Source organism: Longimicrobium sp. (assembly GCA_036387335.1).
In the GTDB taxonomy this organism is placed as follows: domain Bacteria; phylum Gemmatimonadota; class Gemmatimonadetes; order Longimicrobiales; family Longimicrobiaceae; genus Longimicrobium.
Genome location: DASVTZ010000186.1, coordinates 1 through 86,707 on the forward strand (window position 1 = coordinate 1; position 86,707 = coordinate 86,707).

Annotated in this window: 65 protein-coding genes and 2 riboswitches; of the genes, 25 read left to right on the plus strand and 40 right to left on the minus strand. The window is 70.1% G+C overall.

Features of this window, described 5'->3' with window-relative positions; all coding sequences use genetic code 11:
- The first annotated feature begins 508 nt into the window (after positions 1 to 508).
- Positions 509 to 597: riboswitch (cyclic di-GMP riboswitch) on the plus strand.
- A 95-nt stretch (positions 598 to 692) separates the two neighbouring features.
- Positions 693 to 2,855, plus strand: coding sequence for an EAL domain-containing protein (locus VF647_18470; protein HEX8454078.1), 2,163 nt, complete (start codon positions 693 to 695; stop codon positions 2,853 to 2,855).
- Here VF647_18470 and VF647_18475 read toward each other — a convergent pair whose 3' ends face one another.
- The 11 genes from VF647_18475 to VF647_18525 all read right to left on the minus strand — a co-directional run bounded on the left by VF647_18475 (position 2,856) and on the right by VF647_18525 (position 15,365).
- The gene (locus VF647_18475; GenBank protein ID HEX8454079.1) at positions 2,856 to 3,221 is read right to left on the minus strand and encodes a metal-sensitive transcriptional regulator; all 366 of its coding nucleotides are present in this window, start codon (positions 3,219 to 3,221) and stop codon (positions 2,856 to 2,858) included. It abuts the gene before it with no gap.
- A 337-nt stretch (positions 3,222 to 3,558) separates the two neighbouring features.
- Positions 3,559 to 5,934 carry a heavy metal translocating P-type ATPase gene (locus VF647_18480; protein HEX8454080.1) on the minus strand — a complete coding sequence of 792 codons (2,376 nt, stop codon included), beginning with the start codon at positions 5,932 to 5,934 and terminating at the stop codon, positions 3,559 to 3,561.
- 1 nt (position 5,935) lies between these two features.
- Complete coding sequence (locus VF647_18485; GenBank protein ID HEX8454081.1) at positions 5,936 to 6,316, minus strand: cupredoxin domain-containing protein; 381 nt, start codon at positions 6,314 to 6,316, stop codon at positions 5,936 to 5,938.
- 16 nt (positions 6,317 to 6,332) lie between these two features.
- The gene (locus tag VF647_18490; GenBank protein HEX8454082.1) at positions 6,333 to 6,545 is read right to left on the minus strand and encodes a cation transporter; all 213 of its coding nucleotides are present in this window, start codon (positions 6,543 to 6,545) and stop codon (positions 6,333 to 6,335) included.
- Positions 6,546 to 6,767: 222 nt separating this feature from the next.
- Positions 6,768 to 7,595 (minus strand): trypsin-like serine protease, encoded by an 828-nt coding sequence (locus VF647_18495; protein ID HEX8454083.1) that lies wholly within the window; start codon positions 7,593 to 7,595, stop codon positions 6,768 to 6,770.
- 598 nt (positions 7,596 to 8,193) lie between these two features.
- Complete coding sequence (locus tag VF647_18500; GenBank protein HEX8454084.1) at positions 8,194 to 8,667, minus strand: hypothetical protein; 474 nt, start codon at positions 8,665 to 8,667, stop codon at positions 8,194 to 8,196.
- Between the two features lie 365 nt (positions 8,668 to 9,032).
- Positions 9,033 to 10,103, minus strand: coding sequence for a hypothetical protein (locus VF647_18505; protein ID HEX8454085.1), 1,071 nt, complete (start codon positions 10,101 to 10,103; stop codon positions 9,033 to 9,035).
- Positions 10,103 to 10,573 carry an RNA polymerase sigma factor gene (locus VF647_18510; protein HEX8454086.1) on the minus strand — a complete coding sequence of 157 codons (471 nt, stop codon included), beginning with the start codon at positions 10,571 to 10,573 and terminating at the stop codon, positions 10,103 to 10,105. The genes VF647_18505 and VF647_18510 overlap by 1 nt, the downstream gene beginning before the upstream one ends.
- 355 nt (positions 10,574 to 10,928) lie before the next feature.
- Positions 10,929 to 12,023 carry a hypothetical protein gene (locus VF647_18515; protein ID HEX8454087.1) on the minus strand — a complete coding sequence of 365 codons (1,095 nt, stop codon included), beginning with the start codon at positions 12,021 to 12,023 and terminating at the stop codon, positions 10,929 to 10,931.
- A gap of 814 nt (positions 12,024 to 12,837) precedes the next feature.
- Entirely contained in the window at positions 12,838 to 14,271 is a 1,434-nt protein-coding gene (locus VF647_18520) for a M28 family metallopeptidase (GenBank protein ID HEX8454088.1), read from the minus strand.
- A gap of 398 nt (positions 14,272 to 14,669) precedes the next feature.
- Positions 14,670 to 15,365 carry an HAD family hydrolase gene (locus VF647_18525; GenBank protein HEX8454089.1) on the minus strand — a complete coding sequence of 232 codons (696 nt, stop codon included), beginning with the start codon at positions 15,363 to 15,365 and terminating at the stop codon, positions 14,670 to 14,672.
- A 75-nt stretch (positions 15,366 to 15,440) separates the two neighbouring features.
- Between VF647_18525 and VF647_18530 the strand changes: the two genes are divergently transcribed.
- Entirely contained in the window at positions 15,441 to 16,373 is a 933-nt protein-coding gene (locus VF647_18530) for an NAD(P)/FAD-dependent oxidoreductase (GenBank protein ID HEX8454090.1), read from the plus strand.
- Between the two features lie 311 nt (positions 16,374 to 16,684).
- On the opposite strand, the gene VF647_18535 is transcribed toward VF647_18530, so the two are convergent.
- Positions 16,685 to 17,758, minus strand: a complete 1,074-nt coding sequence (locus tag VF647_18535) for a serine/threonine-protein kinase (protein HEX8454091.1) — start codon at positions 17,756 to 17,758, stop codon at positions 16,685 to 16,687.
- A gap of 149 nt (positions 17,759 to 17,907) precedes the next feature.
- Between VF647_18535 and VF647_18540 the strand changes: the two genes are divergently transcribed.
- The 11 genes from VF647_18540 (at position 17,908) to VF647_18590 (ending at position 31,325) form a co-directional block, all read left to right on the plus strand.
- On the plus strand, positions 17,908 to 18,339 hold the full coding sequence (locus VF647_18540) for a hypothetical protein (protein HEX8454092.1): 432 nt from the start codon (positions 17,908 to 17,910) through the stop codon (positions 18,337 to 18,339).
- 17 nt (positions 18,340 to 18,356) lie between these two features.
- On the plus strand, positions 18,357 to 18,794 hold the full coding sequence (locus VF647_18545) for a DUF3293 domain-containing protein (GenBank protein HEX8454093.1): 438 nt from the start codon (positions 18,357 to 18,359) through the stop codon (positions 18,792 to 18,794).
- Between the two features lie 663 nt (positions 18,795 to 19,457).
- Positions 19,458 to 20,111, plus strand: coding sequence for a CBS and ACT domain-containing protein (locus tag VF647_18550; GenBank protein HEX8454094.1), 654 nt, complete (start codon positions 19,458 to 19,460; stop codon positions 20,109 to 20,111).
- A 5-nt stretch (positions 20,112 to 20,116) separates the two neighbouring features.
- Positions 20,117 to 21,292 (plus strand): acetoin utilization protein AcuC, encoded by a 1,176-nt coding sequence (locus tag VF647_18555; protein HEX8454095.1) that lies wholly within the window; start codon positions 20,117 to 20,119, stop codon positions 21,290 to 21,292.
- Positions 21,293 to 21,297: 5 nt separating this feature from the next.
- Positions 21,298 to 21,822, plus strand: a complete 525-nt coding sequence (locus tag VF647_18560) for a GNAT family N-acetyltransferase (GenBank protein ID HEX8454096.1) — start codon at positions 21,298 to 21,300, stop codon at positions 21,820 to 21,822.
- A gap of 184 nt (positions 21,823 to 22,006) precedes the next feature.
- Positions 22,007 to 23,989, plus strand: coding sequence for a M1 family metallopeptidase (locus VF647_18565; protein HEX8454097.1), 1,983 nt, complete (start codon positions 22,007 to 22,009; stop codon positions 23,987 to 23,989).
- Between the two features lie 436 nt (positions 23,990 to 24,425).
- Positions 24,426 to 26,027 (plus strand): GAF domain-containing sensor histidine kinase, encoded by a 1,602-nt coding sequence (locus VF647_18570; protein HEX8454098.1) that lies wholly within the window; start codon positions 24,426 to 24,428, stop codon positions 26,025 to 26,027.
- Positions 26,020 to 27,066 (plus strand): tetratricopeptide repeat protein, encoded by a 1,047-nt coding sequence (locus VF647_18575; GenBank protein HEX8454099.1) that lies wholly within the window; start codon positions 26,020 to 26,022, stop codon positions 27,064 to 27,066. The genes VF647_18570 and VF647_18575 overlap by 8 nt, the downstream gene beginning before the upstream one ends.
- Positions 27,067 to 27,999: 933 nt before the next feature.
- Positions 28,000 to 29,697 carry a GAF domain-containing sensor histidine kinase gene (locus tag VF647_18580; GenBank protein ID HEX8454100.1) on the plus strand — a complete coding sequence of 566 codons (1,698 nt, stop codon included), beginning with the start codon at positions 28,000 to 28,002 and terminating at the stop codon, positions 29,695 to 29,697.
- A 51-nt stretch (positions 29,698 to 29,748) separates the two neighbouring features.
- Positions 29,749 to 30,261, plus strand: coding sequence for a hypothetical protein (locus VF647_18585; GenBank protein ID HEX8454101.1), 513 nt, complete (start codon positions 29,749 to 29,751; stop codon positions 30,259 to 30,261).
- A gap of 44 nt (positions 30,262 to 30,305) precedes the next feature.
- The gene (locus tag VF647_18590) at positions 30,306 to 31,325 is read left to right on the plus strand and encodes a tetratricopeptide repeat protein (GenBank protein ID HEX8454102.1); all 1,020 of its coding nucleotides are present in this window, start codon (positions 30,306 to 30,308) and stop codon (positions 31,323 to 31,325) included.
- A 365-nt stretch (positions 31,326 to 31,690) separates the two neighbouring features.
- On the opposite strand, the gene VF647_18595 is transcribed toward VF647_18590, so the two are convergent.
- From VF647_18595 to VF647_18640, 10 genes are all read right to left on the minus strand, one after another.
- Positions 31,691 to 32,989, minus strand: a complete 1,299-nt coding sequence (locus VF647_18595) for a pyridoxal phosphate-dependent aminotransferase (GenBank protein ID HEX8454103.1) — start codon at positions 32,987 to 32,989, stop codon at positions 31,691 to 31,693.
- Positions 32,990 to 33,145: 156 nt separating this feature from the next.
- Positions 33,146 to 33,745, minus strand: a complete 600-nt coding sequence (locus tag VF647_18600; GenBank protein HEX8454104.1) for a hypothetical protein — start codon at positions 33,743 to 33,745, stop codon at positions 33,146 to 33,148.
- Complete coding sequence (locus VF647_18605; protein ID HEX8454105.1) at positions 33,729 to 34,871, minus strand: 6-bladed beta-propeller; 1,143 nt, start codon at positions 34,869 to 34,871, stop codon at positions 33,729 to 33,731. The genes VF647_18600 and VF647_18605 overlap by 17 nt, the downstream gene beginning before the upstream one ends.
- A 235-nt stretch (positions 34,872 to 35,106) precedes the next feature.
- Positions 35,107 to 35,340, minus strand: a complete 234-nt coding sequence (locus VF647_18610; GenBank protein ID HEX8454106.1) for a hypothetical protein — start codon at positions 35,338 to 35,340, stop codon at positions 35,107 to 35,109.
- Between the two features lie 548 nt (positions 35,341 to 35,888).
- Complete coding sequence (locus tag VF647_18615) at positions 35,889 to 37,406, minus strand: O-antigen ligase family protein (protein ID HEX8454107.1); 1,518 nt, start codon at positions 37,404 to 37,406, stop codon at positions 35,889 to 35,891.
- A gap of 117 nt (positions 37,407 to 37,523) precedes the next feature.
- Positions 37,524 to 40,058, minus strand: coding sequence for an ABC transporter permease (locus VF647_18620; protein ID HEX8454108.1), 2,535 nt, complete (start codon positions 40,056 to 40,058; stop codon positions 37,524 to 37,526).
- Between the two features lie 142 nt (positions 40,059 to 40,200).
- Entirely contained in the window at positions 40,201 to 41,802 is a 1,602-nt protein-coding gene (locus VF647_18625; GenBank protein ID HEX8454109.1) for an N-acetylmuramoyl-L-alanine amidase, read from the minus strand.
- A 10-nt stretch (positions 41,803 to 41,812) separates the two neighbouring features.
- Positions 41,813 to 43,558, minus strand: coding sequence for a prolyl oligopeptidase family serine peptidase (locus tag VF647_18630; GenBank protein ID HEX8454110.1), 1,746 nt, complete (start codon positions 43,556 to 43,558; stop codon positions 41,813 to 41,815).
- Between the two features lie 30 nt (positions 43,559 to 43,588).
- On the minus strand, positions 43,589 to 44,677 hold the full coding sequence (locus tag VF647_18635; protein ID HEX8454111.1) for a glycosyl hydrolase family 18 protein: 1,089 nt from the start codon (positions 44,675 to 44,677) through the stop codon (positions 43,589 to 43,591).
- On the minus strand, positions 44,674 to 45,588 hold the full coding sequence (locus tag VF647_18640) for a biosynthetic peptidoglycan transglycosylase (GenBank protein ID HEX8454112.1): 915 nt from the start codon (positions 45,586 to 45,588) through the stop codon (positions 44,674 to 44,676). Before VF647_18640 ends, VF647_18635 begins: the two co-directional genes overlap by 4 nt.
- Positions 45,589 to 45,856: 268 nt before the next feature.
- On the opposite strand from VF647_18640, the gene VF647_18645 reads away from it, so the two are divergent.
- Entirely contained in the window at positions 45,857 to 47,191 is a 1,335-nt protein-coding gene (locus VF647_18645; GenBank protein ID HEX8454113.1) for an AAA family ATPase, read from the plus strand.
- Positions 47,191 to 48,447 (plus strand): tetratricopeptide repeat protein, encoded by a 1,257-nt coding sequence (locus tag VF647_18650; GenBank protein ID HEX8454114.1) that lies wholly within the window; start codon positions 47,191 to 47,193, stop codon positions 48,445 to 48,447. The genes VF647_18645 and VF647_18650 overlap by 1 nt, the downstream gene beginning before the upstream one ends.
- A 78-nt stretch (positions 48,448 to 48,525) precedes the next feature.
- Here VF647_18650 and VF647_18655 read toward each other — a convergent pair whose 3' ends face one another.
- Together VF647_18655 and VF647_18660 are read right to left on the minus strand one after the other, a co-directional pair.
- Complete coding sequence (locus tag VF647_18655) at positions 48,526 to 48,927, minus strand: hypothetical protein (protein HEX8454115.1); 402 nt, start codon at positions 48,925 to 48,927, stop codon at positions 48,526 to 48,528.
- 142 nt (positions 48,928 to 49,069) lie between these two features.
- On the minus strand, positions 49,070 to 49,882 hold the full coding sequence (locus VF647_18660) for a DUF5694 domain-containing protein (GenBank protein HEX8454116.1): 813 nt from the start codon (positions 49,880 to 49,882) through the stop codon (positions 49,070 to 49,072).
- A 145-nt stretch (positions 49,883 to 50,027) separates the two neighbouring features.
- Positions 50,028 to 50,129, plus strand: a riboswitch (TPP riboswitch).
- Between the two features lie 173 nt (positions 50,130 to 50,302).
- Between VF647_18660 and thiC the strand changes: the two genes are divergently transcribed.
- The 5 genes from thiC to VF647_18685 all read left to right on the plus strand — a co-directional run bounded on the left by thiC (position 50,303) and on the right by VF647_18685 (position 59,625).
- Positions 50,303 to 52,093: a phosphomethylpyrimidine synthase ThiC gene (thiC, locus tag VF647_18665; GenBank protein ID HEX8454117.1), complete on the plus strand. Its 1,791-nt coding sequence runs from the start codon at positions 50,303 to 50,305 to the stop codon at positions 52,091 to 52,093.
- Between the two features lie 210 nt (positions 52,094 to 52,303).
- Complete coding sequence (locus tag VF647_18670) at positions 52,304 to 53,992, plus strand: class I SAM-dependent DNA methyltransferase (GenBank protein HEX8454118.1); 1,689 nt, start codon at positions 52,304 to 52,306, stop codon at positions 53,990 to 53,992.
- A gap of 247 nt (positions 53,993 to 54,239) precedes the next feature.
- On the plus strand, positions 54,240 to 55,388 hold the full coding sequence (locus VF647_18675) for a hypothetical protein (GenBank protein ID HEX8454119.1): 1,149 nt from the start codon (positions 54,240 to 54,242) through the stop codon (positions 55,386 to 55,388).
- Positions 55,389 to 55,399: 11 nt separating this feature from the next.
- A complete protein-coding gene (locus tag VF647_18680; GenBank protein HEX8454120.1) occupies positions 55,400 to 56,416 on the plus strand; it encodes an SIR2 family protein in 1,017 nt (338 codons plus the stop codon).
- A 62-nt stretch (positions 56,417 to 56,478) separates the two neighbouring features.
- On the plus strand, positions 56,479 to 59,625 hold the full coding sequence (locus VF647_18685; GenBank protein HEX8454121.1) for a type I restriction endonuclease subunit R: 3,147 nt from the start codon (positions 56,479 to 56,481) through the stop codon (positions 59,623 to 59,625).
- Positions 59,626 to 59,843: 218 nt separating this feature from the next.
- Here the strand turns inward: VF647_18685 and VF647_18690 are convergent, their stop codons facing one another.
- Positions 59,844 to 60,689, minus strand: a complete 846-nt coding sequence (locus VF647_18690) for a thymidylate synthase (protein ID HEX8454122.1) — start codon at positions 60,687 to 60,689, stop codon at positions 59,844 to 59,846.
- A gap of 376 nt (positions 60,690 to 61,065) precedes the next feature.
- Between VF647_18690 and VF647_18695 the strand changes: the two genes are divergently transcribed.
- Positions 61,066 to 61,701, plus strand: a complete 636-nt coding sequence (locus tag VF647_18695) for a CatA-like O-acetyltransferase (protein ID HEX8454123.1) — start codon at positions 61,066 to 61,068, stop codon at positions 61,699 to 61,701.
- A gap of 80 nt (positions 61,702 to 61,781) precedes the next feature.
- Here VF647_18695 and VF647_18700 read toward each other — a convergent pair whose 3' ends face one another.
- Both VF647_18700 and VF647_18705 read right to left on the minus strand, forming a co-directional pair.
- Positions 61,782 to 62,297 (minus strand): hypothetical protein, encoded by a 516-nt coding sequence (locus VF647_18700; GenBank protein ID HEX8454124.1) that lies wholly within the window; start codon positions 62,295 to 62,297, stop codon positions 61,782 to 61,784.
- A gap of 24 nt (positions 62,298 to 62,321) precedes the next feature.
- Positions 62,322 to 62,798, minus strand: a complete 477-nt coding sequence (locus tag VF647_18705; protein ID HEX8454125.1) for a hypothetical protein — start codon at positions 62,796 to 62,798, stop codon at positions 62,322 to 62,324.
- A gap of 247 nt (positions 62,799 to 63,045) precedes the next feature.
- Here VF647_18705 and VF647_18710 point away from each other — a divergent pair, with 247 nt between their 5' ends.
- Together VF647_18710 and VF647_18715 are read left to right on the plus strand one after the other, a co-directional pair.
- Positions 63,046 to 65,523 (plus strand): TonB-dependent receptor, encoded by a 2,478-nt coding sequence (locus VF647_18710; protein ID HEX8454126.1) that lies wholly within the window; start codon positions 63,046 to 63,048, stop codon positions 65,521 to 65,523.
- 222 nt (positions 65,524 to 65,745) lie between these two features.
- On the plus strand, positions 65,746 to 66,432 hold the full coding sequence (locus VF647_18715) for a methyltransferase domain-containing protein (GenBank protein HEX8454127.1): 687 nt from the start codon (positions 65,746 to 65,748) through the stop codon (positions 66,430 to 66,432).
- Positions 66,433 to 66,823: 391 nt separating this feature from the next.
- Here the strand turns inward: VF647_18715 and VF647_18720 are convergent, their stop codons facing one another.
- From VF647_18720 to VF647_18755, 8 genes are all read right to left on the minus strand, one after another.
- Positions 66,824 to 70,303, minus strand: coding sequence for a GAF domain-containing protein (locus VF647_18720; GenBank protein HEX8454128.1), 3,480 nt, complete (start codon positions 70,301 to 70,303; stop codon positions 66,824 to 66,826).
- 239 nt (positions 70,304 to 70,542) lie between these two features.
- Entirely contained in the window at positions 70,543 to 71,886 is a 1,344-nt protein-coding gene (locus VF647_18725; GenBank protein ID HEX8454129.1) for a serine/threonine-protein kinase, read from the minus strand.
- A 75-nt stretch (positions 71,887 to 71,961) separates the two neighbouring features.
- Positions 71,962 to 72,795, minus strand: a complete 834-nt coding sequence (locus VF647_18730; GenBank protein HEX8454130.1) for a DUF5715 family protein — start codon at positions 72,793 to 72,795, stop codon at positions 71,962 to 71,964.
- A gap of 72 nt (positions 72,796 to 72,867) precedes the next feature.
- Positions 72,868 to 74,046: a PepSY-associated TM helix domain-containing protein gene (locus VF647_18735; GenBank protein HEX8454131.1), complete on the minus strand. Its 1,179-nt coding sequence runs from the start codon at positions 74,044 to 74,046 to the stop codon at positions 72,868 to 72,870.
- 99 nt (positions 74,047 to 74,145) lie between these two features.
- The gene (locus VF647_18740) at positions 74,146 to 76,491 is read right to left on the minus strand and encodes a TonB-dependent siderophore receptor (protein HEX8454132.1); all 2,346 of its coding nucleotides are present in this window, start codon (positions 76,489 to 76,491) and stop codon (positions 74,146 to 74,148) included.
- Between the two features lie 198 nt (positions 76,492 to 76,689).
- A complete protein-coding gene (locus VF647_18745; GenBank protein ID HEX8454133.1) occupies positions 76,690 to 78,060 on the minus strand; it encodes a S41 family peptidase in 1,371 nt (456 codons plus the stop codon).
- An 84-nt stretch (positions 78,061 to 78,144) separates the two neighbouring features.
- On the minus strand, positions 78,145 to 79,302 hold the full coding sequence (locus tag VF647_18750) for a M56 family metallopeptidase (protein HEX8454134.1): 1,158 nt from the start codon (positions 79,300 to 79,302) through the stop codon (positions 78,145 to 78,147).
- Positions 79,286 to 79,678 (minus strand): BlaI/MecI/CopY family transcriptional regulator, encoded by a 393-nt coding sequence (locus VF647_18755; GenBank protein ID HEX8454135.1) that lies wholly within the window; start codon positions 79,676 to 79,678, stop codon positions 79,286 to 79,288. Before VF647_18755 ends, VF647_18750 begins: the two co-directional genes overlap by 17 nt.
- 309 nt (positions 79,679 to 79,987) lie before the next feature.
- On the opposite strand from VF647_18755, the gene VF647_18760 reads away from it, so the two are divergent.
- Positions 79,988 to 81,127 (plus strand): copper oxidase, encoded by a 1,140-nt coding sequence (locus tag VF647_18760; GenBank protein HEX8454136.1) that lies wholly within the window; start codon positions 79,988 to 79,990, stop codon positions 81,125 to 81,127.
- 377 nt (positions 81,128 to 81,504) lie between these two features.
- Here the strand turns inward: VF647_18760 and VF647_18765 are convergent, their stop codons facing one another.
- From VF647_18765 to VF647_18775, 3 genes are all read right to left on the minus strand, one after another.
- On the minus strand, positions 81,505 to 82,500 hold the full coding sequence (locus VF647_18765) for a hypothetical protein (GenBank protein HEX8454137.1): 996 nt from the start codon (positions 82,498 to 82,500) through the stop codon (positions 81,505 to 81,507).
- A gap of 112 nt (positions 82,501 to 82,612) precedes the next feature.
- On the minus strand, positions 82,613 to 83,062 hold the full coding sequence (locus VF647_18770) for an RES domain-containing protein (protein HEX8454138.1): 450 nt from the start codon (positions 83,060 to 83,062) through the stop codon (positions 82,613 to 82,615).
- Positions 83,059 to 83,493, minus strand: coding sequence for an antitoxin Xre/MbcA/ParS toxin-binding domain-containing protein (locus tag VF647_18775; GenBank protein HEX8454139.1), 435 nt, complete (start codon positions 83,491 to 83,493; stop codon positions 83,059 to 83,061). Before VF647_18775 ends, VF647_18770 begins: the two co-directional genes overlap by 4 nt.
- 142 nt (positions 83,494 to 83,635) lie before the next feature.
- Here VF647_18775 and VF647_18780 point away from each other — a divergent pair, with 142 nt between their 5' ends.
- Positions 83,636 to 84,073 carry a hypothetical protein gene (locus VF647_18780; protein HEX8454140.1) on the plus strand — a complete coding sequence of 146 codons (438 nt, stop codon included), beginning with the start codon at positions 83,636 to 83,638 and terminating at the stop codon, positions 84,071 to 84,073.
- Between the two features lie 142 nt (positions 84,074 to 84,215).
- Here the strand turns inward: VF647_18780 and argS are convergent, their stop codons facing one another.
- The gene (gene argS, locus VF647_18785; protein HEX8454141.1) at positions 84,216 to 85,970 is read right to left on the minus strand and encodes an arginine--tRNA ligase; all 1,755 of its coding nucleotides are present in this window, start codon (positions 85,968 to 85,970) and stop codon (positions 84,216 to 84,218) included.
- A 119-nt stretch (positions 85,971 to 86,089) separates the two neighbouring features.
- Positions 86,090 to 86,707: tetratricopeptide repeat protein (locus tag VF647_18790; GenBank protein HEX8454142.1), on the minus strand; the 618-nt coding region annotated here is incomplete at its 5' end.

Below are 86,707 nucleotides of genomic sequence, written 5' to 3' on the forward strand. Positions count from 1 at the left end.
AAAGCCCGCCCGCGGTCATCCTGAGCGAGCCCGCCCCACCGGCCGGCCTGCTGCGGCGCGCCAAGGATCCAGCCACCGACGACAAGCCCCCCGCCACGCGCAGTAGATCCTTCGCTCCGCGCCGAAGATCCCGGACCGGGCCAGGCCGGAGCCGCGCGTCGCTCAGGGTGACCAACGGGTGCGAATGCGCGCCTCTCGAGCCGGCTTCAGCCGCCTTCGCGTAGTTCCAGCCGGGGGCTTTAGCCCCCGGCGACCCGGCCCCGGCGCCCCCCTTCCCGCCGACCCGCCCCCCAACCTGCGAAGGCAGGTTTCCCGCGGTTGTTGCAGCGGTTTCAACCGCCGGTCCCCCCACCATTTCCCTGTCCCGCCCCACCATGTGACCGGGCACGCCCCTTGCCCGTCCATGCTGATGGAGGGGTGCCGCCGAGCACGCTTGCGCGGTCGTGCACCCTGACTCATGTTGCGGTAAACGCATGTCCGGCCCGGGAGAGCAGCGCACCCGGGCGCCTACGACAAACGGCAAACCCGGCGAAAGCCGGCGACGCAAAGCTACGAGGCTACCGCCGCACCAGCGGCCACGCCAGTCGAGCCGCCGAACAGGTCACGAAAATGCGCACCAGCGGTACGCGCTCCCTCTCCCCGGCCAGGCCGCCCGCGCGCGCGGCCCGCACCCCCAGGCCCGGGGCCGTCCGATGAGCCCGCGGACGCCGTTCGCCACCGGCGACGAGCTGGCCGCACCCGGCCCGCAGACCTTTCCCCCCGCAATCCGCGACCTGCTGTCGGGCGCGGTCCGCCGCCTGGGCGCGACCGCGGCCGTCTTCGTGCCCGCGAACGCCGAGATCGGCTTCCACGGCGTGCCGGACGCACCGGAGCAGGCCGTCCTCACCCGCGCCCTGGGCGAGCTGCGCCCGCTGGCGAACGAGGCGGTCGCGACCGACGCCGCGCGCTACGTCCCGCTCCCGCGCGCCGAGCCGGGCTCGGCGGCCACCGTCGCACTGGTGCCGGTGTGCTGCGTGCGCGAAGAGCCGCTCGGCTGCCTGATCGCGCTCGGCGGCAAGGGGTGGTCGGGGCCGGAGCGGATCGCGCTGGTGTGCATGGCGGAAGCGGCCGCGGCCGAGACTGCTCGCGAGGAAGAAGCCGCCGCACGCAAGCGCGCCGAGCATCGCGTGAGGCTGCTGGAGGGTGCGCTGCGGACGGCGCAGGTGGGCGTCACCATCGCGGACGAGCGGGGGCGGATCGTCTACGCCAACCCGGCCGAAGCGCGCATGCACGGCTACAAGGTGGAGGACCTGTACGGGCGGGAGGCGCGCTCGCTGGCGCCGCCGGAGCTGTGGAGCTTCGACGGCGGCAACGCCGCGCGCCGCCTGCCACGCTGGACGCGCGAGCGCACCAACGTGCGCAGCGACGGCACGCGCTTCCCCGTCCGCCTCTGCTCCGACCCCATCGTGGACGAGGCGGCGCGCCCCGTGGGCCTGGTCACCTGGTGCGAGGACCTGACCGCGCACACGTCGGAAGAAGCCGAGCAACCCGTCGCCGAGAGCCGCGACGCGCTCACCGGCACGCTGGACCGCGCGAGCTTCCTGCACCGCCTGCGGCTGGCCTGCGCCGCGCGCGAGCGGGGCACGGGCGATGAGTTCACCCTCCTCTTCATCGACCTGGACCGCTTCAAGGCCGTGAACGACCGCCACGGCCACGCCGCCGGCGACGCGCTCCTCTCCACCATCGGCCAGCGGCTGCTGGCATGCGTGCGGCCCACCGACATCGTGGGCCGCGTGGGCGGCGACGAGTTCGGCGTCCTGGTGCGCGGCACGGGGCGCCAGGCGGAGGTGGTGCCCGTGGTGCACCGAATCCAGCGCACCCTTGCCGCCGCCACCACTGCGGGCTCGGTCCAGATCCACCCGTCCGCGAGTATCGGCATCGCCCTCAGCTCCGAGTGCGAGGAGCCGGAGGACCTGCTCGCCAGCGCCGACCGCGCCATGTACCGGGCAAAGGCGCTGGGCCCCGGCCACTACGGAGCGGGCGATACGACCCTCCGCACGCACGACTCGGCCGTCGGCGCCATGGAGTCGGACCTGCGCCGCGCGCTGGACCACGACGAGCTCGCGCTCCGCTTCCAGCCCATCATCTCCCTGCGTGACGGGCGGCTGTCAGGCTTCGAGGCGCTGGTCCGCTGGGATCACCCGGTGCGGGGTCTGCTGGGCCCGCAGGCCTTCCTGCCCGTCGCCGAGCGGAGCGACCTGATCGTGGACATCGACCGCTGGGTGCTGCGCGCCGCCGCCCGCCAGCTTCGCGAGTGGACGTCGCTCTACCCGGTGGCCCTTCCCGTGTCGCTGAGCGTCAACTTCTCGGGCCGCCACGTGGTGCGCCCGGACGTGGCGGAGCACACGCGCGCGGTGCTGCGCGAGTTCGGCGTGGGCTCGGGGCGGCTGATGGTGGAGGTCACGGAGACTTCGATGGTGGAGGACGCCGAAGCCGCCGCCGCCACCCTCACCGCCCTGCGCGAGGGAGGCGTTCGCCTGGCTCTGGACGACTTCGGCACCGGCTACTCGTCGCTCTCGTACCTGCGGCAGCTCCCCTTCGACGTGCTCAAGATCGACCGCTCGTTCGTGCAGCGCGTCGGCCAGTCCGCGTCGGACCGCGCCATCGTGCGCAGCGTGGTGTCGCTGGCCCGCACGCTGGGCCTCAGCGTCACCGCCGAGGGCGTGGAGACCGCCGAGCAGCAGAGCGCCCTGCGCCGGCTGGACTGCGAGCACGGGCAGGGCTTCCTCTTCTCCGAGCCGGTCACCGCGGCCGAGGCGGCGGGGTGGATAGAGCGCGGCGCCCACGCCTTCCCCGGGAGGGCGCGCGCGGGGTGATCAGCGGGCGTGCTTGTACATCATGTCCACGAGCTCGTCGTACATGGAATCGGCCGCCGCGCCGTCGCTGCCCGTGATGGCGGCGGCGGCGCAGTGCTTGAGGTGGTTGCGCATCAGCTCGCGTCCCACCCCGCGCAGCGCCTCGTGCACCGACGAGATCTGCGTCATGACGTCGGCGCAGTAGCGGTCCTCCTCCACCATCTTCTGGAGCCCGCGGACCTGCCCCTCGATGCGCCGCAGCCGCTTGAGGTTGCGCTCCTTGATCCCGGCGTCCACCGCGAGGGCTTTCCGCTCCCCGTCCTCCTCCCCATGCGCCACCCCGCACGCGCAGGCGGCGGGGCGGTCGTCGTTCGTGCTGGCCGGCATTGGACCTCAGTGCGTGAGTGCGTTAGTGCGTGAGTGCGGCGGGCCCCCTCCCCGCTCGTTCCTCGCTGCCCCTCCCCCAAACTGCTGGGGGAGGGGCGTTTAGCGTGCATCTGTCCCGTACTTCCTACTTTGTCGCCGCGCCGATCTCCACAGCGCCCGAGACCGCTTCAGCGGTCTTCGCGTAGTTCCAGCCGGGGGATTTATCCCCCGGTGCCGTTCATCCCCCGGTGCTGTTCCCCCGGTGCTGTTCATCCCCCCGGTGCTCGATCCCCCGCGCCCCCGCAACCTGCGAAGGCAGGTTTCCCGCCGTTGTTGCAGCGGTTTCAACCGCCGGGGCCTAACCCAGCCGCACCCGCCGCAGCCGCAGGCTGTTCGCCACCACGCTCACCGAGCTGAACGCCATCGCGGCGCTCGCCAGAATCGGGGAGAGCAGCAGCCCGAACGCCGGGTACAGCACGCCGGCCGCGACCGGGATCCCCACGACGTTGTAGATGAAGGCCCAGAAGAGGTTCTGCTTCATCGTGCGCATCGTGCGGCGCGAGAGGTGGATGGCGGCGGCGACGCCGTCGAGGTCGCCGCGCATCAGCACCACGTCCGCGGCCTCGGCGGCGATGTCCGTGCCGGTGCCGATCGCGATCCCCACATCGGCGCGGGCCAGGGCGGGCGCGTCGTTGATGCCATCGCCCACCATCGCCACCACCCTGCCGGCCCCCTGCAGCCGCTCGATCTCCGCCACCTTCCCCTCAGGAAGCACCTCGGCGACGACGCGGTCGATCCCCGCCTCGCGCGCGACCGCCTCGGCCGTGTGGCGGTTGTCGCCGGTCAGCATCACCACCTCAAGGCCCATCGCATGGAGCCGCCGCACCGCGGCGCGCGAGCTCTCCTTGATGGGATCGGAGACGGCCACCAGCCCCGCCAGCCGCCCGTCCACCGCCACGAACATCGGCGTCTTCCCCTCGGTCGCGAGCCGCGCGGCGTCGCCCTGGAGCGGGTCGATGACGATGGCATAGTCGGACATCAGCAGCGCGTTCCCCACCGCGACCGCCCGCCCCTCCACCACCCCGACCGCGCCGCGCCCCGTCACCGATTCGAACGCATCGGGCGCGGCGAGCGCGAGGCCCGCATCCTTTGCGCGCGTCACGATGGCGTCCGCCAGCGGGTGCTCCGAGCGCGTCTCCAGCGATGCGACCAGGCGCAGGAGCTCGTCTTCCGATGCGACCACGCCGCCGGCAGCCAGCGCCATCTCGGTGACCGTCGGGCGCCCCTCGGTGACGGTGCCCGTCTTGTCCAGCACGACGGTGGTCAGGTCGCCGGCGCGCTGGAGCGCCTCGCCGCCCTTGATCAGCACACCGTACTCGGCGCCCTTGCCCGTGCTCACCATCACCGCGGTCGGCACGGCGAGCCCCATGGCGCAGGGGCAGGCGATGATCAGCACCGCCACCGCGGCCGCGAATGCGCGCACCCCTGGCGCCACGTCGGCCACCACGAACCACGCCACAAAGGTGGCGATGGCGATGGAGAGGACGACCGGGACGAAGACGGCGCTGATGCGATCGGCCAGGCGCTGGATGGGCGCCCGCGAGCCCTGCGCGTCGCGCATCAGCTTGACGATGCGCGCCAGCACGCTGTCCGCGCCGAGGGTGGTGGCGCGGTACTGGAAGGCGCCCGTGCGGTTGATGGTGCCGCCGATCACCCGGTCGCCCGTGCCTTTCTGCACCGGCATCGACTCGCCGGTGAGCATCGACTCGTCCACCGCGCTCCCCCCGGACACGACCTCGCCGTCCACCGGGATGCGCTCGCCGGGGCGCACGACCACGGTGTCGCCGTGCCGCACGTCCTCGACGGGGACGTCGATCTCCGCGTCGCCGCGCAGGACGCGCGCGGTCTTCGGCTGGAGCTCGGCGAGCGCGCGCAGGGCGGCGGAGGTCTGGCGCTTGGCGCGGGCCTCCATCGCGTTGCCGGCCAGGATCAGGGCGATGATGAACACCACCGCCTCGTAGTACACGTCCGGCTGCACGCCGCGGCTCAGAAAGAAGCCCGGCGCCACCGTCGCGGCCACCGAGTACACGAACGCCGCGCCCGTCCCCACCGCCACCAGCGTGTTCATGTCGGCGGAATGGTGGCGGAAGGCGGCCCAGGCGCGCGTGTAGAAGTGCCGGCCCGCCCACGCCATCACCGCTACGGTGGCCACGAGCAGCCCCCACGCCAGCACCGCGCGCGGGATCGCGTAAAGCCACGGAAGCGCGGATCGCAGCGGGGGGCTCAGCCACTCCATCGCCCAGCGCATGAAGGGATCGACGGTGGCGCCGTGCCCGTGCTCCCCCACCGCCATCAGCGGCATGGCGACGAGCATCGAGAGCATCGCCACGGCGAAGCTGACACCGGCCTTCACCCGCAGCTCGCGGAACTCATCGTCGTGCGCGCGGTCCTGCGCCTCCTGCTCGTCGAACGCGGAGCGATCCGGATGCGCCAGCTCGGCACCATACCCGGTCGCCCGGATCGCATCCACCAGCGCGTCCGCAGACGTCGAAGCGGGATCGAAGTCGACCGTCGCGTTGCGGAGCATCAGGTTGACGGCGGCCTGCTGCACCCCCGGCTGCTTCTCCAGCGCCCGCTGCACGCGGCCGGAGCAGGCGGCGCACGTCATCCCGCTCACGGGGATGGTGACCTTTTCGCGCGCCGTCTCCCGCTCCGGCGATACATGGGTGTGCATCTCACCCCTCCTGTTCTTCCACCGTGATGCGCCCGCGGAGCATTCCCATGCCGCAGGTGAACTCGTAGCTCCCGGCGCGCTCGGGCGTGAACTCGACGGGCGTCTGCTGGTTGGCGGGAAGGAAGCGCCTGATCCCGAAATCGGGGATCACCACCTCTTCCGAGCACCCCGACGTCTCCTGCCGGTCGAAGAGCAGCCGCACGGGCGCACCCGCCTTCACCCGCACGTGCGCGGGCGAGTAGCCCCCCTGCACCACCACCGTCACCTCCTGCCGTCCGCCCGCCACCGCCCCGACCGCGGCGTGCGCCGGCGAGCGCCCCGCCACGAAGAAGTACCAGTGACCCACGCGATGGCGGCCGCGCCGCCAAAGATCACCGCCCATTCGCTGGCATCCATGATCACCTCCCGGCCACGCGGGCCTGGTATCCTTCTTCCTCGATGGCCGCGCCGATCCGCTCCGGACTCGCCACCGCGGGATCATACTCCACGGTCGCGCCCCCGATCTTCACTTCCTCGACCTTCACCCCATCTATGCCGCCGAGCGCCTGCTCCACCGCCCTCACGCAGTGCCCGCAGCTCATCCCCCCGATCTCGATCGTCACCCGTTCCATCGTTCCCTCCGTTCGTTTCGATATACCCCCTGCCCGTATCCATAATAGGTACCCCCACCCCCTATGTCAACCCCAACAGCAGTCTCACGCGGAGACGCGGAGCCGCGGGGAGAGGACGCGAAGTTCTCTCTGCGTCTCCGCGTCTCCGCGTGAGGCCATGCAGTTAAAAAAAGGCCGGCCACCCAAGCGGGTGGCCGGCCTCGGTCCGTCAGGCGGGGTGCGTCAGGGAAGCTTGACGAAGGGCGCCAGGAACGCGCGCGCTTCGGGCGTGTCCAGACGCCAGTCCCAGGTGGTCGCGCGGCAGTTGTAGTCGCCGGTAGTGACGGTGGCGACGATGGTGGTGGGGTCGCCGTCGATGAACTTGGGGCCGCCCGAGTCGCCGTAGCAGTCGCCGCCCTCGCCGGTGGCGCTGGTGTTCATCAGCAGGCCGAGCCAGGTCGGCTGCAGGCCCATGAACTCGGACCGCGAATAGCTGCGCTTACCGTCGAACGAGAAGCCCGGAACGCCCGTGCGCGTGGCCGACACGCCGTACCCCACGTTCACGAAAAGCTGCTTGCTCAGGCTGCCCTTCGCCGCCAGCGCATCCAGGTAGCCGGCGGTGGGGAGCTTGAGCGGCGTCATCCCGCGCGTGGCGGCGGCCGGCAGAAAGATCACCGCCAGGTCGTGCAGGTTCGCCTGGTCGTGCCCGTACTGCGGGTCGGCCTTGTAGCCGGTCGCGGCGATGGCGCGGAATCCCTTGCCGAACAGGTCCGGCGAGAACGACACGTAGAACTGCGACCCCGGCGGCGTGTACGGCGTGATGACGCAGTGCGCCGCCGTCACGAACACCGTGGGCGACACCAGGCTGCCGGTGCACCACTGGTCGTTGCCGTCCACTCCGTTGCCGTTGTAGTCGAAGAGGAGCGCGCCCACCGACGGATAGGCGTTGCCCGTGGGCGCGCCGTTGACGATGCGGCTGGAACCGGCGGAGGGCGCGAGCGGCGCGTCGCTGCCGGAGCAGGCGGCCAGCGATAGCGCGGCGAGGGTGGACAGGACTGCGAGGTGGCGCATGAAGGTTCTCCGGGGCTGCGTGGAACGGGGGGAGGCCGCGCCGGCCCGGACGAGCCGGCGCGTTGCACGTTCGATTCACCGCCCCGCGCACGCGACACCGAGGGGCCGGAACCGACACGATTTGGAAGATGGCGGCGCGCCGCCGTTCCTACAAGGGTCTCCCCGCACCGAGCGTCACGCGCGTACCCGCAGTTCCTTACCGACTCCTACAAACCAGCGCCCCCGAGCCGGGGACGCGGGTTACCCTTCTGGTCACGGGCGGCGCCAGCCCGTTTCCGAACCCCAGCCACTCGCGGGAACCATGAGCCTTGTCAGAACTCTGGCACCCGTCCTCACCCTTGTCGCCGCGGGCACACCATTAATCGCGCAGACGCCCGATCCGTGTGCTGCGGCGAAGCACGTGACCAATCGCTAAGACCCTGGCCGGGGCCGGGGCCTCAGGTCCGTCAGACGCGGCTAGTCAGGCATGTGTGAAGCCCACACGCGCGGCCAGGATGACGTCTAGGTACTCGCCGCGTCAACCCGCGGGCGCCAATCCCGCGAAACGCGGTCGAGCAGCACTCCTAGGGCGGCCCCGGTCCCGTACAGGCGCCACTCATCAGCCGCGCATCCGCCTCCGGAAAGTCGCCGTGGTCGGACAGGGCGCGGATGAGCTCGCTCCGCGCGCAGGCGGCGGCGCGCGTCGCAGGCGGGTCGCCCATGGCCTCGTGGCGGCCCCGTAACCCACCAGCGTCGCGGTCCCCTCCATCCGCGCCATGCTGCGCTCAACGGCGCGTACCGGCGGACGGGCGGCCGTGCGCCGCTCTCGAAGCGCGAGGTACGCCCGCGCCAGCGAGCGCACCCTGTCCGGCGAGGCGGCATGGAGCGCGGCTACGAGCGCGCGCCGTTCCGCCTCGGCCGTCGCGATGAACTCCGGTGCCGTCAAGACCGCGGAGTCCACCAGTTGGTCCCAGAAGCGCGCCCTGGGGTCGCGGTCGCGCGATGGGGCGAAGCGGCGCCTCTGGTAGCCGTGGAACGCCTCGTGGAAATAGAAGTTGAGGCGGTCGAAGCCGCTCGTCCCTTTCGCCTCCACCGCGTGGATGGTGTCGCCGCCGAGGTCGTAGGCCGTCGAGAAGCGGTTCGGCCCCAGGCCGGGAGGGTACCCGGCAAAGCGGTAGAGCAGGCTCGCCAGTCCGAACTAAAGCCCCGCTCCGGCGGAGCGAACGTACCTGTGCGAGGGGATACGCTGCGTCACCGGAGGGCGCGTCCGGCGGGGTTGACGAGGAGGAAAGCCTGGTCCGTGCCCCAGAAGCCGGGCCACACGCGCCCCACCCGCACCGCCGAGCGGTTCAGGGTGGCGGTCATACGCACCAGCGCGGCATCCGCCGTGTCCGGCCAGTGCAGCGGCGGGTGCGGGTCCCGGGGGGTGAAGGAGAGCGCAGACGGCGCCGGAGGGGGTCACGGTTTCCGTGGAAATTCAGGGGGAGGGATGAAGCGGAGGCGGAGCGACTCGCCTCCGCGGAGCACCGACATCTCGAACGGCCCGTGCTGCATCTTCATGAGCGCGGGGATGATCCAAGAGTCGCCCACGGGCCCCCCGTTCACGGCGGTGATAATGTCGCCGGCGCGCAGGCCGCCGCGGCCGAACAGGTAGGGTAGCGGCGCCAGCAGCGAACGCTCGGACTGCTCGCGGGTGGGCTCGAGCGCCACGCGCACTCCCGACGTGATCCCGAGCCGGGCCGTCACAGAATCGGGTAGGTTCTCGAACACCGCCAGCACGTCCACCCCACCTGGCGGCACCCGGTTCAGAGATGCGCGGAGCGCTGGGCTCCACTCCAGGTCGAAGGGATGGCGAGGGCCGAGACGGCGCTCCGCCAGCTCAACTACCGCCACGCGCACAGCCTTGCCAGAGCGGAACGCAACTCTCACCCGTTCGCCTACGTCGCGCCCGCCGAAGGCGATGTACATCTCCTCCGTGCGGCGCACGGGGCGTCCTTCCACCGACACCAGGACGTCGCCTGCACGCGCGCCCGCACTCCCGAGCGGGCCACGCGGAGCCAGCGCACACAGATAGATCCCATCCCCCGGTGGAACGATCCAGTCGGCGCAGCCGACGAACCCGAGCCAGGGCACCTCCGGCCGCACCGCGCCGGCCCGTACGCCGGGCTCCGCGATGGCGCGGGCGAGGACCGCATCGGCGGCCACCGCTTCGCCCACCGTCCACCCGCCTGGGCTCCTGCGCCCCGGGAACACCAGGAGGAGGACGGCCGCCGCAGCGATCGCCAGTGCCACGGCGGCCCAGCGCCTGCGGGACGGCACCCAGCGCTCCTTGCGAGACGGTGTCTCGTACTGCGGGAGCATGAGCAGAAGGGCGTCGAGGCGCCGCTGCCGGCCAACCGCGTCGCGGCACGCGCCGCACTCGTCGAGGTGCTCGGCATATACCGCGCGCTCGTCCGAGACCATGTCGCCCGCCTGGTAGCGGGCAGGCGCGAGCTCGTCAAAGTCCGAGCATCCCTGTGGCTCGCTCATCAATCTTCCTCCGCCAGCGTTCCGGCCAGCCGCATCCGTGCGCGGTGAAGGCGCTGACGGCACGCGGCCTCAGAGATCCCCAGGAGCTCCGCGACTTCCGGATGCGAGTACCCCTCCACAGCATGAAGCACCAGCACACTGCGCAGCGCCTCTGGAAGCGCCCGGATGGCACGGTCCAGCTCCAACGCATCCAACGACACGGGTCGGACCGCCGCCGGACCGGCCGTCTCGTCTTGCTGGAAACCGGTCATCCATCGCTCGCGGCGCAGCTGCTTGAGCGCTAAGTTGATCCCGATTCTCGTAATCCAGGTGCCCAGCCCCGCCTCGCCCCGGAAGTAAGCGGCACTCTCCCACGCTCGCACAAAGGCGTCGTGAGTCACGTCGGCCGCCGCGGCAGCGTCGCCCAGCAGCCGGTACAGCGTCCCGAAAATGCGGGTGTGGTGGGCGCGGTAGACGGTCGCCAGCGCCACCCGGTCTCCGTCTGCGATCCGCCGGGCGGTCTCGGCGTCCCCGGGATGTCGGTCGTCCGGGCCTCTCATGCCTGCCGGCCTCGGAGTTCCGCTCCGCGGTGAGTCGATATGCACATCTGATCCGCTGCGGGTGGTTCCTGTGACACGGGGCCGATCAGGCGGGAGTGGGGCTCGCCCTCGACACAGTCCAGCCGGCTTATAGGCCGATGTCCGGCGGTTTTCCTTAGTTCCAGAGCTGGAGCCAGCGGGCGGTCGCTGACGCAGGCGAAGTTCCTCGAACTACTGCAGGCACGTGGCTCCTCCACCGGAGCTGTGCGCGCCGAAATCGGCATCCCCGTGCGATCCCCGATGCGCCTCAGCGCGGAATCGCCCGCTCCCTCCCGACGACGTCCGCGTTGCCGAAGCGCACGAGCGCGGCGCGCGAGAGGACACGCGTGCGGCGGGGGTCGAAGGCTAGTGCCCTTGCGAGGATCGCGTCCAGGTACTCTCCCCGTTGCACGCGGTCGCGCCATGGGATTCCGAGACGGTCCAGCACCACCCCTAGGGAGGCTCCCGTTGCGTACAACCGGTGACGCATCAGCCGCGCGTCAGTCTCGGGGCCGCGGGAGAACTCTTCCAGAGGCCTCGCGAGTTCGCGGCGCAGAAACGCGACGACAGTGTCGCGCCCCGCCCCCGTCGCCGTGGACGCAGCGGACAGGCCTACGTAACGTGCGGTGCCCTCCTGGCGCTCCATCATCCTCTCGACGGCCTGCACATCGGCCAGTCCGTCGCTCCGCGCTCGGCGCGTGGCCAGGTACAGGTGCAGAAGGGAGCGCAGCGAATCCGCTCGCGAGCTCGCGAGCGCGGCAGACAGGATCCGCCTCTCCACTTCCACCTTCGCGGTGAACTCCAGAGGGGCGATGTGGACCGAATCGACCAGGGGTTTCCCGAACTCGCCCCGCGGCTCGCCGGGGACTCGGGCGAAACGCTCGATCTGGAACAGGTGGAAAGACTCGTGATAGAGGAGGTCGAGCGTTTTGAACAGCGTTGGCTGGAGCGGGACCGCGGTGACACGCCTGCCATTCACGGGGAAGGCGATATGGAACCCCCTGCTCTGTTCGAGTCCTGCTGGCATCCCGAGATAGAGATATCCCCTCGCGCGCAACTCTTCCGGAGCGGCCTCGCCGCTCAGCGGCGTATAGCCGGGGGGTGGGGGAGTGGACGAGACCAGAAGCGCAGCGTCTGGATACCGGGTGAGGATAAACGCCTGGTCCACAGGCCAGAACCCCGGCCAGGCCTCTCCTGCTCGTGTCGCGACCCGGGCCGCCACGGCTGCAGCCTGCACGAGCGCCGAATCGGACGTCGGAGCGGGGGCGGTCGCGGCACCGGAGCGAAGCGGTGATCTCTGCGCGCTTCCGGAAGGGCTTCCCAGAACGCTGGCTCCCACTACCAGAAAGAGCACCGCGGTCACGCGAGCGATGCGGCATCCGGATGTACTTATCGCTGGCATGTTACATCCCTCCCATTCAGGACCTAAAGGTGAATTGGGCATTACCCCGCCGGCTCAAAGCTGAGTCGGAGCGACCCAGCTCGGCGGCAGGGCGCCGGCTCGACAACGGTGTTCTGCAGCTTTCCCCAACAGGCGGAGAAACCGGGAAGCGCCCCCCGGAGAGGCCCGCTACTCCGTGATCAGATCGCCTCTACGCGGGCCGCCGCTCTCGCGAGCGGATCGATCTGGTACTTCGATCCGTGGCGGGCGGCTTCTGTGACATGGAGAGAAAAGCAACAAAGTCCCGGGGTCACCGGCCCGAGCCCTTCGATCGCATCTCTGCCGCTTCTCCGGCGCCGGGGCCGGGCACACCGTCCTGTAATATCGACGCACTGAAATCGCCGCCTCGCGGCTCGACCCTTCGCCACAGCCGGGCGTCTACCCGCGGATCCGATCGGTGCTAATTCCTGATCGCCAGCGCCAGGCCGGAGGTCCTTCCCAGGCTCGTGCTAAGATTGGCGGGCGGCAAGACAGTCCCGCAGGTGCTGGCCCACGGGGAGGGGGTTTGAGCTCCTGCGCGAGCTGTGGGGGCACTCAGCGGCCGCGCTCACGCGAAGCGTGGACCACTACTTCGCCAAGCTGCGGCGGAAGCGGCGAACGATGCTGCCGGCCCGCCACAGCCTTACCGTGCGCCAGCCGTCGATCACTTCGAAGGATAGCTCGGCACGCGCCGCCACCAGACGTCCGGAATCGAGCCGTCCCGCTCGGGGACGGCCGCGTGCACTCCGCACGCACGCTACCTGCCGGGCATCGGGTACACCGCGATGCTCTCGTGCCCCTCGCGGTCCACCGCCACCACGCCGAAGAAGTAGTTGTCGATGATGACGTTCTCCAGCGTCGCCTCGGTGACGTTGCCGACCCAGCGGGAGCGCGTCCAGGTGGCCTCCGTGGGCTCGCGCCAGTACACGCGGTAGCCCGCCAGGTCCGGCGCGTCCACCGCCTTCCAGCGCAGCACCGTGTTAGGCGACACGCCGCCCGCCACCGTCACCGAGTCCGGCGCCGCGGGGGCCCAGGCCAGCGAGGCGAGGGACGCGGCGTTGAGCGCGGTCATCTTGGCGACGTACGGGTAGTCCACCATGTCCGGCGTGTCGCCGTAGCGGATGCCGTTCTCCACGCGGACGTTCTGGTGCTGGCGCGTGTAGTCCTCGAACGTCTCGGTGATGCGCACGGCGGGGTAGCCCGCCAGAAAGAAGGGCGTATGGTCGCCGCCGCGGCCAAAGCGGTCCAGGCGGTAGATCATCTGCACGTCCAGGTCGTTGACGTACTGGTCCGCCACCCGGTCCACGTACCGCGCCAGCTGCCGCGAGGGCGTGTCCAGCTCGCCGCCGCTGTACAGGTAGCGCCGCAGCTCCGTCGCCGGCGCGTCCGGCGCGATGCCGGGGCCGAAGACGCGCGCCGTCGTGTTGCCGGTCGCCCCCGTCTGCCCGCGGGTGTTGCCGATGATGTCGTTGTTGAGCACCCCCGCGATCCGCCACCCGTTGGCCTTCGCGAAGCGAGAAAGGATCTCGCCGCCCAGCAGCCCCTGCTCCTCGCCGGCCAGCGCTCCGTACACGATCGTCCCGTCGAACCGGTGCTTCGACAGGACGCGCGCCGCCTCCAGCGCCGCCGCGACTCCCGACGCGTCGTCGTTGGCGCCGGGTGCCTCGCTGGTGGCGTCCATCACGTCGTTGACGCGCGAGTCGTAGTGCCCGGTGATCAGCACGTGGCGGTTGGGATCGGTCTGCCCGCGCTGGATGGCGACCACGTCGACCACGTTGGTGGGCACGCGGACGCGGCTCTGTGGATTGGCGGGGATCACCTCGCCCACGTAGCGCACCTCCAGGCATCCGCCGCACTCCCGCGAGATCCTCTGGAACTCCGCGTACAGCCACCTGCGCGCCGCCCCGATCCCGCGCGTCTGCGAGACGGTGTCGCTCATCGTGTGCCGCGTCCCGAACGCCGCCAACCGCCGGATGTCGGCCTCGATCCGCTGCGCCGACACCCCCGCCACGATCTGCCGGATGCGCGCGTCCTCCCCCGCCACTCCGTTGTCCGGCGCGCTCACCGTCTGCCCCGGCCGCGCCGCCGGGTCGCGCGTGGCGGGCCTGTTCGGAACCTGCACCTGCGCCTGCGCCGCCCCCGCAATGGCGACCGCGAGCATGACGGCGAAAGAACGGGATGTACGGGTCACGGATGGTCTCCAGGAAGAAGAAGAAAGTGCGTTAGTGCGTGAGTGCGTATAGTCCTAAGTCCTCAGTGCTAAGTGCTAAGTCCTGAACAGCACGCCAGTGGTTGCGTGCACCCCCATTTTGTCATCCTGAGGGAGCCGCCGACTCCAACGCCCGCAACGCGCCCCGTACTCCCTGCGGCGACCAAAGGATCTAGCCGGCGAGGCAGGAGGACGGCGCCGTACCACGGTCCCCTCGCCACGCGCAGTAGATCCTTCGCTCCGCGCCAGAGTTCGGTGGCCGTGCAAGTTCTGCGCAGCGCGTCGCAGGATGACAAAATGGGGGATGGGCTGATAGAGGGCGGTAACGCCCTGCCCGATACCCTGCCTCCAGTATTCAACGCACTCACGCACTAACGCACTCACGCACTTCCCTTCACCACCCTCTCCAGCAGCTCCCCCAACTCCACGCCCGCCAGCGATTCCAGCCGCAGCGAGTGGTCTCCGAAGGCGAGGGCGGCGGTCACGGGGTTGGGGACGACGACACAATACATCCCCGCGCGGCGCGCGGCCAACGCACCGTTCGGCGAGTCCTCGATGGCGACCGCGCGCGATGCGTCCACGCCCAGGCACTCCAGTGCGCTCAGGTACAGGTCCGGCTCCGGCTTCACGCGCTCCACATCGTCGGCGGTGCGGACGCAGTCGAAGTAGCGGCGCAGTCCCAGGCGCTCGAGCTGCCCCTCCACCCACACGCGCGACCCGCTGGACGCGATCCCCAGCCGCAGCCCCTGCAAGTGTGCGGCGGCAAGCGCATCCTCCACGCCCGGGAGCGGGCCGACCTCGCGGATGCGCTCGAAGAAGCGCTCGCGGCGCAGGCGGTTCAACGCATCCCGGTCGTGCTTCCTCCCCGTGCACTCCTCGAGGTAGCCGATCGGATCGAAGTACCCCGACTCGCGCCCCACGCAGTCCGCCCACACCTCCAGCGGCAGCACCGCACCGTGCTCGGCGAAGAGGTCGCGCGCCACGCCGTACACGTGGCTCTCGCTGTCGAGGATGGTCCCGTCGAAGTCGAACACCACCGCCTGGATCACCGCCCGCTCCGCGCCGAGGGAAAACATCTGTGCTGCCCGCCGGGCCCACCGCTTGCACGCATCGGGCCCTCCTTTTTCGACACCCGCATGCAAGGGCTGGGGATGGCCGACGAACAGAAGTACGACGTGATCGTGGTGGGAGGCGGCCCCGCGGGGCTGATGGCGGGGCAGTGGCTGGCGCGCTACCAGCGCCGCGTGCGCATCGTCGACGCCGGCGACGGGCGCAACGCCGTCACCTACGGCGTGCACGGCTACTTCGGCGTCTCGGACCCCACGCCAGCCGAGCTGCGCCGCATCGGACAGGAGCAGGCGCGCGGCGCCGGCGCCGAGTTCGGGCACGGCTGCGTGGAGAGCATCGAGGGCGAAAAAGATGACTTCACCGTCACCCTCTCCGGCGGCGCCACCGTCCAGGCCCGCCGCATCCTCCTGGCCACCGGCCTCAAGGACATCGTCCCCGAAACGCCGGGGCTGACGGACTTCTACGGCCAGAGCATCTGGCACTGCCCCGACTGCGACGGACCCGAAGTGGTCGGCAAGCGCATCGCCGTCATGGGATGGGGCGAGGGGATCGCCAAGTTCTGCATGTACATCATGACCTGGACGCGCGACATCGTCCTCCTCACCGACAGCCACGCCGCCGACATGAGCAGCGAGGCGCTCGAAGCGCTGGCGGAGCACGACATCCCCATCCGCCGCGAGGCCGTCATCCGGCTCGAAGGCGAGGGCAAGCAGGTCCAGCGTGCCATCTTCCACGAGGGCCCGCCGGAAGAGATCGAGGCGCTCTTCTTCCACATCGCCAGCGGCGCCGCATCCCCGCTCGCCGCCGACCTTGGCTGCAAGCTCGACGAAGACGGCGCCCTGGAGGGTATCCTTGACGTGGACAAGGAGTTCCAGACGAGCGTCCCCGGCGTCTACGCGGCGGGCGACATCGTCCCCGGCTCCCGCCTCGTCATCCGCGCCGCCTCCGAGGGCGCCCGCGCCGCCCTCGGCATTCACAAGTCGCTCATCGTGGAGGCGCGGAAGATTCGCACCTAAGCGGGCGCCGAAAGGCCCCCTCCCCCCGGCCCCCTCCCCCGCCTGCGGGGGCGCAGGGCGGGTGAGGGGGAGAACTGCATTCCCCGCAGCGCAGATCCGGTAGGGGCAGACCTGCGTGTCTGCCCTCCTCTGCCCTGTCCCAATCCCCGCCCTTGCGTACCCAACACCCGTAGGGGCAGCCCTGCGTGGCTGCCCGTGCCCTCCCCCGCGCCGAACCACGCGACGCGCAGGGATGCACGCGTGCGCCCCTCCCCCAGGTTGTTTTGGGGGAGGGGCCGCGAGGAACGAGCGGGGGAGGGGGCCCGCCGCCCCTAGCGCGACTGCGTATCCGCCCTTCTCTCGATGGGCGCTTCCTCCGGCCACAAGCGGTTGCGGCCCTTGAGCATCGGGGCGAGAGCCGCTAGCATACCGGAGATGGTCTGGAAGCGGGCGCGGGGATCGGAGTCCAGCGCGCGCAAGATCATCCCCTCCAGCTCGGCCGGGATCTGCGGGTTGTGCTGGCGCGGCGAGACCGGCGCCTGGCAGATCTGCGGGTAGCGCGACTCCAGCTCGCGCGTGGTGAGCGCGCGCGGCGTGTCGTCCGGGTTCGGCGCCGCCTTGCTCGCGGCCGGCTCCTCCCAATCTTCGTCCTCGTCCCAGAAGTCCTCGTCGTCCTCCTCCGGCTCCTCGTTGGGCCAGCGCCCCGTCAGCAGCTCGTAGAGAAGCGCCCCCAGCCCGTACACGTCGGTGGCGGGGGAGAGCGGCTCCTGCCTCACCTGCTCCGGGGCCATGTACGGCGCCGTCCCCAGCCGGTCCGTGGGGCGGCTGGTGAGCTTGATGGGACGCACCACGTCGAAGTCCAGCAGCACCGGCACCCCTTCGCGCAGGTGGATGTTGGCCGGCTTCAGGTCGCGGTACAGGTAGCCGCAGCGGTGGAGGTAGTGCACGGCGGCGCCCACGTTCATCACCGCGCGGATGGCGTCGGGCACGTGAAGGCGGCGCTTGGGCATCGCCTCCAGGACATCGAAGAGCGAGGGGCCCGCCAGGTACTCCATCAGCAGGTACGACCTCCCCTCCGCCACCCCGCTCCCGAAGAGCTGCACGATGTTGGGGTGGCGCAACCGGTGGAGGACGCGCGCCTCGTTGCGAAAGGAGGCCGGCGCCTTCGCCCCCGCGAACTCGGGGTGCACCACCTTGCCGGTGAGGGCGCACCAGTGGCGATTGCTCCACACCTGGTACAGCTCCGTCATCCTGCCGCGCGCCAGGTGCCCGATCACGGTGAGCTCGCCGATGCGGTCGCCCACGGCGAGGGAAAAGTCCGCCGTGGGGCGGGCGGGGTCGTGGGTCCAGCGGCGCGCCGCCACCAGCCCCTGGTAGCGGGCCCGCGCGATCCCGGGATCGGCCATCTGATTGGTCCTTCGTGAGATCCGCGGTGAACGTCCGGAGCGGCCGTCCGTGAGCGTTCTCCCCCACGCAACGGCCGTACCCCGTGCGGAACCCTGGCGCCGGCCCCGGGGTAGCTTGTATCGTGAACCTTCACCCAGGAGAGGTCCCCATGAAGCGCAAACACGTCGTCGCGGCCGTGGCCGCCGGAGCCGTGCTGCTCGCCTTCGCCGCCCGCCCCGCGCGGGCGCAGGATTGGCGGCCCGCCAGCAGGTCGATGCCCGCCATGCCCGCTCCCGGCGAGGTGAACGAAGCGTGGGTGGGGCAGCAGGCGGGCTGGCTGGCCGGCGGCGCCAGCGGTGTGAGCGCGCGTCCCGAGGGGGTGGCGGGCGGCAAGGCGCGCTTCGTTCGCTTCAACGGCAAGGACATGCGCATGGCTGGCGCCTGGTCCGACCGCAACGGCGACGGCCGCTGCGACATGCTGGAGGTCTACAACAGCGACGGCGCCCTCACCGCACAGCTCCTGGACCCGTCCTACTCCGGCACTGCGTCGGTGCTGCGCGTGTATGCGGATGGGAAGCTGGTCCGCGAAGAGCGGCTGTAGCTCCCTCGCTTCCGCCCGTGTGCGGCCCTGACGAGGCGCTGCGGGCGGCGTACCTGGAGACCTCCTGGTCGGTCCGCGTCCCCGGGGGCACGCTCCGCCTGGCCCCCGGCAGTCCCGCTCCGCGCCCGCTCCGTCCCGCCGCCATCGTCACCGCCTACAACCCGGCCTCCGTGCATGCTTCGGCGGCCGAGAACCGCGTCGCCGCGCGCCGCCTGCTCACTCAGGTGGTGGCGCTGGGCGTTCCGTGCCTCCCCGCACGCGCCCACGCTCCCGACCCGCGCTGGAACGAGCCCGGCACCGCCCTCCTCGGCCCCGCCGCCCTCGACGCCGCCGTACGCCTCGGAATCGAATGGGGCCAGAACGCCATCCTCGCGGTCGACGATGCCGGCCTCGTCTCGCTCGTCGCCACGCGGCCCGGCTTCTGCGGGCGCGAGCCGGGGGACGTGATCGGGTGAGAGTGCGTGAGTGCGTGAGTGCGTGAGTGCGTGAGCGTGAGTGCGTGAGTGCGTGAGTGCGTGAGTGCGTGAGTGCGTGAGTGCGTGAGTGCGTCGGGGGTGGGGTGTGGAACGTGGGGCCGTCAATTCCTTTGTCATCCTGAGGGAGCCGCCCGACGGATGTCTACGCTGCGCCGTACTCCTGCGGCGACCGAAGGATCTAGCCGGCGTGGCAGGAGGACGGCGACGTACCACGGGCCTCGCGCCACGCGCAGTAGATCCTTCGCTCCGCGCCATACTCTTGCGCACGGGCTAGGACGGAGTCGCGCGTCGCTCAGGATGACAGGATGGTGGGTATGCGCGCCGGCGTATGCGTGAGCAGGCGGGCTTCGCGTTGTTCCGGCGGCCTTCATTCGCTCCTGAATGCGGGCTGCGGCGCAGCGGCGGACACGGGCAGCCACATGGGGCTGCCCCTACAGGATGGCGGTGCCGACGGCCGGGCCGCGTGGCGGTGAGGACGGCGGGACGCATGGCGGTGGGGACGGCAGGCCGCGTGGCGGTGGGGACAACGGGCGGCGGCGCGCGGGAGGGCGCGGGCGTGATGAATCACGCCCCTACGAGGTCGCGGCGCCAAAACGCACTAACGCACTCACGCACTAACGCACTTTGCTGGTAAAGAACCGCATGACCCGCGACCCCGTCGCGGTGCCGGCCGGCGCGACGCTGGGGGAGGCGCTCCGCCTGATGCGCGAGCACCGCGTGCGCCACCTGCCCGTCGTCGAGGGCGGCGAGGTGGTGGGGATGATCAGCGACCGCGACCTGCGCCTCGCCATGCCCTCGCCGCTGGGGATGGAGAGCGCCGAGGACGTCGCCGCCGTCGAGGGGACGCCCGTGGCCGACGTCATGGCGCGCGGCGCGATCACCGTGGGGCCTTTCGACACCGTCGAGGACGCCGCCGTGCGCATGCGCCGCCATCGCGTGGGTTCGCTCCCGGTGGTGGATGCGGAGGGCGCGCTCCTGGGAATCCTCACCGAGACGGACATCCTGCAGGCGTTCGTGGAGATCCTGACCGCCTCCGGGCCCTCCTCGAGGCTGGAGATCTCCCTTCCCGACCGCCCCGGCGAACTCTCGCGCGCCATGCGGGTGATCGGCGAGGAGCTGAAGATCAACGTCAACAGCGTGATGGTGACTGGAGTGGACGCGGAGGGGCGCAAGACCGCCGTGGTGCACCTGGCCACCATCGACCCGCGCGAGGCGATCGCGGCGCTGGAGCGGGCGGGGGCGCGCGTGGGCTGGCCGTCGCTGGAGAACGACCTGCGGCGGATGGAGGGCGCTTGAGCGCGGTGAAGACGGCGCTGGTGTGGGACCCGGCGGTCACCGCCTACCGATTCCGCCCCGACCATCCCTTCAACCCCAAGCGGCTGGAGCTCACCGTCTCGCTGATGGAGGCGATGGGGCTGCTGGAGGCGGAGCACGTCGGCATCGTCGCACCCCGCCAGGCCACGGAGGAGGAGCTGCTGCGGGTGCACACGCCGGAGTACGTGGAGGCGGTGCGGCGCTTCAGCGAGCCGGGCGCGCGCGCCGCGGATGGCTGGAAGTGGGGGCTTGGGACGGACGACACGCCGCTCTTCCCCGGGATGCACGACGTGACCGCGCTGGTGACCGGCGCCACCCTGCGCGCCGCCGAGCTGGTGATGAGCGGCGAGTACACGAGGGCCTTCAACATCGCCGGCGGGCTGCACCACGCGCACCGCGACCGCGGCTCCGGCTTCTGCGTGTACAGCGATCTGGCGGCGGCCATCGCGTGGATACGCGAGGCGCATGGGGCGCGGGTGATGTACATCGACTACGACGCCCACCACGGCGACGGCGTGCAGGGGATCTTCTACGATGATCCCGAGGTACTCACGCTCTCCATTCACGAGTCGGGGCGCTACCTCTTTCCCGGCACCGGCTTCGTGGACGAGCTGGGCGAGGGGGAGGGGTACGGCTACTCGCTCAACGTGCCGCTGGAGCCGTTCACGGAAGACGATTCGTGGATCGGCCTCTATGAGCGCCTCCTCCCCGACATCGCGGACGCGTTTCGGCCGGACGTTATCGTGCTGCAGAACGGGTGCGACGGGCACACGTACGATCCGCTCACCCACCTGCGCGCCACCACGCGGCTGTACGAGGAGACGGTGCGGATCACCTGCGAGGTGGCCGACCGGCACTGCGGCGGCCGGGTGATCGCGACGGGCGGAGGAGGGTACGCGGTGTGGACGGCGGTGCCGCGCGCCTGGGCGCTGGTGTGGGCCGCGCTCTCCGGCCAGTCCGCGCCGGACGTCATCCCCCACGCATGGAACGACCGCTGGCAGGGGGAGTCGCCCGACCTGCTCCCCGAACGGCTGCGCGACCCGGAGGGGCTCTTCCCCGCCGTGCCGCGGCGCGCCGAGATCGAGGCGACCAACCGCCGAACCGTCGAATCGCTTCGCCGCCAGGCCCTCCCGCTCCTCCGCGGGTGGGGGCTCGGCTTCTGAACCAGGTGCCCACCGAACCCGACGCGCCCGCCACCCCGCAGGGGCTGCTCCCCGCCGCGGTGTACGACAAGGAGAACCGATTGTCCGCCGTACGTCCGTACCGCCCCGACGACCGCGAGTCGCTGGAGCGGTTCTACGCCGAATTCACCCCGAAGCGCGAGGCGCAGGGGCTCCCGCCGGAGGGGGCGCCCCGCGTGGCGCGCTGGCTGGACTCCATCCTCCGCGCCGGCACGCACCTCCTGGTGGAGCACGAGGGGCGGCTGGTGGGGCACGCCATGATCATGCCCACCGACCGGCCCGGCGTGTCCGAGTACGCCATCTTCCTGGAAGAGGCCGTGCGCGGGCAGGGGCTCGGCACCGAGGTCAACATCCTGACGGCGCAGGTGGCGCGCACGATGCGCATCGACCGGCTCTGGCTCTCGGTGGAGCCGCGCAACCGGCCCGCCGTGCGCTCGTACGAGAAGGCCGGCTTCCGCTTCAAGCCGGAGACGGTGTTCACGCCGGAGCTGGAGATGGAACTGGTGCTGTAACAGCGGCCTCACACAGAGCCACAGAGGGGTACGGAAAGAAAAAGAAGAGGGCGGCGCGGAGATGCGCCGCCCTCTTCGTGGCAGGAACATTGGGAGCGTGGACGGGATAGGATTCGGGCGCTGGCCCGCGTTTTGATCCGCCTGGGCTGGCTTGCCCGCCCGTACCCTTACGCGGAGACCGCTCTTGAGGAACTTCGTCAGCCACGCGGCTGTCCTTGCCACGCTCGCCATCGCCGGGGCCTGCGCGCCGGTGGCGGAACCGATCGTACGGCCGCTTCCCACCGGGCCCGCGCTGGACACGGCGGGGCGCACCTTCGTGCAGCGCGTGATCCCTCCGCCGGAGTTCCAGGCGGCGGTGCAGCGCGGCACCCGCAGCGAGACGGGCGCGCCCGGCCGGCGCTACTGGCAGAACCGGGTGCGCTACACTATCCGCGCCGAGCTGGACCCCCGCACGCCGCGAGTGACGGGGTCGGAGCGGATCGTGTACGTCAACAACTCGCCCGACTCGCTCCCCGTCATCACCATGAACTTCTACCAGAACCTGTTCCGGCAGGTGACGGGGGGGCTCACCATCACTCGCTTCCAGGTGGCGGGGCAGACACTGGGCGAGGTGTCGCAGCCGGACTACGAGGCCAACCTGCGCGAGGGGCGCCGCACCGCCGGCTACCTGGTGAACGGCACGCTGGCCCGCGTGCTCCTGCAACGCGCGCTGCCCGCGGGCGACAGCATCGCCTTCGACATCGATTGGAACTTCAAGGTGCCGCCGGCCCAGGCGCCGCGCACCGGCTTCGAGGACGCGCTCGGCGGGCGCGTGCTGCAGGTGGCGCAGTGGTATCCGCAGATCGCCGTGTACGACGACGTGGTGGGGCAGGACGTGACGCCGTACCAGGAACAGGGCGAGTTCTACCTGGACTACGGCGACTGGGACGTGCAGCTCACCCTTCCCGCGCAGTACCTGATCACGGCGACGGGCACGCTGCAGAACCCCGAGCAGGTGCTGGCGCCCGAGACGCGCGCGCGCCTCGCCCGCGCCATGCAGACGGACTCGGTGACGCACGTGGTGACGCGGGCGGACCTGGAGCGGTCCACGCTCGCCGGCACCGGCGGCAAGGTGACCTGGCGCTTCCGGGCGGAGAACGTGCGCGACTTCGCCTTCGCCACCTCCAACCGCTACCTGTGGGACGTCACCCGCGGCACCATCCCCACGGCCGGCGGCGGGACGCGCCACATCCCGGTGCACGCCATGTACAGGGCCGGCGCGCCGTTCTGGGACCGCGCGGTGCGCCACGCGGACCAGTCGATCGAGTTCCTGAGCCGGCAGATGGTGCCGTACATCTACCCGCACATCAGCGTAAGCGAGGGGCCGATCTACGGGATGGAGTACCCGATGCTCGTCTTCGTGGGGAAGCCGACCGGCCAGGAGGAGCGGCTGTACGAGGTGATCGCGCACGAGGTGGGGCACGAGTGGCTCCCCATGATGGTGGGCCAGGACGAGGCCGCGTTCCCCTGGATGGACGAGGGGATCAACACCTACCAGGAGGCGCTGGCGTTCCACGACTACTATCCGCGCTCCAACCACTGGGCGGACCCGCGCGCCGCCACGCTGGGGGCCAGCGGTCCCGCCGCCCGCCTGCAGCCGTTGATGACGCACGGCGACCAGCAGAACGCGGTGCTCTACGGCGTCACGGCCTACTACAAGCCGGGCCTCCTGATGCGCTCGCTGCAGGCGACGCTGGGCGACGACGTTTTCTTTCGCGGGATGCGCACCTACATGAACGAGTGGCAGTTGAAGCACCCGTATCCGTGGGACTTCTTCAACACGATGGAGCGGGTGTCGGGGCGCGACCTCGACTGGTTCTGGTACCCGTACTTCTTTCGCAACGCGACGTTCGACCAGGGGATCGCGGCGGTGTCGACGGGCGCGGACTCGGTGCGCGTCTCGGTGCGCGACTACGGCCAGGCGCCCGGCCCCACCTTCGTGACGGTGACGATGCGCGACGGCACCACCGCCCGCGCCACCATCCCGGTGGAGCGCTGGCTGCAGCCCTCCACCCGCCTGCAGACGGTCACGGTGCGGGTGAACGGCCCGGTTGCCCGCGTGGAGCTGGACCCGGAGCAGTACTTTCTGGACGTGAACCGGCGGAACAACGTGTGGGCTGGGAAGTAGGGGGCAGCCCGGGTTAGCCGGGGGCTGAAGCCCCCGGCTGGAACCACGCGAAGGCGGCTGAAGCCGGCTGGGGAACATGGCATTTGACCCGGGGTCCGCGAAGGCGGACTCCGGGTTTTTGCAGGTGGAGGATTCATGCGCTCCTGGAGCGGGCCTCCGCGTGTAGCCGGACACGGGCAGCCACGCGGGGCTGCCCCTACAGGGGTTCGGGCGCGGGGCGGCGGTTCCTGAAGGGAGCCCGGGGTAGGGGCGTTCGGGACGGGCCGAGATCTCGTCCGGGAGTCCGCGAAGGCGGACTTTGTGCTGTTGTTGCCGCGAGTTCACTCGCCTGGGCCAGTCCGGGCCAGCCCCCCCGGCCAGCCATCCGCCGCAAACATCCCTTTCGCGTCGTGGCGCCTGCCCCTATCCTTCGGGGACACCTCTCGTACCCCACGGCATGCCCCACCGCGACACCCTGCTGCGCATCTATGAGTGCGGAGAGCCCGATGCGGCGCTCCGCGAGCTTGCGCTCGCCCTGGCGGGGCCGGAGGCGCGCCGGCGGGCGTGGTGGGTGGGGGCAAAGGGCGAGCTCAAGGGCGCCGAGCCCGCGGCTTGCCCCCCGCCCCAGGAGGTGCTCCAGGGGGTGGCGCGCGGCGCGGAGAGCGTCACGCTGGCGGACGGGCGCGAAGTGCGCATCCTCCCCCTCCGCGAGGGGGGCGCGCTGGCGCTGGCCGCCACCGCGTGGGAGGGCGAGGGGTGGAGCGAGATCGCCGATGCGTTCGGGCGGGTGGCCGGGCGCGCGGACGAGCTGAGGCGCGCGGAGGAGGAGCGCGACGAGCTCCGCCAGCGCGCCGAGGAGAGCGAGGCGCTGCACGTGCTCGGCCTGGCCGCCAACCGTACGCTGGACCCCGACGAGGTGCTGGCGCTGGTGGCCCGCTTCGCCCGCGCGCTGCTGGGCGCCCACTACGTCACCGTCAACACGGCGGCGCTGGATGGGGCGCTGCGCACCACGGCGTCGGTGGGGCTGCGTGCGCACGACGGCGAATCGGACGACCCCTTTGCGCTACGCGTGGCCGAGGCGGGGAAGCCGGTGGTGCTGGAGGGCGAAGAGGTCGACGCCGAGCCCTTCCACGCCGCCGAGGGGATGCAGGCGGGGGTGGGCGTGCCGCTCTCCCTCTTCGGCGAGACGTTCGGGGCGCTGGTGATCGGCTACCGGCGCGCCTACGAGCCCGCCCCGCGCGACGTGCGCCTGGCCCTGACGCTGGCGGGGCACGCGGCGGTCGCCATCGGCAACGCGCGCCTGCACCGCACGCTGGCCGAGCGCGGCGGCGAGCTGGAGCGCGCGAACGAGGAGCTGCGCTGGAGCACCGAGGCCAAGGAGCGCTTCTTCGCCTCCATGAGCCACGAGCTGCGCACACCGCTCAACTCCATCCTGGGCTACCAGGACCTCCTGCTGGACGGCGTCGTGGGGCCCATTCCGGCGGGGGCGCGCTCGTTCCTGGAGCGGGCGCAGCGGGCCACGCGCTCGCTCCTCCTGCTGGTGAACGACGTGCTGGACCTCTCCAAGCTCGCCGCCGGCAAGATGGACCTCGTCTGCCACCCGGCACGCGTGCGCGCCATCGTGGACGAGGCGCTCGCCACCGTCGAGCCGCTCGCCGTGGCGCAGGAGATCACCGTGGAGGTGGTGTCGGCCGATGCCGTTCCGCTGATCTCCACCGACTCGGACCGTGTACGCCAGATCCTTCTGAACCTCCTCTCCAACGCGGTCAAGTTCACCGACCGCGGACGGATCACCGTGTCCATCGAGCCGGTGGCGGAGGGGGTGGAGGTGCACGTGGCGGACACGGGGCGCGGGATCGCGCCGGAGCACCAGGAGCGCATCTTCCACGAGTTCGAGCAGGTCCCGGGCTCCAGGGTGAGCGGCGGCACGGGGCTGGGGCTCCCCATCTCCCGCAAGCTGGCGCGGCTGCTGGGGGGCGAGCTGCGGGTGAAGAGCACGCCGGGCGAGGGCTCCGTCTTCACCCTGCGCCTTCCGCACGCGGTGCCGGCGGATGACTGAGGCGCTCTCCCCCGTCCGGCTCACGCAGCTCGCGTCGGACCAGGAGCGGCTGGGGCACTGGGACGAGGCGGCCGGGCTGTACGCGCGCGCCTTCCGCGAATCGCTCCACTCCGGCGCGGTGGAGCACGCGTCCGATGCCCTGCGCGGGCAGGCGCGGGTGCGCAACCGCGAGCGGCGCTGGGACGAGGCGGAGGAGCTGGCCGAGCTGAGCCGCGAGATCGCGGAGCGGGCCGGGCTCGCGCGCGCCGCCGCCCGCGCCGTCAACGTCGTCGGCCTCATCCGCCACGCCCGCGGCGACTGGAGGGGGGCGCACGCCTTGTTCGCTCGCGCCCATGAGCTGGCGCTGGACCTGGGCGACGACGAGCTGGCCGGCTTCGCCCTCCAGAACACCGGGGTGATCGCCAACCTGATGGGCGACCTGCGCGAGGCGCGCACGCTGTACCTGGAGTGCATCGGCTCGTTCGTGCGCTCGGGGAGCAGCGCGAGCGCCGCGCTGGCGTACAACAACCTGGGGATGGTCTGCGGCGACCTGCACGAGTGGATGGAAGCGGAAATCTTTTACGCGCGCGGCATCGAGATCGCGGAGCGGATCGGCGACTCCCCCGCCCTCGCCTTTCTCCTGTCGAACCGCTCGCAGCCGCTGATCGAGGTGGGAGACACGGAAAGCGCTCTCGCATCGCTCAACCGCGCCGAAGAGATCGCCGCGAAGATCGGAGAACGGGGGGTGCTCTCCGACGTGGCGCGCTACCGGGGCGTGCTGGCGCTGCGCACGGGCGACGAGGCCGGCGCCGAGGAGTCGCTGAATCAGGCCCTGGATCTGGCCATGGGGCCCGGCCAGGAGGTGGAGCGCGCGGCCGCGCTCCGCGAGCTGGGGGAGCTCCACCGCAGGCGCGGGCACACGGCCCAAGCACGAAACGCGTTCACGGAAGCGCGCACTCTTTTCGCGGGGCTGGGCGCCGGGCGAGACGTCGCGGAGATCGACAATCGCCTCGCGCGGCTTCGCGAATCAGAGCCAACCCTCCAGACCGTAGAGACTTAGCTTCTCACCCACCCCACCGTCCGTTTCCCGCCGTAGCACTTGGGCACACCTCCTGCTATACTGATTTTCACACGCAGGAAACGATGTACCAAGGAGGGCTCAATGGTCCGTGGGACGCGCATTGCGATGGTGCTGGGGGCGGTGGTTCTTCTCGCCTCGGCATGTGGTACGGACGGGGAAACGCCGTTCTCGCCGGAAGCGAAGCCGGCGTTCGACGGACTTCCGACGGGCGGGAACGTGACGGGCGGGGGGAGTACCGGACCGCAGTCCACCACGTCGTCGAGCACCACGTCCGGGACGACTGCGCCGGCCGACACCACCCTCACAGTGGGTCGCGGGCTCCCGACGGGCGGGAACTAGACGGCACGGATTCGAAAACCGGCAAGAGGCCCGCGCACCAGCTGCGCGGGCCTCTTTTGCGTGCGGGCGGGCGGGCCCCCTCGCCCGCTCGTCACCTCGCGGCCCCTCCCCCAAAACTGCCTGGGGGAGGGGCGGATGCGTGCATCCCCGCCCGTCGCGCGAACCTGTGCGGCGCACCCATCCGCGATGTGCACCGAAAACCCGTAGGGGCGGACCTGCGTGTCCGCCCTCCCTCTCCCCCGCCGCGATCTCCGCGCATCACACAAAAACCCGTAGGGGCGGTCCCGCGTGGCCGCCCGTGCCCCGCCTCGCTCCGCCCTTCCGCCCCGCGCGCCGATACCTGGTGCGGCACTCGTGTCCCAGCGGCGCGCATGCACCCCGCAGCTTCCCGCCGCAAATTTACGCCCCGGCAAACAGCCGTGTCCGTCGCGGGAGCATAAATCCATCAGTAACGAACACTTGCGATCTACGCACCACCCGGAAACCGTGGCGTCGTCAAAGGGGCGAACACGGCACGGAACGTGTAGCCCCTCCAAACCGCCCGTCGGCAGATCCTCACACTCGGGTGGTACCATGCTTTCCGCCCTAGCTCCACGCTCCACGCCCCCCCAAGAGGGGGACCTCCTCCGTGCCGCCCTTCGCGCCGGGTGCCAGGACGACCCCGAGAGCGCGCTCTGGACGCTCGCCGAGTCGCTCCACGACGCGCTCGGCCTCCACTGCGCGCTGTGGGTGGACGCGGACGCGGAGAGCGTCGCCGCCTATCCGAGCGGGATGGAGGCGGGGGCCGGGGTGCGCGGGGTAGCGGCCCAGGCCGTGGTCGCGGAGAGCTACTCCGCGCACTCGCTGGGGAGGGAGATGGAGACGCGCTTCCCTGGCGCCGAGATCCAGGTGCTCCCGCTGGCCAACTCCCAGGGCGCGCTCCTGCTGGCCGCCCCGGCGGGAGCGTTCGAGGATCCGGACGCGTGGGCGCCGCTGGCCGAGACGCTGGCGACGGTGCGCGCGCGGCACACGCAGCTCGTGGAGGCGCGCGAGGAGTGCAGCCGCCTGCGCGAGCGCGCCGAAGAGACCGAGGCGCTCGACGTGCTGGGCCTCGCCGCCAACCGCACGCTCGATCCGGACGAGGTGGTGGGGCTGGTGGCGCGCTTCACCCGCACCCTGCTCGGCGCCGACTACGCCGTCGTCAGCACGGGAGAGGGCGGGCACCTGCGCGCCTGCGCGGGGGTGGGCATCCAGGCGGCGCTCCCCTCCCCCGAGGACGATCCGCTCGCCCGCTGCGTGGTGGAAGCCGGCAAGCCCGTGTACCTGGGCGACGGCGAGGAGCTGCGCGCGGACGACTTCACTCTGCACGCCACGGAGGGGATGCGGGCGGGGCTGGGCGTGCCGCTCTCCCTCTTCGGCGAGCACTTCGGCGCGCTGGTGATCGGCTACCGCGAGCCGTACCGCATCACCCGGCAGGACGCGCGGCTCGCCGTAACGCTGGCCCGCCACGCCGCCGTCGCCATCAGCAACGCGCAGCTCCACCGCGCCGTCGAAGAGCGCTCGCGCGAGCTGGAGGGCGCGTACGAGAAGCTGAGCGAGCTGTCGGCGGTGAAGGAGCGCTTCTTCAACATGGTGAGCCACGAGCTGCGCACCCCCATCAACTCCGTGAAGGGGTACGGCGACCTCCTGCTGCGCGGGGCGGCGGGCCCGCTTCCGGACCGGGCGAAGCTCTACCTGGAGAGGTCGCGGACCGCCACGCTGACCCTGATGGAGCTGATCAACGACCTGCTGGACTTCGCCAAGCTGGACGCGGGGCGGATGGAGGCGTCGCTGGAGCCCTGCCCCCTGCGCGAGCTGATGGATGCGTCCATCGCCGTGGCGGAGCCGCTCGCCAGCGCCCGCGGCCTGCGCCTCCGCTCCGAGCCGGGGGAGGGCGCGCCGGTCCTGCGCACCGACTCGAGGCGGGTGAAGCAGATCCTCACCAACCTCCTCTCCAACGCCATCAAGTTCACGCCCGACGGCGAGGTGGTGCTCGCCGCGCGCGCGGATGGGGAGTGGATGGAGCTACGCGTCTCCGACACGGGGCGCGGCATCCCCGCCGAGCACCTGGACCGCATCTTCGAGGAGTTCCATCAGCTCCCCGGCTCGGAGGGGACGGGGCTGGGGCTCCCCATCTCGCGAAAGCTGGCGCGCCTGCTGGGCGGCGACCTGCGCGTGGAGAGCGAGGTGGGCGCCGGATCGACCTTCATCCTCCGCATCCCCGGCGTGCTCCCCCCGCGCCACGACGACTAGGACCCGCCCCGCGGGGCGCCTTCTCCTCCCCTTTTCCCACCGGATTCCACTATGCGTACCCTTCATCGCGCCATTCTCGCCTCGCTGCTCCTCGCCGCGTGCAACGGGTCCAACAACCCCGTCGCCCGCGGCCCGTACATCGCCCAGTGCGCGAGCACCGCGGGGCCGGCCGGGACCGACTCCGTCGTCGCCAACGATGCGGGGAGCGCCACGCTGCAGGTGCGCGGCGCCGCCGGACAGCACGTGCTGCAGGTGCCCGCGGGCGCGGCGCAGCCGGGGACGGTCTTCATCCTCACCGCGCTGCCGGCCCCGCGGGTGGGGGTGGAGGCGCACGTGCGCGGGCAGGAGAGCTACAGCTTCCTGAACGGCCGGCGCGCCACGCTCCGCATCAGCGCGCAGCAATGCACCCCGGAGGAATACGGGAGGCTGGCCTCTCCGACGATCCTGCGCCAGGAGCGCGACGGCTCGCTCAAAGCGGTTTCCAGCCTTCCCGTACAGGGCGAGCCGCGCGTCCTGACCGCCGAGCTCCCGTCCCTCAGCGGGTACCTGGTGGGATCCAACTGAACCGCGGGCGTAGCGTGATGTCTGCCGTGGAAGTTCCGCAAGCGATGTCCGAGCCCCTTTCCGCGCTGGCGGCGCGCGGCAAGGAGCTGGAGGTGGCCGGCCGGTGGAAGGAGGCGGACCGGCTGTACGCGGCCCTCTTCCGCCGCGCGCTGGCGGAGCGCGACCCCTCCGCCGCGGTGGACGCGCTGCGGCGGCAGGCCAGCGTGCGCGGCGGGCTCGGCAGCGTGGAGGAGGCCGAAGAGCTGGCGGAGCTGAGCTTCGAGATCGCGGAGCGCTGCGGCCTGGCGCGCGCGGCGGCCCGGGCCGTCAACGTTCGTGCGCTCCTCCTCTACACCCGCGAGGAGCTGCCCCGCGCCGCGGCGCTCTACCGCGATGCGCTGGCGCGTGCGCGCGCCGTGCGCGACGACGAGCTCACCGGGCTGGTGTGCCAGAACCTGGGGGTGATCGCCAACATCCACGGCGAGCTGGCCGAGGCGCGGGCGCTCTACCTGGAGTGCATCGCGTCCACCATCCGCTCCGGCGACCGCACCGCGGCGATGATGGCGTACAACAACCTGGGGATGGTGTGCGCGGATCTGCGCGAGTGGCTGGAGGCGGAGCTGTACATGGACCGCGCGCTGGACGTGGCGGAGCGGATCGGGCACCGTCCCGCCGCCACGCGCCTGTACCTGAACCGCGCCGAGCCGCTGATCCAGATGGGCGAGCTGCGCCGCGCCCGCGCCACGCTGGACCGCGCCGAGGAGCTGGCGGGTCCGCTGGACGACCGCGGCACGCTGGCCGGGGTGCGCCGCTTCCGCGCCGTCATCGCGCGCCTGGAGGGCGACTTCGCCGCCGCGGACCGCGAGCTGGCCGATGCCGCCATGCTCGTGGCTGGCGAGGGCCACGAGCTGGAGCGCGCCGAGATCCTGGGCGCCATCGCCCGCCTGCGCTGGGAGCAGGGCCGCCGCGACGAGGCCCGCGACGCGCTGCACCGTGCCCGCGGCTGCTTCGCCGCCCTCGGCGCCGCCCGCGAGATCCGGCGGCTGGATGAGGTGCTGGAGGGGTGGGGGGAGCCCGGCGGTTGAAACCGCTGCAACAACCGCGGGAAGCCTGCCTTCGCAGGCTCGGGGTGGGCGGGATTGGTGCGGGACGGCAATGGGTCGGCCCCGCCGCCGGGGGATGAATCCCCCGGCTGGAACTACGCGAAGACCGCTGAAGCGGTCTCGGGGACGCGGGTTGCGGTGCGCACCCTACGGGGCATCCGCGCGAACGCACGCGGAGTTCTCCCCCTCCCCCGCCCTGCGCCCCCGCAGGCGGGGGAGGGGGCCGGGGGGAGGGGGCCATGATCTCCGCCCCCTCTCTCGATGACAGGAGGGCGGAGCCCTCTCCTGTTATCGGGAGAGGGGGCAGGCGAGTGTAACGAGCCGGGGGTGAGGGCCTGGGTGAGGGCCTACTCCACCACCACCTCCCCTCGCGCCGCGCGCTCCACCAGCGCCTGGATGCGGCGCACGCCCTCGGCCACGAAGCGCTCCTCGGGGCCGAAGGAGAAGCGCGCGTAGGTGCGGAAACGGGAGGGGCGGCCGCTGCGGCGCTTGCCGGGGTTGATGTCAAAGAATTCGCCCGGAACGCAGATCACCCGCTCCTCGATCGCGGCGCGAAAGAAGCCCATGCCGTCGTTCAGCGGGGGCGGGAGGTCGGCGAGGTCGGCCCAGACGTAGAATGTGCCCTCCGGCTCCAGGTCCAGCCGCATACCGGCCGCACGCAGCCCGTCCACCAGGACGCGGCGCTTGCGGCCGAAGACTTCCTGGATCGCCTTCGTCTCCGCGCGCACCGCGTCGGCGTCCAGGAGGGGGATGGCGCTGCGCTGGAGGGGGCGGTTGCCGCCGCCGTCCAGGAACGATCCCGTGCTGGAGACCCCCTCGATCACCGAGCGCGGCCCCACCACCCAGGTGCACCGCCAGCCGGGGTAGCGCCAGTTCTTGGTGAAGCCGTCCAGGATCACGACCGGGTCCTCGTCCACGTCGTCCACGTAGCGCGCGGCGGAAACCATCCCGTCCGCCTCCGGGGCGCCCCACTGGTAGTGGCTGTAGAACTCGTCGAAGAGAAAGGTGCACTCCAGCCGCCGCGCCGCATCCACCCACGACTCCAGCTCCGCGCCGCGGATGGAGCGCCCCGTGGGGTTGCCGGGGTTGGAGAGGAGGACGGCGGATAGGCCGCGCCCCGTCACCTCGCGCTCCAGCCGCTCCACGTCGAAGCCGTACCCCTCGCTCCCCTCCAGCAGGATGGGGATGGAGGTGAAGAGCCGAAAGATGTCGAGCAGCTCCTCGTAGGCGGTGTAGTCGGGAAGGAAGTGGCCCAGGTTGATCTCGCCCAGCGCCGCCACCGTGCGGGTGAGCGAAAGGCGCCCGCCGCCGCAGATGCACACGTTCTCGGCGGTGTACTTGGACTCCTTTCCCTGGCGGTAGAGCTGGTTGTAGAGCTCGGCCACTGCGGCGCGCAGCTCGGGAACGCCGGCCACCGGCGCGTACTCCTGGTCCGCGGGGGCGATCTCCACCTCGCAGATACGCGGGGGCGCGCCGGGAAGGTCGCCCGTCTCCGGCATCCCCTGGCCTAGGTTGCACCAGTCCGGGTGCCCATATGCGTAGCCGAGGCGCGCGGCCTCGCTCATCACGTAGATCACTCCCGTGAACGGCACCGGCCGGAAGCCGGGCGCGGTGGGCAGGGGGATGTCGACTCTTCTGCGGTCCATGGGGAGGTGCGTAAGTGCGTAAGTGCGTGAGTGCGCCCGGCTCAGGAGGCACCGGGCCGCTCACGCACTTTCCCCGCCCGCCCGACAAAAAGACCCGGAGGCACGGAGAGCGGATCTCCGTGCCTCCGGGTCTCTCCGCACCCAGGCGGGTACGGCTCAGCTACTCGGCAGCGCGGCGCCACCCCGGGCCCACTGCGCGATCGCGGCCACGCCGCGAAGACGGCGCAGCAACCGCTCGGAGGTCACGTTCACGTCGCCGTCCTTCTCCGTGACGCTCCTCTGGATCACCAGGATCTGGGGCGTGGCGGCGTCACCCGGCATGTCTTCATAGACGTACTTGACGAAGGCGGAGTTGTAGTGGCCGTTCCCCGCCGTAACCTCATCGAAGTAGCCGAACCGCTTCAAGTAGTTCACACCCTTGCGGAAGTCGCTGTCGATCGCGACCCCGATCGTCGCAAAGCCGGTTTCCCTCCGCTTCGCCTCGGCGGCGACCTTCATCTTCAGATCCTCCACCAGACCGGGAAGCTCCGGCACGCTGGAGAACCTGCACGCCGAGGACCCCACGAACACGAAGAGCACCTGCTCTCCAGACGCCGAGGGCGGCGTCGGAGTGTAGTGGGCGCCCGAAGGCTCTGGCCACCCGTAGCTGCTCTGCACCCGAGGAAGCTTCCCTGCGTACGACGCGGTGCCGGACAGCAGGCAGATCACCAGGAGGAGCCCGAGCCGCGTGTAGATGCTGTTAATTCTTGGCAGCATGGACCACCACCCTCGGGAAGGGAGCGTTCTCGCTCACGGCGAACCGGTTCGCGGTCCCCGCCAGAGTCAGGGGAAGCGCGTCTCCGGCGAACGCGCCCGCGCCGGTGCGCGCGGAGACGACGTAGCTTCGCAGCTTGAACGTGGTGCCCTCCGGGGTGCGGTTCCGCCGCAGCACCTGGAAGAGGACGTGCTCATTGCCGAGATCGATGAAATTCCACCCGGCGTCCGTCTCGCCCGTCGACTTGCGCTTGAACGCGTCCTCCTGGCCGTCGCGGTGGAAGGAGGTCAGTTCCATGGACTTCCAGTCCGGCACCCGGGAAGTCCAGAGGAGCCGCCCCTCGGGCGAGTAGCCGTAAACGTACGGCACGTGCGTGTTCATCACGAGCACCGTTCCCGTGGACGCGTTGCAGCCGATGACGAGCTTGTTCATCATCATCTGAACGAGTTCGCTGCTGTCACGGTACGCCTGCCCGAAAGAACGGACCCGCCGGCCATCCAGCGTGAGCTGGTGGACCACGTGCGGAGAACCGGGCGTCCACCCGGCAGCGTACATGTGGTCGCCGCTCACGCACACGTCCTGCACCGCCGAGAGTGAGGGAAGCGTGCGGTCCAGCTCGTACCCGCCGGCTCCGCGCCGGAACACCTTCATAACCCCCGCGCGGTCGGCGACGAACACCCTTCCCCGGCTGATCGCGAGATCGTTGGGGTTGAGGAACTCGTCCGGACCCCGTCCAGGCCGGCCGAACTGTTCGGACAGCCGTCCGTCTTTCGAGTAGACCATCACCCGGTTGTAGGTGCCGTCCAGGACGAAGAGGTTGCCCAACGAGTCGAAGGCAGCGCCCTTCACCTCGCCCAGCATCTCCGCCGCCGTCCCTTTTTCCTTGCCAACCGAGAATTCCGGGGCGGCCCCCGCTAGGCGCTGCACTATCCTGGCGGCGTCGCTCCCCGGCTCTTGGGCGGCGGGGAGAAAGGTGTTCCCCACCTGGGCGGGGAGGGGAAGGTTGGCGCGGGTCGGGTGGTGGACGGCCCCGGAGGGCGCATCGGCCGATGCGCCGCAGGCAGTCAGCCAGGGGAGTGCCGCAAGGGCGAGTGCCCACAGACACGCCGGCCCTCGGCGGTGTCGCACGTGTTTCGCGTTCATGAGGTTCAAGGCAGAGTGTCCGGTTGGGGCGGGAACATCGGGAGGGGGCCGTCCCAGAGTCGGGGACTCGCGGCATTCGTTGCCGCGGCCCGCCGAAAGGGGTTCAAAATCGCTGCCGCACTGTCGCGGGGTATGGTGAGCCGGCCGGGCCGTGCTCTGGTGAAGCCGGAACGAGCCGCGGCAGCCTACGCCGAGACGTCCGCTCCCTGGCGTCTCGGTGCTACTCCGTGCCCGAACACTTCTCGGTCATGCAGGTATCCTCGCCCAACGCATTGCACTTGGTGTTGTCGTTCCCCGACTTGCAGTAGTCACCGAACCAGCCGTCGTAACAGTAGTCCTTCTCGCATTCGGCACTGGCGTGGAGCGGCGTCGGTCCGCGGAGGACTTCGCCTCCCAGTACGGCAAGACCCACCGCCGCGACAATTCCCACGACTTTCATGAGTTGCTTGATCATTTAGGGCTCCCTAGAGAGAAAAAATGGGTTGCAACAGTGTGGCAGCGTTTCGACATTGTACGTGCACGATCTTGTCTTTGCAAGGTTTTTGTCGCATGTAGTATGTACAACGCTATCGGAAGGGGACGTTCACCGTTGTACAGCAGGCGCTTAGCGAAAACCACCGGAAGATTTTTTGTCGCTTTCAGAGTAGAAATCTCGAGCTGACACGAAGTGAGTCACGATCTCTGCTCCTGGGCATCGGTGCTACTCGATGCCCGGACACTTCTCGGTACTACAGGTATCCTCCTCCATCGCGCTGCACTGGATTTGTCGTTCCCCGCCACCCAGTAGTCGCCGAAACGACCCCTCGTGGCGGTAGAGCTTCGGGCAATCAGCGCTGGCGTTGCGTGGAGCGGCGTCGGTCCACGAAGGACCTCACCTCCCAGAAACGCGAGGCCCACCGCCGCCACGATCCCCTATGACCTTTGTGAGGTGCTTGATCACTTTTGGCTCTCGAGAGAAAAATGGATCCGAAAATGGCGGGTGCCACGGGTCGGTAGGCGTTCCTACGGCCGGCCCTGCAGCCAGGGAGAGGCGCACTTCTTCCGCATCTTAGCGATGGCACTCGCGGACGGAATCCACGCTTCGGCGGCGTCGATGTGAGCCGCGGCCTCGTCACAGCGTTTCGTGGCGACGAGCTCGTTGGCGAGGAGGATTCGCGCGCGGTAGTCCCGGGGATTGATCCGCAGCCCGCGCTCCAGGGCCTCCGCACCGCCGCCGGCGTACTCTCGAACCGCGGCGAGCTCCCCCACGGACAGCGTTCCGATGGTAGCCGTGAGCAGCAGGAGCGGAACCAAGCAGGCCGCCCGCCCAGCGCGGGGCACATGCACCGCTCTGCTCCAGCCGGAAGTGGACGCACACACACCCAGCGCCAGCGCCATCCAGAACGCCGCCCCGGGCGTCATGACGAGCGCGTCCACAGTGCCCATCACGATCGCGCCGAGCGCAACGCTCCCCCCCAGCAGCACCGCGCGTAGCCGCTCGGGTGGTACGGCGTGCTCTTGCTTGACGAGCCCGGCGCATGGGGCGACAGCCGCAAGCAGGAGGAGCAGCCAGCAGAGCGCGGCCGGAATACCGCGCTCGGCGGCGAGCCCGAACCAGTCGCTCTGCGGGAGCCGAGTGACGGGGAGCAGGTTGGCGTGTTCGAAGTTGGGGTCGCCGGAGGGGCTATATTCTGGGTAGCGGATCGTCCACTGGCCCGGCCCAACTCCCAGAAGCGGGTGGTCGAAGATCATCCGGCTCGTGTTGCGGTACTGCAGCAGCCGGCCCGCGCCCGTTCCCGTTCTGCCGTCCAGCAGAGTCTCCAGCGAGTGCCGGTACGGGTGGGCGCCCCGCCAATCCAGGTCGTTGGGAAGGAGGATGGCGGCGGCGGCGGACCCGGCCGCCAGCGCCATGAGGATTGCCAAGCGCCGCGGTGCCGCCGCCCGCGCCGGCCCGGCCTCGCCGCGCCGCCAGAGCCAGAGCGTGAGGGGGACCACCACAAGCGTGCTGAGCCAGGCTCCACGGCAGCGCGACAGCGCCAGCGCGGCCATCACCGGCACCAGCGCAACCGAGTACGCCGTGAACCGGCGCCGCGTCTCCGCCGACAGGGCCTGTACCAGCAGCAAGGGCAGCCCCAGGGCCAGAATGTGGGCCAGGCGGTTGCGGTTGCCAAAGGTGCCACCGGGCCTGGACTCAATGGCCGCTACCCCCGGCGCTCCATACGCGTCGAGCAGCGACACCACGGCCGCGAGCACCACCGCGGCGGCGGCCAGGGCGAGCAGCAGCCCACCGCGGCCGGCACGCACGGCCCCTCGGCAGCTCCAGAAGACGACCGCGAAAGACACGGCGATTCCGCTGGCCGTGAGCCCGGTTGCAGGGGCGGGGGAGTTCAGCGCCGCCAGTACCGTGAGCAGCAGCGATCCCAGCACGAACAGGTCGGCCGGACCGGCGCGCAGCTCCCGGGCGGACCACGCTCCCACCAGCAGGCAGGCGAAGGCGGTGGCGTTGAGGGCGGCCGCCTTGGGGATGAGATACTCCGACACGCCGGAGTCCCCTCCCGCCACAAAGCCGAGGAAGGTCGCGCTCAGACCCAGCACGAGAATGCCGTAGCGAACGGCCTCCCGGCCCTGTCCACGCGTGTACGCCATCATGGCCGCCCGCTACTCGGCCCGCAACGACGCCATGGGGTCCACACGGGTGGCGCGCCGTGCGGGGACCAGGGTGGCGACGAGGGTGGCGGCCATGAGGATCGCCGCGACGCCCGCGAAGAGAGCGGGATCGAAAGGCTGCATTCCGTCGACGGCCGAGCGGATGAGCATCCCCGCCCCGAGCGCGAGGGTGCCGCCGATCACCACCCCAATGACGGTAAGCCGCATACCGTCGCGGAGGAACACCCTCACCACGTCCGAGTCGCGGGCACCCACGGCCATGCGGACCCCGATCTCGCGAGCGCGGCCCGCCACAGTGAAGGCGATGACGCCGTACAACCCGCAGGCGGCCAGCAGCAGCGCCAGGCCTCCGAACGCGGTGATCGCCGCGGTGAAGCCGCGCTGCAGGCGGATTTGCCGCTCGGCGGCGCTGGCCAGCGTGCGCACCTCGATTACGGGGAGGCTCGGGTCCATCCCACGAACCACGTTGCGAACCGACCGTACCACATACCCTGGATCGCCGGTGGTGCGCAGCAGCAGGTTCTCGGTGGAGCGGTCGATCTGCGTGGCGGGCGTGTAGACGTGCGGCTCGTTCCCGGCCCCCACCCGGTTCGAGTTGATCTCCCCGGCCACCCCTACCACCTCGATCAGCGTGTCGCCGGTCGCCCGCTGCACGATGAACTTGCCGATGGGGTCCTCGCCCGGCCAGAATCGGTTCGCCACCGACTGGCTCACCACCGCGACCCGCGCGGCGCCTTGCACGTCCCGCTCTTCGATGCCGCGGCCTCGGAGCACGGGGATACCCAGCGTCCGGAAGAAGCCGGGCCCCACGTTGGCCGACCAGAACGCGTTGGCATAGCCCTGTGACTCCCTGGTCGCCGGCGCGGCGGACGAGGGGTTGAAGACTCCGCGGTACATCTGCTGTCGGCCGAGCGGCACCACGGTGGGAGCGGTGGCCGACATCACGCCGGGCAGCCGCTCGCTGCGTCCACGCAGCTCTTGATAGAAGTTGCGCCGCGCCGCCTCCGAATGCCCGCGGCTACCGAGGTCCAGGGAAACGGCCAGCACGTTCTCGGTGTCGTAGCCCAGGTTGGAGCCGCTCATTCCCTGCAGCTTCCTGACGAAGAAGCCCGCCGAGACGAGCAGCACCAGCGACAGTGCGGTCTGCGCCACGACGAGCGCCCCTTGCAGCCGGGTGCGGCGCAGCCCCGTCGCCCCGTTCCCCTTGAGCACGGCCATGACGTCGCCGCGCGCCGCGTACAGCGCCGGCACGAGGCCGAACAGGAGCCCCGTGGCGGTGGTAAGCGCGATCGCGAATAGGAGGGTGGACAGGTCGGGTGAGATGTCCAGCGGCGCCACGGCCCCCTCGAAGTCGCGGAGGAGCCGCGCCTGGAAGAGCTCGGCGGCCCAAAGGGAGGCCGCCAGCCCCAGTGCACCCCCGGAGAGGGCGAGTAGAAAGGTTTCGGTCAGGAGGAGCCGCACCAGCCTTCCCTGCGCCACACCGAGCGCCAGGCGAATGCCGATCTCGCGGCGCCGCGCAATCGCGCGGGCCAACAGGAGGTTTGCCAGGTTGGCGCACGACACCAGCAGCACCAGCCCGGTGACGAGCCATGCGAAGGCGAGGAGCGGGAGGGCCCGCCGCGCGGCGGAGACGGGGAACCAGCCACGCATCGCCTCCGCGCGCAGCAGCAGCGGCTCGTACCCATCCTTTTCGCGCTCCGGTGATTCCAGGTCGATGCGGCGGCTGACGCGCGCGAGCTCGGCCTCGGCCCGCTCCATCTCCACGCCGCCGCGTATCCTGCCGGCCAGCGCGAATCCGTCGAAGCCGCGGTCCCGGAGCAGTTCCGGGCTGCCAGGTAGGAGGCCCGGGAGCATCGTGGCGGGGATCCAGAGCTCCGCCGGCTTCTCAAAGTGGGTGCCCACGAACCCTCGGGGCGCCACTCCTACTACCGTGAGCCCCACGCCGTTCACCACGACGGACTTTCCCACGACGCGCGGATCGGCACCGAAGCGGCGCTCCCACAGCCCGTGGCCGAGCACCGCGACGGCACCCTCCCCCTCCGCGCGGCTCTCGCCAGGGAAGAAGCCGCGGCCGAGAGCGGGACGCACCCCCAGGACGGCGAAGTAGTTGGCGCTGGCGAGCGCGCTGTTCACGCGCACCGGCTCCCCGCCGGAGCCGAGGTCAAGCTCGGTGGACCAGGAGGCGGAGAGGCCGTCGAACGAGCGGGTGCCCTCCACCAATTCCAGGTACTCGGGGTATGACACGTCCCCCGGCACCGCCTGCTGCACCACCCGCAGCAGGCGATCCGTGTGCGTGAGGCCGGCCGGCGCACGGAAGAAGAGCGCGTTCACTAGCCCGAACAGCCCGCCGTTCGCGCCGATGCCAAGCGCTAGCGTCAGCAGGGCGACGGCGGTGAACGCCGGTGTCTTGCGCAGCCCGCGCGCCGCGTAGCCCAGATCGCGCACGAGATCCTCCATCGCGCCTCTGAACCAGCCCGCGCGCGAGGGCTCGTCGCGCACGTGCTTCGCGGCATCACTTCCGATCATGGATTCTCCGTTAAGCCCTGAAGGCGCATTTCGCTGCGGATAGACGGTCTGGCGGGGGGAGGGCGGCTGCCAGCGGTCCCGCTGCTTGCGGGGCATCGCTGCAGTCAGCGCACGACGCAGGTATGAGATTCTGTACCAGACATTATAAAATCTTCCTCCTATCTGCGCCAGACTTGCGTCTCCGCCCCGCCCCGGGCGCAACCCGCGCCCCCGGCGCCTGCGCTCCCCGTCCGGAGTTCGTGCCCGTGGCACGGAAGAATTCCTCCAGGCCATCCGCGATCCCCTTCGCGTATGCCGCCTGAAAGCGTGGATCGCGCAGGGCCGCTTCGTGCTCCGGCAGGATGATCACGGCCCCCTCGCAGAGGATGGTGGGCATCCACGTGGAGCGCAGCACGGCAAAATCGCGGTGCACGACGCCGCCGTCGGACAGCCGCAGCCGCTGCACCATCCCCGCCTGGACAGCACGTGCCAGCGTGCGAGAAGCAGAGTTGAGGAAGAACGTGCGCGTGCCGGCTCCTAGATACGGATCGGTCTGGCCGGGACGCGAGTCGACGTGAACGGAGACCATCGCGTGTGCGTCCGCCACGCGCGCATGGCGGACGCGGGCTTCGAGCTCCACGGCCCCCGCGCCGTCGCGGGTGAGCACCACCCTGGCGCCACGCGCCTCCAGGTCACGCCGGAGCTGCCGCGCCACCGCGAGCGTCACCGACGCCTCCTGCAGCCCTGTGGGGCCGGTCGCGCCGCCGGGGGGATGCCCCGCGTCCACTGCCACCGTCAGCCCCACCAGCGGGGTGCCGCCCCGCACCGGCGGCGCGCGGCGGACCCGGAGCACGACGGCTCCGCCCTCCCAGTCCACGGCGTATCCGAAAGGCTCCGGTGCCGTCCGTATCCGGATCTGCACCCGGTCGTCCGTCACCGAGAACGCTGACACGTCGTGGACCAGCGTGTAAGCGTTTCCGCGCGCCGTGCGGCTGCCGCCGGTGCCCAAGCGGGTGCCGTAGAGGGTGAGGACGAATCCGTCCGGATCCTCCTCCACCAGCAGAGGCGGGCGGGCACTCAGGGGCACGACCACGTCCACCGACTGCGGGGTGCTTACAATGCGCGGCGCACGGGCCCGGCGGGCCAGCGTCGCGCCGTGAGGGGCGGCGTGGACGTCCGCGCTCCTGACCCAGACCTCCTGTTCCGGATCCAGGCGTACCCGGGTGAAGCCGTCGCGCTCTCCCGTGACCGTCACCAACGTCTCCGGCAGGAGGAACCAGCCTGGCGCTCCATCCGGCGACGGACGGGCGGCGACCCGCTGATCCGGGCCACCGGCCCGCGACAGCAGGGCAAGGCGTTCCACCGTGCTGGCGCGGGGCGCCTCGGGCGAACCGCCGCCCGCGGGCGCGGCGATGCGGACTAGGAGCACCACGCGCGCGGTATCCCTTCCCAGGATCGATTCGACCCGGAAGGCGGGCGCCCCCGCGTGCGGCACGGGCACACGCACCAGGAAGCTTCCGTTCGGGTGCACGCGCGCGCGCGTTCCGTTCACCGACACTCGCGCCCGGCCGCTCCCCGCCGATCCCAGCACGGTAAAGAGCCCGGCGGACGGCACGGTCTCACCGGCCTGGGGATAGACGACGCGCAGCCGCAGCGGCCCGTCGACCTGCTCGATGGGCGGCAGGGCGCCCGGCGCGCCGGTGCAGGCCACGAAGAGCGCGGCACCGACGACCGCGGCCGAAAGCCGCCGCGTAAAGCGGCGCACCCCCGCCGGGTCAGGACGTTCCGTCCAAGTCGTCGATGATGTCGGCATAGACCCGGGCCCAGCTCTCGTTGCGGTGGAAGGTGTGGCCCTCGTGCTCGAACACGCGCCAGCGCGCGCGCAGACGCTGGAAGGGTCCCCACCCGAAGAGGCCGGCGATCCTCCGCCGGGCCTCGTGGGGCGAAAGTCCGTGGTCGTTGGCACCGTGGTAGGCGCGGAGCCGCGAGGGAACCCACGCGCCCCCGGAACGCTGGCTGCACCCGGGGGCGAACTCCTCGTTCCCCGCCACCACCGACACCACGACCACCGCCCCGACCGGCTCGCGCATCTCCCTCGCGGCCTTGCCCACGAGCAGAGCGCCGTAGCTGTGGCCATACAACACGATCCGCTCGCGCGGCACGCCCATTTCCCGCTCGGCCGCCGCCACGGCCGCGAGCACGTCCCGCACACGCGCGCAGTCACCGCCGGGCGCGCGCTCAAACGACGCGCCGTAGCCGGTGGAGCCGCGGTAGTTCAGCTGTACGACGTCGATGCCGCTGCGCAGCAGGTACTCGGTCGTGCGGTCCCATCCCCGTTCCGCCTGCACCGCGGGGCCTCCATGCACACGGATGACCACCGCGCGGGCGCCGGCCCGAGGCCGCAGCGCCCGCCAGGCATACGCCGGCACCGCGAGCCCGTCCGCGGCGCGCAGGTCGATGCGCTCCGCCTGCGGAGGCGCTCCGGCGGGCCCTGTGCGTGGCGCGAGATCGCCCCGGTCTGGCACCACCGGGAGCACGCGGGCCGGGGTGATCCGCCCGCGGTGCGAGACCAGGATCGTGTCTGTGCCGCGAACCGAGCCGAGGATCCGCGCGCTCCCGGGCGGGAGCGAGAGCCTGCGGCACGCGGCCGCGCCGCCGCCGCATACCACCGGAGCAAGCTCGCTGTCCACATTCGCGTGGAACGCCCAGGCGCCGCCGCTGAGCGGCTGCAGCTCTGCGGCGTCCCAGGAGCCGCTTGCCAGGCGTTGGACGCTGCCAGTGCCCAGCTCAATGTCCACGACGCTAAAGAACTGCCTCCCCGCCTCGCGCACGGTGGCCAGCATCCGCCCTTCCCCAATCCACGCGAGCTCGTGGATCTCGGCACCCCGCGCCACCGTGTACTCGCGGGCGGAGCCGTCCAGCGAGACCACCGAGACCACGCCCCCGCTCTCCTTGCGGACCGCTGCCAGGCCGCGCCCGTCCGGCGACCAGGCGAAGCCCGTTCGGGGCTCCACGTCGGGGAGAAGCGCCTGCCAGCTACCCGAAGCCTCCGCCACTACCAGGCGGCGCGACGCCGACCGCCGTCCCGCCTGCAGGTACGCAAGCCGGTTCCCATCCGGCGACCACAGCAGCGGACCCGGGATGGAGGTGGCCGGCGCGCCGAGCGGCCGGGACGTTCCCGGCCGCACCTCCATCACCGTGGGCACGTACTCCTGGTCGCCGCCGCGGTCCATCAGGAAAGCGACCGCGTCGCCGTCCGGGCGCAGAGTGGCAGCGAGCGGCGGGTCGCCGAGGCTCCGCCGAGCGACCGTCGCACCAGTCGCCCGATCCAGCACCGCGAGCGTGAAAGCGGCGTTCTCCGCCGACTTCATGAGGAGCCTCCGTCCGTCCGGCGTCGTCCCGAGCGGTACCGGCGGGGCGGACGCCAATGAGCGCAGCGCCTCGGCCGTCCGCGCCGCGCTCGCGCCGCGGCCGCCGCACGCGGCCAGTGCGAACGCCAGGAGCGCGGCGCGGCGGAGCACCGCGGGGGGTCGGGTTCTCCGCACGCCGTCTCAGCGCCCCCGAAGCGCCTGGAACCGCAGCACCTTCCACACACCCGGATCCTCGTGCCCCATCCGCCAGGCGGAGAACCCACGCAGCCCGTAGCGCCGCACCAGGGCCAGCCGCGAGCGAAAGGTGCGCGCGTCTTCCAGCGCCAGGTGTTCGTTCACCCCATCCGTCTGCCACACCGCCGAGTACGACCTGGAGCGCGCGTCCCAGCGCGGCGCGGCTCCGTGCTCCACCATCAGCCGCACGGCCTGGCCATGGGTGAGGCCCGCCGCCCACAGCCCGGCGGTGGGCGCCTCCCCCGGCTCCGTTGGCACGGCGGACCACGCGCGCGAATACGCGGGGACCCCCAGCAGCACCTTCCCCGGAGGCACCCCCTCCGCGAGCAGGTACTTCACCGTGCTCTCCACCCAGTCGAGACCGGCGACAGGGCCGGGAGGGGTGTAGCGGGTGTGCTGGTCGTAGGCCATCAGGGTCAGGAAGTCACCCGCGTCAGCGAGCGCGCGGTAGTCGTACGCCCCGCGCCACAGGGTGTGCATCCATTGGTGATACGGCGACGCGCCTCCGGTGGCGCTCGTGCGCGGGACCACGGCGGCGCTAGCCACGCAGCCGGAGCCATGCAGCGCCCGGGCGGCCTCGCGGTAGAAGCCGGTGAAGGCGTCGCGGTCGTCCACGTGGATGTGCTCGAAGTCGAACTGCATCCCCCAGAACCGCTCCGCCGCGCAGAGGCGCGCCATCTCGCTGGCGGCGCGAGCCCGGGCGGCGGGGTCGTGCAGGAGGCGGTTGAGGACGGCGCGATCGAAGCCGGGCTGCGTCACCACCGGCATCACCCTGATCCCCCCTTCGCGCGCGACGCGCAGCAGCGCCGCGCTCACCCGCCCAGTGACCGCGCCCTGCGCGTCAACGCGGAGGGCATGCGGGGCCACGATGGTGACGTGGCGGGCGTTGCGGATGAATGATCGGACGCTGGCGTCGGAATTGACCACATACCACATGCTCTCCATGGGATAGCGCGCGGTCGCGGTGGCGGACGCACCCAGCCCCACGGCCGCCGCCAGCACGAGCACGGCCAGCGCCATGCGCCGCGGAGTCATTCGCCCAGTTCCCGCGCGAGCCCGCATCCCTCGGCGACCGCATGCGCGGCCGGGATGGCCGCCCCCATGCCGTCGTCGTGAAGCTCGGGGGCGCCGCTGCGCGCATCGGCGAGCGCCGCGCGCAGCGACACTCCGCGCCGCAGCGCGTCGTGCAGCCTGCCGGCCTGCTCCGTCGCGGCCCACCGCTCTGCCGCCCCGATGAGGCCCGACCGATACAGCTGCTCCAGGGTGCGCCGCTGGACTCGCTCGGCGCGTGACCCGTAGCCGCCGTGCAGCGAACGCCTCGGCGCGGCAATCAGGCTGGCGAGGAAGGTCGCCTCGAACGCGCCGGAGCTGGACGGCGGCTCGCCGAGGTAGTGGCGGCTGGCGGCGTCCACTCCCCACACGCCGTCCCCCCACTCAATCGTGTTCAGGTAAATCTCCAGGATCCGCTCCTTGCCCAGCCGCTGCTCCAACCTCTTCGCGATCACCGCTTCCTTTACCTTCCTTCGCATGGAGCGCTCCGGCCCCAGGAAGACGTTGCGCGCCGTCTGCTGCGTAATGGTGCTGCCGCCCATCACCGGCCCCCCCGATAGGGCGCGCGACGCAGCTTTGCGCAGCTGAGCCCATTCGAACCCCCCATGGCGGAAGAACGTGCGGTCCTCAGCCTTCAACACCGCGCACACCAGCAGGGGCGAGATGCGGTCGAGCCTAGTCCACCGGGTGATCCGGGCAGGACCCGCCGTTGCGGATTCAGCGTCGCCTAGTCGCATGTAGGCGGTGCTCCCGGGGTTCTGGCGCGCAAGTTTGTCCACGTTTGGCGGCCACAACGCCAGCACGCACGTGGCGGCCAAGCCCAGTGCCGCCGCGCACGCCAGTCGGGCCGGGGTGCAATAACGTAGCATTGTCAGGATGTAGCGTTGGGAGATCAAGGCTGAAAAAATTGCGGTGGGCCATCCCATCCTTTAGCGCCACGAGCATCCTTTCACTCTAATTGTCGCATTCCAGTATGGCAAGTATATCGTTGCGCACCCGATCTGAAGGGGATGACCAAGCCTGAGACGGTGGGGTGTGGCGCGAGTGCGTGGAGGGATCCGTCGCCGCTTCCTCCGGAGCGGCGACATCGCCTTGACCCGGCACGCGCGCTGGCTGTATTGTCGCGCTCCACACTCGCCGGGCCCCGCCACTGAAATCCGTACCATGTCCCAGACCTCCGACCGGCTGCGCGCGCTCCGCGAGGCCGTGCGCATCGCGCCGGACGACGCCACGCTCCGCCGCCTGCTGGCCGACGCGCTGCTGGGCGACGGCTTCCACGAAGAGGCGGAGGCCGAGTTCCGCGCCCTCCTGCGCCTGAGCCCCGACGACGACGCGGCGCGGCTGGGGCTGGTGCGCGCCTTCCTGCGTCAGAACAAGACCTCCGCCGCGCTTGTCGTCCTCGAGGAAGAGGTACGCGCGGGCCGCGGCGGCGCGGAGGTGCACCTCCTGCTCGTGCGTACGCTGCTGGACGCGGGGGAGATGCAGCGCGCCCGCGAGGCGTACGAGGCCGCCGTCGCCGCCCACCCCGGCGCCGCGGACGTGGAGCTCGCCGCGCGTCTGGGCGCAATGCGCGCCGGCCCGCAGCGTCCATCCGCGGTCGAGGGACCCGACGACGAGGACGACGACGACATCGCGCTCGGCATCGTGGAGCGGCCGCACGTGACGTTCGCGGACGTGGGCGGAATGGAGGCGCTCAAGGAGCAGATCGGCCTCAAGATCATCCACCCGCTCAAGCACCCGGAGCTGTACCGCGCCTACGGCAAGCCGATCGGCGGGGGGCTGCTGATGTACGGGCCTCCGGGGTGCGGCAAGACGCACCTGGCCCGCGCCACCGCCGGCGAGGTGGAGGCCGCGTTCATGGCGGTGGGGATCGACGAAGTGCTGGAGATGTGGATCGGGCAGAGCGAAAAGAACCTGGCGTCGCTCTTCACCGAGGCGCGCAGGCAGGCGCCGTGCGTCCTCTTCTTCGACGAAGTGGACGCCCTGGCCGGCCGCCGCAGCGACTTCCGGAGCGGCGCGGGAAGGTCGCTCATCAACCAGTTCCTCGCGGAGATGGACGGCATCGACGGCGGGAACGACGGCCTCCTGGTGCTGGCGGCCACCAACGCGCCCTGGCACCTGGACCCCGCCTTCCGCCGGCCGGGGCGCTTCGACCGCGTCCTCTTCGTGCCGCCGCCGGACGCCACCGCGCGCGCCGCCATCCTGGACATCCTCACCCGCACCCGCCCCGTCGAGCGGCTGGACCTGGCCAAAGTGGCCGGCAAAACGGAGGGCTTCTCCGGCGCGGACCTCAAGGCGGTGGTCGACCTGGCGGTGGAGGGGAAGCTGAACGAGGCGATCCGCGCCGGGCGCGCCATCCCCATCACCACCGCCGACCTGCTGAACGCGGCCAAGGCGATGCGTCCCAGCACGAAGGAGTGGTTCTCCACCGCGCGCAACTACGTGATGTACGCCAACGAGAGCGGCCTGTACGACGACGTGAAGCCCTGGCTGCGCTGATGGACGCTCCTTCGCAGCACCGGGAGCGCGGCTGGATCCTCGCCACGCAGGGACGCCACGAGCTGGCCGAGCGCGAGTACCGCCTGGCGCTCGCGGAGGACCCGCACGACCCGGTGACGCACGCGCTGCTCGCCATCCTGCTGGCGGAGCTGGACGAGCGCGGTGTGGAGGCGCTGGTCGAGGCGCGCGTCGCGATCCGGCTCGACCCCGAGGACGCCTTCGCGCACTTCGCCGAGGCGCACGTGCACCTGCAGGCGGAGCGCTGGGACGAGGCGGAGCGGGCCGCCCTCACCGCGATCGACATCGATCCCGACGAGCCGCGCAACTACACGGCGCTCTCCTTCGCCCACCTGGGCCGCAGGCGCTGGAAGGAGTCGCTGGCCGCCGCGGACGAGGCGCTGGCGCTGGACCCGGGGCACGCCCCGGCGCTCAACATGCGCGCCACCGCCCTGGTACACCTGGGGCGCAAGGACGAGGCAGACGCCACCCTGCACGGCGCCCTGGCCCGTGACCCGGAGAACGCGGACACGCACGCCAACCAGGGCTGGGCGCTCCTTCACCGCGGCGACCGCAAGGGCGCGCTGGAGCACTTCCGCGAGTCGCTGCGGCTGGACCCCGAGGGCGAGTGGGCGCGCGAAGGCCTGGCGGAGGCGCTCAAAGCGCGCAACCCGCTGTACGCGGGAATGCTGCGCTACTTCCTCTGGATGAACCGGCTGGACAAGCGCACGCAGTGGATGGTGATCGTGGGCGGGGTCTTCGGCTACAACGTGGTGCGCACCGTGGCGCGCAACAACCCGGAGCTCGCCCCCTGGCTGACGCCGCTCATGGTGGCTTACGGGGCCTTCGTGGTGCTGAGCTGGGCCGCGCCGCAGATCTTCAACGCCGTGCTCATGGCCAGCCGCGACGGCCGCTACGTCCTCTCGCCGGAGCAGCGGCGGTCGGGGGCGTGGATGATGGCCGGTCTGGGGGCCGTGCTGGCGCTGTGCGTGGCGGCGCTCGTCGCCCGCGGGGAGTGGGCGACCAGCGGCGCCATGCTCTTCGCCGGACTGCTGATCCCCCTGGCCGCCGCCTTTCGCGGACCGCGGGGGCGGCCCACCCCCAAGCTGGCCGCGGCGGCGGGGGTGCTGTACGCGATGGCGGCGCTCTACGTGGCCCTCACCTTCAGGGGGATCGAGGCGGCCGGCCCGCTCCTGCACCTGCCCGTCCTGCTGGGGATCATCGCCATCTCGTGGATCTCCAACCTGCGCGCCCGCTGAGGGGGTCGCTGGATGCCGTGCGGCGCCTGCCCCGCGGCCGGTCCGCCTCTGGCCAGAGCCGCGTGAGCGATTCCGCCATCAGCGAAGCCTGCGCGTCATCCCCGAGAAGATGATGCCGGAGTAGTCGTCCTCCGCGAAGACGTGGGTGGCCATGCGCCGGCGGGTGTACACGATCACCCGTGTCTTCCGCTCCTCCTGGCGCGCGACGGAGACGCGGACGATCTCGCCGTAGCTGACGAAGTTGGGTCCGGTGGTGCCGATGATGATCCAGTTCCCGGGCTCCGCCTCCCGCGCGCTCTCGATCCTGATGCGGGCGGCGCCCATCGCCTCTCGCGCGGCTGCGAGCGTGGAATCGAACGGGGCTTCGAAGACGCGGACGACGCCGGCATCCGGCGGCGCGTTCTGCACGCTGCCCACCGTGGCGCAGGCGGACGCCAGGAGCCCGGCGAGGAGCAGGATGGCGATGGTGATGCGGTTCACGCGTGTGCCTGTCTGACGAGTGGATGATGCGGCCGGCTTCCGGCGCACGCCGCTCGCGGCAGACTAGCCCCAGCGTTCGCCGGGCGCCACCCCTTCCTTCCGGGGTGGCGCCCTTTAGCGCTCGTGGGGATCCGGTGGATGGTTATCGGGCGGCAGGCTCTCCGGCGAACTCGGACAGCGTCCGCACCCGCACCGTTCCGTCGTGCCGGAAGTTCTCCCGGAGCCAGCCGAGGTGGCCGGCGCCGTAGATCACGAGAATCCGTTCTTCCGGGGACGTGATCAGCGCGCGGATGTTGTGGTGGATGCGGATGTTGCGCTGGAACCAGGCGGCGATCAGGTCGGCGCCCGCGTACTCGTACGGCTCGCCGAACTGGATCAGGGCGTAGTCGTCCGCCATGCCCTGGGCCGCCACGGACTCGGCGTTCATGTAGCGCAGCATTTCCAGGAGGGTGTGGGTCCGCAGGAAGTCGTCCTGCGCCTTCACCCGCGCGGCCACCTGCGCCTGCACCGCCGCGAACTGCTCCTGCCGGCCGTTGGCCACCGCGTAATTCCGCACGCGCAAAAAGGGGAAGTCGCCGTCCACGTCTACCGGGTACACCGCCGTGTGCCCCAGCTCCCGCGCCAGCCGAAACGCGATCTGGTCGGTCTCGTTGCGCGTCAGGGTGTACTTCCCCGCCAGATAGTCCGTGTAGCGCTGCGCGACCGCTCTGCTCCCCACGGCGGCTTCGATCGCGATCCGGGTGGGGCGGAACCTCCTGAGCACCGCGGCCAGCTCCGCCATCTCCTGCTGGCGTTTCGGCGAAAGCACGTCGTCCGCCTGCATGTTGTGGACGTCGCGCCCCGGGTTGCCCATGTGAAACGTGCCGACGATCAGGACCTCGGGACGTGCCACCGTTTGGGCCGACACCGCCGCCGGCAACGCCAGCGTCCACAGCAATACGAAGGTCTTCTTCATCTCCGCTCCAGTCACTCGTGAATTCCAGGACCCTGGCGCTGAGATGCCGGACTCCGCCCAAACGTTTGAAGCTCGGGGGCGGCATGCGGTACGAGCCGCTCCCGCGCACTGGTGCGCCCGGCGCGCCGCGATTACCTTCACATCACCAAGCCGCCAGGGGTACTTCGCTGCGATCAGCGGAGTTGAGACAGTCCCTTGGAACCTGATCCGGTTCACACCGGCGTAGGGAGCGCGGCGTGTCGCATCCGATGGACTGGTCCGCCCGCGCCGCTCACCCCGGCCGATGCGCATCCGTACATCCAGGCGCCACCCCGGAGCTCCGGCGTGGCGCCTGTTTCGTTCGCGAAGGCGCCGCCCGGCATCCGCCGCCACCCCCGCACCGCTCCGGATCACCCCGCTTCCGCAGCATGGAGACGCACGATGATCGACCGAGCCCGCCCCGACTCCGCCACCGCCCCGACCACCGGCGACTACGGCGACGCCTTCCCCGCGTCGCGCAAAGTCTACGTGGACGGCCCGGGCGGCATCCGCGTCCCCATGCGCGAGATCGTCCTTTCCGGCGGCGAGCCGCCGCTGCGCGTCTACGACACCAGCGGCCCCCTGGGCGGCGACGTTCGCGAGGGCCTCGCCCCGCTCCGCGCGGAGTGGATCCGGGCCCGCGGGGATGTAAAAAAAGTGCGTGAGTGCGTGAGTGCGGAAGTGCGCTCGGACCCAACGCACTCACGCACTCACGCACTCACGCACTCCTCGCTGATCCCCGCCTCGCTCCGCCGCCCCATCCTCCGCGGCACCGGCGGCGTCACGCAGATGTCCTACGCCCGCCGCGGCGAGGTCACCGCCGAGATGGAGTACGTCGCGCTGCGCGAGGGGATGAGCCCCGAGTTCGTGCGCAGCGAGGTGGCGCGCGGGCGGGCCATCATCCCCGCCAACATCAACCACCCCGAGCTGGAGCCGATGATCATCGGCCGCGGCTTCAAGGTCAAAGTCAACGCCAACATCGGCAACTCGGCCGTCACCTCCTCCATCGAGGAAGAGGTGGACAAGCTGCGCTGGGCCACCCTGTGGGGCGCGGACACGGTGATGGACCTGAGCACGGGCAAGAACATCCACGAGACGCGCGAGTGGATCCTGCGCAACTCGCCCGTCCCCATCGGTACGGTGCCCATCTACCAGGCGCTGGAAAAGGTGGGCGGCGTCCCCGAAGATCTCACCTGGGAGATCTACCGCGACACGCTGATCGAGCAGGCGGAGCAGGGAGTGGACTACTTCACCGTGCACGCCGGCGTCCTGCTGCGCTACGTGCCGATGACGGCCAGCCGCCTCACCGGCATCGTGAGCCGCGGCGGGAGCATCATCGCCAAGTGGTGCCTGGCGCACCACCGGGAGTCGTTCCTGTACACGAACTTCCGCGAGATCTGCGAGATCATGCGCGAGTACGACGTCTCCTTCTCGCTCGGCGACGGCCTGCGCCCCGGCTCCATCCGCGACGCCAACGACGAGGCGCAGTTCGCCGAGCTGCGCACCCAGGGCGAGCTCAACAGGATCGCCTGGGAGTTCGACGTGCAGACGATGAACGAGGGCCCCGGCCACGTCCCCATGCACCTGATCCAGGAGAACATGGACCGGCAGCTGGAGTGGTGCCACGAGGCCCCCTTCTACACCCTCGGGCCGCTGACGACGGACATCGCCCCGGGCTACGACCACATCACCAGCGCCATCGGTGCCGCGCAGATCGGCTGGTACGGCACGGCGATGCTCTGCTACGTGACCCCCAAGGAGCACCTCGGCCTCCCCAACCGCGACGACGTGAAGGCGGGCGTGATCACGTACAAGATCGCCGCCCACGCCGCCGACCTCGCCAAGCGCCACCCCCGCGCCCAGGAGTGGGACGACGCGCTGAGCAAGGCCCGCTTCGAGTTCCGCTGGCGCGACCAGTTCAACCTCGCGCTCGATCCCCAGACGGCGCTGGCATACCACGACGAGACGCTCCCCGCCGAGGGCGCCAAGATCGCGCATTTCTGCTCCATGTGCGGCCCCAAGTTCTGCTCCATGAAGATCACCCAAGACGTCCGCGACTACGCCGCCAAGCTGGAAGAGGCGGAGGCCGGGATGGCGGGTAAGAGCGCGGAGTTTAGGGAGCGGGGGAGCGAGGTGTACCTGCCGGTGGCCCGCACAGCCGCAGATGCGCAGGAGACGGTCGCGGCGGATTGACGCCGGCTGCGAGGTTGAGGACCCCGGAACGCGGGGGGCACCGGCTGGTGCCCCCCGCGCCGTTTGTCGCCGTTTGTCGCCGTCCGGCGTCGGGTTCTCGCCGTGCACCGCCCCGGCGACTTGCCGCGAGAGGATCTTCATGCTTTTTTACCAACGATGTTTCGCGTCTGACCCCTTCCGAGCGGCCTCCAAACCCCATCCGCCGTACAGATGACCACAGAGCAAGAATTTCTAAACGAGCTCGATAGAACGCTCTGGACTTCAGCGAACAAGCTCCTGCCCTCGCTGGATGCTGCTGTCTACAAGCACGTCATCTTGGGACTCGTGTTCCTGAAATACGTCAGCGACGCATTTGAAGAGCGCCAGGAGGAGTTGCGGGGGCATTTTACGAGCCCCGAGCACGACTACTATCTGCCGCGCGAGGACTACGACAGCGACGCGGCTTGGCAGGACGCCGTGGCCGCCGAACTGGAGCAGCGCGATTACTACGCGGAGAAGAACGTATTCTGGGTACCCGTGGAGGCTCGCTGGCAGTCACTGCGCGATTCCGCCAAGATCCCATCGGGCGCAGAGCTGCCGTGGATGCGGGCCGATGGAACACCTGAGCGGATGCGCAACGTCGGCTGGCTGCTCGACAACGCCATGGAAGCCATCGAGCGCGAGAACCCCAAGCTGAAGAACGTCCTGAACAAGGACTATGCCCGTCTGCAGGTCGACGGGGACAAGCTGGGAGAGCTGATCGACCTGTTCAGCAGGGCCAACTTCCATGCAAAGGAGCACAACGGCAATCCGCTGAACCTGAAGGGTAAGGACATCCTTGGCCACGTGTACGAATACTTCTTGGGGCAGTTTGCGCTGGCCGAAGGAAAGAAGGGCGGCCAGTACTACACGCCTAAAACGATCGTTTCATTGATCGTGCATATGCTGCGCCCATTCCGCGGCCGCGTATTCGACCCCGCAATGGGGTCAGGCGGCTTCTTTGTTCAGAGCGAAGAATTTGTTGAGGAGTTCGGCGGAAAGCTGGGGCAGATCTCCGTGTATGGGCAGGAGAGCAACCCCACCACCTGGCGGCTGGCGGCCATGAACATGGCCATCCGCGGCATCGAGTTCGATTTCGGCGAAGGCCCGGCAGACTCGTTCAACGCCGACCAGCATCCGGACCTGCGCGCGGACTTTGTGATGGCCAATCCGCCCTTCAATATGAAGGAGTGGTGGAACGCCAAGCTGGAGAACGACCCACGCTGGCAGTTCGGCACTCCGCCGCAGAACAACGCGAACTTTGCGTGGATCCAGCACATGCTTTACCACCTCGCGCCGGGCGGGAGCATGGCCCTTCTGCTGGCGAACGGGTCAATGAGTAGCAGCACGGGCGGGGATGGCGAGATCCGGACGGCGCTGGTGGAGCACGACCTCGTAGAGTGCATGCTGGCGCTCCCAGGGCAGATGTTCACGAACACGCAGATCCCCGCGTGCATCTGGTTCCTTACCCGCATGAAGGCTGCGCGTGAGGTGGACGGTCGCCAGTTCGCCGACCGCAGGCGCCAGTTTCTCTTTATCGACGCTCGGCAGATGGGATACATGAAGGACCGGGTACTGCGCGACTTTACCCGCGAGGACATCCAGCGCATCGCACGTACCTTCCATGAATGGCAGCAGGGTGAGGGCTACGAGGACGTGCCGGGCTTCTGCAAGAGTGCCACTTTGGAAGAGGTACGTGTGCACGAGCACGTGCTCACGCCCGGGCGTTACGTGGGTGCGAAGGACATTGAGAGTGACGATGAGCCGTTTGGGGAAAAGATGGTACGATTAACGGGGATATTACAGGAACAGTTCGCGGAGGGGGCGCGGTTGGATGAGCGCATCCGGGAGAATCTGGCGGCGTGTGGTTATGCGGTTTGATAGAGTGCTCCTTCGGACTCTGATCGAGGAAACGCGGGATGGTGACTGGGGACCTCAGCACGAGGCTCCTGGGAGTGTGCCGTGCCGCGTAATAAGAGGTGGTGATTTCCCCGATGTTGAGAACGGGGCTGTTTCAGGCGTCCCACTTTGTTATCTGAAACCCTCATCCATCGCACGACGGACACTCCAGCCTAACGACATAGTCATTGAGACGGCCGGCGGTGCTCGCGAAAGACCCACGGGGCGCGTGCTGCTTATTTCCGCCGATCTCCTAGAGGAGTTCGAGTATCCAGCGACTTGCGCAAGCTTCGCTCGGTTCATCCGTATAGATTCGAGGAAAGTTAATCCAAAATATGTGTTCTGGTATCTGCGATGGATGTACAATGCCGGGATGATGTGGGAGCACCAGGTCCAACACACGGGCGTTGCTCGGTTTCAGTTTACGAAGTTTGCTGACACTGTAGAAATTGCGCTCCCATCTCGAGAACACCAGGATTCGGCAGTCGACATTCTCGACTCGTTGCATCACTCCTTGCTCCAAAACCGACGGTTCAATAAGACACTCGAAGACATCGCGCAAACTATTTTCCGAGCTTGGTTTGTCGATTTTCTACCGGTGCGCGCAAAGATGGTTGCGCGGAGCGAGGGGCGCGACGTGGTACGCGCCGCCATGTGCGTGTTGAGCAGCAAGGCTGAGGATGAGCTAGACGAAATGCCGAAGGAGCGATATGAGAAGTTGGCCGAGCTTGCGCAACTATTTCCAGAAGCATTGGACGATTCGGAGATTGGAAAGATCCCGCGAACGTGGCAAGTTGAAGCTCTACAGACTGTAACAGCCAGCTTAGCTCGCGGCATTTCGCCTAAGTATACAGACAAGGCGGGTATACTTGTGATAAATCAGAGGTGTATCCGCGATAACGTGCTCGACTTGTCCAAAGCTAGACGGCACGATTCAAATGTGCGTGGCATTCGCGGACGGGAGCTCTGCGTTGGAGATGTGCTCGTGAATTCAACTGGAGTTGGAACTCTGGGGCGTGTTGCCCAAGTGTTCCATCTAGATGAACCTACAATTGTCGATTCCCATGTAACCGTCGTGCGTAGTGGCCCGTCGATTACATGGAACTTCCTTGGTCTTGAACTCGCTCGCCGCCAATCTGAGATAGAGCAGCTAGGAGAGGGATCCACCGGACAAACGGAACTGAACCGCTCAAAGCTGGCCGGGCTACTGACTATTGTCCCTCCTTGTGAGGTTTTGGGACACTTCGACGCGCTTACTACGCCCTTGCGGGAGCGTATCTCGTTGGGCCTCAGGCAAAATGAAACGTTATCTGAGCTCCGGGACAGCGTGCTACCCAAGTTGATTTCAGGGGAAATCCCCCTGAGACACCCGATTTGAGGAGCGGTTCAGTGGAATTCCTCCGCTCCCTCTACCACGACGAGTTGAACAGTGAAGGCGATGTCAACATCGTCGGATCTGTCTTCCAGCGTAGTCGTATCTTGTCTGAACTTGAACCGGCGACGTACAAGCTCTCGTACGATGAGTGGGTTGGACAACGCAAACAGCGGATGCTCGAACGGTCTGAGGACATCCTTGCCTCGCACGTTAATGCAGATCGCTTTGCAGCACTCAAGCGCGCTTATCAAAGAGGGACGGTGTTGCCATTCGTGGGAGCTGGGATGTCGATGCCTAGCGGGTATCCAGATTGGACTTCCTATCTCTGGAGTGTTCAGGCGGACTCACATGTAGCGGAAGACGACATCGAGAGGCTCTTGAGCAATGAGGACTACGAAGGTGCTGCGCAGACTTTGTATGATGATTTGGGCTCGAACCTCTTTTCGGAGCATTTGCAGGCCCGATTTGGGTGCGATAACGAGATCTGTGGGCCCATTCAATGGCTTCCCGTCCTGTTTCCCGATTCGCACGTAGTTACCACCAACTTCGATACCGTCCTTGAACGGGTTTTCGCTCGCTCACAACAAGGATTTGACCGTGTGGTACTCGGCAACTCGCTACCCGAGGCCGTTCGGTTGGTAGCCGAAGGGGGGCGCGTGCTAATCAAGATGCACGGCAGTTGCGAGGCCACCGCCGATCGTGTCTTGCTCGCGAGTGAATACGGCCGCGTATACGCCGACGAGGGGGCGGTGAGGCGGTTTTTTTCACGCTTCATATTCGGCCGTTCGCTGCTGTTTCTAGGGTGTCGACTTACTGTCGATCGGACGCTACGCGCGATGCAGGACGTTGTCGCGGAGGAAGGCGGCGCGAACCTCCCACGCCACTACGCCCTCATGGAACTTGCTGACGGAGTCGATCGCGTCGCCCGTACGAAGGAACTCGCCACTTCCAACATCTTCCCGATCTGGTATCCAGCGGGTGAGCACGATGAATCCATTGAAGCTTTGTTAGTAGCGCTAACGGAGGCGTGATACGTCAGTCGAATAACGCCGAGCCCCATTCGGGGCACCTCGGCAATGAGCTTACGGCGCAAATGATGACCGAGCACGAACTCGAGCAACTCTGCCTCCAATGGTTTCGCAGCGAAGGCTGGCAGACCGCGCATGGGCCAAATTTGACGGCAGACGGCGATTCCCCTGAACGCAACGACTTTCGAGAGGTGGTGCTTCAGCGCCGGCTGCGCAGTGCCGTTGCTCGGATCACACCGCATCTCCCTGATGCCGCCATCGAACAGGCGGCGCATGCCGCGGCCCACGTAAGCCATCCGCTGCTGATCGAGCGCAACCGGCTCTTCCATCGCCTGCTCCTGGACGGCGTGCCGGTGGAGTACATCGACCGAGAGCGGAAGCGCACGGATCTGGCGCGGCTGATCGACTTCGAGCACCCGGCGCGCAACGATTTCCTGGTCGTGAGCCAGTTCACCGTGAAGGGCACCAAGCAACTGCGCCGCCCGGACCTGGTGGTGTTCGTGAACGGGCTTCCGCTGGCGCTAATCGAGCTCAAGAACCCGGCGGACGAGAACACCGACGTCTGGGACGCGTTCAACCAGGTCCAGACCTACAAGGACGAGCTCCCGGACCTCTTCACGACCAACGAGGCGCTGGTCGTGAGCGACGGCGTGACCGCGCGTATCGGATCGCTGAGCGCCGACCCGGAGCGGATGCTCCCGTGGCGTACCATGCGGCACGAACGCGACCGCCCGCTGCTGGAGTTCGAACTGGAAACGCTGGTCCGGGGCTTCTTTATGCCGGAGTTGTTCCTGGACTACGTCAGGTATTTCGTCCTGTTCGAGCAGGACGGCGGCACGCTCACTAAGAAGATCGCGGGCTACCACCAGTTCCACGCCGCGCGAGAGGCGGTGCGGGCCACCGTTGTCGCCACGGCTTCGCCCGCATCGGGCGTGGAAGTGCACGAGCCGATCTGGGTGCGTGACCACGAGGTGCTGCCCGGGTCGCACAAGGCAGGTGTCGTGTGGCACACGCAGGGCTCGGGCAAGAGCATCACCATGGCGTTCTACGCGGGCAAGCTGCTGCAGCAGCCTGAAATGCGGAACCCGACTCTCGTGGTGGTCACTGACCGCAACGACCTAGACGGACAGCTCTTCGGCACTTTCAGCGCCGCCGCCGAACTTCTGAAGCAGACGCCGGAGCAGGCCAACAGCCGCGAAGAACTCCGTGAGATGCTGGCCGCCCGCACGGCTGGCGGGATCATCTTCACGACCGTTCAGAAGTTCACGCTGCTGGAAGGCGAGGCCGCGCATCCGCGGCTCACCGACCGCGGAAACGTAGTCGTGATCTCGGACGAGGCGCACCGCAGCCAGTACGGCAAGGCCGCGCGCCTCGATCCCAGGACGGGCCGTTACGTCTACGGGTACGCCAAGCATCTGCGCGATGCCTTGCCGAACGCGACGTTCATCGGCTTCACCGGAACGCCCGTGTCGCTGGAGGACCGGGACACCCGCGCGGTGTTCGGCGACTATGTCAGCATTTACGACATCCAGGATGCGGTGACCGATGGGTCCACGGTCCCCATCTACTACGAAAGCCGCCTGGCGAAGCTCGACATCAACCAGGCCGAGATCGAGCGCCTGAGCCGGGAGGTGGAGGAGGTTGTCGAGGACGAGGAGGACGTCGCCGCCCGGGAGCGGGCCAAGAGCGAGTGGGCCACGCTCGAAAAGCTGGTCGGGGCGGAGCCACGGCTCAACCAGGTAGCCGCTGATCTCGTGCAGCACTTCGAGGCACGGCTGGAGGTGCTGGAGGGCAAGGGGATGATCGTGTGCATGAGCCGTGACATTTGCGCGAGCCTTTACAACGAGATCGTCGCGCTTCGTCCCGACTGGCACGACCCGGATCCTGAAAAAGGCGCCATAAAGGTGGTGATGACCGGCTCCGCGTCCGACAAGAAGCTGCTGCAGCCGCACCTGTACACGAAGCAGGTGAAGAAGCGGCTTGAGAAGCGGTTCAAGGACCCCGCCGATCCGCTCCGGCTCGTGATTGTCCGCGACATGTGGCTCACCGGCTTCGATGCTCCGCCGTGCCACACGATGTACGTGGACAAGCCGATGAAGGGGCACAGCCTGATGCAGGCCATCGCCCGCGTCAACCGCGTCTTCCGCGATAAGCCGGGCGGTCTGGTGGTGGATTACATCGGCATCGCCAACGAACTGAAGAGCGCGCTGAAGACCTACGCAGATGCCCGGGGACGCGGAGACGCCACGCTCCGGAGCGAAGAGGCGCTCGCCATCGTGCTGGAAAAGCTGCACGTGCTCGCGGGGATGATGCACGGCCTGGATTATCGCGCGTACGAAACGCAGGCGCTCAAGCTTTTGGTGCCCACGGCCAACCACATCCTGGGCCTGAAGGACGGAAAGACGCGGTTCTTGGACACGATGGCGGCGCTCATGCCCGCGTATGCGCTCTGCGCGACGCTCGATGATGCCGCCGAAGTACGCACGGAGGTCGCATTTTTCTCGGCGGTCCGGGCCGCCATCCTCAAGTTCACCACGGTGGAGCGGAAGCGCACGGAGGCGGAGAAGCACAGCGCGCTCAAGCAGATCCTCGACAATTCCATCGTCGCGACGGGCGTAGACGACATCTTCGCCCTGGCTGGGTTGGAGAAGCCGAATATCGGCCTCCTCTCCCCGGAGTTCCTGGAGGATCTGAGGCACATGCCGGCCCGAAATCTCGCCGTGGAGCTGCTCGAAAAGCTGCTCCGGGACGAGATCCGCTCCCGCAGCCGTACGAACGTGTTGCAGGAGAAGAAGTACGACGAAAGGTTACGGGAGGCGCTGCGCAAGTACCACAATCGTGCAATCGAGACGGCGCAGGTCATTGAGGAACTGATCCAGATGGCCAAGGAGTACCAGGCCGAGCTGGAGCGTGATGCGAACCTCGGTCTGTCCGCTGACGAAATCGCGTTCTACGATGCGCTCGCGAACAACGAGAGTGCCGTTCGGGAACTCGGCGACGAGGTGCTGAAGAAGCTCGCTGTCGAGATCACACAGAAGCTCCGTGAGAGCGTGACGATCGACTGGCAGAAGCGCGAAGCCGTGCGCGCGCGGCTCCGCATTCTGGTTCGACGGTCACTCCAGAAGTGGAAATATCCGCCTGACAAGCAGCCTGGCGCTGTGGAGCTCGTTTTGGAACAGGCGGCTGCCCTATCCGACCGCTGGACCCGGTAAGCCGCTGCCGTACGACGATGAGACGCTGTTGGCGGAAGGCGCCAGGATCGCGCACTTCTGCAGCATGTGCATCCCCAAGTTCTGGTCCATGAAGACCACCTATGGCGTCCGCGACTACGCCGCCCGAGCCGCCGCTCGAGGCCCAGCTGCTCGGGCGTGTCGTCGCGCCGGTCCTGCTCCGACGCATCCGCGGTCTGCCCTGCCGCGCCCACACGCAGTCATGTCCGCGGACCAGACACGGCTTGGAAGTCAGCCATCTCATGAAGCCACTTGAGGATCGCACTGTTGGTAGAGTCTGAATAGATATCGTTGAGGACAGTCGCCGCGTCGGCCACCTGCGGCATGGTGTCGTCCAGTTTGGGACGTGCGGCCAGCGTATTGTCCGCCAGATCGGCTGTCCGCACGTAGATCTGGCTGAACGTCGCTACAACGGCTGTAGAGCCCAAACGTATCGCAGGCGCAATTGGCAGAAGGCTATAGAACAACAGCTCAGTGACGAACGCGAAGAAGGCAAGGTCGTACGGCACTCCCCAGACTACGTCGACACTTCTCATGTAGACCCGGCAGTTGAGGTAGTCGTCCGCAACGAAAAAGTGCGCCGCCACTGCGCACGGGAAATCGGCGCCGTCCGGGTCCTTGTGCCATGGCTGATTGATGTTGATCAGAGCCCTGCGAGACTGGAGATTCCGCGAGAGGCAGTCCAGCACCCACTGGAACTGAGATTGGCCCCTGGGCCGCTCGTGAAAGACGTAATAGCCGTAGTTCGAATTCACATATCCATACTGGTCAGCAATTTCACGCCAGCGCCTGGCAGCCTGCTGAAGTCCATCGCGAGCCCGTAGAGATCCGCGAAAATACGCCAAAAACTCTCGCGCCAGATACTTGAGCGAATCCGGGGCACGCAAGGTGAGCAGCCGGCGCCTCGAATCGGAAAGGAGGAGGGTAAGATCGTGCACCTGCTGGGCCGGCCCCTGCCTGGTCTTCACCGCATACCCGTGCGTTTTGATAAATTTAATCGCTTCAATACACAAGACGTCCATGGAGCTGGCCGTAATCACGTTCATGCGTAGCGTCTCCGGAGATCTGGACGGTGTAGACGAGCGGTGAGAAGGGGCGGGGCCCCGCTGAGGGTGCTGGTATCTACTTGCGGCAAGCGTGGGCGTCAACCCGAGGCCTGCGTTCGCACTTCGCCTGCGACTGTACAACTCCAAAGTATGGCACGAATGGGCGCCATGAATCGAAAAGAGGACGAAGGGATGGACTCCAGGACGTACGTGGGGGTCTGGACCCGGCGGGCTTACTGGCCGTCGCGCAGGCGGAGAGCACGATGGGGCAGGACGTAACGGTCCGACTGCTGCATGCGGCCGATTTCTGGCTGTGCGGACAACCCGGCTGGCTCGCGGACCGGCTCGCCCCTCTCGTGCTCCCGGAGTGAACGCGGTGGCGCACTACATCGACCTAGACCGCTGGGCCCGGCGGGAGCACTTCCACCTGTTCCGCGGCTACGACCGCCCGCACTTCAGCGTCTCGACCGAAGTAGACGTGACGGCGCTGTACGAGGCATCGCGCCGCCCCGACGGCCCGTCGTTCATCCTGGCGACGCTCTTCGCCGGGATGCACGCGGCGAGCGCGACCGAGGCGTTCCGGCTGCGCATTCGCGGCGAGCGCGTGTGGTGCCACGACACGGTGTCGATCGGGTGCACGGTGCTCCGTCCGGACCGCACCTTTGGCTTCGGGTACTTTCCGCACGATCCGTCGTTCTCGCGCTTCGCCGCCGCCGGACGCGCGGAGCTGGAGAGGGCGCGCGCGGGGACGGCGCTGCTGGAGGACGCGCGCGAGGACGACGATGCCTACCTCCACAGCACGGTGCTGCCGTGGATCCGCTTCACCTCCTTCACCAACGCGCTCCGCCGCGAGGACTCCGTTCCCAAGCTCGTCTTCGGCAAGCGGTTCGCGGACGGAGATACGTGGCGCATGCCCGTGGCCATCGAGGTGCACCACGCGCTGGTGGATGGCATCGACGTGGGCGAGTTCCTAGAGCGATTTCAGGCGCTGCTCGCGAATCCGCCGGGTTGATAAGACAGAGGCGCGGAGGGGGTTCCCTCCGCGCCTTGTAGTTCTCTCTGTGCCCTCTGTGTGACGCGCTGTTCCCTCCCTCAGCGAACTTCGACGTACTTCTCGAGGCGCGCGACTTCCGCCTTGTCCACGTACTTGCCGATCTCGCGGCGGAACTGCTCGATGTTGCGGTACGGGCGGTACTCCTCGAACTCGTGCTGCATGCGCGGGCCGACGCCGGGGATCAGGAGGATCTCCTCCTTAGTCGCGCTGTTGAGGGCGATCGGCTTCCACACCCTGGCGTACACGGCCTTGCGCTGCGGCTCGCCCAGGCGCGCGGCGAGCACGCGATCGACGGCGAGCATGTCGGCGTAGGGGCGGCCCTGGATCAGCGCATCGGCGGCGGCGGCGTCCAGGCCGGCGGCGGTGAGCTGCTCGCGCGTGGCGGTGTTCGGATCGACCATCGCGCCCTCCGCGGCCGGAGCGGCGGTGGTGTCCGCGGCGGGCGCGGGGGCGGGCGGCGTGGCGTCCGGGGTGGCGGTGTCCTGCTCCGGTGCGTCGCTGCCGCACGCGGCGAGGAGCGTGGCGAGTACGAGGGCGGCGGCGGTTCTGTGCATCGGTCCTCCGTAGTTGGATGAAGTTCAGCGCTTCGTGCGGCGCAGCGCGGGGTGCCGGTACGCCAGCGCCAGCCCCACGAGCCCCAGCTGCGCCAGCGCGCCGGGGGCGAGCGCGGGAGTGGCGCCGCTGAGCGATTCCCAGAGCAGCGCCGTTCCCGTGAGCGCGGGATCGGACTCGCGCTCGAACTCGGCGTTGCCCAGCAGGTGAAGATACGCGCCGAGCGCCCCGGCCACGACGTACACGGCCATCACGGCCCGGAACGCCAGCAGCACCACGCGCCCCGGCCGCAGCGCCACCGCGGCCGCCACGACGAGGCCGGCGGCGAGGAGGGCGAGCGGCGTCCACTGCCACACGTCCTCGTAATGCTCCAGCAGGAGCAGCTCGGCGGTGAGTCCCACGATCCCCACCAGCACCACCGCGAGCAGGATGCGGCGCAGCACCGACAGCGCCTCGGGCTCGTGCGGCGGCGGAGATCCGGTGGTGAGCTGCGACTCGTACATTCGACTATCTCGGAACGGTTCGGCATCGCGATCCGCCGGAGAATATCCCGCGCGGACGGATCAGGCAAAGACAACGGCGCATCACACAGAGCCACAGAGGGATACAGCGAGAACGGCGGGAGGGTTCGTCATCAGGCTCGCCAAACGTTTGGAGCGGGGTGGTTGTAAGGAAGTGGGAAAGCACGAAGGGCGGCGCGGTTTCGTTCGGGACCCGCGGCGCCCCGGACCCTCATGCGGGATGTCTGAGTTGAGATATACGGGAACGATTGCACTCATAGTGGCGCTGGGCGCGGGCGGCGAGCTGGCCGCGCAGGGCACGCCGGGGGGACGGACGGGAGCGCAGGCACCGCAGGCCGCCGGGCAAATTCGCGGGACGGTGGTGGATGCGGCGACGGGCCAGCCGATCCGCTCCGCCTCGGCCGAGGTGCGCAGCGCGGCCGACTCCTCGCTCGTCAACGGGGCACTCACCGGGGCGGACGGGGCGTTTCGCATCGAAGGGGTGCGCCCCGGGCGGTACTACCTGCGGGTGACCGCGCTCGGGCACCAGGCGTCCACGCGGCCCGGCATCGCCGTCAGCGCGGAGACGCCGGTCGCCACGCTGGGGACGATCCGGCTGGCCGCGAGCGCCGTGCAGCTCGAAGGCGTGACCGTCACCGCCGCGCGGCGCGAGGCGGCGCTGGCGCCGGACCGCAACACCTACACGCTGCGCGACATGCCCGCGGCGGCCGGCGGCAACGCGGTCGATGCGCTGCGCAACGTGCCGTCGGTCGAGGTGGACATCGACGGGCGCGTGAGCCTGCGCGGCAACGAGAACGTCGTCGTGCAGATCAACGGCCGCCCGTCGCCGATGCGCGGCGAGCAGCTCGGCGCCTTTCTCGCGCAGCTCCCCGCCAACATGGTGGACCGCGTGGAGGTGATCCCCAACCCGTCCGCCAAGTTCGATCCGGAGGGGATGGCGGGGATCGTCAACGTCGTCCTGCGCCAGAACACGGACCTGGGGACGAGCGGCGGCATCACGGCCGGCGGGGGCACCACGGGACAGGTGAACGTCTCCGGCAACCTGGGCTTCCAGAAAGGGCCGCTGACGCTGTTCGGCAACTACGGCTTCATGCGCGACGACCGGGAGACGACGGGCTTCACCTTCCGCGAGAACCGCTACCTCACGCCGCTCACCTACCTGGAGCAGGACGCGGCGGGTGCGTTCGCGCCGATCTCGCACACGCTCAACACCAGCGCCGAGTACAAGCTGGCGAGCCGCGACGTGCTCCACACCAGCCTGCTGCTGAGCACCCGAAGCTCGGACCGCAACGACCTCAACGAATATCGCGAGTTCGGCTCCGCCCGCGAGCTGCTGGGGATCCGCGACCGGCGGACGGACGAGGAAGGGAGCGAGCTGCGGCTGGACTACGTGCTCGGCTACCGCCACACCATCCGCCCGCGGCAGAACGAGTTCGCCACCGAGCTGCGCTTCAACCGCAACGGCGAGGACGAGCTCACGCGCTACACGGAGCAGGCGATGCTGCCGGACGGCACCGCGGCCGACGCGCTCCCCTTCCTGGAGAGGCAGGGGAACGACGAGCGCACCCGCAACTGGACGCTCACGGCCGACTACACGCGGCCGCTGGGCGAGCGCGTGCGGCTGGAGACCGGCTATCGCGGAACGCTGCGGCAGCTGGACAGCGACTTCACCGCTTCGCTCTTCTCCTACGACTCCGATGCGTACGAGGTGGACGCGTCGCGGACCAACGCCTTCGCGTACGACGAGACGGTGCACGCCGGCTACGGGGTGCTCGCCAGCACGGTGGGGAGCTTCGACCTGCAGGGAGGGCTCCGCCTGGAGCGGGCCACCAGCGAGTTCGACCTGGCCACCACGGGCGAGACGTTCGAGAACAGCTACAACTCCTTCTTCCCCAGCGCGCTGGTTGCCTACAACCTGGACGACTCGCGGCAGCTGAAGGCGAGCTACTCCAAGCGCGTGGAGCGTCCGCGCACGCAGCAGCTCAACCCGTTCGGCCGGGTGGAGGACCCGCTCAACGTCTTCCGCGGCAACCCGTTCCTGAAGCCGGAGTACACGCACTCGTTCGAGGTCGGCTTCCAGCAGTCGGGCGAGCTGGGCACCATCCAGCTCACCCCGTTCTACCGCCACGCCACGGACGCGGTGCGGCGCTTCACCACGGTGGACGATGCCACGGGCGTGGCCACGACCACCTTCCAGAACGTCGCCACGACCGACTCGTACGGCGCGGACTTCAACACGTCGATCCGCCGCGGGCGCCTCACGGGCTTCGGCGGGCTGAGCGCCTTCCGCCAGGTGACCGACGCGAGCAACGTGGGCACCGGCGTGGGGAGCGATGCCTTCGGGTGGTCGGCGCGGATGAACGCCACGTTCAAGATCACGCCGCGGCTGGATGCGCAGGGCTTCCTGATGTACCGCGCGCCGATGGCCACGGAGCAGGGGCGTGTGTCGGGGCGGCAGATGTTCAACCTCGCCCTGCGCCAGAAGCTGATGGGCGACCGGGCCAGCGTGAGCCTGCGCGTGGTGGACCCGTTCAACACGATGCGCTTCCGCTCGCTGACCGAGGACGAGCGCTTCTACCAGGAGACGGAGCGCCGGATGGGTGCGCGCGGCGTCTTCCTGAGCTTCAGCTACAACTTCGGCCAGCAGCCGCGCGTCCGCCGCGAGCAGCAGCCGGAGCGCGGGGGGGACGAGGAGGAGGTTCCGTAAGGGGCCCCCCACCCCCAGCGTCGCTCCGCGACGCATCCCCCTCCCCCGAAACCGCCCGGGGGAGGGGGTTTGCGTAGGTCTGTGCCTTGCGCAATGATCTGGTAGGGGCGCGATTCATCGCGCCCGTGCCCGACGCTGCTCCGCCGCCCGCATGTCCGCACGGTGCCGATTGCCCGCCCGCTGTGGCCCTCGCCGGAACGGCGCTTGCGCCCGGCGCGGGGCATGAGCGCATCCGCCACGCGGCCGCAGGTGCTGCAGACCGAGTCCGGGGAGTTCCCGCTTCACGAGTCCCGCCTGGGCTTGGCCGGGCACGAGTGGACGATCCTGCACACGGGCGTGGTGCTGACCCACGACGACGAGCAGCACTTCCTGCGCGAGTTCCGCGACCGGCTGCCGTACGGCGTCGCGCTCTGGCCCGCCGCCATCGCGCTGGCCCACGACGTGGCCGGGCGCGCGGATGGGCTGCGCGGCGCCCGCGTGCTGGAACTGGGCGCGGGTACCGGGCTTCCGGGGATCGTCGCCGCCTCGCTCGGCGCGCGCGTCGTGCAGACGGACCGGCACGAGATGGCCATGTCCGTCTGCAGGCACAACGCGGTGCTGAACGGCATCTCCGCCATCGAGCACCGCATCGCCGATTGGACCGCCTGGGACGATGCGGTGCGCTACGACTGGATCATCGCTTCGGACATCCTGTACGGCGAGTCGATGCACTCTCACCTTCGCCACATCTTCGTGAGCAACCTCGCCCCCGGCGGCCGCATCCTCCTCTCCGACCCGTTCCGCGCCCCCAGCCTGCGCCTGCTGGAGTCGCTGGAAGCCGGCGGCTGGCGCATCTCCCTCACCAAATGGAACCTAGGCGAGGAGACCTCGCCGCGGCCGATCGGGGTGTTCGAGTTGGAGGCGGGGTAGGACACCGGCGGTTGAAACCGCTGCAACAACCGCGGGATGCCTGCCTTCGCAGGCTCGCCTGGGCGGGATCAGCGCTGCATTGCCGGGGGATGCGCCACCGGCGGATGCGCACCGGGGGCTGAAGCCCCCGGCTGGAACCACGGGAGGGCGGCTGAAGCCGGCTCGAAGGCCGAGGTCAGTCCGCGAAGGCGGACTTCGTGTTTTTCCAGCGGCGAATTCATTCGCTCCTGGGACGGCGGCGGCGGAGCCGCGTCGGGCACGGGCAGCCACGTGGGGCTGCCCTACGGGATCTGTTTTGTGCGGGAGAGGTTCAGGAAGAGGACGGTGAGCGAAGGCGGATGGTGGCCGGCGAGTCCGCGAAGGCGGACTTTGTGCTTTTGTAGCAGCGAGTTCACTCGCCACTACCACCAGCCCCCGGCAGCACCAGCGTGAAGGTGCTCCCCTCGCCGGGGGCGCTGCGGACGGTGAGGTCGCCGTTCATGGCGCGGGCAAGGTCGCGGGAGATGGCGAGGCCCAGGCCCGTGCCCTCGCTGGGGTTGTTGAGGGCGCGGCCCACCTGCACGAACGGCTCGAAGATGGCGTCCAGCTTGTCAGGCGCGATGCCGATTCCCGAATCGCTCACCTCGATTTCCACGCGCGCGCCCATGCTTCGCGAGCGGACGCCGATGCGGCCGCCGGGGTCGGTGAACTTGATGGCGTTGGAGAGAAGGTTCACCAGGATCTGCCGCAGCTTCTCGCCGTCCGCGAACGCCGTCAGCGGGGCCGCCTCGGTCTCCAGCACGAGCGAGCGGGCGCGCACCTGCGGCAGGACCAGCGACTCCACTTCGGCGATGGCGGCAGCGACGTCCACCACCGCCAGGTCGTAGTGCACGGCGCCCGTCTCCAGGCGGGCGTAGTTGAGCACCTCGTTGATGAGGCCCAGCAGGTGCTTCTGGCTGCGGCGGATGCGGAGCAGCGCCTCGGCCTGGGCGGGGGTCACGGGGCCGTGCACTCCCAGCTCGATCAGCTCGGCGTAGCCGTCGATGGCGTTGAGCGGGGTGCGCAGCTCGTGGCTCATCGTCGCCAGGAACTCGCTCTTGCTGCGGTTCGCGCTCTCCGCCTCGGCGCGGGCGCGCTCGGCGTCGCGAAAGAGGCGCGCGTTGTCGATGGCCACCGCCGCGCGGCTCGCCAGGTCCTGCACCAGCTCCAGGTCACGCGCGTCGTAGTGGCGCCCCGACTCGGTCATGCACAGGGTGAGCGCTCCCACGGTGAGGCCGCGCGCGTTCAGCGGGACCACCAGGAAGGAGGAGAAGTGCAGGGCGCGCAGGATCGCCAGGTGCTCCTCGTCGCGGGCGCCGGCGGCGAGCATCTCGTCCGTGACGTCCGGTACGAACAGGGGCGTGCCGGTGCGCAGCACGTTCGCGAAGCCGGTCTCAGCCGCCCAGTCGGTGGGGTAGCGCTCGGCGAGCTCCGCGGCCAGCGCCAGCTTCGCCGGGTCGCGGTGGACGACGGCGAGGCGTTCGATGCGCGGCGGCCACTCGCGCGCCGCCGGGTCCTCCACCACGTCCACCGCGCACCAGTCTCCCAGCCGGGGCACCGCGGCGTCGGCCACGGTCCGCAGCGTCGCCTCGTAGTCCAGCGAGGCGGAGAGGAGCTGGCTCGCTTCGGCCAGCAGGTCGGAGGCATCCTGTGCGCGCCGACGCTCGGTGATGTCCTGGAAGACGAGCGAAACGCCGGCCGGCGCGGGATAGATGCGCGCCTCCACCCACCGCCCAATCACCGGGCTGAACCCCTCCACCTGCGTCCCCACGCCGGTCGACAGCGTGCGGAGGACGGCCTCGTGCACGGGCGATCGTGGCGCGTCGGGGAACGCCTCCTCCATGCGCCGCCCCAGGAGATCCGCCGCGCGCTGGCCCAGGAGCGCCTCGGCGCGCGGGTTCACGTAGGTGTAGTGGAGCTGCGAGTCCAGCGCCACGAACGCGTCCTGGATCGTCTCCAAGAGCGCGGCGTGCCACTCCGCCTGGTGAAGCTCCACCTCGTGCAGCCGCGCCCGCTCCAGCGCCAGCGCGCACTGCTCGCTCAGGGTGGAGAGAAAGGTGCGCGTGGCGTCGTCGAACTCCTGCGGCTCACGGAAGCTGAAGGAGAGCGCCGCCAGCGTGCGCTCCCCCACGGTCGCCGGCACCGCTACGAACGCCTGGAAGCCGAGCTTTTCCAGGTCTTCCGTGGCCGTGGGAAAGACGCGCGCCCATTCCGCGGGCGTGCCGATGGCGATCGTCTCGCGCCGCAGCGCCGCCTCTGAGAGCGGCTTGCCGGGCTCGACCGGGAAGGTGCGGTACCGCTCCGCCACCTCGGCGCCGTACCCGCGCGTCCGGATGATCTCGAAGCGCTCGGGCCGCCCGTCGGCATCGGAGTGCACCAGCGCCAGCGACCCGGCGTCCGCGACCACGGCGGCGAGCCCGCCCTCCAGGATCACGTCGGCGATCTGCGCGCGCCCCACCGCCTCGTTGAGCTGCGCGGTGAGGCGCTGCACCCGCCGCGCGCGGTCCGCGGCGCGCTCGGCGAGGGCGCGGGACTCGCGCTCCGCCTCCACCAGCCGCGCACGCTCCAGCGCCTGCGCGCACTGGCGCCCCAGCGCCAGAAAGAAGTCGCGGCTCTCCCGCGGGAAGGCGCGCTCTTCCGTAAAGGTGAACGCGATCGCCCCGATCGTCTCGCCGGCCATCGTGAGCGGGACGGCAGCCACGGCGCGGGTTTCGAGCGTCGTTCCGTTCCTGGGGAAGCGGCCGCGCGCCTCCTCTCTGGTCTCGATGAAGAACGCTTCGCCCGTGCGCACGCTCGCCGCCGCGGGGCCGGGCGTGTCGAGCGGGAAACGCGCGTGCTCGCGGAAGACGTCCTCCGGCAGCCCCTTCTGGCGCAGAACCACCACCTCGCCGCCGTCGCGCAGGGCGAGCAGCCCGGTGGCCGCGCCGGTCGCCACCACCCCCTGCGCCACCACGACCTCCGCCACGTCCTCGGGCGTTGAGCTGGCGGCCAGCGCCACCGTCAGCTCCTGCAGCCGGCTGGTGAGGTCGCGCGCCTGCTCCACCTCCTGCCGCGCGAGCACCTGCTCCGTGACGTCCACTCCGTGCGCCAGGATCCCGGAAACGGTCCCGTCGGGGCCGTCGAGCGGCTGGTAGACGAAGTTGATGAAGTGCCTGGAGGGCGGCTCGTCCCGCGTGCGCTGGTAGACGACGGGCGCTTCGGTGGCCGTGTACGGCTTGCCGCTGCGGTACACGTCGTCCAGCAGGTCGATGTAGCCCTGGTCCACGAGCTCGGGGAGGGCTTCGCGCGCGGTCCTTCCCAGGAGGGGCCGGTCTCCCGCGAGCCGGCGGTACAGCGGATTGGCGAGCTCGAAGACGTGGTCCGGCCCGCGCACGACGGCGATGTACGACGCGGCGTGCTGAAAGACGCTGGTGAGCCGCGCGCGCTCCAGCTCCAGCGCCTCCACGAGCCCGCGCCGCTCCGCCTGCACCCGCCGCTCCGCCACCGAGTCGCGCACCTCCACGATCGTCCCCACCCGCCGCCCCGCCTCGCGGATCGGCGACGCGCTGTACGCGACGGGGTAGAAGCGGCCGTCGGGGTGCACGAACACCTCTTCACCCTCGGCACGCGCGTCCTCGTCGAAGGCACGCTCGATGGGGCACTCGCCGATGGGATACGGGCGCCCGTCCGGCCTGGTGTGGTGGATGACGTCGTGAAGCGGGCGGCCCTGCACGTCGGCGAGCGTGTAGCCGGTGAGGCGCTCCGCGGCGGAGTTCATGAACGTGCAGTGCTGGCGCTCGTTCAGGATGAAGAGCGCCGGTGCCGCGTTCTCCGCCGCACCTCCGGGGTGGCGGCGATCGGTCAGGGTCTGCAATCGCGTGTTCCGCAGGGCGGCCGGGCCGTCCATTGCCCGGGGAATCGTGGGGCGCGACCGCGTTGGGGCGATCGGGCAAGCGGGAGGACGGTAGCAACTTCCGTACTCCCTACCAAAGTGACCAGCGGGTCTCACGCGGAGGCGCGGAGACGCGAAGAGAGAACTGCAACCGCGGCCTCACACAGAGGCACGGAGGGAACGGAAAGAGTACAGGAAAGACGCTGCCCCCGGCATCATCATCAGTGCGCGGCGGATGGTGGCCAGCGGGGCGCCGCCGCTGCCCACTCCTCCGCCTGGGACTTCAATGCGTGCGCACGCTGGTCCAGACGCGGATCAGTTGCGGGTGGCTCGTGGCGCGCGAGCTCGCCCCGTGCGGTGAAGTAGTAGCGATGGATGGTTCCGCCCGCGTCAGCGCTGGGCTCGGAGGCGAAGCGGAGTCCGTGGCGGTCGAAGTACATCTCGCTCGTGCCGGCGGGGATGCGCGTGACGAGCTTGCGGACGCCTGAGCGGTCCAGGTACGCCATCACCCGGCGGTTGGGGTTGTAGCGGCGCGTCATGCGGCCCGCGCTCGCGTTGACTTCGCGGAAGACGGCGCGCGCGGCGGCGACCGCTTCAGCCTCGGTTTCCACGGGCGCGGGGGCGGCGCGCGGACGGTTCCACGCCCAGAGCGCGACTCCGAGCGCGAAGACGGCGAGCATCGCGAGGAGCGCGGCGCGCGTGGTAGGACGGCGCACGGGGGCTGGCTTCGCGAGCGGCGCGAGGTGGCGAAGAGCGTCACCCATCGCGGCGCAGTCGGGGAAGCGGCGGGCGGGGTCGGGTTCCAGCGCGCGGCGGAGGACGGCGGCGAGGGCGGGGTGCTCGCGGTCCAGCGCGTCGAGGGTGGCGGCGGGGTCTTCGACTGATCCGCCCGCGAGCGCCGCGACGGCGGTGAGGCCGAGCGCGTAGACGTCGGTCGCCGGCGTGGTGGGGTCGCCGGCCTCCTGCTCGGGGGCCGCGAAGCCGGGGGTGCGCGGGTTCCCGCCGCCGCCGGTCAGGTGGGTCACGGTCGATGCGCCCCCGGCGCCCGGCTGCGCGATCCCGAAGTCCAGCACCTTGATCAGCGTCGAAGCGCCGGTGCCCGTCACGAACAGGTTCCCTGGCTTCACGTCGCGATGCACGACGCCGCGCGCGTGCCCCGCCGCCAGCCCGTCCGCCGCCTGCGCCAGGATTCCGGCGAGCTCCTCCGGGCCCGGGCGCCACCCGTCGGCGATGCGCGCGCCCAGGTCATCGCCCGCGAGCAGCTCCATCACGAGGAAGTCCAGGTCCAGCTCCGCATCGACGCCGTAGTCGTGGACGGTGGCGACGTTGGGGTGGGCGATGGAGGCGGCGGTCTTGGCCTCGCGCAGGAAGCGGGCGCGCAGCACGCCGCGCGCTTCCCGCGAGATGCCGGGAGGCGCCGTGACCACCTTGAACGCCACCTCGCGCTCCAGGCGCAGGTCGTGGCAGCGGAACACCGCGCCCATCCCGCCGCTCGCCAGGAACTCGTCCACGCGGTAGCGCTCGGCCACTACCCGGCCGACCAGGAGCTGCTCGAAAGAGGTCAACGGACGGAAGCGGTGGTGGTAGGGGCGCGATTCATCGCACCCGTGTCCGGGGCGGCACCGGTCACGGCGGCCGGGTCAGCGCCCCGCCAGCCGCTGCCGCACGGTGAAGTGGTAGACGGGCTGCCGGTCCTCGATCATGACGTGCAGCATCTCGCGGGCGCGCAGCTCGATCAGGGTGCGCCCAAGCTCGCCCTGGAGGACCTTGGCGTACTCCTTTCCCAGCTCCTCGAGCGTGTCGCTCTGGGCCCCCGCGCCGACGGGAACGGCGAAGCGCTCGTGCGACACGTCCATCGTGGTGCCGAACTCGTGCGCGCTCGCCGTCTGCGACGCGTACGAGTTGATCTTTCGCAGCTCCGCCTGGGTGGAGCCGGTACGCAGCGCGGAGGTCACCTTCATCCGGTAGCGCGGGATGCCCAGGCTGTCGAGGCGCGCGTGGAAGCGGCGCCCCACCTGCAGCAGGAGGGCGCGCGCATCTGGCGTCACGTATGGCACCGAGTGGTCCATCTTGCGGAGCACCCAGTACTGCGTGCTGTCCCCCAGCGCCACCAGCCGACCCTGCCGCACGAGCTGTTGAATCTGGGCGTCCGCATAGGCGCGCACCCCGAGAGCCTGCGCGGTGGCGACCTGCGTGCGGTTGACGTCGCGCCGCAACCAGCCGATCTCGCTCGCCCCCAGCGGCCTTCCCCGCGCGAACGCGGCCCGCACCGAGTCCGGGCGCACCGCCGTTGCCGGGTTCTCTGCGGGCGGTTGGGAGGGCGCCTGCGCCGAGGCGGGCTGCTGCGCCGTCGCCGTGATCGCCGGCCGCGTCGCCTCCGCATCGTTGTCCGGATCGTACTCGTGGTCGCCGCCGGAGCACGCCGCGAGCACCGCCATCATCCCCGCCGCCATCCACCTTCGCATATCGAGCATCGCAGCCCTTTTCGTAAGCCTTTCAGGAAAGCGGCTCACGGTGGGCCAGATGCATGCCAGCCCGCGGGCGTCTCAGGCTGCTTCGACCTTCACCCGCTCGCGCGTCGTGACGGGGCGCGTACGCCGCCGCCCACGCCAGGCGCTGAAGCGGCGGAGGCTGAGGGAGAGGCCGGTCCACACCAGGAAGGCGGCACCGAGAGAGACGATGCCTGCGAGGGTCTGGCCCGGGATGCCGAGGACCTCGCCGGTGTGGGCGAAGCGGAGGATGGAGCGCATGCGGCGGCCGGGGGAGGTGGCGGCGAAGGGCTCCCACTTCGTCTCGCGGCCGGTGGCGCGGTCGAGGGTGAGCTGCGCGCGCTTGTGCGGCTCGCCGCCGTTGCCGCGGTCGATGCTGAAGACGAACGGCGCGTCCGGCTTGCGCGGAAGGTTCAGCGTGATGATGCGCCACCCCGGCACCCGCTGCGTGACGCGCGGCCAGAGCGCATCCACCCCCGCGAGCGCGACGGCCGCGGGGACGCCCGCGCCACCGGGACGCCCGCCCCCCTCCGCGGGCGCGGGAGCCGACTCGCCGGCGGCGCGGTACACGAGGTTGCCCGCCCACTGGTACGAGATCACGACTCCGGAGAGCACCACCACGAAGAGCGGCACCGCGCACCAGAAGCCGATGGTGTTGTGCCAGTTGAAGTCGCGCGCCTTGGGACGCAGCCCTCGGCGGAACCAGGTGATGCCGCGCAGCATCCGGCGGCTCCACTCGCTCGGCCACCAGAGGTAGAAGCCGCTCACCACCAGGAAGAGGAAGGCGAGGTTGCTGGCGCCCGTCACCATCTTGCCGAGCGCGCGTTTCTCCTCGCCCGCGCCGAGCCAGCGGTGGAGGTCGGTGACTTTGCGGAAGAAGGCGCGGGCCCCCACCCCGCCCTCCCCCAGCACCTCGCCCGTGTACGCGCTGGCGAACACGGTGCGCTCCCGTCCGAACGCCACCTGCACCGGCGTGTCCCGGCCCGCGCGCCATGTGAGCGCCGTCGGCTTGCCCTTTTCCGTGCGCAGCACCCGCTCCACCAGCGCCGCCGGCGCAAGACGCTGCGCCCCCGCCGAGGGCGGCGCCGCCTCCAGCGTCCGCATGTCCGCCCAGAGCGTGATCTGCCGCTGGTACGTGAGCAGCACGCCCGTCACGGACATGATCAGCACCACGACGCCCGCGAAAACGCCCGCGACGAGGTGGCACCAGAAGATGAAGTTGCGGAGGGTGCGCATTTCGGTGTGGAGGAAAAGAGAAAAGGTGCGTGAGTGCGTGAGTGCGTAAGTGCGCTGGATCCAAACGCACTCACGCACTAACGCACTCACGCACTTCTGTTACCTACGCGTACTCACCGACACCCTTACCGTCCGCGACGCGCCGGGCATGATGTTGTTGTTGCCGTGCGAGGTGGCGTAGTAGCGCTCGTCCAGGACGTTCTCCACGTTGAGCTGCGCGCTGGCGCGGGCGCCGAGTCGCAGGAAGAGCGCGGCGTCGGCGCGGGTGAAGCCGGGGAGCGTCACGGTGTTGTCGATGGCCGCGAACATGTCGGACTGGCGCACCACCCCGACCCCGAAGCCCAGCGCGGGGATGAGCTGCACCCGGTTCCAGAGCGCGAACGTGCGGTGCGGGACGAGCGCCACGCGCTGGCCCGCCTTCGCCGCGCTCGTGGTGCTAGTGATCTCCGCGTTCTGCGACGCGAAGCCGGCCACCACCTGCCACGACGAGGTCAGGTCGCCCGACGCGCCGAGCTCCCAGCCCGTGGTGCGCTGGCTCCCCGTCTGCACCGTCTTCTTGGGGTCGACGGGGTCCGGGGCCGAGGTGTTGTCGCGGTCCAGGCGGTAGAGGGCGCCGGTCAGGGCGAAGCTCGGGCGCACGTCCCACTTGGCGCCCACCTCGCGGTTGGTGAACCGCTCCGGCTCCAGCGTCTCCGTCGTCGCGTTCAGCGAGCTGAACTGGTCGCCCGAGCTGGGCAGGTACGAGACGCTGTAGCTGCCGTAGACCGACACCGGCTGCACCGGCTTCAGCACCAGCCCCGCGCGCGGCGACACCAGGTCGTCGCGGCGGTCGAGCACCTCGCCGTTGCGGAAGTTCACGACGCCGATGTCGAAGCGCTCGAAGCGCACCCCGCCCACGAGCTGCAAGAAGCGCGTGAGCTCCACCTGGTCCTGCACGTACACGCCGGCCACCGAGGTCCGCGCGCGGTTGTCCGCGTCCGTGGCGCTCTGGCGGAAGGTGATGGGCGTGGCGACCGTCGGCTCGCCGATGGGGGCGGTGAAGGAGGCCGCGTTGTCGTTGTAGAACCCCGTCTCGCGGTAGTTCTCCGTTTGCTGCCGCCCGATCTCGACGCCCGCCAGCAGCGTGTGGCGCACGGGGCCGGTGGCGGCTTCCACGATGACGTCCGTCTGGTTGAACAGGTTGGCGCGGTCCGTACTGTTGTTGTAGGCGGAGAGCGCCACCTGCGTGCCGGCCGCGTTCACCGCGCCGGGGTAGCTGTTCTGGTAGAACTTGTCGTAGGTGGCGTAGCGCGTCCGGTTGCGCAGCGTGATGCCGCCGCGCGTGCGGTGCTCCAGCACGCCGCCCAGCGAGTGCACCCGCACCCGCGCGTAGCTGGAGTCCGGGTTGCCGAAGAAGGTGGTGATGTCCCCGTCAGACGGGCGCCCGTTGAACGACGGGAGGCCGCGGTCGACCGAGCGATGGTCGCTGAAGAGCTCGTATCCCGCGTGGAAGGTGGTGCGCGTGCCGAGCGCGAGCGCCAGCGTCGGGTTGATGCCGTAGCGCTCCAGCGAGGCCCGGTCGCGGAAGCCGCCCGAGTTCTCGTACATCCCGTTGAAGCGCAGCGCCACCGCGCTCCCCAGCCCCTGCCCCACGTCCACCATCCCGCGGCGGTGGTCGAAGGAGCCGCCCTCCATCGTCACCGCGCGCGTGGGCGTCCACTGCGCCTCCTTGCTGACGCGGTTGAGCACGCCGCCGCCGCCGCCGCGCCCAAAGATCATCGCGTTGGAGCCCTTGAGCGCCTCCACCCGCTCCACGTTGTACAGGTCGCGGTAGTACTGGGCGTCGTCGCGCACGCCGTCCACGAAGAAGTCGGCGGTGGAGCTGTTGCCGCGGATGGTGGGGGCGTCGCGGTGCCCCTCCCCCTGCCCCATCGTGATCCCGGGAAGGTAGCGTGCCACGTCGCCCATCCCCTGCATCGCCTGATCGGCGATCAGCTCGCGCGTCACCAGGCTCACCGACTGCGGCACGTCGCGCAGCGGCGTCTCCGTCTTCGTGGCGCTGCTGGTGCGCGCCGCCGCGTACCCGCGGTTCCGCGTGCCGACGACGGTCAGCGGCGTCAGCGTGTACGCCGCCGTTCCGCCGCGCGTGACCTGCGCGATCCCGTTCTCCGCGATGAAGCCCCTCAGCCCCGTCCCCTCCACCAGCCGGCCGAGCGCCTCCTCAGGCGTGTACGCGCCGGCGACGGCACGCGACCGCACCCCCGCCGCCGCGGCCAGGTCGGCGCGCACCGGCACGCCCGCCTGACGCCCGAACTCGCGCAGGGCATCGGCGAGCGGCTGCGCCGGAATGTGGAAGCGGATGCTCGCCGGGGCCTCGGCGGGCACGGCGGCGGAAGAGGCGGACTGGGCCGCGAGCGGGGCGGTGCACAGCAGGCACGCCGCCCCGAGAAGGGTGATCTGTCGCATCGGGTCGTCGGGTGGAGCGAAATATGTTGAGAACGATTCTCAAACGCATATTATCCCCGTCCTCCGCCCGACGCAAGGAATCTGAAATCGAAGGGCCTCACACAGAGGAAACGGAGGAGAACCGCAAGCCGCGGAGAACTTCTTCCCGCCGTTCTTGCGGTTCCCCTCTGTGGCTCTGTGTGAGGCTGCTGTTGCGGTTTACCTCCGCCGGCACTGCGCCTGGGGAAGCGTCGTGACGGGCCGGCGGGCCGGGTCACGGGCGGCGCGCAGGGCGGCTTCCAGCGCGTCGGCGGACGGCACGGGGATGTCGGGCGTGACGCCTGAGCGCTCCCACGCCGCGCCTGTGCACGGGTCCCACACGTGCGTCACCGAGATCGAGATGCTCATCCCCTGCCCCAGCGGGAACATGCGGTTGTTGCGCCCCGCGCCGGCCGTGCGCTCCCCCACCAGCGTGGCGCGCCCCAGGTTGTGCAGGACGAAGGGGACGTCCTCCGCCGCAGAGCCCGCGCCGTTGTCGATCAGCACGAAGAGCGGCACGTCCAAGCGGCGCGGCCCGGGGACGTCCGCGAGGGTGCGGCGCAGCGTGGTGTCGCCCGCGGCGGGGTCGAACACCGCCAGGGAGAGCAGGTTGGGGGCGGTGAAGTGGCTGATGAGGAAGTTGGCGAGCCCCGCGCTCCCTCCCCGCGACGCGCGCAGGTCGATGATCATGGCATCGGTGCGCTCCAGCGTGCGCAGCGCGGCGGCCATCTCGTCCATCGCTTCGGGCGCGCCGGGAAAGGAGCTCATCTTCAGGTAGCCCACGTTGCCTGGGAGCACCCGCGCATCGGTGATGTAGCGGAAGCCCCCCGCCGAGTCCGCCCGGGGCGCGGGGCGCGCGGGACCGATCCCCCCCGCGCCCACCACGACGCGAAGGTGCCGGTCGGGGTGCACGGCGCGGATGTCCTCCGTCAGCGCCTGGGCGAGCGCGGCGCGGTCCATCCCGGCGTACGCGCCGGCTCGTGCGCGCTCCCGCAGCCGCGCGCCGATCCTCTCGGCCGTGTCGCGCGAGACGTAGTTGCGCGCCAGGAGCGCCGCCGCGCTGTCCGCCACGGCCGCGCGCGCCGCGTCGGTGAGCGGAGCGGCGGGGGCCGGCTCGTCCTCCCCGCCACCACCGCCGCCGCCCGGCTGCACGCGGAGTCCCACGATGCGGTGCGGAGGCGCGGCCTCCACGTCCAGCGTCATCGTGAGCGGCCCGCCCCCTCCCTGCACCGTCACCTCCAGCCGCGTGGGCGAGACGGAGCGAACCGCCTGCAGCGGCGCGTTCGCGAAGTCGCCGGACATGCGGCGGAACTGCGCCAGGTGCCGCTCGAGCGGGATTTCCTGGAACTGGCCGCTCATCTGCTCGCCCACGAAGGCGCGCACCCGCTCCTCGCTCACGTCGCGGAGCTCCGCCAGCAGCGCGGCGGCGCGGCGCCCGGCGGGCGTGTCGGGCAGGGAGGTGCCCTGCGCGTGGAGCGGCGCTGTGCCCAGGAGCGCCAGCGCGGCGCCGGCGAGGATGCGCCGCAGTGGGGCGCGGAATCGAATCGTCATCGGATCGTCTGATGTGGAGGTTTGGAATTACGATCTACAACTGTAGATCCCGAACGCGCACGAATGGTTGCCGCGTGGCGCGGGTCAGCGCAGCCGAGGCAGAGAATCGAGGAGCCGCCCGTCGCCGGTCGTACGCACGTGGCGAAGTAGCTGGCCCGTCCTTGTGAGCTCCTCGAACGTCTCCTGCCGCGCCGCCACGCGCTTGAGGACGGGGTGGCGGACGGAGGCGTGCGGGGCGCTCAGCAGCACCGCGCCGAGCAGCAGGATCGCGGCGACGGCGCCCGCTCTCCAGGCGCGGATGTCCTCGCCGGAGCGCTCCGGCCCGACCAGCCGGTGGACGCGGCGCACGAGCGGCGACCCGTGCTCCACCATGGCGGCCATCGGCACCTCGCCCGCGGGCGCCGACAGCCACGCCGCGATGGAGGCGATGGAGCGCGCCAGCTCGCGCGGCCTCCCCGTCGCCCTCACCGCCCAGGCGTCGCACAGGAACTCGGCGCCCTCACGGTAGCGGCGCAGCCCCAGGGCGTTGAGCGGCTGGAAGAAGAAGACGGCCCCCACCGTCCCGAGCGCGAGAAGCCAGTGCGGATCGCGGCGGACCAGGTGCGCCGCCTCGTGCGCCACGATGCTCCGCTGCTGTCCCATCGTGAGCTCGTCCAGCACGCGCCGCGGCAGGCAGATCTCCGCGCGCCCCAACGCCACCGGCGCCGGGAGCAGCTCGGACACGGTGATCCGCACGCGCGGGCCGGCGAGCGACTCCGCCAGCCGCGTAAGCTCGCCCGCATGGAGCGCGCGCCGCCCGGCGAGACAGCGGCGCAGGCGCAGGTGTGCCCGCGCCAGCATCCCCAGCCGCACGGCGGCGGCCAGCGCCCACGCCGCGGTGAGCAGCGCCGCGAGCACCCCAATGGGCGCCCTCGGCCCCACCCGCACCGGCCCGCTCCAGCGCCGCACGACGGGCGGCCCGCCACCCGGCCGGATCTCCGTCAGCTCCACCCGCCGCATCCGCACCGGCGCCGCGGCGGAGGGGATGTCGACGGACGGGCCGACATCCACCACGCTCTGCACAGTCGCCGTGGCGAGCCCGCCCACGAGCGCCATCTTCCAGAGGAGGTCCGCCCCGCGCTCGCCGACCAGACGGCCGCGGGCAAGGAGGCACGCGCCGCCCAGCAGGAGCGTGCTGTGGATGGCGTACGTCAGCAGCCACCCCACGAGCGCGGAGAGCGCGCCGTCAACGACCGGCGCCATCGTCCTCCTCGATCGAGTCCAGCAGCGCCCGCACCGAATCCAGGTCGCCCGGCGCGATCTCGCGCGACTCCACCAGGTGCGACACGAGCGCCGCGCTGCTCCCGCCGAAGAGGAGCGAGGTCAGCCCGGCCACCATCGACCGCCGCACCTCCTCCTCGGTGACGGCGGGGCGGTACAGGTACTGGCGGTCCTCCCAGCGGCGCGTGAGGATCGCCCGCTTCTCCATCCGCCCGATCATCGTGGCAATGGTCGACTGCGCCAGCCGCCGCTCGTCCCACAGCGCGCGGTAAACCTCCGGCACCCCCGCCTCCCCGCGCTCCCACAGGACGCGCAGGATCGCAAGCTGAAGCTCGGTCAGGTGGGGAGACTCGGTCATCGAAGCCGTCGCGGGAGAAATACGATCTACACGTGTAAAGTGACGGGCGGGCGAGGCGAAGTCAATTAACCCCGCATTAGCGCTGAACAACATCGGGCACGGGCCGTTCGGAACGCCTGGAGCTTCGCGATTCCCGACGCGAGCCATCCAGCAAAACCCTACACGTGCCTCCAACCGGCCTACGCAACAATTCAGCATCTCCCGGCAGATATGGGGACGCGGTGCCGCTAATCTGGGAGCGTCCAGCCACGCCGCGGTCCTCACGAGCCAGGCGCGAGCCCGCCAGACCCAACCGAAGGCCAGGGAACCATGACCGAGACCCACGACATTCCGCAGACCGCGGCCACGCACCCGGAAGCCGCGCCGACCTCGCGCCGCCGCTTCCTGCACATTTCGGCACTGGGGCTGGCCGCGGGAGCCGCGGTGGCCGCCTGCAAGCCGCAGAATACGCCCGCCGCCGCGGGCGCGGGATCGGCCGACGGCAACCGGAGCGCCAGCAACGCCGCCCACCCCGGCGCCATGCCGACCGACAGCGACCACAGCGGCGGAAGCACGGCGCCGCACCCGGCCCAGACGGCGCGCGCGAAGGCGGACGAGATGGACGCCATGCACGAGAAGGGGATCAAGGCCTTCCCCGCGAAGACCGCCGGCAAGGGCAACCAGCCGATGGCGCCGACGATGGTGGGCGGGGTCAAGGTGTTCGAGCTGACGGCGGAGAAGATCAAGTGGGAAGTGGAGCCGGGCCGCATGGTGGACGCGATGGCGTACAACGGCCAGGTCCCCGGCCCGCAGATCCGCGTGCGCGAGGGCGACCGCGTGCGCGTGATCGTCCACAACAAGCTGGAGCAGTCCACCGCGGTGCACTTCCACGGCGTGGAGGTCCCCAACGACCAGGACGGGGTCCCCTTCATCACGCAGCCGCCGGTGAAGCCGGGTGAGAGCTACACGTACGAGTTCACGGCGCCCAACCCCGGCTCGCACATGTACCACTCGCACCACAACGCGGCGGAGCAGGTGGGCCAGGGCCTCCTGGGCGCGTTCATCATCGAGCCGCGCCGCAAGCGGGCGATCGAGAAGGTGGACGTGGACTACGTGATGATCATCAACGACGGCTACCACGGCTACACCATCAACGGCAAGGGCTTCCCCGCTACCGAGCCGATCGTGGCGAAGCTGGGCCAGAAGGTGCGCATCCGCTTCATGAACGAGGGGATGATGATCCACCCGATGCACCTGCACGGCATGCACATGACCGTCATCGACAAGGATGGATGGCCGCAGCCTCAGCCCTGGAAGTGCGACACCCTCAACGTGGCGCCCGGCGAGCGCTGGGACGTGATCGTAAACTGCAACAACCCCGGCACCTGGGCGTTCCACTGCCACATCCTGCCGCACGCGGAGAGCCCGCACGGGATGTTCGGGATGGTGACGGCGCTGGTGGTGACATGAGTGCGTGAGTGCGTGAGTGCGTGAGTGCGTGAGTGCGGATGGGGAATGGGGAATGGGGAATGGGGCCACGGTGGAGTGGACAACAGCCCGACTCGCGGCCCCACCCCATTTTGTCATCCTGAGCAAAGCGCCTCACCGCCCTCGCCCGTGCTCCAGACTGTGGCGCGCAGCGAAGGATCTACTGCGCGCGACGAGGGGCTCGCGGTCGGGGGCCGTCCTCCTGCCGCGCCGGCTAGATCCTTCGGTCGCCGCAGAAGGACCCGAGGGCGCTGCACTGCCCTGCGGGGCGGCTCCCTCAGGATGACAACACGCACTAACGCACTAACGCACTAACGCACTAACGCACTAACGCACTAACGCACTAACGCACTTTCCTCTCACCAATCCCGCGTAAACTTCTGCACCGTCCCCGCCGCCGGAATGCGCGCGCCATCCACCGCGACCCACCAGCGGGCGTCGCCGTCGTACGGGGTGGACTCCACGAGGAAGGCGGCCTCGAACTCCTCGCCCTTGAGGAAGTCGGCGCGGACGCGCGGGGCGGCGGGATCGGCGAACTGGAGCGCGGGGACGCCGGCGCGTGCGATGGCCACGCGGCGGCGGCAGGCCACGAACTCGCGCCCGTTCACCACGTGGTCCGCTCCGTCCACGGGCGGCGGCGCGACGACCGCGGCGAAGGCGGCGGGCGGCCGGGGCTCCGCGGTCCCGTAGTGCGCCGCGAGGGCGCGCGCCATCGCGACGGCGCACTTGGCCGGCGTGCCGGCGGCGGTCAGCAGCGCCTTGTCCGCGCCCAGGTTGCCGTGCTCCAGGACGATGCGCTCCATCCGGTCCCACAGCGCCGCGGTGTTGCGGAACATCGCCAGGCGCGAAGGCGTGGAGTCCGTCGCCACCCCGGTCTGCTTCTCGGACATCAGCCCCAGCTCGCGCGAGAAGCGCATGGGGATCCCCGTCTCCTCGCTGATCTCCTCCACGATCAGCCGCCCCAGCTTGCGCGTCTTCTTGTTGTTCGCCCACGTGTCCGGCGAGTTGGCGGGCGTATCGCCCAGCCCGGCGCCGTCCGGCACGATGGCGAAGATCCCCTTCCCCGCGCTCGGCGCCTCCATGTGCACGTCGATCATCACCACGGAGTCGCCGTCGGGGAGCGACTCCGCGACCGACGCCACCTTCTTCGCCACGTCCCCCAGACCCCCCGCGAACCAGTCCGGCTTCCCCTTCGTCGGCTTCAACCGCTGCACGTAATGCACGGTGAATCCCTTCTCCGGCAGGATGCGCGCGTACGCGTCGGCATACGCGAGCGTGAGGGCCGCCTCGCCCGCCGAGCCGCCGTTGGTCGTGTTCCGATGCCCCGCGCTGAGAATGACGTGCGTCTTCGCCATGAATCGCCTCCGATGAATGGGATGCAGGAGTCGCGGACCGTGCGCATTCTTACGGATAATGAGTACGGGGTGCATCCGGAAGGGGAACGTTTTGAGCCTGCAGCTGCGTTCGTCAGAACAGCCGCTCGTTCCAGGGCACGGCAAAGGGCTCGGAGACCCTGATCCGAGCGGCCTCCGGATGCTCCGGGTTGATCATCAAGTATAGTCCCACGGGGTGTGACGATACGGCGGGCACCAGCAGTCCAGCGGAGCGCCGCTGGTCGTACCAGGCGTCCCCGAACGCGGCCGCGGCGGGCGACTGCCGGGCGTCCCAGCCGGGGAGGCGGGCCGGGGCCAAACGCTCCAGGAGCTCATCCGGAACGTCGATGCGGACGGCGTGGTGCGGACCGGGAAGGGTGCGCGGCTTCAGCGTGTGCGCCAGGATCTCCAGAATCGCCCCGGCGAACGAGTCCGCGCCGTAGATGACGCGGCGCCCCCGCGAGTTCCAGCGCCCGCCCCAGTCGTGCGCCCCCGTTCCATCGAAGGGCGGATGCCGCGTCTTGGTGATCCGCCAGGCGATCATACGGGAAGCGCGTACTCGATCCTCATCAGCAGCTCCTCCACCTCCCGCGCGCCGAGATCGGTGCGGGCGAGGTCGATCGGCCGCTCGTCGCCGAGCTGCGGCTGGGTGCTTGTGAGGAACTCGCGCGCGAGCCCCGGATCTTCCCACACGTGCTCGGCGAGCGTGGCGAGGCGGGCGAGCCGCTCCGTGCGCTCGCTTTCCTCTGGGCTCAGCCGGGTACGGCGCCGGAGCGTGGTCTTGGGCACGATGCGGTACTTGAGGGTGGACGCCTCGACGTCGTTCACACTTAGATACCCCGCAACCGCGTCCAGCGATTCCACGGGGAGCCCCTCCTCGACCGCGCGGCGCAGCTCCGTGAGCGTCCCCACGCGCCGCCCGAGCGTGCGTGCCCCGCCCAGCATCTCCGCGACCTCCATCGCGCTCACGGTCATGGCTCCTCCTTGGGTTGATCCAACTGGACCGAATATCGTGTCCACCTGGTCCTACAACAAGAAGCATTCGCCCGCGGCCGGATTCTTCCATCCCGGGCGACACGATGCTTCCGCCCACAATCCTTTGAACCGCCGAGCCCCGATGAACCGCCTCCATCGCATCGCCCTGACCTCGCTCGCGCTGGTGGGCGCGTGCGGGTCGCTGCCCCCGCGTTCGGACGTCCCGCAGCCGAGCGGCGATCATAGCTGCTACCGCTCCACGACGCCGCTCCTGTCGCGATCCGCCACGCGGCTCTCCGGCCAGTGGCTGGTGCTCAGCGACCGGGGAGGCGAGGCGGTGGGGGCGCACTGGTACGACGGGCGCATCGTGGAGGAGAGCGGCGCCTGGCGGCCGCTTCGCTGGCAGTCCGTCCGCGGCGGCTCCTCCCTCCGCGTGCGCTGGAACGAGGGCGCCACCGAGGGCACCATGGAGCTGAACGACCGTGGTTCGGAGCTCGCCGGCACCGCCCAAGCCGGAACGCAGAACTGGCACGTCCGCGCCACCCGCGTCGACTGCGCCACCCTCCCCCCCGCCCGCTGACGCAACGAAACACGCCCCTGCCGCGAACCTCGCGGCAGGGGCGCAAAACCAGCCCCCTCTCTCGATAACAGAGGGCGCAGCCCTCTCCTGTTATCGGGAGAGGGGGCAGTCGAGTGTAACGAGACGGGGGTGAGGGCCCCGCCTACATCCGCTCCGGCGCCTCGATCCCCAGAATCCCCAGCGCCAGCACGAGCTGATCGCTCACCAGCCGCGTGAGGGTGAGCATGGAGGCGCGCCGGGCCGCATCCTCCTCGGAGAGGATGTGGTGCGCGTGGTAGAAGGCGTTGAAGCTCTGCGCCAGCTCGAAGGCGTGCTCGCACAGGGCGTTGGGCGCGCGCCGCTCGTAGGTGGCCATCACCGCCCGCCCGAAGTCCAGCAGGCGCAGGCACACGTCGCGCTCCTCGTCGCTGCGCGGCGCCACCAGCTCGCCCGCCTCGAAGCCGGCGGCCGCCGCCCTGGCCTGGATGGAACGCGAGCGGACGATGGAGTAGCAGAGGTACGGCCCCGTCTTCCCCTCGAACGAGGAGAACTGCGCCACGTCGAAGATGTAGTCCGACGTGCGGTGGTTGCGCAGGTCCGCGAACTTGATGGCCGCCAGCCCGATCCGCTTCGCGATCGTCTCCCGCTCCTCGTCGGTGATGTCGGCGGAGAGCGCGATCTCGCCCAGGCGGCTGCGCGCTTCGGCGATGGTGAGCTCCAGCAAGTCGCGCAGGCTCATCACCTCGCCCGCGCGCGTCTTGAAGGGCTTGCCGTCCGGCCCGTTCATCGTGCCGAAGCCCAGGTGCTCCAGCACGGGGCGGCCCTCCTTCACCATCCCCCCCGCCTCGGCCGCGCGGAATACCTGCACGAAGTGGAGCCGCTGCCGCTGGTCCACCACGTACCAGATGACGTCGGGGTCGCGAAGCTCCACGCGGTGCTCGATGGTGGCGATGTCGGTGGCGCCGTAGGTCACGCTCCCGTCGCCCTTGACCAGCAGGAGGGGCGGCACCGGCTCCGAGTCGTCCTCGCGCTCCACCTGAACCACCAGCGCGCCCTCGGAGCGCTGCGCCACGCCGCTCGCGGTGAGGCGCTCCAGCATCCCGTCCAGCCGGTCGCGGACGTCGCTCTCGCCTTCCCACAGGTCGAAGGTGACGCCCATCAGGTCCAGGTCGGCGCGCACCGAGGCGACGGACACGTCCACCATCCGGCGCCAGAGCGCGCGCAGGCCGGGGTCGCCGGTCTGGAGCGCGGTGGTGGCCTGCTTGGCCTCCTCCAGCGCTGCGGGGTCGGCCTTGGCTCGCGACGCGGCCTCCGGGTACAGCTTGTTGAGGACGTCCACCGTGATCCCGTCCTCCACCGAGCCTGTGGGGCCGCCGGGGGCGAAGTACGGCAGCTCCGGCCAGCGGCGGCGGATCTCCGCCACGAGCATCCCCATGGGGAGCCCCCAATCGCCCAGGTGCACGTCGCTGGTGACGTCGTGGCCCAGGAAGCGGGCGCAGCGCTGCAGCGAATCGCCGATGATGGAGGAGCGCAGGTGCCCCACGTGCATCCGCTTGGCGACGTTGGGCCCGCCGAAGTCCATCATCAGCTTGATGGGCTGCACCCGCGGCGCTCCGTGACGCGGATCGTCGAGCAGCGCCCCGGCCTGGCGCGCGACGTAATCGTCGGACAGCGAGAAGTTGATGAACCCCGGCCCGGCCACCGTCACGCGGTCGAAGGGGAACTCCAGCTTCGCCGCCACCGCGTTGGCGATGGCGACGGGCGCCTGCCGCGCGGCCTTCGCCAGCGACATCGCGGTGTTGCACTGGAACTGCCCCGCCTCCGGCCGCCGCGACTTCTCGGCAATCGCGGGCACCTCGCCGTATCCCGCCGCGGCGAAGGCCTCCGCCAGCTTCTCGTTCAGAAAATCCCAGATCATATCCCGGCAGTGTCCCGTTCTCGGTAGTCGTTGCGCACCAGACGGATCGGTCTGGTTTCGCGCGCCCAAAGTAGCATGGGGAATGGGGAATGGGGAATGGGGAACGGCGCCAATCGCAGTCAGGGAAGCCGCTGGGCCAGGTCACGCGCGCCCGCATGCTCCGGCTCGATCTCGTGAAGCACCGCCAGCGCTTCGCGAGAGCGGTCGAACTGCTGGGTGATGGCGTACGCGTTCGCCAGGTTGAAGAGGATGGCGGGGTCGCGGGGCGTGCGGGCACGGGCCTGCTCCAGCCGCGGGATCGCTTCGGCGGCGGTGACGGCGAAGGAGATGCCCTGGTCGCTCGGGTCGAGCCCGGCGGCGCGCCGCAGGCTCCGCGCACCGCCCGCGTTGTCGCCCAGGCGCAGGAGGATGAAGCCCAGGAGCTGCGCCGACTGCGCCGTCTCGCCGCGCTCGGTCGCGGCGCGGGCGTAGCGCAGCGCCTCGTCGTTGCGGCCCAGCACGAAGGCGAGCCGCCCCGCCACGAACGCGGGCTCCGCGTCGGCGCGGAACTCCTGCGCCATGGCGCGCGCGGCCCGCAGCGCGCCTTCGCGATCGCCCGCGCGCTCGTACGCGTCGCGCAGCCGGTCCGTGGCTTCGGGCCACGACATCGTCTCGCGCACCAGCCCCAGCGCCAGCTCTTCCTCGATGGCGCGCGGGCGGAGCGTGTCGGCCACGGGCGTCACGCGCGCGCCGCGGGG

Coding starts and splice junctions, on each gene's coding strand:
- VF647_18480 (HEX8454080.1), bottom strand. CDS start 5,934: ATGCACACCCATGTATCGCCGGAGCGGGAGACGGCGCGCGAAAAGGTC.
- VF647_18690 (HEX8454122.1), bottom strand. CDS start 60,689: ATGAACGTGATTACGGCCAGCTCCATGGACGTCTTGTGTATTGAAGCG.
- VF647_18635 (HEX8454111.1), bottom strand. CDS start 44,677: ATGACTCCGCGGCGCATGGCGCTGGCCGTGCTCGTGCTGGCGGCGGCC.
- VF647_18770 (HEX8454138.1), bottom strand. CDS start 83,062: ATGATCGCCTGGCGGATCACCAAGACGCGGCATCCGCCCTTCGATGGA.
- VF647_18685 (HEX8454121.1), top strand. CDS start 56,479: ATGATGACCGAGCACGAACTCGAGCAACTCTGCCTCCAATGGTTTCGC.
- VF647_18715 (HEX8454127.1), top strand. CDS start 65,746: ATGAGCGCATCCGCCACGCGGCCGCAGGTGCTGCAGACCGAGTCCGGG.
- VF647_18760 (HEX8454136.1), top strand. CDS start 79,988: ATGACCGAGACCCACGACATTCCGCAGACCGCGGCCACGCACCCGGAA.
- VF647_18775 (HEX8454139.1), bottom strand. CDS start 83,493: ATGACCGTGAGCGCGATGGAGGTCGCGGAGATGCTGGGCGGGGCACGC.
- VF647_18540 (HEX8454092.1), top strand. CDS start 17,908: ATGAAGCGCAAACACGTCGTCGCGGCCGTGGCCGCCGGAGCCGTGCTG.
- VF647_18700 (HEX8454124.1), bottom strand. CDS start 62,297: ATGCACAGAACCGCCGCCGCCCTCGTACTCGCCACGCTCCTCGCCGCG.
- thiC (HEX8454117.1), top strand. CDS start 50,303: ATGATCGACCGAGCCCGCCCCGACTCCGCCACCGCCCCGACCACCGGC.
- VF647_18670 (HEX8454118.1), top strand. CDS start 52,304: ATGACCACAGAGCAAGAATTTCTAAACGAGCTCGATAGAACGCTCTGG.
- VF647_18550 (HEX8454094.1), top strand. CDS start 19,458: ATGACCCGCGACCCCGTCGCGGTGCCGGCCGGCGCGACGCTGGGGGAG.
- VF647_18750 (HEX8454134.1), bottom strand. CDS start 79,302: ATGGCGCCGGTCGTTGACGGCGCGCTCTCCGCGCTCGTGGGGTGGCTG.
- argS (HEX8454141.1), bottom strand. CDS start 85,970: ATGATCTGGGATTTTCTGAACGAGAAGCTGGCGGAGGCCTTCGCCGCG.
- VF647_18730 (HEX8454130.1), bottom strand. CDS start 72,795: ATGCTCGATATGCGAAGGTGGATGGCGGCGGGGATGATGGCGGTGCTC.
- VF647_18650 (HEX8454114.1), top strand. CDS start 47,191: ATGGACGCTCCTTCGCAGCACCGGGAGCGCGGCTGGATCCTCGCCACG.
- VF647_18780 (HEX8454140.1), top strand. CDS start 83,636: ATGAACCGCCTCCATCGCATCGCCCTGACCTCGCTCGCGCTGGTGGGC.
- VF647_18575 (HEX8454099.1), top strand. CDS start 26,020: ATGACTGAGGCGCTCTCCCCCGTCCGGCTCACGCAGCTCGCGTCGGAC.
- VF647_18485 (HEX8454081.1), bottom strand. CDS start 6,316: ATGGGCGGTGATCTTTGGCGGCGCGGCCGCCATCGCGTGGGTCACTGG.
- VF647_18765 (HEX8454137.1), bottom strand. CDS start 82,500: ATGGCGAAGACGCACGTCATTCTCAGCGCGGGGCATCGGAACACGACC.
- VF647_18755 (HEX8454135.1), bottom strand. CDS start 79,678: ATGACCGAGTCTCCCCACCTGACCGAGCTTCAGCTTGCGATCCTGCGC.
- VF647_18735 (HEX8454131.1), bottom strand. CDS start 74,046: ATGCGCACCCTCCGCAACTTCATCTTCTGGTGCCACCTCGTCGCGGGC.
- VF647_18705 (HEX8454125.1), bottom strand. CDS start 62,798: ATGTACGAGTCGCAGCTCACCACCGGATCTCCGCCGCCGCACGAGCCC.
- VF647_18525 (HEX8454089.1), bottom strand. CDS start 15,365: ATGTTTTCCCTCGGCGCGGAGCGGGCGGTGATCCAGGCGGTGGTGTTC.
- VF647_18490 (HEX8454082.1), bottom strand. CDS start 6,545: ATGGAACGGGTGACGATCGAGATCGGGGGGATGAGCTGCGGGCACTGC.
- VF647_18570 (HEX8454098.1), top strand. CDS start 24,426: ATGCCCCACCGCGACACCCTGCTGCGCATCTATGAGTGCGGAGAGCCC.
- VF647_18495 (HEX8454083.1), bottom strand. CDS start 7,595: ATGCGCCACCTCGCAGTCCTGTCCACCCTCGCCGCGCTATCGCTGGCC.
- VF647_18660 (HEX8454116.1), bottom strand. CDS start 49,882: ATGAAGAAGACCTTCGTATTGCTGTGGACGCTGGCGTTGCCGGCGGCG.
- VF647_18475 (HEX8454079.1), bottom strand. CDS start 3,221: ATGCCGGCCAGCACGAACGACGACCGCCCCGCCGCCTGCGCGTGCGGG.
- VF647_18530 (HEX8454090.1), top strand. CDS start 15,441: ATGGCCGACGAACAGAAGTACGACGTGATCGTGGTGGGAGGCGGCCCC.
- VF647_18535 (HEX8454091.1), bottom strand. CDS start 17,758: ATGGCCGATCCCGGGATCGCGCGGGCCCGCTACCAGGGGCTGGTGGCG.
- VF647_18740 (HEX8454132.1), bottom strand. CDS start 76,491: ATGCGACAGATCACCCTTCTCGGGGCGGCGTGCCTGCTGTGCACCGCC.
- VF647_18470 (HEX8454078.1), top strand. CDS start 693: ATGAGCCCGCGGACGCCGTTCGCCACCGGCGACGAGCTGGCCGCACCC.
- VF647_18580 (HEX8454100.1), top strand. CDS start 28,000: ATGCTTTCCGCCCTAGCTCCACGCTCCACGCCCCCCCAAGAGGGGGAC.
- VF647_18505 (HEX8454085.1), bottom strand. CDS start 10,103: ATGAGCGAGCCACAGGGATGCTCGGACTTTGACGAGCTCGCGCCTGCC.
- VF647_18610 (HEX8454106.1), bottom strand. CDS start 35,340: ATGATCAAGCAACTCATGAAAGTCGTGGGAATTGTCGCGGCGGTGGGT.
- VF647_18745 (HEX8454133.1), bottom strand. CDS start 78,060: ATGACGATTCGATTCCGCGCCCCACTGCGGCGCATCCTCGCCGGCGCC.
- VF647_18645 (HEX8454113.1), top strand. CDS start 45,857: ATGTCCCAGACCTCCGACCGGCTGCGCGCGCTCCGCGAGGCCGTGCGC.
- VF647_18595 (HEX8454103.1), bottom strand. CDS start 32,989: ATGGACCGCAGAAGAGTCGACATCCCCCTGCCCACCGCGCCCGGCTTC.
- VF647_18620 (HEX8454108.1), bottom strand. CDS start 40,058: ATGATCGGAAGTGATGCCGCGAAGCACGTGCGCGACGAGCCCTCGCGC.
- VF647_18585 (HEX8454101.1), top strand. CDS start 29,749: ATGCGTACCCTTCATCGCGCCATTCTCGCCTCGCTGCTCCTCGCCGCG.
- VF647_18600 (HEX8454104.1), bottom strand. CDS start 33,745: ATGCTGCCAAGAATTAACAGCATCTACACGCGGCTCGGGCTCCTCCTG.
- VF647_18590 (HEX8454102.1), top strand. CDS start 30,306: ATGTCCGAGCCCCTTTCCGCGCTGGCGGCGCGCGGCAAGGAGCTGGAG.